The following is a 113002-nucleotide window of genomic DNA, read 5'->3' on the forward strand; positions in this document are numbered from 1 at the left end:
CCGGAAGCTAAGCCTGCCAGCGCCGATGATACTACCCAACCCGGGTGGAAAAGTAGGACACCGCCGAACACAAATTAGGATCACCCCCCACAATTGCGTGGGGGGTGATTCTATTTGCGACAATTGATTTCGAATTCTCAATAGTCGCGTGATCGGGTAGAAAGGCATACGTGGCTCACGACGGAAACGGCGACAACCGCGGGCGCGACCCTCGGTCTTCACCGCCGCGCTCATCGGGTCCCAACCGGGCCCGCCGCGCCCAACCGCGGTCCGAGGCGCGGGAAACGCCGCGGGACGACGGCCCGCCGATTCCCGCCGACATCGAAGCCAAACAGCTGGCACCCGAAATCCGCGGCGAACTCACGACTTTGGATAAGAGCACCGCCGATACGGTCGCGCGACATCTCATCGCCGCCGGCCTGCTGCTCGACGAGGATCCCGAAACCGCCCTGGCTCACGCACGCGCGGCACGCGCCCGTTCTGGTCGCATCGCCGCGGTCCGTGAAGCCGTCGGAATCGCCGCCTATCAATGTGGCGACTGGGCCCAGGCGTTGGCTGAACTGCGCGCGGCCCGCCGCATGGGCAGCAAGTCGGCCCTGCTCCCGCTCATCGCCGACTGTGAACGCGGTGTCGGACGTCCAGAAAAGGCCATCGAACTCGCCCGCAGCCCCGAGGCCGCAGAACTCACCGGTGACGACGCCGACGAGATGCGCATCGTCGCCGCCGGTGCCCGTTCGGACCTCGGTCAACATGAACAGGCGATCGCCATTCTGTCTGCGCCGCAGCTGGATCGGACGCGAAAGGGTCAGACCGCCGCGCGGCTCTTCTACGTGTACGCCGAGACGTTGCTGGCGCTCGGCCGAAACGAGGAAGCGCTGCAATGGTTCATCAGCGCCGCGGCCGCGGACGTCGAGGGACTGACCGACGCCGAAGACCGGATCACGGAGCTGAGCTGACGTGAGCGCCCTTGTGCAGGACCATGACTGCCTGCTGCTCGACCTTGACGGAACGGTGTTCCGCGGGCACGAAGCCACCGAAGGCGCGGTCGAAACACTCTCGACGGTCAGCTCGCGCACGCTTTACGTCACCAACAATGCGTCGCGCAGCCCGGCCGAGGTGGCCCAGCACCTGCAGGAACTGGGTTTCGCGGCCAAACCAGACGACGTCGTCACCAGTGCGCAGAGCGCGGCGAATCTACTGTCGGCCCAATTGCCGCCCGGCTCAGCGGTTCTCATCGTCGGCACCGACGCGCTGGCCGACGAGGTGCGACGGGCGGGGCTCGAACCGGTGCGGCAGTTCTCCGACGGGCCCGTCGGCGTCGTGCAGGGTCATTCCCCGCAGACCGGCTGGTCTGACCTTGCCGAAGCGGCGTTGGCGATTCGCAACGGTGCACTCTGGGTCGCGGCGAATGTCGATCTGACATTGCCGTCGGAGCGAGGTCTGCTGCCCGGCAACGGATCGATGGTCGCGGCCCTGCGGGCGGCGACCAACCAGGAGCCCCAGGTGGCGGGCAAGCCGCAGCCCACGCTGATGAGCGACGCGTTGGCCCGCGGCACGTTCTCCGCGCCGCTGGTCGTCGGGGACCGCCTCGATACCGACATCGCCGGGGCCAAGGCGGCCGACCTGCCGAGTCTCATGGTCCTGACCGGTGTCAGCACAGCCGGGGACATGATCCGGGCGGGGGCCTCGGAGCGGCCCGACTACCTGGCGGCCGACCTGCGCTCGCTGTACGCCCGCGCCGACATTCTGCGCGTCGAACCGCATCCCGCGTGGCGCATCGACATCGGCGCATCCGACGTGGTTGTCCATGCCACCGGGCAGGACCGCGGCGACGCACTGTCGGTCGTCCGTGCGACTGCCAGCGCAGTCTGGGATGCGAACCTCGACGGCCGTCCCTTCACGATTTCGGCGGGGGACGACACCGCGCGACAGGCCCTGGAGCCATGGTCCGTGCTCACCCCCGCCGATCGGCTAGCGTGAACAACGACATGAGTACCGACCCGGACCAAATTCGCGCCCAGATCGCGGAGCTGCTGGCTGACCTGCCCGACCCCGCGCAGGAGGGAGTCGAGATCGCCGACTCCGAGATCGACGTCATCGCCGCGCGCCTCGAGGAGGCGCACGAGCTGCTGGTCCACGCGCTCGAATCGGTCGAGAAGGGCTGACCCTCTCGTGGCACGGCGGGCACGTGTTGACGCCGAGCTGGTGCGACGCGGCCTGGCCCGCTCCCGCCAGCAGGCAGCCGAGCTGATCGGCGCGGGGCGCGTCAGCATCGACGGCATGCCCGCCGCCAAGCCCGCCACCGCCATCGCGATCAGCGCCGCACTCACGGTCGACGACTCCGGCGAACGCGCCTGGGTATCGCGCGGCGCCCACAAATTGATCGGCGCACTCGACACCTTCGAGATCGACGTCGACGGCCGCCGGTGCCTGGACGCCGGCGCCTCCACCGGTGGGTTTACCGAAGTCTTGCTCGATCGCGGCGCCCGCGAGGTCGTCGGCGTCGACGTCGGCTACGGACAGCTCGCCTGGTCGCTGCGCAACGATGCACGCGTCACCGTCATGGAGCGCACCAACGTGCGTGAACTCACCGCCGACGCCATCGGTGGCCAGGTCGACCTGGTGGTCGCCGACCTGTCGTTCATCTCGCTGTCAACAGTGCTCCCGGCACTGACGTCGTGCGCCAAAGCCGACGCCGATATCGTTCCCATGGTGAAGCCGCAATTCGAGGTCGGCAAGGATCGCGTGGGCGCCGGCGGCGTCGTCGCAGATCCCCAATTGCGTGCCGAAGCGGTGCTCAGCGTCGCCGGCCGCGCTGCCGCACTGCAGTGGCACACCGTGGCCGTCACCGCCAGCCCGCTGCCCGGTCCTTCCGGCAACGTCGAATACTTCTTGCGACTGCGACAGCGGACCGACGATCCACTGCAGGGGGAGTCGCTCGAACAGGCGGTGCTCCAAGCCGTGGCCGGGGGTCCGCAATGAGTGCCGAACGCAACATCCTGCTGGTCGTGCACACGGGTCGCGACGAGGCCACCGACGTCGCGCGCCGCGTTCATAAAGTACTCGGCGACAACGGGATTCGATTGAGAGTGCTGTCTGCGGAGGCTGTGGACCGCGCACCGGAACACCTGTCGCCCGACGACGCGCGGGCCCTCGGATCCGGAATCGAGGTCGTCGACGCCGAAGAGGGGGTCGCCGAAGGCTGCGAACTGGTTCTCGTCCTCGGTGGCGACGGTAGTTTCCTGCGCGGAGCCGAGCTGGCTCGCAACGTCGAAATCCCGGTTCTGGGTGTGAATCTGGGGCGCATCGGCTTTCTCGCCGAGGCTGAAGCCGAGAACATCGACTCCGTGCTCGACCACCTCATCAAGCGTGACTACCGCGTCGAGGAGCGGATGACGCTCGACGTCGTCGTGCGCGCCGAGGGCGAGATCATCGACCGCGGTTGGGCACTCAACGAAGCCAGCCTCGAGAAGGGGCCGCGGCTGGGCGTGCTCGGTGCCGTACTCGAAGTCGACGGACGTCCCGTGTCGGCATTCGGATGTGACGGCGTGCTCGTCGCGACGCCCACTGGATCGACGGCGTGGGCCTTCTCCGCGGGCGGGCCGATCGTGTGGCCCGATCTGGAGGCAATTCTGGTGGTGCCCAACAACGCTCATGCGCTGTTCGCCCGACCGATGGTCACCAGCCCCGACGCGTCCATCGCGATCGAGGTCGAGGCGACTGGCCACGACGCGTTGGTGTTCTGTGACGGCCGTCGAGAGATGGTGGTACCTGCGGGTGGCCGGCTGGAAGTGACCCGCTGTGGTACACCGCTGAAATGGGTGCGCCTGGACAGCGCGCCCTTCACTGACCGCCTGGTGCGCAAGTTCCGGTTGCCGGTCACAGGGTGGCGCGGGCAGTAGTGCTATCCGAGATACGCATCGAGTCGCTCGGCGCGATCAGCACCGCGACCGCCGAGTTCGGTCGCGGTCTCACCGTGCTCACCGGCGAGACGGGCACGGGCAAGACCATGGTGGTCACCAGTCTGCACCTGCTCGGCGGTGCGCGCGCGGATGCCACGCGGGTGCGGTCGGGTGCGCCCCGCGCTGTCGTCGAGGGCCGGTTCACGACAAGTGAACTGGGAGAAGACGTTACGGCCCAGATCGACGAGATCCTCGATTCCTCGGGGGCCGAGCGTGACGACGATGGCAGTGTCATCGCTGCCCGCTCCGTCGCTCGTGACGGCCCGTCGCGGGCCTTCCTCGGCGGACGCAGTGTGCCCGCGAAATCGCTGGGAACCTTCACCACCGAACTGCTCACCTTGCACGGTCAGAACGATCAGCTGCGGCTGATGCGCCCCGACGAGCAACGCGGGGCACTGGACCGTTTCGTCGACATCGAGAAGCCGCTCAAGCGGTACCAGAAGCTGCGCGAAGAGTGGCTGGCTGCGCGCCGCGACCTCGTCGACCGCACGCAGCGGGCGCGCGAACTCGCCCAAGAAGCCGACCAGCTCAAGTTCGCGCTGAACGAGATTCACACCGTTGCACCGCAACCCGGTGAGGACCACGAGCTCGTCGCTGACATCCAGCGGCTGTCGGAACTGGACGCGGTCCGGGAAGCGGCGCAGACCGCACGGGCGGCGCTGACCGGCGACGACGATCCGTCGCCCGAAACCGTGTCCGCGTTCGGCGCTGCGGGACAGGCGAAGTCGGCATTGGAGGCGACTGAGGATACGACGCTGCGGGCGCTGGGCACACAACTCGACGGTGCCCTTGCGGTGATCGGCGACGTGGCAAGCGAACTCGGCGATTATCTGGCGGCGCTGCCCAGTGACGCCAGCACCCTGGAAGCGAAGTTGCTGCGGCAGAGCGAGCTGCGCACGCTGACGCGCAAGTACGCTGCCGACATCGACGGTGTGCTGCAGTGGGCGCACCAGTCTCGGGAGCGGCTGACGCAGCTCGACGTGTCCGAGGAGGCGCTCGCCGATCTGGAACGTCAGGTCCGCGCTCTGCACGACGAGGTCGTCGTCGCCGCCAACGACCTCACCAAGGCGCGGACCAAAGCGGCCAAGGGGCTGTCCAAGGCGGTGACCGCCGAACTGTCGGGGCTGGCGATGGCCGACGCCGAGTTCACGGTGTCGGTGGCGCCGCTGGCCGCACGCGTCGATGACACCGCACCACTGACCGTGTCCCCGGGTGTGACGGCTCACGCAGGCCAGTACGGCGTCGACGCCGTCGAGTTCGGCTTCGCCGCGCACCGCGGCATGGATGTGCTTCCACTGAACAAGAGCGCGTCCGGCGGTGAGCTGTCGCGCGTCATGCTCGCGCTCGAGGTCGTGCTGGCCGCTTCGACCGAGGGCACGACGATGGTCTTCGACGAGGTGGACGCGGGAGTGGGTGGGCGGGCGGCGGTGCAGATAGGGCGTCGACTGTCCCGGTTGGCCAGAACGCACCAGGTCATCGTCGTCACTCACCTGCCGCAGGTGGCCGCCTACGCCGACGTACACCTGATGGTTTCCAGCGGCGGAAAGGGCAAGGCCAGCGGCGTGCATCGGTTGGACGACGACGACCGCGTGGCCGAACTCGCGCGGATGCTGGCGGGCCTTGGCGAATCCGACAGCGGCCGCGCGCATGCCCGTGAACTACTGGAGGCGGCGCAGCAAGACAGAGGCGATAGCGGCTAGGGATCAGTCCCCGAGAACGGTGTCGAGCAATGCGCCGATGAACTCGGCATCGGCTACGTCAGCCGTCATCAGTCGTCGGTAGAACACCGCGCCGGACAGCGCCGCGGAGGCGGCCTCAGCATCGACGCGTGCCGGGAACTGCCCATCGGTTACTCCTGCCGCGATGGCGTCGGTCAGGCGATGGCGCCGCTGAGCCGAATAGCGGTGAAAGAACTCGCGAATGGCCGGTTCGTTTTCCGTCGCTTGAATCAGGGCGGGGATACACGCTGCCACCGGCGAGTCGTTGAGTGCGCGGGCCAGATGGCTCAGCAGCAACTCGACGCGTTGCCGGGCCGTGCCGGCGACGAGTTCGCGGTCGGGGTTCGGTTGCACATTGAGGGTCTCCAGCGCATCGGCGATCAACGCGGCCTTATCGGGCCAGTGCCGGTACAGCGTGCTGCGTCCGACTCGCGCTCGCGCAGCCACCGACTCCATCCGGAAGCCCGCGTATCCCGTCTCCGCGAACTCTTCGAGCGCGGCCCGGCATATCACCCGTCGCGAGTGGCCGACGCGCGGATCGGGCTGCGATCTTTGGGACATATGTGTATCATAAACCCTAGGAGGTGCACAGATGAATAAGATCAGCGTTCGCTACATCGTCGATGATGTCGATGCTGCGGTGGACTTCTACACATCCGTATTCCAGTTCGAGGTCGCGATGCGGCCTGCGCCGGGGTTTGCGATGCTCAACCGCGGAGAGTTGCGGCTCCTGCTCAACTCGCCCGGGGCCGGCGGCGCCGGCCAGACGCTCGCCGATGGCAGTCGACCAGAACCGGGTGGCTGGAACCGATTTCAGCTTCAAGTCGACGATCTCGATGAGGCGGTCGCCGAAATGCGAAAGGTCGGCGCGGACTTGAGGATCGATGTGATCGACGGCAGAGGCGGACGGCAGGCGCTCGTGCCGGACCCGGCGGGCAACCTTGTCGAGGTGTTCCAGCCGTACGCCTAATTGTGTTGCAGTTGTGACTGAAGTGAACTCTGAGGCGCATGTTACGGCGCGCCTCCGACAGAGACGCCGCGGCTATCGACAGAATCGCCGCATGAAGATGTCAGCGCTGCTATCCCGCAATGCCAGCTCTCGCCCGGGCATCACCGGCACAGCCCGCGTCGACCGCGACATCGATCGATTGCTGAGACGCATCAACCCCGGGGACATCGTCGTCCTCGACGCCCTCGATCTGGACCGGATCACCGCGGACGCTCTCGTCGAGGCCGGCGTCACCGCGGTCGTCAACGCGTCGCCGTCGATCTCCGGGCGGTACCCCAATCTCGGTCCCGAGGTGCTGGTCGCCAACGGTGTCACCCTGATCGACGACACCGGCGACGAGGTCTTCAAGAAGGTCAAGGACGGCGCGCGGGTGCGCCTGCACGAGGGCGGCGTCTACTCCGGTGACCGTCGCCTGATCCTCGGCGCCGAGCGCTCCGACCACGAAATCCATGAGCTGATGCACGAGGCCAAGAGCGGGCTGGTGGCACACCTGGAGGCCTTCGCGGGCAACACCATCGAGTTCATCCGCAGCGAGAGCCCGCTGCTGATCGACGGCATCGGCATCCCCGACATCGACGTCGACATGAACCGCCGCCACGTCGTCATCGTGGCCGAGGAGCCGAGTTCGGCTGCCGACCTGAAGGCCCTCAAGCCATTCATCAAGGAGTACCAACCGGTGCTGGTGGGTGTCGGCACCGGAGCCGACGTGCTGCGCAAGGCCGGCTACCGTCCGCAGCTCATCGTCGGTGACCCGGACCGGATCAGCGCCGACGCGCTGCGTTGCGGCGCGCAGGTCGTGCTGCCCGCCGACGCCGACGGGCACGCCGCGGGTCTCGAGCGGATTCAGGACCTCGGTGTCGGGGCAATGACGTTCCCCGCTGCCGGATCGGCCGCCGACCTCGCGCTGCTGCTGTGTGATCACCACGGCGCCTCGCTGATCGTGACCGCGGGCCACCGCGCAAGCATCGAGGAGTTCTTCGACCGGTCGCGCCAGCAGAGCAACCCGTCGACCTTCCTCACGCGCCTGAAGGTGGGGGAGAAGCTGGTCGACGCCAGGGCCGTCGCCACGCTGTATCGCAGCCGGGTCTCCGGCGGGGCCATCGCATTGCTCGTCCTTGCCATGCTTGTCGCGGTGATCGTCGCGCTGTGGGTGTCCCGAGCCGATACTGCGCTGGTCGATTGGGTCGTCGACTACTGGAACCGGTTCGCGCTCTGGGTTCAGGGCTGGGTCACCTAGGGGATGAAATGATTTCCCTGCGCTCACACGCGATCTCACTCGCAGCGGTGTTCCTTGCGTTGGCCATCGGGGTCGCGCTGGGATCCGGCTTGCTCTCCGACACGGTGTTGTCGGGCCTGCGTGCCGACAAGGCCGAACTCCAGGACCAGATCAACGCGCTCACCGATGACAAGAACGCCATCAACGAAAAGCTGAGCGCAGCAGGGGAATTCGATTCCCAAATGGCGCCCCGAATCTTGCGGGACTCACTCAAGGGAAAGTCGGTGGTGATTTTCCGTACGCCGGACGCGGCACAGGACGACGTCGAGGGACTGGCGCGCCTGGTGTCCGAGGCCGGCGGAACCGTCGCCGGGACCGTGGGCCTGACACCCGAATTCGTCAACGCCCATTCGTCCGAGAAACTGCTGTCGGTGGTCAACTCGCCGATCGTGCCCGCGGGGAAACAGCTGAGCACCACGTCGGTCGATCAGGGCTCACAGGCCGGTGATCTGCTCGGCATCAGCCTGCTGATCAACAGGGACCCGAAGGTGTCCGTCGTCGACGACATGCAGCGCGACACCGTGCTGGCGACGCTGCGCGACACCGGCTTCATCACCTACGGCACCGAGCGCATCGGCCCGGCCGACACCGCACTGATCGTGACGGGCGGCGCGCTGCCCGAGGACGCGGGGAACCAGGGCTCCACGGTCGCCAGGTTCGCGGCTGGGATGGCTCCGCACGGCTCCGGCACGGTGCTGGCCGGACGCGACGGGTCGGCCTCCGGTACCGCCGCGGTGGCCGTGGCGAGGTCGGATGCCTCGCTGGGCACCGCCGTCAGCACCATCGACGACATCGATTCGGAGTCCGGCCGGATCACCTCCGTGCTGGCCCTCGGCGACCTGATCGCCGGCGGCAAGCCCGGCCAGTACGGCATTGGCCAGGGCGCCGCATCGGTAACCATCCCGCAATAATCTGCCGGCGGCGCGTCAGCGACGGCTTGTCGGCGTCGGTGTTAGGGTTGGGTTCCGTGGGTCGGCAGGCCCCAGCTATTCACAGCGAGCCCCTGCCGCGTTGTCACGGAGGTTGCTCTTGCCAGCACTACGCAAGCACCCGCAGGCCCCCACGAAACACATGTTCGTCACCGGCGGTGTGGTTTCCTCCCTCGGTAAAGGCCTGACCGCATCCAGCCTCGGACAGTTGCTGACGGCGCGCGGCCTGCAGGTGACGATGCAGAAGCTGGACCCCTACCTCAACGTCGACCCCGGAACCATGAACCCCTTCCAGCACGGCGAGGTCTTCGTGACCGAGGACGGTGCCGAGACCGACCTCGACGTCGGCCATTACGAGCGGTTCCTCGATCGCAACCTGTACGGGTCGGCGAATGTCACGACGGGGCAAGTCTATTCATCGGTGATCGCCAAGGAGCGCCGCGGCGAGTACCTCGGTGACACCGTGCAGGTGATTCCCCACATCACCGACGAGATCAAGCGGCGCATCCTGGCGATGGCCGACCCGGATCCCGCCGGGCACCGTCCCGACGTGGTGATCACCGAGATCGGCGGCACCGTCGGCGACATCGAATCGCTGCCGTTTCTGGAGGCCGCCCGCCAGGTGCGCCACGAGGTCGGCCGCGAGAACTGCTTCTTTCTGCACTGCTCGCTGGTGCCGTTCATGGCGCCGTCCGGCGAATTGAAGACCAAGCCGACGCAGCACTCGGTGGCCGCACTGCGCAGCATCGGCATCAGCCCCGACGCGTTGATTCTGCGGTGCGACCGCGACGTGCCCGAACCGTTGAAGAACAAGATCGCGCTGATGTGCGACGTGGACATCGACGGTGTCATCTCCACGCCGGACGCCCCGTCGATATACGACATTCCCAAGGTGCTGCACCGCGAGGAACTGGACGCTTATGTGGTGCGCCGGCTGAACCTGCCCTTCCGCGACGTCGACTGGACGCAGTGGAACGACTTGCTGCACCGCGTGCACGAACCGCGCGAGACGGTGCGAATCGCATTGGTGGGCAAGTACATCGATCTGTCCGACGCCTACCTGTCGGTCGCCGAGGCGTTGCGGGCGGGCGGCTTCGCCCACCACGCCAAGGTGGAGATGCGTTGGGTCGCCTCCGACGACTGTGAATCCGATGGCGGTGCGGCCGCTGCACTCGGAGATGTCCACGGCATCTTGATTCCGGGCGGTTTCGGCATCCGCGGCATCGAGGGCAAGATCGGCGCCATCCAGTACGCGCGCAAACGGGGGCTGCCGGTCTTCGGGTTGTGCCTCGGATTGCAGTGCATCGTCATCGAGGCGGCGCGCTCCGTGGGCATCACCGAGGCCAACTCGGCGGAGTTCGATCCGAAGACTCCCGACCCCGTCATCTCCACGATGGCCGACCAGCGCGATGCCGTTGCCGGCGAGGCCGACCTCGGCGGCACCATGCGCCTCGGTGCGTATCCGGCGGTGCTGGAGCCGAATTCGATTGTGGCGCAGGCCTACGGTGCTCGCGAGGTGTCCGAACGGCATCGGCACCGGTACGAGGTCAACAACTCGTATCGTGACCGGATCGCCGAGAGCGGACTGCGGTTCAGCGGGACGTCGCCGGACGGTCACCTCGTCGAGTTCGTCGAGTACGGCGTCGACGTGCATCCGTTCATCGTCGGCACCCAGGCGCACCCGGAGCTGAAGAGCAGGCCGACGCGGCCGCATCCGCTGTTCGTCGCGTTCGTCGGCGCGGCGCTGGACTACAAGGCCGAGGAGCGACTTCCCGGGATGGAGATTCCGGAGCACGCGAACGGATCGGAGCACGCCGACGAGGTCGGACAACAGTTGCGCGATACCGAGTTGCAAAAAACGGAAGCTCGTGGCTGAACACGATTTCGAGACCGTTGACTCCGAAATCCTCTACGTCGGGAGCATTTTCGCACTACGCGCCGATCAAGTGCGCATGCCCGGCGGCAACATCGCCAAACGCGAAGTCGTCGAGCACTACGGGGCGGTCGGCATCGTCGCGCTCGACGACGAGAACAACGTCGCGATGGTCTACCAGTATCGGCACCCGATCGGCCGTCGGTTGTGGGAGCTGCCCGCGGGCCTGCTGGATCTGGGTGGCGAGGCGCCCCAGCTGACCGCGGCGCGGGAGCTGGCGGAGGAGGCGGGCCTCGCCGCGTCGGATTGGCGTGTTCTTGCCGATCTCGTGTCGACGCCGGGCTTCACCGACGAGAGCGTGCGCGTCTATCTGGCGACCGGGCTAACCAATGTCGGACGGCCCGAGGCCCACGACGAGGAAGCCGATCTGCAGCTGAAGTGGTTCCCGCTGGTTGAGGCGGTGCGGATGGTGTTCGCCGGCGAGATCGTCAATTCGCTTGCGGTGGCGGGCATCCTGGCCGCACACGCGATGCCGAACACGGGTGAGCTGCGGCCCGTTGACGCGCCGTGGATTGACCGCCCGCACAGGCTGGCGGAACGCAAGGCCGCGCAATGACGACCTTTCGCCCCGCCCTCGATGACCAGCTCCAGGGCTACCTCGACCACCTGACCATCGAGCGCGGCGTCGCCGCCAACACCCTGAGCTCCTACCGCCGAGATCTGCGGCGCTACTCCGACCATCTGACCCTGCGCGGCATCGACGACCTGGCGAAGGTGACCGAGTCTGACGTCAGCGACTTCTTGGTCGCGCTGCGCCGTGGCGATCCCGACGCCGGAACTGTCCCGCTGTCCGCGGTTTCGGCCGCACGAGCGCTGATCGCGGTCCGCGGGCTGCACCGCTTCGCAGAGGCCGAGGGTCTCACCGCGCTGAACGTGGCGGCGGCCGTCAAACCGCCGACGCCGAGCCGACGGCTGCCCAAGAGCCTGTCGATCGACGAGGTGCTCGCCCTGCTGGACGGCGCCGGCGGTGACAGTGCGGCTGACGGCCCGCTCACGCTGCGTAACCGGGCACTGCTGGAACTGCTCTACTCGACCGGGGCGCGCATCTCGGAGGCCGTCGGCCTTGACGTGGACGACATCGACACGCAGGCACGGTCGGTGCTGCTGCGCGGCAAGGGCGGCAAGCAACGTCTGGTGCCCGTCGGCCGGCCAGCTGTCACGGCGTTGGACGCCTACCTCGTGCGCGGACGGCCGGAGCTGGCCCGCCGCGGACGCGGAACCCCGGCGATCTTCCTCAACGCCAGGGGCGGACGGCTTTCACGTCAGAGTGCGTGGCAGGTGCTTCAGGACGCCGCCGGACGGGCGGGCATCACGTCGGCGGTGTCGCCGCACGTGCTGCGGCACTCGTTCGCCACGCACCTGCTCGACGGCGGCGCCGACGTCCGCGTCGTGCAGGAGTTGCTCGGCCACGCGTCGGTTACCACGACGCAGATCTACACGATGGTCACGGTGACGGCGCTGCGCGAGGTGTGGGCGGGCGCGCACCCGCGGGCGCACTGAGGTCGGGCTAGCCCAGGTACTCCGACTCGAGCACGAGGTCGGGGGCGAGCGTCTGATATTCGCCGTGCGTCTTGTGCTCGACCGTGGCGAACAGCTTGCCCTGCTGCTCGCGCATGTACTCGCGGTACTTCGGGGAGCCCGGGATCAGCATGTTGTCGGCGACCACGATGGATCCCTTGTGCAGCCAGCCGCGGTCCAGGATGGCCTGCAGGTCGGGCAGGTAGGCGGCCTTGTCGTGGTCGACGAACAGCAGATCCAGCGATCCTGTGGTGAAGCCGTGCTCGCCGGCAAGCGCGTCGAGTGTCTTACCGCCGTCACCGATCGTGCCGACCACACACGTCACCCGGTCGGCGATTCCGGCGTGCTCCCAGATACGTTGTGCCACCCCGGCATTGGCGGCGGAAAGCTCGACGGAGAACACCTTGGCTCCCGGCGCCGCGCGGGCGATCCGCAGCGAGCCGTAGCCGCAGTAGGTGCCGAGCTCGAGTGCCAACCTGGCGTCGGCGCGGCGCACGGCGGCGTCGAGCAGCTCGCCCTTCTCGTCCCCGATGTTGATCAGGAACGACTTCTCGTAGGCGAACTCGTCGATCTTGGCGATCGCGTCGTCGATGTCGCCGCGGCGGGCATTGGCCACCACGTAGTCGACGGCGGCCTGTTCGCGTCCGTCGCCGATCTGACCGGTCTTGGTGATGTTGCGGGACCCGACCGCCAGCCGCAGGAACGACCAACGCAGGAAGGGGATGCGGCGCTTGAGGCTCACGTGGACCAGCCTAGGCGGGATGTCGGGGAAAAAGTTGCCTGCGGGTCTGGCAGACCAGGCAGTCACCTCCCGTTAAACTTGCCCGGATGTCCGCCATGCCTACGTCTTGCCTGACCAGCGACGGTCGGCATGGCTGACGACGACGAAGTCGCCGGCCTCGGCTTGACCGGCCGTCCACCGCGAACCATCCCCATACCCGAACCGAGGACCTCGCACGGTCCGGCCAAGGTCATCGCGATGTGCAACCAGAAGGGCGGGGTGGGCAAGACCACGTCGACCATCAACCTCGGCGCCAGCCTCGCCGAGTACGGGCGCCGCGTGCTCCTGGTCGACCTGGATCCGCAGGGCGCGCTGTCGGCGGGCCTGGGCGTGCCGCACTACGAACTCGAGCACACGGTCCACAACCTGCTGATCGAACCGCGGGTGTCGATCGACGACGTGCTGATCAACACCCGCGTCAAGAATCTCGACCTCGTGCCGAGCAATATCGACCTATCGGCCGCCGAGATCCAATTGGTCAACGAGGTGGGCCGCGAACAGTCGTTGGCCCGCGCGCTCTACCCGGTGCTGGACCGTTACGACTACGTCCTGATCGACTGCCAGCCGTCGCTGGGTCTGCTCACCGTCAACGGGTTGGCGTGCAGTGACGTGGTGATCATCCCGACGGAGTGCGAGTTCTTCTCACTGCGCGGGCTGGCGCTACTGACCGATACCGTCGACAAGGTGCACGACCGGCTGAACCCGAAGCTGTCCATCGGCGGCATCCTGATCACCCGATACGACCCGCGCACCGTGAACTCGCGCGAAGTCATGGCCCGAGTTCTCGAAAGATTCGGCGACCTGGTGTTCGACACCGTCATCACCCGTACGGTGCGCTTCCCCGAAACCAGTGTCGCCGGTGAACCCATCACCTCGTGGGCGCCGAAATCCGTTGGTGCTGAGGCATATCGGTCATTGGCGCGCGAGGTCATCGACCGGTTCGGCGCGTGATCGAAGCGGTGACCGAGGCCGGAACCGACGACACTGCGACACCAGATGCCGACCGGTCGCAGCAGGCGGGCTTTCAGGTTCGGCTGAGCAATTTCGAAGGCCCGTTCGACCTGCTGTTGCAGCTGATCTTCGCGCATCGCCTCGACGTCACCGAGGTGGCGCTGCACCAGGTGACCGACGACTTCATCGTGTACACCAAGGAAATCGGCGTCCAGCTCGAGCTGGAAGAGACGACGACGTTCCTGGTGATCGCGGCCACGCTGCTGGACCTCAAGGCGGCCCGGCTGCTGCCGGCTGGGGAGGTGCACGACGAGGACGATCTGGCGCTGCTCGAGGTCCGTGACCTGCTGTTCGCCCGGCTGCTCCAGTACCGGGCGTTCAAGCACGTCGCGGAGATGTTCGCCGAACTCGAGTCCGCGGCGCTGCGCAGCTATCCGCGGGCGGTGGCGCTGGAAGAGGGCTTTCAGGAGCTGTTGCCCGAGGTGATGATCGGCGTCGACGCCGAGACGTTCGCCCAGATCGCGGCGGCGGCGCTCACCCCGCGGCCGGTGCCGACCGTCGCGCTCGAGCACCTGCACCAGGTGGGGGTATCGGTGCCCGAGCAGGTCAGTAACCTGATGGCGCTGCTGGAGGGCCGCGGCGTCGGACAGTGGGCGTCGTTCCGCGACCTGGTGGCCGACTGTGCGGCACCGATAGAGATCGTCGGCCGCTTCCTGGCGCTGCTCGAGCTGTACCGGGCCAAGGCAGTAGCATTCGAACAACCAGAACCGCTTGGTGCGCTCCAGATTTCGTGGACCGGCGAACGGCCTACCCATCAACACCTGGCGGTGGAAGAAGACCACTATGACGGATAACACTCCGACCGACGTCGCGACCGACACGCCCGTCGAGACGGACCTCGATGAGGGGTTGGATCTCGGCATCGATGTGGCCAACGCGCCGGAGTTGGAGGATTCGGAGCTCGGGTCGGTGCTGGAGGCGCTGCTGCTGGTGGTGGACACGCCGGTGACGATCGAGCAGCTCGCCGCCGCGACCGAGCAGCCCGCCTACCGGGTTGGGGCCAAGCTGCAGGCGATGGCCGGGGAACTGCGCGACCGCGAAAGCGGGATCGATCTGCGCGAGGCAGGCGGTGGTTGGCGGATGTACACGCGCGCGCGGTTCGCGCCCTACGTGGAGCGGCTGCTGCTCGATGGCGCGCGATCCAAGTTGACGCGCGCCGCGCTCGAGACACTGGCCGTGGTGGCCTACCGCCAGCCGGTGACGCGCGCGCGGGTCAGCGCGGTGCGCGGCGTCAACGTCGACGCGGTCATCCGGACGCTCCTCGCGCGTGGACTGGTCACCGAGGCGGGCGTCGACCCCGACTCGGGCGCGGTGACGTTCGCGACCACCGAACTGTTCCTGGAGCGGCTCGGCTTGACCTCGTTGGCCGACCTTCCGGACATTGCGCCGCTGTTGCCCGACGTCGACGTGATCGACGACCTGAGCGAAACACTGGACGAGGAGCCGCGTTTCATGAAGCTCAGCGGTGCGCCTGCGGCCCAGGCGCCGACGAATTTCGATTTGGACAAAGACGCGGATGGCTGAATCTGAGGGCGTGCGCTTACAGAAAGTGTTGTCGCAGGCCGGAATTGCATCGCGCCGGGTCGCCGAGAAGATGATCCTCGACGGGCGGGTCGAGGTCGACGATCGGATCGTGACCGAACTGGGCACCCGCGTGGATCCCGACGTCTCGGTGATCCGGGTCGACGGCGCCCGGGTCACCGTCGACGACACCTTGGTTCACCTGGCGATCAACAAGCCCAAGGGCATGCACTCGACGATGTCCGACGACCGGGGGCGCCCGTGCGTGGGCGATTTGGTCGAGCACCGGGTTCGCGGTAACAAGAAGCTGTTTCACGTCGGCCGGCTGGACGCCGACACCGAGGGCCTGCTGCTGTTGACCAACGACGGCGAGCTCGCGCACCGCCTGATGCATCCGTCCTACGAAGTGCCCAAGACGTACCTGGCGACGGTGATCGGCACGGTGCCGCGCGGCCTGGGGCGCAAGCTGCGTGACGGGATCGAACTGGACGACGGCCCCGCGCGCGTCGACGACTTCGCCGTCGTGGACACCGTGCCCGGCAAGACGTTGGTGCGGGTCACGTTGCACGAAGGCCGCAAGCGGATCGTGCGTCGGCTGCTTGCGGCCGTCGGTTTCCCGGTGAAAGAGTTGGTGCGCACCGAAATCGGGGCGGTGTCATTGGGGGATCAGCGGCCGGGCACCATCCGGGTGCTGACCCAGAAGGAGCTTGGCACGTTGTACAAGGCGGTGGGGATGTGAGCGGATTGATCATCGCGGTCGACGGTCCTGCCGGCACCGGAAAGTCCTCGGTGTCAAGGGGTTTGGCGCGTGCCCTACGGGCGCGCTACCTGGACACCGGAGCGATGTACCGCATCGTCACCCTGGCCGTCGTGCGAGCCGGTGTCGACTTGGCCGATACGCCTGCGATCGAGGTGGTCGCCGCGGATGTCCCGTTGTCGGTGGGCTACGACCCCGACGAGGACAAGGCTTACCTTGACGCAGAGGATGTTTCGCGGGAGATCCGTGGTGATCAGGTGACGAAGGCGGTGTCCGCGGTATCGGCGGTGCCCGCGGTGCGCGCGCGGCTCGTCGGGCTTCAGCGCGAGCTCGCGGAAGGGCCGGGTAGCGTCGTTGTCGAAGGCCGCGACATCGGGACGGTCGTGCTGCCCAACGCCGATCTCAAGATCTTCCTCACGGCGTCGGCAGAGAAGCGGGCGCGGCGTCGCTACGACCAGAACGTCGCCGCCGGGCGTGAGGATGACTACGAAAGAGTGCTCGCTGACGTGAAGCGCCGGGATCATCTGGATTCGACCCGTCCCGTGTCCCCGCTGCGTGCCGCCGACGACGCGGTGGTGGTCGACACCAGTGACATGACCGAGTCCGAGGTGGTCACGCATCTGACCGAGCTCGCCGAGCAGCGCGCCGGTGCGTCGAAATGAGCGACCCGGATTCGGATGGCACGTGGTCCGACGAGAGTGATTGGGAGCTCGGGGCCGAGGACGTCGCCGAGGCGATCGAGGAGGCCGCGGCGCCGCCACCGGTGGTCGCCGTGGTCGGGCGGCCCAACGTCGGCAAGTCGACACTGGTCAACCGGATTCTGGGCCGTCGCGAGGCGGTGGTGCAGGACGTTCCCGGTGTCACTCGGGACCGGGTCTCCTATGACGCGAACTGGCTCGGACGCCGCTTCGTCGTACAGGACACCGGAGGTTGGGAACCCGACGCCAAGGGCCTGCAACAGCTGGTCGCCGAGCAGGCGTCGGTGGCGATGCGTACCGCCGACGCGATCATCCTCGTGGTCGATGCCGTGGTGGGCGCGACTGCGGCCGACGAGGCCGCGGCGAAACTGCTGCAGCGATCCGGCAAACCAGTCTTCTTGGCGGCCAACAAGGTTGACAGTGAACGCGGCGAAGCCGACGCCGCGGCCCTGTGGTCGCTGGGGCTAGGTGAGCCGCACCCGATCAGCGCGATGCACGGTCGCGGAGTGGCCGACCTGCTCGACAAACTGATCGACGAGCTGCCGACAGTGTCGGAGATTGCCTCGGGCGGGGGAGGACCACGCCGCGTCGCGTTGGTGGGTAAGCCGAACGTCGGCAAGAGCTCGCTGCTGAATCGTCTTGCCGCAGAAGAGCGCTCGGTGGTACACGACGTCGCGGGCACGACCGTCGACCCGGTCGACTCGCTGATCGAGATGGACGGCAAGCTCTGGCGATTCGTCGACACCGCGGGATTGCGTCGCAAGGTGGGGCAGGCCAGCGGGCATGAGTTCTACGCGTCGGTACGCACGCACGGCGCCATCGACGCCGCCGAGGTCGCGATCGTGTTGATCGACGCGTCGGTGCCGCTCACCGAGCAGGACCAGCGCGTGCTGTCGATGGTGATCGAGGCCGGCCGGGCTTTGGTACTGGCGTTCAACAAATGGGACCTGGTCGACGAGGACCGCCGCTATCTCTTGGAAAAGGAGATCGACCGGGAACTGTCGCAGCTGCAGTGGGCGCCGCGGGTCAACATCTCGGCGATGACCGGCCGCGCGGTGCAGAAGCTGGTGCCCGCCCTGGAGACGGCACTGGAATCATGGGACGCCCGCGTGCCCACCGGCCGCTTGAACACGTTCTTCAAGGAGATCGTCGCCGCGACCCCGCCACCGGTGCGCGGCGGTAAGCAGCCGCGGATCCTGTTCGCCACCCAGGCGACGGCTCGGCCGCCGACGTTCGTGCTGTTCACCACCGGGTTCCTCGAGGCCGGATACCGCCGGTTCCTGGAGCGGCGGTTGCGCGAGACGTTCGGATTCGAGGGCAGCCCGATCCGGATCAACGTGCGGGTGCGCGAGAAGCGCGGCTCACGGTCTCGATAGTGGCGAATCGGGCGCGCCTACACCCCCTGAGGGGTCGTTTGCGCGCCGAATTTCCTCAAAATCACGCTGATTCCAACCCTGCTTGGCGTCGTTGTCGCTGGGTAGCCTCGCTACGTGCTTGACCGATGGTGTTGTCCGCGTCTCTGAATACGCGTCCGATGACCCTGGTCGCCCGTTAGGCGACTGACTCGAAAGCAGCCCAGTTCATGCGTTCTCTTCTGATCTTCACCCTGGTCGGCGTCGGCGCGCAACTGGTCGATGGCGCGCTCGGTATGGCCTTCGGCGTCACGGCCTCGACGCTTCTGGTGCTCAGCGGTGTCGCGTCGGCCCAAGCCAGCGCGGCGGTCCATCTCGCCGAGGTGGGCACGACGTTCGCGTCGGGCCTGTCGCACTGGAAATTCAAGAACATCGACTGGTCGATCGTGGCGAAGCTGGGTGTCCCCGGCGCGGTCGGCGCGTTCGTCGGTGCGACCTTGCTGTCGTCGCTGTCGACGGAGGACGCGGCGCCGTTGATGGCGACGATCCTGTTGGCCATCGGTGTCTATGTGCTGGTGCGCTTTTCGCTGCGCACCCCGCCTGCGGTCACCGGCGGAGGGAGCAAGCTCAGCGCGAAGTTCCTCACACCACTGGGGATCTTCGGCGGCTTCATCGACGCGTCAGGTGGTGGCGGTTGGGGCCCGGTGACCACCAGCACGCTGCTCTCCAGCGGTAAGACGGCGCCGCGGACCGTGATCGGCTCGGTGAGCGCCTCGGAGTTCTTGGTCGCGGTGTCGGCGTCACTGGGATTCCTGGTCGGGCTGCGCGAGGAGTTCCTGCACAACCTGCCGATCGTGCTCGGCCTGGCGCTGGGCGGCGTGATCGCCGCACCGTTCGCGGCGTGGTTGGTCAGCCGGGTCAGCCCGGCGCTGCTGGGCACGGCCGTCGGCGGTGTGATCGTGCTGACCAACTCGCAGAAGCTGGTGAAGTACTTCGGCATCGCGTCGCCGTGGTCGACGCTGATCTACACCGGCATCGTGACGGCCTGGGCGTCGTTCGTCTACCTGGCGTGGAGGCTGTCGAAGGCGCCCGCCTTCGTCCCGGAGGAACTCGAGGCCGAGGTCGCCGACGCCGAGCGGGTGGATCCGGTCGACGAGGCGCGCTGATCAGGTAGTGATTCGCGGGCACTAGGCTCGCTCCAGTGCCCGTTCTCGACATGATCCTGATCGCCCTCGCCGGCGTCGGGGCAGGTGCGATCAACGCAGTTGTCGGGTCGGGCACCCTCATCACCTTCCCCACGCTGGTTGCGCTGGGTTATCCACCGGTCACATCGACCATGTCGAACGCCGTCGGCCTGGTGGCCGGCAGTGCGTCGGGAACGTGGGGCTACCGCCGCGAACTGCGCGGGCAGTGGCATCGGCTGCGGTGGCAACTGCCGGCGTCGTTCTTCGGTGCGGGGCTGGGTGCGTGGCTGCTGCTGCATCTGCCCGAGAAGGTGTTCCAGCAGATCGTGCCGGTGCTGCTGATCCTCGCGCTGGTGCTGGTCGTGATCGGGCCGCGCATCCAGGACTGGGCGCGTCGGCGGTCGGAGGCGGCCGGCGAGTCGGCGGAGCACGTGTCGCCGCGGAAGATGGTGATGCTCGTCATCGCGACCTTCGCGGTGGGCATCTACGGCGGGTACTTCACCGCCGCACAGGGAATCCTGCTGATCGCCGCGATGGGCGCGTTGCTTCCCGAGGACATGCAGCGGATGAACGCGGCCAAAAATCTGCTCTCGCTGGTCGTGAATATCGTTGCGGCAGTGGCCTACACGGTCGTCGCGTTCGACCGGATCAGCTGGCTGGCCGCCGGGCTGATCGCGCTCGGGTCGACGATCGGCGGGTTCCTCGGCGCGCACTACGGACGACGGCTGTCGCCCACTGCGCTGCGCGCGTTCATCGTCGTTGTGGGCCTGATCGGGCTGTGGCGGCTGCTGACGATCTAGAAGTGCGTCCGCGCCTTCTCCTGTTCGAGTACCGCGTCGAGATCTTTGAGTCGCTCCATCGATGACACCGCGCGCTGCGTGCGGTTGTTCTTCGCGAGCAGGTCTCGATGGCGGTGCACGAATGCCCAGTAGCCCGCGGTGAACGGGCATGCGTCGTCGCCGAGCCGTTTCTTCGGGTCGTATGCGCAGTCTGCGCAGTGGTCGCTCATCTTGTTGATGTAGGCGCCGCCGGACGCGTAGGGCTTGGTGGCGAGCTTGCCGCCGTCGGCGTGCTGGCTCATGCCGAGGACGTTGGTCGGCATGACCCACCGGAAGCCGTCGACGTAGGCGGTGGCGAACCACTCGGTCAGCTCGCGCGGGTGGTAGCCGCGCTGGAGCGCGTGATTGCCCAGGACCATGAGCCGTTGAATGTGGTGTGTCCATCCGCGGTCGCGGACACCCATCAGGGCATGGCGCAGGCATTCGGCGGTCACGGCGTCGGCGTCCAGGTCGATCCACCAGTCCGGCAGCTTGGCCCGCGCGTCAAGTTTGTTGTTGCGGAGGTAGGCCGGGCCGAAGTGCCAATAGAGGTGCCACATGTATTCGCGCCAGCCGAGGATCTGGCGGATGAAGCCTTCGACGGCGGCCAGCGGAGCCTGCTGTCGACGGTAAGCCTGCTCGGCGGCGTGGACTGCGTCGAGAGGATGCAGGACGCCCAGATTCAAGGGGACGGACAGCAGTGAGTGCGACATCGCCCAGTCCTGGCCCATCATGGCGTCCTCGTAGCGACCGAAGAGTTCGAGGCGGTGGTCGATGAAGCGGGTCAGCGCGCGCTTGGCCTCCGACGGCGTGACGGCAAAGAGGCGTGGGCCGTCGTCGCCGACGGTGTCGATGTCCATGCGGTCGAGATCGCGGCGCACCTGGTCGTCGATGTCGTCCTCGTGAGGGCGGTATGGCTTCGGAGTGCCCAGTGTCGCTTGCTTTTTGGGTGGAGATTCGCGGTTGTCCTCGTCGTAGTTCCAGCGCCCGCCGACGGGATCGGCGCCGTTCATGAGCACGTCGAAGCGGCGGCGCTGGTCGCGGTAGAAGTCCTCCATCCGGAATCTCGTGCGGTTGCCGGCCCACCCGGCGAAGTCGGCGCGGGGGAGTGCGAAAGTCGGGGTGGGCAGGATGTCGGCCACGAGACCGTGCTTCTTGAGGCGGTGGACGAACCGCTCGGCGGCGTGCGAGGTCGGCTCGTGGACGAGGACGGGGCGGCCGAAGCGCTCGAGCGCGTCGGTGTAGGTATCGGCTTTGAGCAGAGTGGCGCGGTCTCCGAGGTCGCGCTCGGCGTGGCGGAGTGCCGACAGGACGAGGTGCAGCTTCTGCCGGTGGTAGCGGCGACGGCGCAGCGCGGAGGAGGCCTCGACGAGCAGAATCTCGCGGTGGGCGTGCTCTCCGCCGTAGACCGCGGGTCCCAACTGGTCGGCGAAGAGCCAGAGCGGCGTGTCATCGTGCGCGGTCACAGGTGGCGAATACCCGGCCCGAGCGATTGCAATTGTGACGGTGCGCTGCGGTAGGCTTTCGATCTGCTGCCGGCGATCCTGGCAGCACCACGGGCTGTGGCGCAGCTTGGTAGCGCACTTGACTGGGGGTCAAGTGGTCGCAGGTTCAAATCCTGTCAGCCCGACAAAAGCGAAAGACCCGCCGGCACAGCCGAGCGGGATTTCTTTTGTCGGGGGACATGAAGCTGGAAGCCGAAGCGCCATCACATGCCGGTCCTGGATCCCGGAGGCCAGTAAACGGCGGCACCGTCAATTAATTGTTTGATGAGGGTTTGTACTGCGGGCATTACGGATACCTAACGGTCATGAACGGCGTCGGGCTACTTGGCGGACGCTACGAACTTCGCGACGTGCTGGGTTTCGGTGCTACGGCCGAAGTGTGTGACGGCTGGGATACTCGCTTGAGCCGCCCCGTGGCTATCAAGCTCCTTCGCCGGGGTCTGAGCTCGCAAGCCGACGTCCGGCAACGGTTCGAAATCGAGGCGCGCGCGGCGGCCGCTCTCAACCAATCAAACATTGTCCGGGTGTATGACATTGGCAACGACAACGAGACTCCGTTTATCGTCATGGAGCGACTGCCGGGCGACACCCTCGGCGACCAGATAGCGCTCGGACCCCTCTCTGAGGCGCAGGTTCGTGCGGCGCTGCGCGACGTGCTCGCGGCTCTTGCCGTCGCGCACGATGCGGGAATGCTGCACCGTGATATCAAGCCCGGTAATTTGTTGATCGCGCCGTCGGGGACCGTCAAAGTTGCCGATTTCGGCATTGTGAAAACCGCTGCGTCTGTCCATACGACGACTGGTCATGTTGTCGGCACGCTGGCGTACATGAGTCCAGACAGGGTTAGCGGCAAGCCTGCATCCGTTGATGACGATCTCTACGCCGTCGGTGTCGTTGGGTATGAGGCGCTGACGGGTCAAAAGCCGTTCTCGCAAGAGGACATAATGCCGCTGGCCCATGCGATCGTCGAGGGCCGTCCGCCGCCATTGAAGGAGTTGCGCCCAGACGTCGATCCGGTGCTTGCCGACGTGATCGAGCGTGCGATGGCAACAGATCCGCTCCGGCGATTCGGTAGCGCCGATGCTATGCGGAGGGCGCTGATCGGAGAAAAGATTGCGCCTGTCAGTACCGTTCCGACAATTGTTCATGGGAGATTGCCGAGGGCATGGAGGGTTCGACGCAAGAGCTCACCGGTGGTGAACGCGGTGTCGGCCGCCTCGGTCAAACGCTCTCCGGGGCGGGCGCTCAAAGTTGGCGGGTCCGGAGTCCTTTTAGGAGCGATGGCACTGGCGGTGCTTGCCTTTTCGTCGAATCCGCCGTCGACGACACCCACGACGGCGCCTGGAAACTTCAGCGTCAGTACCCCTGTGCCTTCCACGATTGTGGTGACAGAAGTTCTTCGGCCGACGGCGCCGACTGTTCCTCCCTCTCCTGTGCCCGTTGTGGTGCTTGTGGAAGCGGAACAGCCCTCGCCAACACGGACGGCCGAGCAAGCGACGCCAACAGAATTACGTCGCACCGGTAGCAGCTCCAGCGGTGGTGGCTCGCGCAGCGGCGGCAGCAGGGATGGTTACGGCAATATCAGCCGCGGCGACGAAAACGGCAACATCAACGGCCCCCGGGCGGCTGGCGATAGAAATACCGGCAACGGAAGCAACGGGAACGCGAACGGAAATTCTGGGAACGGTAAGCGGAGATAGTCGGGCTTTCAAAGTATTTCCAGCCGGTCGGGCTCACTCTCCACCTGCTGCACTTGGCCACGAGTTGGACGTTTGCGATGGTCCATCGCCGCCGACGGTCCGCGAGACGTTCGGCGCAGTGCCTGAGTCGCTTATCAGCCGCGGCTGCATAAGGTGCGCTATATCCGTCTCTAGTCAACTGCTTTGAGAGCCGTTGCAAGACAGCCGAAGTCGTGAGACGGAAGGCCGGGGCAGCAGCGCGATCTCACGCGCGCCGGTATCCCGAGCGGGGAGGATGCGTTTCATACATCCGCACCGCGACAACGAGGCCGGAGATAACGGTGATGGCCGCAGCTGCCCAGATTGCCGCGCGCAATCCCCATAGATCGGCGGTGACGCCGCCGACGACGGCGCCAGCAGCGTATCCGCTATCGCGCCACAGTCGGTACACGCCGACCGCGCGTGCCCGCCACAGCGGATGAGCGACATCACCGACGCTGGCCAGCAGCGTGGGGTAGACCATCGCGGTGCCCGCACCGAGCAACGCCGTCGCGGCAAGCCACCATGTGAAGTCGTCGCCAGTTGCGATCAGTGCCAGGCCGACAGCCTGGGTGAGCATTCCTGCGGTGATGAAATGCTTACGGCCCCAGCGGTCCGACAGGGCGCCGGTGGCCAGTTGAGCGACGCCCCACACCGCGGGGTAGACCGCCACCAGAAGGCCGATGCGGTCGATAGGCATCCCGGCAGTGGCGAACAGGATTGGAAACAGTCCCCACGACAGGCCAAAGTTGAGGTTGTTGACCAGGCCGGCCTGGCTGGCCGAGGATAGCGCTGGTTCGGTAAAGCTCGTGCGCAGGAACACCTCCCGGTTCGTTAGGCCGGCATCGGGATGATTGGTGCCATGGTGGCTGGCTTCCAGTTCGGCGAATCCTCGCGTCTCCCGGACAAATACCGCTGTGAGGCCAAGGGCGATCAGTGCATAGGTCAGCCCGAGCAGGAACGGCGCAGGCCGCAAACCATAGTGCGCAGCGAGGTAGCCGGCCAGGACTGCGGTGAGCGCGACGGCCCCGTAGCCGGCGGCTTCGTTGAAGCCCATCGCCAAGCCGCGTTGCCGGGGGCCGACGAGGTCGATCTTCATAATGACGGTGGTTGACCAGGTGAGGCCCTGATTGATGCCCAGCAGGACATTGGCGGCGACAACCCAGCCCCATGACGGGGCCCAAATCAGCAGCAGCGGAACGGGTATAGCAAACAGCCAGCCTGTCAGCAGCACTGGCTTACGACCAAAGCGATCGGACCAGGTCCCGGCGAAGTAATTGGTCGCTGCCTTGGTGATGCCGAATGCGAATACATATGTCAGCAGGAACGTATAACCAGTCAGGTGGAAGTCCTGCTCGGCCAATAGCGGGAGAACGGTTTGTTCCTGACCGACCATGCCGCCGACGAGTGCGTTGACGGCGACCAGAAGACTGAACTGTGCAAGGTTGGCGCGCAACCCGAGTCGCGGTTGGTGATCTGTGGTGCTCATGCGCCGGTGTCAAGCCTCCTACCGGTAGCTCGGGCCCACTCCTGTGGGCCGCCGTCAAGTACGGCGAGGCCGCGGTGCCCCGCTCGACGTAGCAAGCTGGCCGCGCCCATCGCACGCTCGCCGTGGCCGCACATCACCACCGTCGGCTCATTCGGAATGTCGCCGGCGCGCTGGGAAATATCACCTAGCTCGACGTGCATAGCGCCGGGCACATGGCCGGCGAGGAACTCCGAACGCTGTCGGATGTCAAGCACGCGGAGTCCGCCGAGGCCTTCGGCTCCGGTCAGGGCGATGCTGGCGGTAGCGTGGCCCGCCGCGGTCCAGGCATCCATTCCGCCGTCGAGCTCGCCGACGATGTTGTCGTATCCGATTTTTGCGGCCTGCCAGGCTATTTCCGCGATTTCCTGGTCATGGTCACGAACGATGATGAGAGGCCGGTCTGCTGGTGCGAGCCAGCCCAACCAGCTGGCGAACACTGGCCTCAACGGGTTGGAAATCGCACCGGGCACATGCGTGGCGGCGAAATGCTCCAGGGGCCGGGCATCGACGATCACCGCGTCGTCGTCCAAATGCACCTGCACTGCAGCGGCGCTCAACGGCGGTACCACGGGATCGCTGTCGAGTAGCGCGGGGCCGATCCGGTTGATCTCGCCGAGTCGGCGGAAGTAGGGCGGGTAGCTGCCCAGCGAGCTGAGCAGCGCTGAGACGAACGTGCTTTCGTCTGGCGCTCGCAGCAACGAGTTGGTGTCGAGTTCGTGGGCGATGGTGCTGATGCGCTCCGCGCCCGGTGGCGCCGAGCAGAACGAACCGGCACCGTGGGTCGGCCACACCTGGACCTCGCCGGGCAGGGTCGCCAACCGGCGCAGCGAGGCGTACTGCGCGCGGGCGAGTTCCTCGGTGCGTTCATCGGAGACAAGGTCGGTGCGCGCGGCAGAGCCTACGATCAGCGAGCCGCCGGTGAACACGCCCACCTCGCGCTCGCCGTCGAGAAGCAGAAAGGCGAGGTGCTCGTGGGTGTGGCCGGGTGTGAACAGTGCCCGTAGCCGCAACCCGCCGAGGTCGACCTCGTCGCCGTCGCGCAGGCCCGCGTGGGTGAACTCGCGGAGACCGGCCGCCGATGCGAGCACCTTCGCGTCGCCAGTTGCACCGAGTTGATGTGCACCGGAGAGAAAATCGGCATGCAGATGGGTGTCGGCGGCGAACGCGATCGTCAACCCACGCTTGGCGGCGGCCTCGTACACACTGCGCAGGTCGCGGCTGACATCCACCACCAACGCGCGTCCGTCTCCGAGGTCGACGAGATAGGCCGAGTTGCCCAACCCCTCGTCGACCAGTGCAACCAGGTCGATTCCGGACACCCCTTAGACCCCTTCGGTGATCGCTGGCTTGATCCGTCGGCCGGCGACACTGTTGTAGATGAACGACGGGATGCAGAAATTCGTGGTGCTGGCCAAGGCGGCCACCAGAATCAGCGGCACGCCGAGGGCGAAACCCGCGATGTCTGCCCCGACGTGGAACGCCCAGCCCGTGGCAGCCAGCCACACCGTCGCGACGATGAAGACGAAGTGGCGCTGCGGCCCGGAGTGTGGCATCGGTCGGGTGCCCGTCACGTATCGAAATCCGTAGTTGTACAAAAGATCGAACGGATGGAACGGGAGGACAATCCCGACGGACGTGATCGCAGCGAGTGTCCACAACACGGCGGGTGACGCCATGGCCACGCCGACAAGTGTGACCAGCATGCCGATGGTGTATGTCCAGCGCATCCACGGGGCGAGTTCCTCGAGCGCCTCATCGTCGAGGCCGCAAAAGCCTTGAGCCTCAAGGCGCCGACGAACTGTGGGATCAACGGTCATTGTGATGGTCCTGTCTCGCTATGCCGGTCGAGGAGTAGCGGTGGGTGCCGTGCGATCGCCACGCCGGTGAAGGCCTGGGATGAGCATTGGAACGCGGTTGCGGTACTGGCGGTATTGATCGCCCAGCGCCGTGTTCAGGTCGCACTCTTCGAGCTGCAATGCGATCAGGATGTAACCCGTTGTCACCGCGGCGAACAGTAGGTGTCCCGCTGTCATCGTCGGTGTTGCCCAGAACGCGATGATGAAGCCCAACATCAGCGGATGGCGCACCACGCGGTAGAGCATCGTCGTGCGAAATTCGAGGTCGGTATACGGCTTTGCGCGCGCGGCGAGATAGACCTGCCGTAATCCGAAGAGGTCGAAGTGGTTGATCATGAATGTGCCGAACAAGACGGTGGCCCAACCCAACCCGAACAGCATCCAGAGAGCGATCCGTCCGGGCTGCCATGTCACATCCCAGACAACCGTCGGCATCGTGCGCCACTGCCAGTAGAGGAGGAAGAGCGCCAGGCTCGACAGGAGTACGTAGGTGCTGCGCTCAATGGTGTTGGGTACGAATCGCGTCCACCACCGTTTGAAGGCGGGCCGCGCCATCACACTGTGCTGGACGGCGAAGACGCCGAGCAGCAGAACATTGACGACGATCGCTTCCGCGATTCCGGCCTCGACGCCGTTGTCGATGCTGCGGGGCACGATCAGATTTCCCACAAAGCCAATCGCATAGAGAAACGCCGCCAGGAACACGACATAGCACACGGCTCCATAGCCGATTGTGAGCAAGCGGGTCATGTTTGTCCTCCTATGACGCGGTGCGGACCGGTCGGCCCGCCAGCCACCATTCCGGGTACCCCTCGGAAAGTCGTTGTGCAGTACGTCCATTGGCCTGAAGCAGGGCCACTGCCTCGTCGGCGTACACGCAGTAGGGCCCTCGGCAGTACGCGATGTACTCCTTGTCGAGGGGGAGTTCGCCGAGCCGCGAGGAGATATCGGCGACCGGGATGGATCGTGCGCCGGCGATGTGCCCCGCCGAGTACTCCTGCGTGGGACGCACATCCAACAACACGATGTTGTCGTCCTCCATGCGACGCTCTAGTTCTTCAGGCGTCACGGGTTCGAAGCCGTCGCGATCACCGAGGAAGTCACGTACGACCCGGTCCACCTCGGCGAGGTGTTGTTCGGCGGTGTGCCGCAGCGCGAGGACCAGACTCACGACCTCCGGTCCAGCCAGTCGATAATGCACGTACAACCCGTCGCGGCGAGCAACTAGAAGCTGAGCCTGCCGCAGCTGCTGTAGGTGACGCGAGGTGTTGGCGACCGACAGGCCGACCTCAGCGGCGAGTGATTCAACCGTTCGCTCGCTCTGGGCGAGCACTTCCAGGATTTCCAATCGATGCGGGTTTGCCATCGCCTTCCCGATGCGAGCGAACTCACCGTAAAGGCGGTCCTTGAAGTCGCGTTTGGCGACGATTGCCTTAGTCACTTATTCAAGGTAATCCTTGAATAAGCTGGATGCAAGGCCCAATGCGTGGCAAGCTAGCGGAATGCCGACAGCTCAGCACGGCCAGGCAAGCATCGATATTGCTGCTCCGCCAGAAGTCGTATATGACCTCATCGCCGATGTGACCCGCATGGGCGAGTGGAGTTCAGAGTGTTACCGGTGCGAGTGGTTGGACGGCGTCACCGCAGCCGCTCCAGGAACGCGGTTTCGTGGATTCAACCGCCACGGCCGTTACCGGTGGGAACGAACCGCGGTGATCGACATCGCCGCTCGTGGCCGAAAGTTCGCGTTCACCACAGTCAATGACCGCAACGGCCGCCACGAAACGCGATGGGAGTACTCGCTGGAGCCTTCGCCATCCGGGACGTTGCTTACCGAATCCTTCCAATTCTTATGGTGCTCGTTGTCGAACAGGGCGGCTGAGATGTTCGTCCCACGTGGCCGCCAGGTGAATCGAGGCATCGAGGAAACGCTTCGACGAATCAAGCACGCCGCCGAGACGATCCCCGAAATCGGCCCCGCCTAGCTTTCTCGCTGATTCTTCAGACGCGTCGGGCGGTTCCGAGTAGGTGGGTCTTCTTGGGATCGAGGGCCGACACGCTGAAGTCGAAACGTTCGACTCGCTCGACATGAAAGCCGCCGTCTTCGAGCGCGGCCCCGGTCTCGCGACCTAGATGGCAGCCGCCAGAGATCGTCGGCCATACCGTCGCATCAGCGGTCCGTTGCAGGGCTCTGCGAAGCGAATGCTGCGACGCGACATGCTCATTGAAGCGAAGTTCGCCGCCGGGGCGGACAACACGGTGAAGTTCCGCGACGGCCATGGCCAAGTCGTTGACCGAGCAGAGCACCAACGATGTGACGGCAGCATCCACACTGGCATCGCCAAGCGGCAGGTCTTCGGCGACCGCATCACCCACCGATACCGCAACCGGGGCATTCTCGGCCGCCTGATCCGCCAGTGTGCGCAGAAAGGGTTCCGGCTCGAAGGCGCTGACTGCCGTCACCGTGCTGGGGTAGTGGCCGAAGTTCAGCCCGTTGCCCGCGCCGATCTCGACAACCTTGCCGGCGAGTCCCACCAGCATTCGCCGTCGTTGATCTGCCAGCCCCTTCGACTCCGCGGCTTCCGCCTGCTTCGCATACAGGCGCGCACATAGCGGATGACTAACAGTTGCCTGGCGGCTCATTGCTGCGGCGGCGGAGGTTCGGGCAGCGGACACGAGCGCTGCCACGGCAGCCTCGCTGCGAGCTGCAATATCAGGGCCTTCAGTTTGTACATGGGGAACCTCCTGGTCACTCGAAAGCTATCACAACGCACGTTATGATGATAGATAACGTATGATTGGTCCGTGGTGACCACATCGACGCCTGATCGCCTGATGGATGCCGCGTTGAAGCTGTTCGCCGACAACGGCTACAAGGCGACGACGGTCGGCGCTATCGAGAGCGCCGCCGGCCTGGCTCCTCGTTCCGGCGCCCTTTACCAGCATTTCAAGGGCAAGCAGCAGCTTCTCGAGGCCGCGGTGGACCGCCAGCTAGCCGAGATGGACGAACTCGCACACGCCATCGCGATGTTCCCGCTGGGAAACCTGCGCGCGGAGTTCACCATGCTCGCTCGGTGGAATCTCGCCTCGCTGGAACGTCGGTCAGCATTGACGTTGTTTGTTCGGCGTGAGGGCGACATGCTTCCGAAACGCCTGCGCACCAAGCTCTATGACCGACTCGTCGCTCGACCATACGCGGTGATCGTGGCGTGGTTGGGAGATCGGTTTCGGGAGGCCGGAGTTGATCCACCCGACGTGGATGCGCTGGCGCTGATACTCATCGAGTCGATGGGCGCATATCGGGACCTCAACCGGGTCTTCGGCCAAGTTCCCGCCGGAGTCGATGATGAGCGCTTCATCGCCGCTTGGGTTGAAGCCGCGCTCGCGGTCGCCCACCGATACGGCCTCAGCTGAGTACCGGCCGGCCGGTGCCCTGATACCGAGACATTGCGACGGCGATAACGGTAAGCGTAGACTTACCGTTCGTGGTCACTTACCAAGCTGTCGATGCGTGGGTGGCTCTAGCTGACGGCACGCGACGGGCGATCGTCGAGTGCCTGGCCGATGGCCCATTGGCGGTTGGTGAGTTGGCCCGCCAGCTGCCGGTGAGCCGACCCGCTGTGTCACAACATCTGAAGGTGCTCAAGTCGGCTGGACTGGTACGGGACCGGGCTGCAGGAACTCGTCGCGTTTACCAACTCGATATGGGCGGCATCGAGGCCTTGCGGGCGGACCTCGACCAATTCTGGGCGAAGGCCCTTGGCAACTTCAAGCAAATCGCCGATCAAGGAGAAGGAAAATAGAATGAGCTCATCGCACGTCGAACCGATACGGCATGAAGTCGTCGTCAACGCCCCGATCGAGCGCGCATTCGCGTTGTTTATCAACAAGTTTGACGCCATCAAGCCCCGTGAGCACAACCTACTCTCGGTCCCTATTGCCGAAACCGTATTCGAACCCCGCGTGGGCGGGCACATTTATGACATCGGCGTCGACGGCAGCCGGTGCCAATGGGCACGAGTCCTCGCATATGAGCCGCCATCTCGTGTCATCTTCACGTGGGACATCAGCCCGGCCTGGCAGATCGAGAGCGATCTAACCAAGACCAGTGAGGTCGTAGTGCAGTTCATAGCCGAGTCGGAGGAGCGTACCCGCGTCGCACTGGAGCACCGCCACCTCGAACGCCACGGCACCGGGTGGCGCTCCGTCGCGGAGGGAGTCGACGGCGAAGCAGGGTGGCCGCTCTACCTGGCCCGCTACGCCGAGCAGGTGGGAACCGAGGTGACGTCGTCATGAGTGCTGTAGACGAGAAGTCATTGATGGAGATGGCCCGACAGGAACGGGCAGACCTCGCAGCTTTTCTCGCAACGTTAACGCCCGTGGAGTGGATGGCGCCCAGCCTGTGCGATAAATGGAGTGTCAAGGATGTCGTCGCCCACATGGTGAGTTACGAGGACCTCGGCTTCGTCGGACTGATCAAGCGTTTTCTGAAAGGTCGGATCGTGCGCGCCAACGAGGTTGGTGTCGAGGAGTTTTCACCGATGACACCTGAGGACCTGCTGGGGTTTCTCAATAACCATCTGCAACCACGCGGGCTGACTGCTGGATTCGGTGGAATGATCGCACTCGTTGACGGCACGATTCACCACCAGGACATCCGGCGTGCACTCGGTCGCCCGCGCGTCGTGCCCGTAGACCGATTGGAGCGGATTCTCCCGCTCGTGCCGAGCAATCCACGGCTCGGCGCAGGAAAACGCATACGAGGGCTGCGACTCCGGGCGACCGATGCCGATTGGACGCACGGCAGCGGACCAGAAGTGGTTGGTCCCGGTGAGGCTCTGCTGATGGCGATGACCGGCCGCCGCGTGGCCGTCGATGAACTCACCGGAGCTGGGCAGCCGACTCTGGCCGGACGCTTCTGAGCGTTACGAGGGACAGCACTGCGCGAGGAATGATCGGCAATGCCGCTCCGCCGCAAGCCGCTCGCGGTAAAGTCGTCGGCCCGGGCCGCTTGGATCAAGCGGCATGCGTTGGGGTGCTGGATAATTCAGGGTCCAGGTGGCCCGTGCGGTCGAGCCGGTAGAGCGCCGCGGCAGCTGCCAACCCGACCGCTGTCAACGCGAGCCAGATGAGTTCTTCCCGGCCAGCGGCGCGGGCGGCCTGCATCAGCGCGCCCGTCGCCAGATTGCCTGCCAAAATGCCGATGCCCACGATCGTGTTGTAGAAACCGTAATGCGTTCCGACCAATCGGTTCTTGGCCAGTGAGACGACGACATCCATCTCGAAGGGAAACACTGCCGCGGAGCCGACGGCAAGTACTGCTGCTGCAACGACCAGGGCGCTGACGGCGGCAAGCTCGCCGAACCGCGCTCCGTTGGGGAATGCAATTATCGGGGTGAAGGCGGCCGCAAGGATCAGCATGCCGATCACCAGCGAGTGCCCTGACCCCCAGCGCCTGGTGAACCATCGGGTGATGCGCAACTGTCCGGCAACGGCCACAAGTCCCGACACGACGAAGACCATTGCCACGACCAGCGATTCATGTGCGGGAACGAGGATTCTGGCGTGCAATGGCAGCGCCAGGTAAACCTGAAAGGACAGAATGTAGGAGCCGATCATCGCGATGGCGAAAAGTAGGAAGGACCGGTTTGCAAGGACGGTCCGCCAATCCTGCAGAACGGTGGTCTTCTCGGACTGCGTCGCTCGATGCTGCGGTAATGCGAACAGTTGGGCCACGGTCAGAAGCGCGAAGACGGCCGCCGCCGATGCCGCGACGATGCGGAAGTCGAGGGCCAACAGTGCAAGCCCAACCAACGGTCCGGCTAGTATTCCCGCTTGATAGAAGATGTTGAATGTCGCGAACGCTTCGACGCGTCGTGGTCCTGAGTCGGCGGCGAGGTAGGCGCGAACAGCCGGATTGAACAGGGCGCCCGCGAAACCTGTTGCCGCGGAGGCGATCAGTACCGCAGGTAGCGAATCGGCAACCACCAATAGGGCGAATCCGCCGGTGCGCAGTACGCAGCCGGCAACGATCAGCGGCTTGTATCCGAGGCGGTCGGCGAGCGTGCCGCCGAAGATGAACATGCCCTGCTGCGAAAAGTTCCGCACTCCAAGGACCAGTCCGATCGCCCACGCGGCAAGCCCCAGCGGACCGGCGAGGTAGCCGGCGAGATAGGGCATCAGCATGTAGAAACCGAGGTTGATGCCGAACTGATTGACCATCAACAACCGGCTGGGCCAGCCAAAGCTGCGAAACTGCGCGGTGAAGCTCATCGCGACACCACCGTCGGATCCGTAATTGATGACGTTCGTGTCCAGGACGTGACGACGTGATTGCGTGGATCGGTGATGAGTTCTGGACTTCGTGGCGGACTTCCGGCAAGCAATCCGTGGGCGCTGCAGTAGTCATCGTTGTAGATGGTGTCGAAATAGCGTTGCGGCCCATCGGGAAAGACCGCCGCAATGGTTGTGCTGGACGGATTGGTCCTTGCGATCCAACCGGCTACCAGAGCGACCGCGCCGACGCTCCAGCCACCTGTGGCGTAGTGAGTAGCGGCCAGCGTGCGGCATGCCCATACGGCCTCCTCGGGAGCGACCCAGTGAACTTCATCGAAGGCGGCGTAGTCCACATTGCGAGGGTAGATACTCGACCCCAACCCTCGCATCAATCGGGGGCGTGCCGGCTGACCGAAGATGGTTGAGCCGATGGTGTCAACGCCGATGAGCTGCAGTTCGGGATTGGTTTCGCGGAGCACCCGTGCGACCCCGGCCGAATGGCCTCCGGTGCCGACAGAGCAGACGAGTATGTCGATGATGCCCAGTTGCGCTGACAGCTCTTCTGCCAGACCCCGGTAGGCGTCGACGTTGTCGGGATTGTTGTATTGATCCGGATACCACGCGTCGGGGTCTGATTCGAGGATCTCCATCACTCGATTGCGTCGCGCCTGCTGCCACCCACCTTCAGGATGCGGTTCGGTGACGACGTCGACGTCGGCGCCGTAGGCGGTCAGCATCCGCGAGATGATCTGCTCGAGTCCGGGATCGGTGACCAGAGTCACTGGGTGGCCATACACGGTGCCGGCCAGGGCCAGCCCCAGTCCCAATGTGCCGCTTGTTGATTCGACGATGCGGCTGCCGGACCGTAGGTCGCCGCGGGCGCGGCCTCGTTCGACCATGTGTATGGCCGGACGGTCCTTCATCCCGCCGGGGTTGAACCCTTCGAGTTTGGCCCAAAAGCCGCGATTGTCGTCGGTGAACGGCGCCGCAATCCTCAAGACAGGTGTATTTCCGATCATCGTGCCGGGCTTGTCGAAGCGACGCAGGCGTTGATGATGGACGGCGTAGTGGTGTGGCGAGTGAACGGACAGAGCAGGGCTCATGAACGTGGGTCACTTTCGGTGATGCCACGACGTTCTTCGCCGCGGCGGCTGACATGGGTAGCGTTCACCGACCCGCGCCAAGCGACGCGAATCTGGCGCTACCGAATCAGCGGCGCGCGATGCAGAGTCGAAGCAGCAGCTGCTGCCCGGCGACGGAACCACCCCGTCTTGGAGGGCCTCGGATAACAGCAGGTGCACCCGTCGCCCACCAGGAGAATGCCGCGCCGATAACGGCGACGAGGCCGATTGCGACCAGCAACGTCACTGTGCGTGGCAGGGGGGCTTCGGCGAAGGTGTCAGGTGCGATGGGGACCGAACCGTCCTGCACGTGCGGGTGCTCGACCACGGCGGCAGAGTCGGTGAGGATGCTGGAGGTCAGGACGTGGGGGCCATGATGTGCCGGATGCTCGTGCTCGGTGAGCTTCCATCCGGTGGCCGAGATCAGCACGACGAACGCGACCGAGACTGCGACGACGGCGTGCCATCGCGCATTCTCTCGGGCGTCGTTGTACCTCACAATGCAGCCGACTGTAGCAGCGGATTGAGTCCGATTTGCGGACCCGCCAGTTCGACGCCGTCTTGTGATCCCGCCGCAATGCGCGCGTGTTGGTGATTTGCCGCCCATCACGGCCGGTTCAGTGGGTATCCGAGTGTCATTGACTAGTAATGTGTTTGACGAAACCCTTATCGGGCAGCTTTGGCATACATGCTGGTTATCTACGGCTCTACTCCGTAGATATTCGATTGCTTACTGAATCGACACCCAGTACCCATGCTGTTGCTTCAGACACCGCTGCGCCTTCTGGCTCGCATACGTGCGGCGGCGGGTGATCCTGGCGACTGTCGGCTTGTGAGGGCAATCACAGGTGAGGACGCTCCGAAGCGTGCAGCAAATGTCTGGCCAACATTCCCGCCGCTGCTCAGTGATGACACAGCAGTTCGATGAGGGCAGGCGCGCTGAGCATCATCGCCATGCTCAGCGCGAGTACCAGTCTCTGGCTCCACTTGGCACGCCCGCGCGCAGGCTGAGCAAGCCGCATCGCTCGCGCTGCCACTGCGGTGCTCGCCGCTGCCAGTCCTTCGGCCGGGATTGTGTGATGCGGCTCAGCCATGGCAAGTAACCCGCCCAGAATCGGGTCGGTGCCGTGTCGCCGAGCAGCGGCATCGTCGGCACACATCTCCAGCAATTCAGCAACCGTGAGAGCACTCTGCTGCATCAAGGGCAGTCGTGGGAGGGCCGCCGCCATCGCACGCAGCACCATCAGTAGCTGGTGATGCCGACCAGCGATATGTGCCTGCTCATGCGCCACGACAGCGGAAAGCTCGGAGCTGGCCAAAGACGACCAAGCCGCACTGGTTACCACGATCGCGGGAGGGCGCCCCGAAACGCAGTAGGCGGCCGATCTCTGGGCGTCGACGACGACAACGCCGGGGCGCGTGGTCCGCCGGCCCACCAGCAGCACTTCGTTCGCGTGCTCGCGGCTTCGCGACCTCAGCTGCGTGACCGACCGACTCGTTCTCAAAAGGAAAATGATCAACGCACTGATGCCGACGACCGTCAACGCGATCGAGCCACTCAGGCCGGGGAGCCCCCCATGCTCGGAAAGACCGAACAACTCGAGGCACAAGGTGACCGCCGACGTGCCCAACACCCCGTCGATAGCTGCCACGCCGATGAGCACCACGGCGATGACCCATGCGATGAGCGTCGCTGCGATCGCCGTCAACCACGCCGCCACTCCCATCTGAGGGCTGACGCCGGACCTGGTGAGCCGTCGCAGAAGTGTCGGAGAAAGCCAGGCCAGCGCGGCGCCGTAGAGCAGTAGCCATAAGCCGGTGGTCATCGGCGCCGCCGGTTACCACCACGACGCAACGCTGAGCGCAATTGCGCGGATTCTTCAGCGCTCATTTGCTCGACGAAGAAGGCCAACACGGCATTGGTGTCGCCGCCCGTCTCGAATGCAGCGCGCATCAGTCGAGCGGAACGCTCTTCGCGACTCATCACAGGGCGATACAAGTACGCCTTGCCGCTGCGTTCACGGCTCAGCCACTCCTTGCGATAGAGGTTGTCCATCGTCGACATCACGGTGGTGTAGGCGATCTGGCGGTCGGCGGAGAGTTCGTCAAAGATCTGACGCACCGTCACGGGATCTTCGTAGTCCCAAACGAGGTCCATGATAACGGCCTCCAGGTCACCGAAAGCTCGCTGCTGCATGTCGTACTCCGCATCGACACGGTCCGACGTCCCACCGCGTCACTCGACTGATCCTTCGACACAATGTAGCTGTCGTCGGGGTCAAGCGGTTGTGACACGCACGCGCGACACAGGTATGTCGACAAGGACCGGGAGACGACGATCGCATACGGGCGCGATCCGTGCGGCGCTCGATCGCGACCCGCCGCACCTCATCGCCACCCATCTACGGTCTTACCCCGTAGACTGTGCCCTCGGTGAGGAAGAGCCTCCGGCACGTACGGCCATCACATGTGGGACAGATGGTGTGGACGTCAGCGACCGTACGTTGCGCAGGGACAATTCCGAACTGAGGCAGGCACATTCGATGTCGATTCGAAGACTGCTATTCACAAACGGAGGTGGTCTGTGTTGAAGACTCTTGTGCGCATCGTCGGAATTTTCCTACTCAGCGGCGTGGCGGCACTGCTTGCAACACCTTCAGCGGCGGCCCACGTGAATGCCTACTTTGACGGAGGGGGACCGGGGGAGACGGGTCTCATTACGCTGCGGGTGCCCGCGGAGTCAGATAACCCGCCCACCATCAAAGTGGAAGTGCGGATACCTGACGACGTTCAGATCCGGACCGTGAGGCCGCAACCAGTAGCGGGCTGGAACATCGATATCAAGAAGAAGAAGACGGATCCGCCGATCTACAGAGACGACGGCACGAGAGTCGATGAAGTGGTCAGTTCGGTGACGTGGACCGCGACCGGGCCGGGGATCATACCGGGCCAATTCGACGATTTCGTCCTCGAGGCCAACCCTCTCCCGGATGTACAGTCGCTCTCTTTGCCGACCTATCAGACTTTCGCCGATGGCAAAACGGACGCTTGGACTGAACCGGCGCCCGAAGGCAGTGACCCGGAGTTCCCGGTGCCGACGGTGACTATCGGCGCGAGTTCGAACGCCGCAGCAAGCGGCGGGAGCGGTATGACCTCGGTGATTGCCTGGACCGCTTTGGGGTTTGCGGTAATCGCCGTCGCGCTGGGCATCTTCTCGATAGACCGGGCCCGGCGATCCGCTCATCCCGCGCTACCTGGTGTGGAGGCGCCTCCCGAGCGCTCCTCGGCCACGGAGTAGCCACGGTTGTGCGCCAGCGTGAACGCGCCGCGCACTCAGGACAACCATCTGGTGGACGGAATTGATATGAGTAGAAGCTGTATTTGGCTAAGAGCGAGCGCAATTGGCGCGGCTGTCGCCGTCTTGGCGGCGTGTGGATCGGAGGCCTCGCCTCCGAACTCATCCTCTGCTGCGCAGTCGCCTTCCGCGCAAATCTCGGCGGCGACACCTTCTACGAGCGCTGAGGCCGGGACGGTCATCGACGTCACCCTCGATAAGGGCGTGGCGACACCCACAAATGCGACGGTGCAGGCCGTCGCGGGTCAGCCAATCGTGCTTCAGGTGACCAGCGACGCCGTGGACAGCCTGCACGTGCACTCCGTCCCCGAACACGTCTTTGACGTGGCCGCCGCCCCAGACCAGCGCTTCGAATTCACCGTCGACATTCCCGGTCGCGTCGCCGTGGAGCTGCACGACTTGCACGTCACAGTCGTCACCATCGAAGTCCGGCCTTGACGCCGGAAGCGGCGGTGACGGTCCTCGCGCACGGGGTAGGCGGATCGACCGATCTCCCAGTGCCGTTGTCGTATGCGCTGATTGGGGCCGCTTGGGCCCTGGCTGCGACATTCGCCGTCGTCGCTGTGGCCTGGAGGACGCCGCGATTCGACCCAGCGAAGCCAGGACGCGAATTACCCGCGTGGGTGACTGCTGCCGCCGACTCCCCGGTCGTACGATGGATCGTCGCGGCGGTCGCCGCGATCTTCTCCATCTGGGTGGCCGTCGCCGCAATCTGGGGACCCCAAGACAATGACAACGCGCTACCGGGTGTGTTCTATGTGCTGCTGTGGGTCGGGCTCGTCGCCATTTCGGTTGTCGTGGGCCCGATTTGGCGAGTGATCTCGCCGGTGCGCACTGTATGGCGACTGGTGCAGGTCGGACGGCGCGACGCCGCGGCCTCTCAGGGCCGTGTGCAGTACCGGCCGGGCTGGGGATACTGGCCGGCGGCGGTGGGGCTGTTTGCCTTCGTGTGGCTGGAATTGGCGAGTTCCGATCCAGGATCGCTCACGGCGATCAAGATCTGGATCCTCCTCTATCTCGTCGCAATGTTCTTTGGCGCAGCAGTATTCGGAACGACGTGGTTCGCCCGAGCCGACCCCTTCGAGGTGTACAGCGTGACAGTCTCGCGGCTGGCGCCTTTTAGAAGAAATCGCGCCACAGGGCGCATTGTCATCGGGAATCCGCTCGATCATCTGCCCACCATGCCGGTGCGCCCCGGCACCGTAGCAGTGATGGCGGTGCTCCTCGGATCCACCGCGTTCGACAGCTTCTCCCAGTCCGCTACCTACAGTAACTTCGTCAATCGCAACGCCCCCGCCATTCCTCTGGTCGGCGATTACGCGGGCGGCACGGTGCTGCGAACCCTCACACTGTTGCTTTTCGTGCTTGCAGTCGGCGTAACATTCTCCGCTGCGGCCCGCGCGGCCGCCGGTGTAAGTCGCGAACGACGCCGCGAGTTACCTGGACTACTCGCTCACAGCCTCATTCCCATTGTCGTGGGATACATTTTCGCGCATTACCTCTCCTACCTCGTCGAGCGAGGCCAGGAGACCATGGTGCGGCTCGCCGACCCCCTCGGCAGGGGCTGGCATCTACTCGGCCTGGACTCCGGCGACGTGCAGTACTTCCTATCTCTGAACCCGACTTTGCTGTGGACCATCAAGGTCGCCTCCGTGGTCATCGGACACATGTTGGCTGTGATCGCCGCGCACGACAAGGCACTGCGGGTGCTGCCGGTAGGTCATCAACTGACCGGCCAGCTCGCGATGATGTTGACCATGGTCGGTTATACCTTCGCCGGCCTGTACCTACTGTTCGGCGCTTGACCTCAGACCCGCGGGACGCCGCATGGCGATGAGTGCAGGTGACGGTGATATCCGACTTGGGGAGACGACGGTCGGCCCGGCAAAGCTAGGTTCTTAACAGAGGGGATGACCGCGCCGACCGCCTCGCAGGAACATCAGCGACATCCCCTCGCCAGATGAAGCCCACTGCGGACCGAGTGCCCTGATCGCTTCGACCCAAACTCGTGTCGGTGACCAGCGCAGTGTTATTCATCACCAACACCGCTGAGCTGGCAAAACAAGTTTCACAGGACACAAGTTCCAATCTGTGTGGTTTCGACCGGTGTACTTCCGTCAATTACTGGCTCGCGAGTTGAGGTTAGCGGGAGCAAACACCGTCACCCTGACTTTCATGACTGGAGCATCCCGGTCCGCATCTATTTAGCGACCGGTTGTGATTCGGCCGGTCAACCCAATGGGAGAAACACATGAACAAGACACTCGTTGTCGGAGCCACCACCCTTACCCTGCTGTTCGGCGGTACGGGCGTTGCAACCGCATCAACCTTCGAAGCACCGTCTAGCACCACCACGACCCTGGCGCAGTCGCAAGAAGCGCCCGAAGATGACGGCGGCGACAACGGCCTGTGGGGCCTGGCCGGTCTGCTGGGTCTGGTCGGCCTTGTCGGTCTGAAGCGGCGCAAGGACGCCGACTACCCGGCGACCCGCGCAGGCGGCACCATCACCAACAACCCGCGCGCATAAGACATTCAGGGCTGAACGTGACCCCCGTCAGTGTTTCTGGCGGGGGTCGCTTTCTTTCGTGTCGGGGCTGCCACATCGTGGACAGGTCACAGCGGTATACCTCTCGACAGTGTTGATCCTGTCGCACTCGCGTCGCGCGGCATAGGCTTGAGCTCCGAACTTCGCGGATCAAGGTGAGCCATGTCGGAACCAATTATCGATCGTGCAGCGCTCGCGGCAGACTTGGAACGAGCGCGCGCCGATTTTCAGCTCCTCTTGTCCAGCGCGAACAATCTCGACTGGAAGAAGCCAACGTCGGGCACTCGTTGGACCAACGAGCAACTGCTCTTCCACATGGTGTTCGGATACATGGTCGTGCGACGGTTACTGATTCTCGTGCGCGCGTTCGGGCGACTACCGGACGGCGCCAGCCGCAGCTTCGCCCGGCTTCTCGACGCGGCGACGCGGCCGTTCCATGCGATCAATTATTACGGGTCCTGCGCTGCAGCTCTGGTTTTCAATCGGCGGCGCATGGGCAAGAAGATGGACCGCGTCATCGAGAAGTTAGAGAGGTCCCTCGCCCGGGAGAGCGTCGACGCCTTTCGCCGTGGGATGCATTACCCGCGCGGGTGGGATCCGTACTTTCGCGATTACATGACCCTCGCGGACGTCTACGCCTATCCCGGCCGGCACTACGACCACCACCGCCGACAGTTGACGCTCAGCGCGATCGATGAGTCGCGACAGCCCCCTCCGCAAGGTTGACGCACCCGGGTGCATGACATCCGCTCCCATTCAATGTCGTCATCAGTCCGCACGCCAAACCCTTGCTGTGTGAGGGTATCTCGCGCGATGGGCATCGGCGAACGAAGTGTGCAGTGCTGTCGATGCGATGGTGGTGCCGGTCCTCTCGGTGGTCCTGTGCGGCTGACACTCCCCAAGCTGCGTCTCGGAGGCCAAGGACGGTTGTCGTTCTTTATCGAATCTTCACAGAACGACTAGTGGGGCCATACGGGCGACGCGAATGCTCGAAGACACGTCGGGATGGGACGTGCGTCGATCAGAGGCGCTGCAGTCGCGTCGACCGTGACAACGAGGAAGGGACTCATTGTGATGAAGAGGAGGACGCTGGCCGTCGGTGCGGCCACGCTGGTGGCGCTGGTCACCGTCGGTGCGTGTGGCAATACCAGCACTACGCAGGAAGCTGATTCGTCGTCGGTTTCGGCACCGTCGGCCTCGGCCACCGAAGCCCACAATCAGGCTGATGTGATGTTCACCAAGCACATGATCCCTCATCATCAGCAGGCAATCGAGATGAGCGACATAGCGTTGGGTAAGCAAGGAATCGACCCGCGAGTTCTAGATCTGGCCAAGCAGATCAAGGCTGCTCAGGGTCCCGAGATCGAAACGATGCAGGCCTGGCTCACCCAGTGGGGCGTGCCCGCGATGCCGATGATGCCCGGGATGGATATGCCGGGTCACAGTGGGATGCCCGGTCACAGTGGGATGCCCGGTCACAGTGGGATGCCCGGTCACGGTGGGATGCCCAGCGAATCGGGCGCGCCGACTCATTCCATGATGCCGGGCATGCCAGGGATGGACGGCATGCCAGGGATGGCCGGCATGATGTCCGAGGAGGACATGGCCGCACTGCAAAACGCCCAGGGAGTGGCCGCCGCCAAGTTGTTCCTGACCCAGATGGTCGAGCATCACGAGGGTGCAATTGTCATGGCGCAGAACGAGATCAAGGATGGTCAGTACCCCGACACGATTGCCTTGGCGCGCTCGATCGTCACCAGCCAGCAGCAGGAGATCGACACGATGAACAAGATCCTGGCCTCGTTGTAGAAGCCAGCTCAGCGGGTAACGGGTAACTCGATTGTGAAGGTACTGCCCAGCCCGGGTCCCCGGCTCGCTGCCGTGATGCGGCCGCCGTGGGCTTCGGTGAGGGCTTTGGCGATGGCCAACCCGATCCCAGCCCCGCCGTGGCCTCGGTCGCGAGCGACATCGGCGCGATAGAAACGCTCGAACACGTGCGGGAGGTGCGCGGCAGCGATGCCATCACCATTGTCACTCACCGTGATGATCAGTCTGCCGGGCTGCGCCGCCGCCTTGAGCTCGACGTGACCTCGCGGGGCGGTGTGACGCAGGGCGTTGTCGAGAAGGTTTCCGACCACCTGTGCCAGGCGCAGAGGATCTACCCACACCTTGGGCAGCGGGTCAACGGCATCGAATGACAGCTCGACGTCCTTGTCCGCATATCGATCAGCTGCCGCAGCCACGGTGGCGGCGATCGCGGCCCGAGGATCGATCCACTGTGGGGCGACCGCACCGGGCCCTTCCTCGGCTTGAGCGAGCGCGGCCAAGTCATCGGAAAAGCGCACCAGCCGGCCCGCTTGATCGTTGAGCACTGCAACCGTCTCGGGGTCAAGGGTTTTCACTCCGTCCTCGACGGCCTCGACGTAGGCCTTGAGCACCGCGACCGGCGTCCTGATCTCATGGGCGAGGTCACCGAAGAGTTGGCGCCGGGTGGTCTCGACCGTTTCGAGCCGCTCAGACATCCGATTGAACGCGCCGGACAGGTTCGCGAAATCTTCCCCCAGGCGCAGTGGCGACACGCGGATGTCATAGCGGCCATCAGCGACCGCAGTGGCGGCGGAAGCGACCTCGGCGATTGAGCGCTGCAGGCGGCGGCTGAAGTACCAGGTCACGAGAAGGGCGGTCAATGCGGCCACCCCGATAGCGACCGCGATGGAGATGGCTGTGGCGTACCGGTAGGCCTGCTCGGCATGGAACTGTTCATTGGATGAATGGGGGAGCCCCGCCTGCTGCAAGTGGTCACGGAACAGCGGCGGGCCGACGATGACAGCGACAATCCATGTGGTTGCGCCGCCGGCGAGGAGCACCAAGGCCTGCGCCAGCAGTAGCCGGGCGCCGACACCAGGACTGCGCCGCGACCCGGGTTGAATGCTCATAACTGTCCTCACTGGCCGCTTCCCATTCGGTAGCCGACACCGCGGACCGTGATCACGTAGCGGGGATCGGCGGGGTCATCCGACAACTTTCGGCGCAGATGTCCGATGTGAACGTCGACTAGATGTTCATTGCCACCCCAGTAGTCTCCCCAGACGGCCTCGAGGAGCTGGCGGCGGGTAAAGACCACTGCGGGACGCGACGACAATGCGGCGAGGACGTCAAATTCGGTGCGGGTCAGCAGGACTGGCTCGTCATCGATGAACACTCGGCGGCCCGCGACGTCGATGGACAATGGCCCGAACACCCGCGGTGGGGGTTCGGCAACGGTGGCCGCGGAATCCGTCGGCGTTGCGACGGTGCGAGGCCGACGCAGCATGGCCCGGATCCTCGCGACCAATTCGCGGGGACTGAACGGTTTGGTGACATAGTCGTCTGCACCGACCGACAGGCCCACGACGGTGTCCAGTTCGGTGTCGCGTGCGGTGAGCATCACTACATAGGCATCGGAGAACGAGCGCAGTTGGCGGCATACCTCCAAGCCGTCGATGCCCGGCAATGCGAGGTCCAAAACGACAACGTCCGGGTCGATCTCACGAGCTTGCGTGAGGGCGTCGGCCCCGCTGTGAGCAATGCTGACATCGAAATGCTCGCGTCTGAGGTAGCTCGCCACGACTTCGGCCAGAGCCACCTCGTCGTCGACCACCAACGCTCGATAACCCGCAGGGTGGGTGGCCGCAGGCGTGTCCATGCCTTCATCGTGCCGCCCCGAAGGAATTCAGGAACCCAAGACCCAGGTCTTGAGCGAATCTTCATAGAACCATCGTCGATTCTGTACCCGGTGCCGCGTTATTGCACATAAGCGGTAGTGAGGCGGAAAGACGGTGAAGCGCAGTGCTCTCGACTCCTCGAGGACGAGACGCAGTAAGTTCACAATCGTGACGACGTTGACGCGAGACGGGTTGTCGCCGTGAGCCGATGGCTGGTGACGCACATCCCCTCCGGTCTACTGCTCGCACTGCTGGTCGTGGTGGTGGCCGGTGGAGCGGCGCTGCTCCAGATGTACCTCAGGAGGCGGTTCCCGGTCCTCACCAGAGACGAGCACAACGACGTCACCAAATTCACCTACGGATTCATCGGATTCGTGTACGCCTTCTTCATCGGCTTCGTGGTGTCCAGCATGTGGGGTCAGATCAACACCGCCGACGGCAATGCGCGTGCGGAAGGCGCGGCCGCCGTTCAACTGGCCCAGGACACCGCCGTGTTCGACGCAGCCGATCAGACTCGGATCCGACAGGCGCTGCGCCGCTATGAAGAGGCGGCCGTCGCGGAGTGGACCACCGCCGACACCTCGAGGTCGCCCCAAGCCGATGCCACGCTTGCCGAGTTGCGCTCCGCTTATGAGCAGGTCCGACCCACGACAGACGTGCAGAAGATCGCGCTGGCGACGTCGCTGTCGAATCTCGACAAGACCAGTCAGGCGCGCACCGTTCGGTTGTTGACGGCCCGCGAAGACACCGGACCGTTATGGCCGCTGTGGGCGGTCATCCTCATCACCAGCGCGATGGTCGTGGGTACCGTGATCATCTACGGGGTAGAACGGGCCGGGTTTCACTATCCGATGGTGGCGATCGTCAGCGTCATCATCGCCGCCAACCTGTTCTTGGTTTTGGAGTTGTCGCATCCGTACGTGGGCGCGATCTCGACGTCGCCGGACTCACTGCAGGAAGTCGGCCGCGTTCTCGACAACACGCCCTGACCACGGCCACGTCCGGGTGGAGTCTCAGCGGCGGGACTCCGGAATCAGGCGACGCCGGATTCGTCGTGCTATTCGGATGTCGGCGCAGTCGACGTGGATTGTGGCTGTTTCGCTTTGGCACGCATGGCGAGCACACCACCCCCGATCACGAGCGTCATCCCGAGGTAGGTGGTCACGGTCGGTCGGTGATCCCACACGATCCAGTCGATCACCGCGGTGAAGACGATGACGGTGTAGATGAACGGCCCCACCTTTTCCGCGGAGGCGTAGCGGTAGGCGACGACGATCAACGCTTGGGAAAAAAGTTGCGCGAAGCCGAGAGCGATGAGCCACGGCCAGCCCTGCGACGCGATCGGTTGCCAGTCTGCGATCGCGATCGGGACGGACATGACGGTCGCGAGCAGAAAATAGTAGAAGAGGACTCTCGTGACGGGTTCGGTGGCGCCGAGCCAGCGGACCGACATCATGGCCACGGCGAGCAGCAACGCGCCGGCCAACGCCGACAACTCACCCGCCGAGAACCCGTGCCCTTGCGGCTGCAGCACCAGAAGTATTCCGACGAAACCGATTCCGGCACCCAGCCAGGTCGGCACCGCGACGCGTTGCCGCGTCACCGCCCACGCGATCAGCGGCATCCACAGCGGCGCACTGTAGGTGAGCAGCGTCGCATTGGCCAGTGGGATGTGTTTGATGGCGACGAACAGCGCATACCAACATCCTGTTCCGGTGGCCGCGCGCAGCACGTGCAGGCCAAGCCTTTTCGTACGCAGCGCGGAGACACCGCCCCGCCAAGCCACCGGGAGGATGAAGACCAGGCAGATCGCATTCTGGAACAACAGCAGCACGCCGGTCGAGGTGTATTCCCCTGAAACTTTCGCCAGCATGCCGACCAAGGCCACGCAAAAGAACGCCGCGGTGGTGAGAAGCGCTCCTAGAACGAGGTTTTCGTCTCGGTAACCGGCTTTCTCAGTGCCCACCGGCGGCAGGTCCCAAATGTGGTGTCGAGCGCTTCATGACACCGTTGAGCAGACGCGGCGACACAAGGTCGAGCGCGCGCAACGGGAGCATCTTGCGCGGAGCGATGCGCACCGGTCGGGTGCGCGCGGCGACGACCATCCACTCGGCGGCCTCGTCGGCACTCAGCGCGGCCAGGCCGTCGTAGGCGCGGGTGGGCGCGATCATCGGGGTGGCCACCAGCGGGTAGTAGATGGTGGTCGATTGCACGCCGGACTCGGCCAGCTCGTTGTCGATGACTCGGCTGACCGCGCTCAGCGCGGCCTTCGAGGCGTTGTACACACCGAAGAACGGCGACGACTCGGGCATCACGCGCCAGCTCGAGATGTTGATGATGTGCCCGTCGCCGCGTTCGACCATTCCGGGTGCCAGCCCCCCGATCAACCGCAGCGGAGCGTAATAGTTCAGCGAGATGGTGCGTTCGACGTCGTGCCAGCGGTCCAGCGATTCGAGCAATGGCCGGCGGATCGACCGGGCCGCGTTGTTGATGAGGATGTCGACGGGTCCGGCGGCGCGTACGAGCGCGTCGACGGCGTCAAGGTCGGCCAAGTTCGTCGGGATCGCGATCGCCTTGCCGCCGCGGGCGGTGATCCGGTCGACGACATCGGCCAGCAGGTGTTCACGTCGGGCCACCACGATCACCGTCGCGCCGTGCGCGGCGAGTTTCTCGGCGGCCACCTCACCGATACCCGACGACGCTCCCGTCAGCAGGATCCGTTTGCCGCGCAGATCAATCGGGGCACGATTCCGTCGGCGGGGCAACGGCCGCATGCCCGCCAGCCGTAACGACCGGCGCATGTTGGCCGGCGACACGACTCGCTCAGCACTCTTGCTCACAGCTCGCCCATTACCCAGGCACCGCGTCGCCTTTGCGCAGGCCGCAGAGATCGCGCATTAGGCGACCGTACAGGCCTGATCATGAACGCAGGCAGGCCAAGACAAATAGTTAGCGAAGATGTGGCACCTGCCGGCGAATGCGCGCGAACTCATGGCGTTGTAGTCACATCCCGATTTGTGTGTGCAGGTTTCTGATCCCGCTCGGTGGTAATCCATGGGCGGAAGCACATATGGCTACGCTGAGGGGACGTTGGGTTGGGCAAGGAACAGTGGTGAGCGATTCGTCGAACGGTGAAGCGTCCGATCGAGGTGCCGCACCCGATCGAAACGTTGACGCGGGCGCCGACGCCAAGCGACTCGTCCGCGGCCGCGATCCGCTGTTCCTCGGTATCGCCGCGATTTGTGACACCGCCACGCGCCTGACCGGCGTGGACGGGGCCGCGCTCGCCGTGCTGACCACCTCCCGCGGCATCCGCGAGTTGGTCCACGCCACCGATGCGGTGGCCCAGCAGCTCGACGAACTGCAGTTCGTTCTCGGGGAGGGCCCGTGCCTCGACGCGTATCAGCGAGTTGAACCGCAGATGTGCGCCTATATCGACGACGACGACTTTCAGCAACGGTGGCCGGCGTTCACGGCCGAGCTTACGACGCTGGGAGTGCTGGCGGTGTTCGCCTATCCGGTACCTGGAGAGCTGCGACCGTTGGGCGTACTGGAGCTGTATCGTCACACGAGCGGTCCATTGAGCGAGCCCGAACATCAGTCCGCCCAGCTGTGTGCGGCCGCGCTGCGAACCACGCTGGAGAAGAATTGGCGTGAACACTTGCAGCGCAACACATCTGAGGATGCCGCGCTGGACGCGATCGCGGAGCAGGCAGGGTCCACGACGAGTTCGGATGCGTTCAGCAGGTTCCAGGTACACGTCGCGGCGGGGATGGCGGCGGTGCAGCTGGGGGTCACGACCGGCGATGCGCTCGACCGGCTGCGGGCGTACGCGTACGCGCAGAACAGGTCCTTGCTCGGGTTGGCGGCCGATGTGGTCGCTCGGCGGCTGTCACTATCCGACCTCGACGGCAATGAGAGCTGAATCATGACGTCGAGCTGCACGACAGAGGAGGTCCCGCGATGATCGCCGCACGTGATCGACTGGCGGTTGCCGCACTGACAACGGCATTGACCGGCGATTTCGATTTGCCGACGTTACTGGACACGGCCGCCCACGATGCGTGTGCGGGGTTCGGAGCCGTGTCCGCTGCCGTGATTCTTCTCGATGATCATCGCCGTGCCGGTGATACCGGGGTTGAGGTCGTCGCCGAGGCGCTGAGCAGTCACGCCGAGGTCGATCTGAGGTTCCTGACCAACGGGCCTGCACTCGACAGCGCCCGCGGCGGGGCGGTGACGATGATCGCCGATCTTGCCGATGCCGCCGATACCAGGTGGCCGAGCTATCGACGCGATGCGTTGCAGGCGGGCATGCGCGCAATGCGCAGCTTCCCGGTGATCGTGCTCGGCGCGTCCGTGGGTGCGCTGGTGGTGCACACGCCCGATCCCTGGGGGTCGCAGCGTTCCAACGAGCTCGGCGTGATACTCGCCAATCTCATCGCCGTTGCGATCTCGATGGGAAACGACAGCGGACGGCGTCACGCCGACACCAGCGAGACCATTCAGACTCTGCTGCGGGGCACCGTGGCGATCGCCACGGCCACCGGCGTCATCGCTGAAAAACTCTCACTCGAACCAGCCCGGGCACGACTCCATTTGCACCGATTGGCCCGCGCGCATCAAAACACCGTGACGAACCATGCCGAGCTGATCATCGCCGCACACGACGATCAGGCCGATGACGCCCGTCTATCGGGCTTGCTCGCCGCGCCGACCTTGCCCCCCGCCCCGCCGCGCATCAACACCTGATCCGCACCCACCGGCTGGCCGTCGTCACCGACTATGGTGGTAGCTCTGGGGACCGCAAGTCCACCTTCGTAAGCGGGGGGCAGAAACCGTGCGCTGCGACGACGACACCGAGATCGTCCGAAAGGCGATGGCCGAACTGGCCGCCAACCAGTCGACGCCCACCGACGTCACCGCGGTCCTGGAAGCGGTCACGTCGCTGGCGGTCCAACTCATTCCCGCGGTGGACTTCGCCGACGTCCTTCTCGTCGACGAGCACGAACACCGAACGGTGGCTCCGACCGACCCATTGGCGGTCAACTTGGACTCGCTGCAGCTCGACCTTCAAGAAGGACCGTGCCTGGGCGCACTCGTAGAGGACGCCACTATCGTGGCACCGGACCTCGCGAACGAAGTGCGGTGGCCCCGCTTTTCGGCGGCGGCGGTGAGCCGGGGTGTAGCGAGCATGATGGCGTTTCGCCTCTACACCTATCCCAAGGCGACACCGAACGGTATTGGAGGCCGAGGAGCTCTGAATCTGTTCAGCCGCAGCCAGTGTGAGTTCGACCTGGAAGACCAGGCACTGGGCGGGATGCTGGCTACCCACGCTGCCACCGCGCTTGTGGCTGCCGACCGCCAACGACAATTCGAGTCCGCGTTGGCCAGCCGCGACGTCATTGGCCAAGCCAAAGGCGTTCTGATGGAACGGTTCAAGGTCGACGCGGTGCGCGCCTTCGCGATGATGACGAAGCTATCGCAGGACTCCAACACTCCAATCCGGATACTCGCGCAGCGGATCGTCGCCTCGACCTAACGCCTCGGCGCCGGGCCTCACGGTCGCCCCCGTGGGATCGTGTCGAGAATGTGGTGCTGACTCCGTCCTAGGGATGAGCGGCCACCAGCGGTCGCCTGACCAAGAAGGAGAACGACCATGAAATACCTGCTGCTGAAGCACTACCGCGGAGCCCCGGCCTCGGTCAACGACGTTCCGATGGACCGGTGGACGCCGGACGAGGTCGACGCGCACGTGCAGTACATGCGCGACTTCGCCGTTCGGCTACAGGGGAGCGGGGAGTTCGTCGACAGCCAGGCGCTGACCCCCGACGGCGCGTGGGTTCGCCATGACGGCGAAGGGCGCCCGCCGGTCACCGACGGGCCGTTCGCCGAGACCAAGGATCTCATCGCCGGCTGGATGATCATCGATGTCGAGTCGTGGGAGCGCGCGGTCGAGCTGGCGGGGGAGTTGTCCGCCGCACCGGGCGCCGACGGCAAGCCGATCCACGAGTGGCTGGAGGTGCGGCCGTTCCTCACCGAGACATCCAAGTTCACCGAGTGAACGAGTCGCTGCTTCGCGAGCTCGTGCCCGCGGTGATCGGTGTCCTCGTCCGACGCGGAGCAGACTTCGCGTCGGCCGAGGATGCCGTGCAGGAGACCCTGATTCGAGCGCTGGAAACCTGGCCCGACGATCCACCTCGCGATCCGAAGGCATGGCTCGTCGCGGTGGCGTGGCGCAAGTTCATCGACGCTACCCGTGCCGAAACATCTCGGCGGGGAAGGGAACTCGCCGTCGAGGCCGAGCCGCCCGCCGGTGAGGTGCCCGCCACCGACGACACGCTCCGACTGTACTTTCTGTGCGCACACCCCACCCTGCCGGAGTCCTCGGCCGTCGCGTTGACGCTGCGCGCGGTCGGAGGCCTGACCACGCGGCAGATCGCGACGGCGTACCTCATCCCCGAAGCGACCATGGCGCAGCGGATCAGCCGGGCCAAGCGCAAGATCGCGGCGCTCACGCTGGACCAGCCCGGCGACCTTCCGACGGTGCTGCGGGTGCTCTACCTCGTCTTCAACGAGGGCTACAGCGGAGACGTCGACCTCGCCGCCGAGGCGATCCGCCTCGCGCGTCAGCTCGCCGCGCTGACAGATGAGCCCGAGGTCGCCGGTCTGCTCGCGCTCATGCTGCTGCACCATGCGCGCCGAGCATCGCGCACCGGCCCGGGAGGCCGGCTGGTTCCGCTTGCCGAGCAGGACCGATCATGTTGGGACACAACCCTTATCGCCGATGGGGTGACGATTCTGCAGGCTGCGCTGGCCCGCGACCGCCTCGGCGAGTACCAGGCACAGGCCGCGATCGCCGCCCTGCATGCGGACGCCTCGAGCGCCGCGGAGACGGATTGGGTGCAGATCGTCGAGTGGTACGACGAACTGCTGCAGCTCACCGGCAGCCCGGTGGTACGGCTCAACCGCGCGGTGGCGGTTGGTGAGGCGGACGGAGCACAGGCCGGCCTGGCCGCGCTGGCCGGCGTGAGTCCGGACTTGCCGCGGTACGCCGCGGTGACGGCGCACCTGCGCGAACGCGCCGGTGACCTCGAGCAGGCCGCCGAGTTGTATGCCGAGGCGGCCCGCACCGCGGCCAGCGTCCCGGAGCGCGACCATCTCACCCGACAGGCCGCACGCGTGAGGCAACTGCTGCGAGCCTGAGCCCGACCGACCGCTCACGTTGGTATAAGCAGATGTCGCTAGAAATAAGGAGTCCTCTGCCTCGTGTTCAGATTCGCACTCAGAGTGCTGCTCGCCGCTTCACTGGCCCTGACCGGTTGTCAGCAGTCCGAGCAGACCTCCGAGAAACCGGCGTATCCGAGCGGACCCGTCACGATGACGGCGGGAGCCAACCCGGGCAGTGGATTCGACATCACGATCCGGGCGGTGGTCGAGGCGCTGCAGCGCGAACAGCTCGTCGATGTGCCGTTACCCGTAGAGAATCGGCCGGGAAACAGTGGAGCAGATTTCCTCGCCAAGATGGTGGAGCAGTATCAGGGTAAAGACAACGAGGTGTCGGTCACCTCGCTGTCGATGATGATGAACGAACTGCTCGGCAAGTCGACGTACGGCTACGACGACGTCACGATGATCGCGCGGCTGATCACCGAGTATTACGTGGTCGTCACCCGTCACGATTCCCCGTACGACAACCTCGGTGACGTCATGTCGGCCATCAAGTCCGACGCCAAGCGCGTCGTGGTCGGCGCCGCCAACGACGATCAGGCACCTTTCGACCTGCTGGTCGCGTCGGCCGGCGGTGACCCCTCGACCATCAACTACGTACCGTTCGAGGGCGGCGGTGATCAGATCAGCGCACTGGAGAAGGGCGACATCAGCGTCGCGATCGGCGGTGTCAGCGAGTTCGTCGACCTGCTGAAGGCGGGAACCCTGCAGGCGTTGGGGGTGTTATCCGAGGAACGATTGCCCGAACTGGATGTGCCGACCGCCAGCGAGCAAGGGTTCGACGTCACCCTCTCCAATTGGCGAGGCCTTTACGGACCGCCGGAGATGCCGCAGGTCGCCGTCGAGTTCTGGCAGAACGCGCTCGGCAAGATGGTGGAATCGCCGACCTGGCAGCAGATCGCCAAGGACAGACACTTCACCACGACCTTCATGATCGGTGGCGAGTTCCAGACTTTCTTGGCGGAGACCCAGGCCGACGTCAAACAAGCGCTGGCGCTGTGATCAGTTCTTCGGCCTCGGGCTCATCGAGCTGATGTAGTACGTCTCGTCGCCGGTGGCATATCCGCCGCCCGCGGTCGCTATATGTACGTGGTCGAAGTGGTTGGCGGTCTCGTTGCCGTAGTCCGCGGTCCAACTCGGTGCGCCGATGCCGGGGTAGAAGCCCTGCCGCCAGATCACGTGCAGGATTCCCCAGCGCTTCGCGTTCGCCAACGCCAGCCCGGCGATCTGGTTGCCGAGTTCGATGCCCTCTTCGCTGCTGTGGTTCGGGATCATGACGTCGATCGCCAGACCTTCGGGATGCCACCGCAACGGGTCCTGCCGATGCCCGCCGATGGTGGTGATCTCGGGGAACATCACGCTGATCGCGCGGGCGGCCCAAATGGTCCTGACCTGCAAACCGTTCTCGGGCGCAACGCCCTTGGGCAGCTCGAACGGAAGCTCTCGCGCAGCGGCGGGCGCGCTCGCGGCCAGCAGTTCGGCCTCCGCGGGCACCGGGACCCTCGGCGCAGGGGGCGGAGTGGATTCGGGTGACATCGGCGCCACCGCCACCGGCTTTTCGCTGTGCGGCGCATCGGCGTTCTGGGCGTACAGCATGGCGCCGGAGACGACCAGCGAAACCACGATCGCCAACCAGCGGCCGCGGCCGTTAGCTAACAGGTTTCTCGCCACGGGAGAGCACTTTACTGTCGTCTCTGACACGGTAGTGCCGTCTTGGTGGTCTCGTAATGTTCTCTTAGGCTCGGGCGACCCGACGGCCAGCAAGTTCTACGCCACCGAAAATCCGAAAAAGTTCGCGAGCGCGGTGTGTTGGGCGCCAAGCGCGTAGTACTACTCATCCGCGGTTGTCCACGGCACGGCATCCTGTACGCATGACGCTCACCACGCCCGGGTCCGGTGCCGCCAAGGTCGCTGCCGAGACGCCGGCCGACCGTGACCGCGCTGTCGACGTCGCCCGGCTCGCCGCCCTCGTGGTCGTCATGTTCGGGCACTGCGCACTGCTGCTCGCCACCATCGACAACGGGCTGCGGATCGGCAACCTGCTCGGCGAACTGCCTGCGACCGCGCCCATAACCTGGATCGTGCAGGTCATGCCGCTGTTCTTTTTGGCAGGCGGTGCGGCGGGCGCCTACGGCTGGCATTCGGGCTCATCGTGGGGCACCTGGCTGGTCAAGCGCGCGCAGCGGCTGTGCCGCCCCGTCTTCTGGTATCTCGCCGCGTGGTCGATCGGCATCGTGGTGACCTACTACGTCCTCGGCGCCGATTCCGCGGCGAGCATCGGCCGCGAATGCGTGGCCCTGCTGTGGTTCCTCGGTGTCTACCTCGTGGTGCTGGCCTTCGTACCCGCCCTGACCCGAATGTCGACCGGTCGCGCGGTCGCCGCCATGGTCGGCGTGCTGATAGCAGTCTCCGCGGGATTCGACGCGATCCGATTCGCGGTCGGCGCACCGATGGCGGGCGTCGCGAACTTCGTCATCGTCTGGCTGATCCCGATGGTGATCGGGGTGGCCTACGCACGACACCTGATCGGCGCGCGCACGGCGCTCGTCGTCGCCGCATCCGCATTCGCCGCGCAACTCGTGGTCGCGGCCGTCGGACCCTACGAGGTCTCCCTGGTTGTCACTGGGACCGAACGCATCTCGAACGTGTCGCCGCCGACGCTGTTGCTCGCGCTGCACTGCACCTGGATGTCATTCGCGTTCATCGCCCTCGCGGGCCCGATCCGACGCTGGGCTCAGCGTCCGCGCGTCTGGTACGTCGTCGCGACAGGCAACGCCGGAGCGATGACCCTGTACCTCTGGCACATCCCCGCGATCGCGGTGGCCACCTTCACCCTGCACGCCTTCGGTCTGGACGCCTATGACGTTGACGCCCCGTACTTTTGGGCCATGCTGGCGCTGCGTGCCGTGGTGTTCGCGGTCGTGATGCTCGCCGTGTTCATGCTGCTCTCGCCGCTCGAACATCGCCGACTGCCGTGGTGGGACGCGCCCGTCGCCGCCACCGGCACCCGGTCGACCGCCGCCGGTGTGCTGATCGTCCTCGCCGGAGTGGCGCTGGTATTGCTCGCCAAGAACGGTCTGGGCGACCTCTACGGGCTCGTCACCCTCGCATGCTTCGTCACCGCGGCCGCTGCCGCGCGGATCTGCGCCGGAGCGAAGCCATCCGAATCCACAACGGCCACAACCGTTTAACGCTCGACGAGCTGCTCCGGGGGCTTCGGCCACGGCACCGGGCGCGGCCTGGCACGCACTACCTGCGGCCACCAGAACCATTTACCCATCAGGGCCGCGATCGACGGGGTCATGAATGCGCGGATCACCAGAGTGTCGAACAGCAGGCCCATTCCGATCGTCGATCCGACTTGCGCGACCACTGTCAGCTCGCTCACCGTCATCGAGATCATCGTGAAGGCGAACACCAAACCGGCTGAGGTGACGACCGACCCGCTCCCGCCCATCGCGCGGATTATCGCCGTGTTCACGCCCGCGTGCAGTTCCTCCTTCAGACGCGCGACGAGCAGCAGGTTGTAGTCGGCGCCCACCGCCAACAGGATGATCACCGCCATGGCCATGACCATGAACTGCAGTTCGATGCCGAGCACGTGCTGCCAGATCAGCACCGACAGGCCGAACGACGCGCCCAGAGACAACACCACGGTGCCGACGATGACCGCGGCGGCGACGACGGCGCGCGTGATGATCAACATGATGGTGAAGATCAGTGCGAGCGCGAGAATCGCCGCGATCATCAGGTCGTAGTTGTTGCCGTCCTGCATGTCTTTGAACGACGCCGCGGTTCCGCCGAGGTAGATCGTGGAGCCTTCCAGCGGGGTGCCCTTGATCGCTTCCTTGGCCGCGTGCTTGATGGCCTCGATGCGCGCGATGCCGTCAGCACTGAGCGGATCTTCCTCGTGCTGGATGATCATCCGAACCGCTTTACCGTTCGGTGAGATGAAGCTGTCCATGCCGCGCTTGAACTCTTCGTTGTCGAAGATCTCCGGCGGCAGATAGAACGTGTCGTCGTTCCACGAGTCGTTGAACGCGTCGCCCATGGCCGACTGGTTCTCCGACAGCGCAGCCTGTTGATCCTGCATGCCGCCCTGCGTGGCCTTCATCGTCAGCATCATGTTCTGCATCGTCTTCATCGTCTCGATCTGCTGCGGCATCAACGCCAGCAGTTGCGGCATCAGCGAATCGAGCCGCTCGAGATCCGGGAGCAGGTCCTGGACGGCCTCGGTCGTGGTGTCAACGCCGTCGATCGTGTCGAACACCGACCGCATCGACCAACAGAGGTTGATGTTGTAGCAGTGCGGTTCCCAGTAGAAGTAGTTGCGAATGGGACGGAAGAAGTCGTCGAAATTCGCGATGTAATCCCGTAATTCGGCGATGTCGACGGTCATGGTGCGCGTCTTCTCCACCATGCTGTGCGTCGTCGCACTCATCTCGCCCATCAGGTTCGACATGCGGGTCATCGTGTCGATGGTGACCTGCATTTCGTCGGCCTGCTTCAGCATGTCTTCCATGCGGTCCTGCAGGTACTTGCGGTTCAGGTCCTGGCCGACGCCGCCCAGACTCATCTGTGCCGGAATGGTGCTGAACTTCACCGGTTTACCGTCGGGGCGGGTGATCGCCTGAACGCGGCCGATCCCGGGCACCCGGAAGATCGCCTTGGCGATCTTGTCGATCACCAGGAAGTCCGCGGAGTTGCGCAGGTCGTGGTCGGTTTCGATGAGCAGCAGCTCGGGATTCATTGTCGCCGGCGAGAAGTGGCGTTCGGCCGCCGCGAAGCCCAGGTTCGCGGGCAGGTCGGGCGGAAGGTATTTGCGGTCGTTGTAGTTGGGTTGGTACCCGGGCAACGTCAAGAGTCCGACGAGGGACAGCGCGATCGTCGCGAGCAGAACCGGACCCGGCCACCGGACGATGGCGGCACCGATCTTGCGCCAGCCCCGAATGCGCATGGCGCGCTTGGGTTCCAGCAGGCCGAATCGGCTTGCGACGGTGATGATCGCCGGGCCCAACGTCAGTGCGACCAGCACGCCGGTGGCCATGCCCACGGCCAGTGGTACGCCCAGCGTCTGGAAGTAGGGCAACCGTGTGAAGGACAGGCAGAAGGTCGCACCCGCGATGGTCATACCCGAGCCGAGCACGACGTGCGCGGTTCCGTGGAACATCGTGTAGAAGGCCGACTCTCGGTCCTCACCGAGAGTGCGCGCCTCCTGATAGCGGCCTATGAGGAAGATCGCGTAGTCCGTCGCCGCGGCTATCGCGAGTGTGACAAGCAGGTTCGTGGCGAACGTCGATAACCCGATCAGTTCGTGATAGCCGAGGAAGGCCACCACCCCGCGCGTCGCCGACAGCGTGAGGACCACCATCACCAGTACGAGCAGAACCGTTCGTATCGATCGATAAACAAGCAAGAGCATCGTGATGATCACCGCGAAGGTGACCAGTTCGATCACCCGGACGCTTCGGTCGCTCGCGATCTGCTGATCGGCGACCAGGGCCGACCCACCAGTCACGTAGACCTTCACGCCCGGCGGCGGTTCCAGCCCGTCGACGAGCTTGATGACCTGCTCCACCGACTCGTTGGACAGCGCCTCGCCCATGTTGCCGGCGAGATACACCTGCACGTACGCGGCCTTGCCGTCGGCGCTCTGCGCGCCGGCCGCCGTCAGCGGGTCGCCCCAGAAGTCCTGAACGTGCTCGACGTGCTTGGTGTCGGCCTCGAGTTTGTCGACGAGTTCGTCGTAGTACTTGTGCGCATCCGCGCCCAGCGGCTTGTCCCCTTCGAGGAGGATCATCACCGCGCTATCGGATTTGTACTCCTCGAAGACCTCGCCGACCTTCTTCATGGCGATCACCGACGGCGCTTCGGCCGGGCTCATCGACACCGACCGCATCTGGCCGACCACTTCCAGTTGCGGCACGGTGACGTTGAGCAGGGCGACGATGAGGACCCAACCGATGATGATCGGCACGGAGAACATGCGGATCCACTTGGCAAGGCCTTTGCGGCGCTCCTGCGCGTGCGGGGCCAGCGGGTCGTGGGTCGGAGCGCTCATCGCAGTGTCGTCGGGCGCGACGGGGTGCTTCCGCTGCTATTGAGCCCAGCCTGAACACAGTTGGGCACCTCGCGGAGCTCCCTCCCTGAATTGTTAAGCTTGCCTTAGTTCCTACCAGATCAGGCCCGCTAGCGGCCACTCACAGCAGCCCCACAGCGAACGAAGCCGCCTGATCGACCATTCCCGACCGGACGTAGGCGCCGTGCGCGCCCCAATCCCGTCCGCCTTCGGAACAAATCGGGTCGTTCGGCACGCACATCTCCACGGTCTTCCCGGCGTAGAGCGGTGCAACGCCGGGTAGCGGACCGGGCGACAGCGAATCGGCAAAGCTGCTCCTCGGACCGCCGAAGATCGCAGCCGCGGCGACGTTGTCGGCGACCGCCGGTGGCATCGCGGCGGTAGCCAGGTCGACGACTGCGGCCCCCTGGGAGTAGCCGCCGAGCACCATCCGGGTATTCGGGCACGTCGTGGCCATCGACTGCACATGAGCGCTCACGTCATCGCGGCCTGCGGGCGTGCTGCGGCCGAAGTCACGGCTCGCGGGGTAGTTGACCGCATACACACCGACAGAGCGCTCGCCGAGACGTGAACGCAGCGAGTCGACGAACGCCTGCCCGATACCGCCGACGCCGGGCGGTTCGGTGGTACCACGAGCGAACACAATTTCGACGTCGGGACAAGGAGCCGCGGCCGCGGGTGGCACGGTCGCCATAGTGATCGACAAGGTGGCGCCGGTGAGGCACACAAGCCCTAGAATGCGCGAGATGGTCGTCATACTCTTACGTCGCTCGAGGGCGCGGAGATGTCACACCGGCGACGACAACCCTCGCCAAGAAACTGACGGACGCGTTAACCGACAGCTGGCCAGCAAACGATGACCCCAGCGATGCGTGCGTCGGCGTGACAGCCGGGACTGCCGTGCTAGGTGGTTTGGAATGGACAGGACGGGGCCAGCGGTACGCCTGTTTCGGCGATCAAGGCCCTGATCACGCCGTCGACCTGGTCATACGCCACGCGGTATGGCGATATATGTCTTAGCGTGTGAGTTGTCGCAGGTCATTTCGACTGCGTAAGGCAGCGACAAGCAAATACTGCCCGGTTAGCTTCGCGCGGGGGCGCGGCGCCGGGGCGGTGGCCGATGTGTTCGCCGACGAAGGTGGTGGGGAAGCGGTGGAAGCGGTACTGGGATTTTCTGTGACATCCAGCAGTGTCGGTTGGGTCTTACTCGACGGACCCGGCGTCGACGCGGCCGCCCTCGATCACGACGTGTTCGACGTCGCCAGCTCAGCCGACGACCACGACATCTCCAAGCACATCGCCGCCGTGCGTGGGGTGCTGTCGATCGCCGCGGCGAGCGGCCACGAACTGAAGTCGATAGGGCTGACGTGGACCCCTGACGCCGCCGCGACGGCGAATCTGCTGCTGAATTCGTTGCCCGAGCTGGGGTTCCTCAAGGTCGTATCGGTGCGGCTTTCCGAGGCCGCCCGAACGTGGGCATACGTATACGGCGAGGCGCTACGGTTCGAGAAGGCGGCGGTGTGTGTCGTCGAACCCGCGGCCGCGACGGTGTTGTCATTCGGATACGGCGCCGTGCGGACGTTCGCGACTCCTACGCGGGAAAGCGACGACGGCCTGAGCCGGTGGCTGAAGGACGCGTTCGAAACCAACCACCTGGACCCCGAGCACCTGTTCCTGATCGGCTCGCGCGGAGACCTCGAACTGATCGCGGGACGGCTCCGCGACGCGCTGCCCATGCCGGTCGTGACGTCCGCTGAAGCGCAGTTGGTGCTCGCGCGCGGTGCGGCACTGGCAGCGAGGCCGAACGCCGCGATTACCGCAATACCGTTGGCGGTGAAGCAGATTGAGGCTCCGACGCAGACTCTTGGGCAGAAACTGTCGTGGATCAGCCCGCCCGCCCGTGCCGCCGTCATCTTGGTGGCCGGCGTCGTGGCGCTGTTCGTCCTCGGCCCCGAACTCGTCAGTCAGCCGGAGCCCCCGTCGGCAGCCGATCATGCCGCATCCAGTTCGTCGACGACCTTGGTGCGCATCCAAGCCGTGCCCGCGCCGGTCGCGGCGCCGTCGCCCACGAAGGTCGTTCAGCGGTTGGCACAGGCCGCGCCGCCGCCGGTCGCAGAGGTGACCACGCGGGAAGCGCCGGTCACCGCCGAACAGTTGGCTGTGCCGGAGGCGCCCGCCGCGGTGGTGCCGGAGGTGCCCGTCGCGGTAGAGGCCGAAGCGCCGGCTGCGGTCATGCCTGCGACAGAGCCCGACGTGCCGGTTGCCACGGAGCCTGCCGAACTCGCACGTCTACCGGAGCCGGCCGATGTCGCCCATCTACCGGAGCCGGCCGAGACTCCACACCTGGCTGCGGACACCGACGCGGCGGGCGGGACAGCGCATCTGCCCGACGCAGGCACCCTGCACCTACCAGGAGCGATACCGGCGCTGGCCGCGGAGGCACCGGTGACAGAGCCTGTGCTGGCGGCCGAGGCACCGGTGGTAGAGCCGTCGCCGACGTCCCTACCGCCTACGCGGACCGCGTCCAGCGCGGTGTGGGCCGCACTGCCTTAGGTGGTAGTCCAGGTCCAGACGGACGGATCGTTCGGCGGATAGTTCATGCAGACGTCGGTGGCGTGTGCGACGACGCCCTTGTTGTTGAAGAACAACTTCGCCCAGTTGCCCCAGCGCGTCGCCATCTGCTCGTAGTAGACGTTCGTCGCCGTGTTCTCCGAATACTGCCTGCGACCAGCGTAATCGAGGGAGAAGAACCAGTAGATGCGGTTACGGGCACCCGTCTGAACATCCGCGGGGCGGTTCCTGTAGTCGATCATGTAGCGCTCGTAGTACACCGGGTCGGTGTCACGGGTGGCCGCCATGTATTGATCGACGGTGCAGGTCGTCTTCATGATCCGGCTTGGGATCGGATATTCGTCTGTCGCGTCCGCCGAGGCAACCCCCGGAAAGATCATGGCGGCACAGCTCAGCGCGGCAGCCGCAATGCTCGCTTTGCGTAACACTTCGTTCTCCTCGCTATTGCCCGGCTTGGAGCAGAGGCAGCTTGTCGGGGCAGTACAGGCGCAAACCAGCCCCGAGGAACTGCCACGCTTGCTCGGTGGTGGTGTCCTTCACCAATTGATCGTGGACGAACTTGGCCGACTGCGCCGCGGTGGTGTCTACACCCTTGTTCAATCGCTTGCAGGTGATCTTGGCGATCCAGGCGTTGTAATCCTTCTGCCCGTAGATGCCGTAGATATGCAGCTCGTTGGTGAAATCGGTGTCCACGTCGGCGTGCGCGGGCGCCGCGAGCACCAATGCTGCTGCGACGGCACCGATTCCGGCTAACAAACGCTTCACTGCTGTCCTCCCTCCGGGCCTACCTGTGCCATCTGCTGTGGCGGCTTAGGCCACGGCGACGGCACCGGTCGTGCTCGCACTCGTTGTGGCCACCAGAACCACTTGCCCATCAATGCTGCGATGGACGGTGTCATGAACGACCGGATCACTAGGGTATCGAACAACAGGCCCAGTCCGATGGTGGTTCCGACTTGTCCGATGACTGTGAGTTCGCTGACCGCCATTGACATCATGGTAAAAGCAAACACCAGGCCGGCCGACGTGACGACCGATCCGCTGCCGCCCATCGCCCGGATGATGCCGGTGTTGATGCCGGCATGAAGCTCTTCTTTGAGCCTGGATACCAGCAGCAGGTTGTAGTCGGCGCCGACCGCCAACAGGATGATCACCGACATCGCCAGCACCATCCAGTGCAGTTCGATGCCGATCAAATGCTGCCAGATCAGAACCGAGAGCCCGAACGAGGCGCCCAACGAGATCACCACCGTGCCGACGATGACGGCGGCCGCAACCACGCTTCGGGTGATGATCAACATGATCACGAAGATGAGGCCGAGCGACGCGATGGCCGCGATCATCAAGTCGAACAGACTGCCGTCGGACATGTCCTTGAACACCGCGGCGGTGCCGGCCAGGTAGACCGTCGACCCCTCCAACGGAGTGCCCTTTATCGCTTCCTTGGCCGCCTGTTTGATCGCATCTATCCGCTCGATGCCTTCCGGCGTCATCGGATCGCCGTCGTGGGCGATGATGAACCGCACCGACTTGCCGTCGGGGGAGATGAAGTTCTCCATGCCCTTCTTGAATTCGGCGTTGTCGAAGACCTCGGGAGGAAGATAGAACGAGTCGTCGTTCATCGACGCGTCGAATGCCTCGCCCATCGCCGATGAGTTGTCCTGCATCGCCGCCATCTGATCCTGCATGCCCTTCTGCGTGGCATACATCGTCAGCATCATGCTGCGCATGGTCTTCATCGTGTCGATCATCGGGGGCATCAACGTGACCATCTGCGGCATCAACTGATCCAGGCGCTCCATATCGGGGATCAGCTCTTGGATGTCTTTGGTCATCGTGTCGATGCCGTCAAGGGTGTCGAAGATCGACCGCAGCGCCCAACATATCGGGATGTTGAAGCACTTCGGCTCCCAGTAGAAGTAGTTGCGAAGCGGCCGGAAGAAGTCGTCAAAATTCGCGATGTTGTCCCGCAGTTCGGCCACATCGACTGTCATGCTCTTCATCTTCGTCACCATGGAGTGTGTCGTTGCCGCCATCTCCTTGGTGAGGGCGGACATCCTCTCCATCGTCGCGATCGTCTTATTCATTTCATCGGCCTGGACGAGCATGTCCGCCATGCGGTCCTGAAGGTACTTCTGGTTCATCTGCTGGGTGGTGCCCTGCATGCTGATCTGGAACGGGATCGACGTGTGTTCGATCGGCTTACCGTCGGGCCGGGTGATCGCCTGAACCCGCGAAATGCCAGGTACCCGGAACACCGCCTTGGCGATCTTGTCGATCACCAGGAAGTCGGCGGAATTGCGCAGATCGTGGTCGCTCTCGATCATCAGCAACTCGGGGTTCATCCGGGCCTGCGAGAAGTGCCGGTCCGCCGCCGCGTAGCCCTCGTTCGCGGGCAGGTCCGCAGGCAGGTAATTGCGGTCGTTGTAGTTGGTGCGGTATCCGGGCAGGGTCAACAGGCCGATCAGCGACAGGGCGATCGTCGCCACGAGGATCGGGCCGGGCCACCGCACCACGGCAGCGCCGATCTTGCGCCATCCGCGCACCCTCAGCGCGCGCTTGGGATCGAGCGTCTTGCCGAACCTGCTCGCCACGGTGATGATCGCGGCGCTGAGCGTCAGTGCGGCCAGGACCCCGACCGTCATACCGATCGCCAGCGGCACACCGAGCGACTGGAAGTACGGCAGCCTGGTGAAGCTCAGACAGAAGGTGGCGCCGGCGATGGTCATGCCGGAGCCCAGCACTACGTGGGCCGTGCCGTGGTACATAGTGTAGAAGGCCTGCTCTTTGTCCTCGCCGGCCGCACGCGCCTCCTGATATCGGCCTATCAGGAAGATCGCGTAGTCGGTTCCGGCGGCTATCGCCAGAGTCACCAGCAGGTTCGTCGCGAAGGTCGAGAGTCCGATGATCTCGTGGTAACCGAGGAAGGCCACCACACCGCGAGCGGCAGACAGCTGCAGCACCACCATGACCAGCGTCAAGAGCACGGTGACGATCGATCGGTAGACGAGCAGCAGCATCACGATGATGACCGTGAACGTGACGGCTTCGATCATGCGCATGCTGCGGTCGCCCGCGATGTGCTGGTCGGCGGCCAGCGCGGCCGGACCGGTGACGAACGCCTTGACGCCCGGTGGTGGCTGCAAGCCGTCGACGATGTCCTGCACGGCCTCGACCGACTCGTTGGCCAGCGCCTCGCCCTGGTTACCCGCGAGGTAGACCTGGACGTAGGCGGCCATGCCGTCGTTGCTCTGCGCGCCGGCGGCGGTCAGCGGATCGCTCCAGAAGTCCTGCACACTCTGCACGTGCTTCGTGTCGGCTTCGAGCCTCTTGACCATCTCGCCGTAGAAGGCGCGCGTGTCCTCGCCGAGGGGTTTGTCGCCCTCCAGCACGATCATCGCCGAGCTGTCGGAGTTGAACTCCTCGAACACCGCCCCGACGCGCTTCATCGCGATCATCGACGGCGCGGAATCGGGGCTCATCGAGATCGCTCGCATCTGGCCGACCGTCTCCAGCTGCGGCACGACCACATTCAGCACGGCGATCACGGCGATCCAGCCCAAAATGATCGGAATTGCAAAGGCGCGGATCATCCGGGGGATGAACGGCCTCGCAGCGTGATTGGGGCGTGGGAACGCGTCGGTCGGTGTTTCGTTCGTGGGCGCGCTCATGCGGACTTAACAAAGCAGAAGGTCTGTGCGTTCAAGCCGTTCGACGTTCTTTCGTCTTTGATCTCGTCATCGACGGTGATACGGCACGTGATCGAGGACCCATCGCCCTGGGCGACGATGTTCGGAGCCGCCGACGGCGCAGTGGTCTGCAGCGTCAGCGACCACGGCAACCCGGCGCCGTCGATGCGCTGAGGTTTGGCGTCCAGATCCAAGTAGTTGATGTCCGCGTATGAGCCGGTACCGAAGATCTCGTACTTCACGACCTTGGGGTCGAAGGGCTCAGGATCGTCGGCGAAGACCTTCGGGGTGACGATGATGCCGTCAGCGCCGAAAAAGGTCCGGATGCGGTGGACGGTGAACCCCGCGACGGCCACTACGATCACGATGACAATCGGGATCCAGATTTTCTTGGCGAGGCCGATCATGCCGATCGCCCCCGGCCCGTGCCACCCATATATGCGCCCTCGAGTTTCGTATCCGTCGCTGTGAATCAATGTGCGTAACTTAGCCCGTATAAGTTCTCACTCGGCACAGGTTATCTCAAGTTTTTGTGCTGCTGCCCACCACCGTCTGGGCGGTGTGATCGGCGTCACAATGAGGGCAGTTCGAACCGCTCCAGATACCGCTTGATGAAGGCTTCGGCCTCGTCGTGACCTCGGGTGATGCCGAGTCCGCGTTCCAGCAGCACAATCCGCGCCAGGCTGGTGACGATCATAGACATCACCACCGGCGGAAAGGCCTCCATGTCGACGCCGTGGGCGCGCATCGCCAGCGTGACCGCGCTCTCCTCCACATCGCCGAATCGCTGCGCATAGGCCGCGATCTCACTCCTGATCTCCTTGCGGTGATTGGCCAGCCCCATGAACTCCATGAAGAGCCGTGCCCCGTGGGTGCTGTTCAGGCGCCACAGTGCGTGGAGGGGCTCGTCGTCGGCGAGGGCCTGGCGCTGGCGCTGGAGATTGGTCTCGGCGCCGTCACGCAGTACGGCGAGAAACAGATCGTCCATGGTCGGGAAGTAGTAGTGCACCAGTGCGGGCTTGACGCCGGCCTTGGCTGCCACCCGCCGCGACGTCGCCGCGGCGTAGCCCTCCTCGAGCATTACTTGGGCAGTCGCCTTGATAAGAGCATCGCGAGTCGCCGACGTGCGTCCACCTCTTGACCGCTCACCTGTGGTGCTGCTAGACATGGCCGCAGTCTAGATGTTGGGCGATCGCCCAACAAGTTGCCCAACAAGAGGGTTCGCCCGACAATCGAGGAGCGTCTGGATGGCTGGTCGGATAGACGGCAAGGTCGCGTTCATCACCGGTGCGGCGCGCGGCCAGGGCCGCAGTCACGCGGTGCGGCTGGCCCAGGAGGGCGCCGACATCATCGCGATCGACATCTGCCGGGGCTTCGACGACTCGACGGCGCCGGCCGCCACGCCCGAGGACCTCGCCGAGACCGCGGACATGGTGAAGAACCTGGACCGTCGCATCGTGACCGCCGAGGTGGACGTCCGCGACTACGATGCGCTGAAGGCCGCGCTCGACAGCGGCGTCGAACAACTCGGCGGGCTCGACATCGTCGTCGCCAACGCCGGCATCGGCACCACCGGCGTCAAGTTGCACAAGATGCGCGAGGACATCTGGGACGAGACCATCGACATCAACCTCGGGGGAGTGTGGAAGACGGTCAAGGCGGCGGTGCCGCACCTCCTGGCCCGCGGCAGCGGCTCGATCATCATCACCAGCTCGGTCGGCGGCACCAAGGCCTACCCTCAGGTCGGCCACTACATCGCCGCCAAACACGGGGTCGTCGGCCTGATGCGGACCTTCGCAGTCGAACTGGGTGCCAAGAACATTCGCGTCAACACCGTGCATCCGACCCATGTGTGCACGCCGCTGCTGATGAACGAGGCCACGTACAAACTGTTTCGGCCCGACCTGGAAAACCCCGGCCCCGACGACCTGGCGCCGATCTGCCAGTCGTTCCACTTCCTGCCGATCCCGTGGGTCGAGCCCGTCGACATCAGCAACGCGGTGCTGTTCCTGGCCTCCGACGAAGCCCGTTACATCACCGGCGTCACCCTGCCCGTCGACGCCGGCAGCCTGTTGAAGTAGGGAAAAGAACATGGCCGTGACAAAGGAAGTCAGTGACACCAAGGTGTACTACGACCCCTACGACGTCGACATCGTGGCGAGGCCGTATCCGACGTATGCGCGGCTGCGCGAGGAGGCGCCGCTCTACTACAACGAGCGCTACGATTTCTGGGCGCTGTCGCGCTACGTCGACGTCGAGAAATCCCTGAACAACTGGGAGACGTTCTCGAATCAGCGCAGTGACATCCTCGAATTGGTGAAGTCGGATTTCGACATGCCCAAGGGCGTGATGATGTTCGAGGACCCGCCGATCCACACCATGCTGCGCGGGTTGATGTCGCGGGTCTTCACGCCGCGGCGAATGGCCGAGATCGAAGATCAGATCCGCAACTACTGCATCAATTGCCTTGACCCCCTTGTCGGTTCGGAGAGCTTCGACATCGTGGCCGAGCTCGCCGCGATGATGCCGATGCGGGTGATCGGGATGCTGCTGGGCATCCCCGAATCCGACCAGGTCGGCTTCCGGGACCGCAACGACGCCAACCTGCGGACCAAGCCGGGTGCGCCGATGAAGGTCGCCAAGGCCGACGCGATCGCCGACGGCAGGATGTACGCCGACTACGTCGAGTGGCGTTCGAAGAACCCTTCCGACGATCTGATGACGGCGCTGCTCAACGTCGAGTTCACCGACGAGGACGGTGTGACGCGCAAGCTGCATCGCAAGGAGGTGTTGCACTACACCCAGGTGGTCGCGGGCGCGGGCAACGAGACGACCGGCAGGCTCATCGGCTGGCTGGCCAAGGTGCTGGCCGAGCATCCGGATCAGCGCCGCGAGATCGCGGACGACCGATCGCTGCTGATCCCCGCGATCGACGAGACACTGCGCTTCGAGCCGACGGGACCGCACGTAGCCCGTTATATGGCAAAGGATTTCGAGGCCTACGGACAAACGGTGCCCGCCGGCAGTGCGATGTTGTTGCTCTTCGGTGCCGCCAACCGCGATCCGGATCGCTTCGAGGACCCCGATACGTTCAACATCCACCGCAGCGGTTCACACCTGACATTCGGTAAGGGTCTGCACTACTGCCTGGGCGCCAACCTGGCCCGGCTCGAGGGACGTGTCGCGCTCGACGAGCTGCTCAACCGCTGGCCGGAGTGGGACATCGACTACGAAACCGCGCAGCTCGCACCGACATCGACCGTTCGCGGCTGGGAAAAGCTGCGGATCGTCGTGGGCTGAGCGGAACTGCTGTCGGTTTGAAAGCGCCGAAATCCGGCAAACCTGATGAGCATGTCAAAGCTACTTCGTCCGGCAATCGTCGCGGCTGTCTGCGCGCCCATTCTCTCGGTCGTTACAGCAGCCTCCGTTGGGGCGCAGCCCCTCAACTGCCCGCCGGGGCAGTACTGGGATCCGGGTTCAAACACCTGTAAGAACTCGGTGCCGCTCAATTGTGCGCCCGGCCAGTACTGGAACCCGATCACCAATCTCTGCCGTCCGCTCGGCCAGTACTAAAACTTGCGATTTGTGCACGTTTAGGAGCGCTCACCGCTCCTAAACGTGCACAAATCGCTCCCTAAGCGCGCGTGTAGCGGGTGCCGCGCGGTTCGCGGACCCAGAGTTCACCGTCACCCGCGGTTGGGCCCTGCGCCGCGAGTTCGCGCTTGAGCACCTTGTGCGTCGCGGTCGTCGGCAACTCGCGCGCGATGCGGACATATCGCGGCCAACCCTTGGGTGACAGGTCGGATTGCGCGGCCAGGAAGGTTTCGAAATCCTCGGGGGTCAGGGTGGCGCCGTCGTTGAGCACGATCGCCGCCATGATCTGGTCGCCCACGCTTTCGTCGGGCACCGCGTAGATGGCGACCAGGTTGATATCGGGCAATCGGATGAGAATGCGCTCGATCGGGGCGGCGGCCATGTTCTCACCGTCGACGCGTAACCAGTCGCCGCTGCGGCCGGCGAGATAGATCCAGCCGTCGGCGTCCTGGTAGGCCAGGTCGCCCGACCAGTACATGCCGTGGCGCATGCGCTCGGCGGTCGCATCGTCGGCGTTGTAGTAACCGGTGAAAAAGCCCTGCCCGTCGGTGTTGACGAGTTCACCGATCGCCTCGTCGGCGTTGATGAGTGCACCGTCGGCGTCGAACTGTGCGGGCGGACATTCGGTGACGGTTTCGGGGTTGTAGATCGCCACCCCCGGAAACCCTTTGCCGAGTGAGCCTTTCGGCGTGCCCTCCTCGCGCGTGATGATGACCGCGTTCTCGGTGGAGCCGAAACCGTCCCACACCGTGCAGCCGAAGCGCCGCTGGAACGCTTCGATATCTCGGTCGCTGGCTTCGTTGCCGAACGCGATCCGCAACGTCGTGTCCGCGTCGCCGGGTTGTTCGGGCGTGGCCAGGATGTAGGCCAGCGGCTTGCCGACGTAGTTCATGTAGGTGGCGCCGTAGCGGCGGACGTCGTCGACGAAGTTCGACGCCGAGAACTTCGCGGGCGCCATCGCCGCGCCCCTGGCCAGCGCCACGCCCCAGCCCGCCACCAACGCATTGGAATGAAACAGCGGCATCGACAGGTAGCACGTGTCGTCCTCGTAGACCTCGAACTTCTCGACGAGGGCCTGGCCCGACATCAACACCATGAAATGCGACACTCGCACGGGCTTCGGGTTGCCGCTCGTCCCCGACGTGAAGATCAACATGTAGGTGTCCATCGGTTCGACCTCGCGGAAGGGCGTGAGGTCACCGGCGGACTCGAGCATCCGCGCCCAGTCGTCGGTCGAGGTGTCGAGGACCTGCACTCCGTCGAGGTCGAGACCGTCGAGTAAGGGCCGATGTTCGGCATCGGTCACCACGATCTGACAGTCGGCGCGCCGGATGTCGGCCGCCAGCGCATCGCCGCGCCTTGTCGAGTTGATGCCGCACAGCACGTAGCCGCCGATGCCCGCGGCAGCCATCTGGTTCAGGAATTCCGGGCTGTTGCCCATCAGTACGCCGACGTGCAGTGGGCGGTCGTAGTCGGCGATGGCGAGCAGCGCGGCGGCGCGGGCCGACGCGTCGCTCAGATGTTCACGCCAGGTCCACGTGGCGTCGCCGTGCTTCACCGCAACGGAGTCCGACGTCGCGCGTTCGCGAAGCAATTGCTGGATGGTCTCGCTTGGCATGCTGGTAGTTCTAGCATCCACCAATGAGGATCATTGACGCCGACGGTCACGTCGCCGAGGGAGCGTCGCTTGCGGTCGAGGCGATGCGGCGCTGGCCCGAACTCATCGTGCCCAGAGAAGACGGACGAGCCCTCGTCATCGAGGGCCGCAACTACCCGGAGTCCGACGGTCCGGGAGCCGGCTGTCCCCGAGAACACGGTCTGTCGACGGCGCCGGGCATCGACTACTCATCTCCTGAAGGCGTGCTCGGGGACGCCGACCGCGACCAGATCGACACGATGGTGTTGTATCCGAGCCTGGGACTGTGCGTGCCGACGCTGGAAGACCCCGAGTTCGCCGCGGGTTTCGCGCGGCTGTACAACCAGTGGATCGCCGACGACTGCCGCTCGTCGGGCGGGCGGTTGCGCGGAATCGCGGTGACCCCGATCGAACACGGCGCTGTCGCGGTCGAGGTGATGCGTGAGGCCAAGGACCTCGGACTCGTCGCGACCCACGTCCCGCCGGCGCTGAAGACACGAAACCTCGACCATCCCGACCTCGATCCGTTCTATGCCGCCGCCGTCGAACTCGATATGCCCCTGGGCATCCACGGCGCCCCGGGCATGCACTTGCCGAAAGTGGGCGTCGACCGGTTCACCAACTACATCCAGGTGCACTGTGTGAGCTTCCCGTTCGACCAGATGACGGCGATGACCGCGCTCATCTCCGGCGGCGTTTTCGACAGGCATCCCGACCTGCGGGTCGCGTTTCTCGAAGCCGGGGTGGGATGGGTGCCGTTCTTCATCGACCGGCTGCACGAACACTTCGAGAAGCGTGGCCATTGGATCGACGGCGGCTGGCAGCGCGACCCGGGAGAGTATCTGCGCGCGGGCAATATCTGGACGACGTGCGAGCCCGAGGAGCCGATTCTGCCCGGCGTCATCGATGTACTCGGGGACGACTTCATCATGTTCGCCAGCGACTATCCCCACTGGGATGGTGAATGGCCGCACAGCACAGAGCATTTGAGAAATCGCCCGGATATCGGCGAAGACTCTCGCGCGAAAATCGGCGGGTTGAATGCCCAGCGATTCTACTCCCTGAACTGAACCGCTGCGATCTCAACTCTGTTCGCGTGCGCTTCCGGCCCGTCTTGCTATTTTTGCTAAGATAGGAAAACTGTCCGCGGGGGCGTGATGGGGTGAGTGCATGACTGATGTGGAGTGGACACCGCTGCCGGTGCCGTGGGCGGTGCGCAGCGTGGACCGCATCCCCAAACAGCGGTATTACGACCAGGACTTCTATGCGCTGGAGACGGAGCTGTTCTGGCCGCGGGTCTGGCAGATGGCGTGCCGCCTCGAGGAGATCCCCAAACCCGGCGACTTCGTGGAATACGAGATCCTCGACCAGTCGATCATCGTCGTTCGTGTCGATGACAACACCGTGCGCGCCTACTACAACGCCTGTCGCCACCGCGGCATGAAGCTCGTCGAGGGTAGCGGGACCCGACGCAGCTTCGTCTGTCCGTTCCACGGGTGGTGCTGGGGACTCGACGGCAAGAACACCTTCGTGTTGCGCTCCGAGATGTTCGACGACGCCAACCTCGACGCCGACGATCTCACTCTGACGCCGGTGCGGTGCGAGCTGTGGGGCGGATGCGCGTGGATCAATCTCGACGACGATGCGCCCCCGCTGCGTGACTGCATCGAGCCGTTCGGATCCCGCCACGACGAATTCAAGGTGGAGGCGCTACGCACCGAGTGGTGGAAATCCTGCCTGCTACCCGTGAATTGGAAGCTGGCCACGGCGGCCTTCATGGAGGGCTACCACGTCCCGCAAACGCACCCGCAGCTGTTGCCGTCGGCGTACAGCCCGGATTCGTCATCGGTGCATCCGGTGGTGCAGGCCAGCCTGTATTTCATGCGAACGCTGGGGTCCGGCATGGGCGGTATGACGCACGAGAACGACATCCGCATTGCCGAAGGCCTGCAACACATGTCGCTCCCGGACGATCCCGCCGAAGCGATGGCGACCTGGCGCGGGGCGGTCAACGATGCGGTCACCAGTTGGCACAGGGCGCGCGACTGCGATTTTCCCGACCTCAACGATCTGGAGCGGCGACGCGTCATCGACCCGATCGGGTTCTGCTTCCCGCACTACTTCATCCTTCCTCAGTACAGCAGTGCGTCGTCGTATCGCATTCGTCCGCTGGGGCCGGAGGAGACGCTGTTCGAGGTCTGGTCGCTCACCCGCTACCCGAACGATCGAGCGCCCGTTAAGCCCACCGCGCCGCAGCCGCTGGCTCCCGACGATCCGAGCTGGCCGATGATTCCGGCCCAGGACTTCTCGAACCTGCCCCGGCAGCAGAAGGGGCTGCACGCCAAAGGATTCGAGTACATGCGGCTGTCCGACCAGATCGAGGGCCTGATCTCGAACTTCGAGCGAGTCATCGATGGCTTTCTCGCCGGCCTGCCGTACGACCAGCTGGTGCCCGCCATACAGCGCACCAATACGACGATCGATGTGCCCGTCGCCGAGCTCGGGCTGTCGGAAAAGGTTCGCGCATGGTGAATTGGGACGCGTCCGTCGACCTACTGATAGCGGGGAGTGGCGGTGGCGGAATGGTTGCTGCCCTGGCCGCGCTCGATGCGGGGATCGAACCGCTGGTGGTCGAAAAGCAGAGTCTCGTCGGCGGATCGACCGGAATGTCGGGCGGCATGGTGTGGCTGCCCGACAACCCGCTGATGCGTGCATGCGGAATTGCCGACTCCCACGAGGACGGCCTGGCCTATTTCGATGACGTGGTCGGCGATATCGGGGAGGCGTCGTCGGCTGCGCGCCGTGAGACATTCCTGACCGCGGGCAGCGCGATGATCAACCTGCTTGTCGACAACGGTGTTCGGCTCGTGCGGTGCCCGGGTTGGAGCGATTACTACCCGAACCACAAGGGTGGCAACGCCGCCGGGCGCTCGGTTGAGGGCGTCCCGTATGACGCAGCGCAGCTCGGGGACTGGAGTGACAAGATCCAGCCGTCGATGGCCAAGAACTACGGGTTCGTGATCAAGACCAACGAGTTGCGCGCGGTGCAGTACTTCAATCGTTCGCCCCGGGCGTTTGGGATCGCGATGCGAGTGTTCCTGCGCACCAGGGCGGCCCGCCTCCGAAGCCGCGAAATCCTGACCAACGGTGCATCGCTGATCGGTCAGATCTTGCAGGCGCTGATGAACTTCGACGGCGGGACGTCAGTGGGAGGAAGCGGCCAGCCACCGATTTGGACCGACACCGCCATGGACGACCTCATCGTCGAAGACGGTCGGGTCGTCGGCGCGCGCGTGACGCGCGACGGTACGACGATGAACATCCAGGCGCGCAAGGGTGTGCTGCTCGCCGCCGGCGGGTTCAGCCGCAACGCCGACATGCGCCGCCGGTACAGCGGCGACCAGCCCAACGAGGGCAAGTGGTCGATCGCCAACGCCGGCGACACCGGGGAGGTACTGCAGACCGCAATGGCGCTGGGTGCCAAGACGGACCTGCTCGACGAAGCATGGTGGCTGCCAATGGTCTTCATTCAGGATCCCGGGGCGGCGTCGCTGGGATCTGGACGGCAGCGCCCCGGCGCGATCTACGTCGACGGCACCGGAAAGCGGTTCTGCAACGAGTCGAACTCCTATGTCGAAGTCGGCAAGGCGATGTACGCGAACAAGGCGGTGCCCTGCTGGCAGGTGTTCGACGAGGGCTACGTCCGGCGCTACGTGTCGGGGGCGAATCCGCTGAAGAAGCGCAGCCTGTCGGAGTCCCTGATCGAACAGGGCGCGGTCAAGCGGGCGTCGACGATCGCCGATCTCGCGCGGCAAATGGATGTGCCTGCCGACGCGTTGGAGCAGACGGTCAAGCGGTTCAACGAATTCGCCGCCAAGGGCCTGGACCCCGACTTCGGACGTGGGCAGTCGGCGTACAACGTCTGCCTCGGTGATCCGGGCTACCAGCCGAACGCCGCGGTCGGACCGCTCGACTCCGCGCCGTACTACGCGACCAGGGTGTTCCCCGCCGACGTCGGGACGTGCGGGGGAGTGATCACCAACGAGCACGCCCAGGTGTTGAACGAGCAGGACCAGGTGATCGAAGGTCTCTATGCGACAGGCAATATCACCGCGACGGTGATGGGCCGGAACTATCTGGGCGCCGGCGGCAGCATCGCCAACACGATGATCTTCGGGTACGTCGCCGCCCGCCACGCGGCCCGCGAGTGAATCCGGCGCGCTGACGCACCGCTGCGGTCGGTTTGCGCGCCGAATTCGCTAGGAGTCGTCGATGAAATCCCTTGGCTTCTTGCCGGATTCGATCAACAGACGCCGTCGCTCCTGAACGTCGGTGGCCGCGCCGACCATGTTCGTCAGGATGTGGCTCACCTGAAGATGCACCCGCATACCCATCAGCTCGTAGGCCCGCTTTACGTTGTTCTTCACCGCCATTGACGTGGTCAGCGGAATCTGGCCGATCTTGCGGGCCATCTCCTCGACGGTGTCCTCGAGCTGATCGCGGGGCACCACCTTGTTCAGCAGGCCCCACTCCAGAGCCTCCTGCGCGGACAGCGTGGGCGCCAACAGCAGCCAGTCCATGGTGCGATGCCAGTTCATCAGCAGCCACGGCTCGATCATCGTGTGGCCACCGGGCTCGCCGAGGCTCTGCGCGAGCGGCATCTGGAAGTACGCATCCTCGGACGCGACGCAGAAATCGGTGAGCAGGCCGAGATAGATGCCGCCGCCCATGCAGTAGCCGTGGATCTGCGAGATCGTCGGCTTCGGGAACTCCCACAGGTACAGCGTCGGCCAGAGGAACAAATCGGCGGTGCCCTTGTAAAGATCCTCGAAAGTGTCCCCGAAATCGGGGTAGGGATTCTCGTCCGGACCCCACCGTGCGACGTGCCCGCCGCAGAACCCCTTGCCGTTGGCCTTCAGGATGACGACCTTGATCTCCTTGTCGCGGTCGGCCTCCCGCAGGCAGGCGTCGACCTCCTGCACGAGCTGCGCGTCCTTGGTGTTGGCCTTGTCGGGGCGGTTGAGGATGATCCGCGCGATCGGCGGCTCACGTTCGTAGATGACCGCTTCGAGCTCCATTGCCGTCTCCTAGAGAATCGCTCCGTTGTCCTTGGCCGCCGAGATGTCGTCCCAGTCGAGGTCGAGTTCCAACAGGATCTCCTCGGTGTGCTGCCCATGTTCGGGAGCCCGTGCGGCCGCGGGTGGGGTTTCGTTGAATTGCACTGGCGCGGCGACGATCTGGTACTCGTTGCCCTGGTCGTCCAGGTTGGCTACGACGTAGCCATTCGGCCTGACCTGCGGATCGTTGAGTGTCTCCTTCGGCGTGGCCAGCGCGGCCCACACGCCGGGTTCGTCGGCGAGCACCTCGCGCCAGTGGTCCAGATCCTCGCTGGCCAGACGGTCCCCGACGAGCGCGCAAGCCTCGGTGGCGTTGGCGATCAGATTGCTCGACGGGACGAAGCGTTCGTCGGTGGCGAGTTCCGGCAGGCCGATCCGCTCACAGAACCCCGCCCAGAACCGGTCCGGCTGTAGGAAGACCATCTGGATCCACCGGCCGTCACGCGTCTTGTAACGGTTGACGAGCGGGTTGATCGCCAGGCCGGGTGGCGCGCCGGGGATGCCGTCGATGTCGAAGAGATCGGCGACCGAGATCGACGGCGCGATGGTCCACATCGCCTGCGCGAGCAGGGACGAGTCGACGATGCTCGATTCTCCGGTGCGCTCGCGATGGAACAGCGCGGCACACACACCCCCGGCGAGCGTGATTCCGCCCTGCAGATCACCGAACCCGGGTCCCTGCACCGCGGGCGTCTCGGTGCCGAACGGCGTCATCGTGTACGACACTCCGCCGCGGGACAGATAGGTGGCCGCGTCGAAACCGCCTTTGTCACGGTCGGGTCCGCGTACTCCGGTGCCGGTGCCGCGCGCGATGATGATGTCAGGATTGAACGAGCGGATGTCATCGACGGTCAGCCGGGCCCGTTCCAGTGCTCCGGGCAGCCAGTTGGTGAGGAAGACGTCCGCGGTGGCCAGTAGGCGTCCGAAGTACTCGCGGCCGGTGTCGGACTTGATGTCGACGGCGATGCTGCGCTTGCCCCGGTTGCCGATCTCGAGGATGAAATCGATGTGCGCCCTGGCGTTCTCCTTCGTGAATCCACCGATGACCAGTGCCCGACCCGGATCGCCAGCCTTGACGTCCTCGACCTTGATGACGTCGGCGCCCCAGTCGGCGAGCGCCGCTCCGGCCGAGGGAACGTATGTCCACGAAGCCAATTCGACGACACGCACACCACTGAGAACTCCGGTCATAGCAACTCCTTTCCGACTTCCTCGAGATACCGGTCCGGTGCACCGAGGAATCCGCTCCAGCCCAACAGTCGCTTCAGATAAAGGTGCGCGTCGTGCTCCCACGTGAAGCCGATACCACCGAACACCTGGATCGCCGTATCGCCGACTGCGGTCAGCCGGCCGGCGAACGCCTTGGCGCGCAGGGCGGCCAGATGGTGCTCCGCGGGATCGGCCGCATCGGCGGCCCACAATGCGTGGATGACTCCGCTACGCGCGAGTTCGACCGCCTCGTACATGTCGACGCACAGATGCTGGACGGCTTGAAAGCTTCCGATCGGCTGATCGAATTGCTTTCGCACCTTGGCGTATTCGATGGCGAGGTTCATCACGGTGGTCGCCGCACCGAGCGCGTCGGCGGCGTACGCGATCACGACGTCGTCGACGACCGCCCGCAGCACGTCCGCTGGTACGGCCGCGAGCCGCCGGGCGGGAGTGCTGTCGAACGTGACGTCGGCCAGCACACGGGTCGGGTCGACGTGCACGCACGACGCCATCGTGATGCTCTCGCACGAGGTGTCGACCGAGTACAACCCGATGCCGTCGGGTTCGTCGGCGAACACCAGGATGACGTCGGCATCGTTGGCGTCCGGCAGGCCGGTGAGGCTGCCGTGCAGTCTGGCGCCGTCTATCGCTGCCGGGCGGGGACCGAAAAGCGGCCCGACGGTCGTGACGGTGGAACCGTCCGCGATGCCGGCGAGCAATACGGCCGCATTCCCTTCGGCACCGGTGCGCACCAGGGCTCGCGTCGCCGCGACGGCGGTGGAAATCCACGGACCCGGATACAACGCGGCCCCCAGTTCTTCGGCGACCACCCCGGCCTCGACCATCGTCATCCCCGCGCCGTCGCAGTCCTCGGGGACCAGCAAGCCCGTGACGCCCATGGCCGCCAGCCCACGCCAGACCGCATCCGCTCCAGCGATCTCGTCGTCGAGCATCGGCCGGACATATGTTGCCAGGCTTGCCTTTTCGGTCAGATAGCGCCGCAGGGTGTCCCGTAGGGCGGTCTGCTCGTCGGTGAGTTCGAGATTCATCGCCTTGGCAGCCCCAACACGCGGGTCGCGGTGATGCCCTTGTTGATCTGAGTCGTCCCACCCGCGATGGTCAGCGAGCGCGACGAGAGCCGACGGTCCATCCATCGGCCGCCGCTGCCGAGCGGCCCGAACACGTCGAACGCCAGCTCGGCGAGGTCCTGCCCCAGTTCGGCCCACACACTCTTGGCCAGGCTGGCCGAGCCGAGCGCATCGCCGCCGTGCAACATCGCCGATATCGAGCGCTTACACAACAACTCGAGGTACTTGATGCGGACCGCGACGTCGCCGAGCCGGCACAGCGTCGCACTGTTCTCCAGCGCCGGCCGGCCGTCGACGGCGTGCTCGCGTAGATCGGCCACGAGGTCGCTCAGCTGCATCTCCATCTGCGCGTACAGCCGCGCCGCGCCCGCCCGCTCGTGGCTCAACGTGGTGGTGGCGACCTGCCATCCCGCGTTGAGTGGACCGAGCAGGGCGTCGGCGGGCACCCGGACGTCGGTGAAGAACACCTCGGCGAAGTCGGCGGCGCCGTTGATGGTCACCAGCGGCCGGACCTCGATGCCAGGCAGTTTCATGTCAACAATGAGGCAGGAGATGCCCTTGTGTTTGGAGACGTCCGGGTCGGTGCGCACATAGAGCTGACACCAGTCGGCGCGGTGCCCCAACGACGTCCAGATCTTCTGGCCGTTGACGACGAAGTCGTCACCGTCGCGGGTCGCGCGGGTGCGCAGCGACGCCAAATCGGATCCCGCTTCGGGCTCGGACATGCCCTGACACCAGATGTCGTCGGCGCGCATCATTCTGGGGAGGAACCGCCGCATCTGGTCTTCGCTGCCGTATTGCATGATCGCCGGCGCGATGTTGTTCATGCCGATCACGTTGAGCGACATGGGTGCTCGCGCACGGGTCGTTTCCTCGGCGTAGACCAACTGCTCGAGCACCGTCGCCCCGCGGCCGCCGTACTCCTGCGGCCAGGAGACCGCACCCCAACCCGCGTCGGCCACGGCCGCGTCCCACGCACGAAGCGTCTCGAACGCCTGTGGATCCCGTCCGCGATGCCGGTCCGCGGTCTTCACCTCATCCGTCAGATTGGTGGACAGCCACGCGCGTAGCTCCTTGCGGAACGGCTCCACCTCCGCCGGGTATGAGAAGTCCACGGTTTCCTGTTCGAGATCGGATCGATTGGTTTCTTTATAATTTTAGGTAGTATAGCCACCGCTGGCGACAGGCAGAGAGGTTCGGTCATGGGCAGGGTGACGGGCAAAGTGGCCCTGGTCAGCGGGGCTGCGCGCGGCCAAGGACGTTCCCACGCGCGCACACTGGCCGCCGAGGGCGCCGACATCATCGCCGTGGACATCTGCGCCGACATCGAGACCAACGACTATCCGCTGGCACGGCCGGAAGACCTCGACGAAACCGCGCGGCTGGTCGAGAAGGAAGGTCAGCGCGCTTGCACCGAGATCGCCGACGTCCGCGACCGCGTCGGGCTGGCCGCCGCGATAGACCGCGGTGTCGAAGAGTTCGGACAGCTCGACATCGTCGTCGCCAACGCGGGTATCTGCCCGATGACCGCGGGGCTCCCGCCGCAGGCATTCGTCGACGCGGTCGACGTCGACCTCATCGGCGTCATGAACCTCATTCACGCCAGCATGAAGCACCTCCACGCCGGCGCGTCGGTCATCGCCACCGGATCGGTCGCGGCGTTCATGGCCACGGCGGTCAACACCAGCGGCATGGACGGCGGCCCCGGCGGGGCGGGTTACGCCTTCGCCAAACAGATTGTCGCGCACTACGTCAACGATCTCGCCCGCACACTGGCGCCGGAGCAGATCCGTGTGAACGCCGTACACCCGACGAACGTCAACACCGACATGCTGCACAGCCCGCCGATGTACAAGGCTTTTCGACCGGATCTGCCCAATCCCACTCGCGAGGATGCCGAGATCGTCTTCCCGATGATCCAGGGGATGCCGATTCCGTATGTGGAGCCCGAGGACATCAGCGAAGCAGTGCTGTTTCTGGCCAGCGATGCCGCGCGCTACGTCACCGGCCAGCAGCTGCGCGTCGATGCGGGCGGCTTCCTGAAGATCAAGCCGTGGTCCGGCCCGTAGGAGAGGGGAGCAGCGCAGGTGCCCAGAGGGATCATGTACGTCGAGACGATGCCGGCCTCGCCGGATCGTGAAGCCGAATACCACAAGTGGTACAACGACACACATCTGGCGCAAATCCTTTCGGTGGAGGGCATCGTGTCGGCGCGCCGGTTCGCCCCCAACGACGGCGATGGCCCCTTCATCGCGATTTATGAGCTCGACTGCGACGACCTCGATGCGGCCGTGCAGCGACTTGGGGAACTCGGCGCCACCGGAACCATGACCGGGCTGGAGAACCTCGCCATGGATCCGAAGCCGATTCCCAAGGTGTACCGCGAGATCGGGTCGTTGGGCCCATGACGTATCCGCCGGACGTCCAACGCCGGATCTATGCGCTGATGATGCTGATGAAGGCGGCCGATGACCGGCTGTCCAAGGGCATCGGCACCGGCGAGTTCATGTGCGTGTACTGGCCGTCGCGCGGCCAGGAGGCGATCGCGGCCGCGATGGGTGTCGCGCTGCGTACCGACGATCAGCTGGTGACGACCTACCGCGGGTTGCACGACCTGATCGGCAAAGACGTTCCGCTGGAAGAGATCTACGGCGAGATGATGGGGCGCACCGTCGGGGCGAGCCGCGGTAAGGGCGGCACGATGCACATCGCCAAACCCGAGAAGGGCGTGATGCTGTCGACGGGCATAGTCGGCGCCGGACCGCCCGTCGCGGTCGGGCTCGCGATGGCGGCCAAACGCAAAGGCATCGACCGCGTCACGGTGGTGAGCTTCGGTGACGGCGCGACGAACACCGGGTCGTTCCACGAGGCCGCGAACATGGCCGCGCTGTGGGACCTGCCGATGGTGTTCGTCTGCCAGAACAACCTCTTCGCGGAGATGACACCCACCCACGACACGATGAAACTCGAACGCGTCGCAGACCGTGCGGCCGGTTACGGCATGCCCGGCGTGCAGGTGGACGGCAATGATCCGCTGGCGGTGCTGGATGTGCTTGCCGAGGCGATCGGCAAGGCACGCAACGGTGAGGGTCCCACCTTCATCGAGTGCGTGACCTTCCGCTTCCGCGGCCACTACTTCGGCGATCGGATGCCCTACATCCCCAAAGAGCAGCTGTCGGCGGCGATGGAGGCCGACCCGGTGCCGAGGTTCCGGAAACACTTGATAGACAACGGTATCTGCACCGACGACGAGCTCAGCGGTATCGACGAGGGCGCCCTTATCAAGGTGCAGCAGGCGCTGGACACAGTCATGAGTGCCGAGGCGCCGTCGATCGACGAACTCGACCGCGACGTGTACGCGTCCCCGATCCGCTATCCCGTCTGAGGAAGGCGCCATGGACGAAAAAGAGATGACGATGCGCGAGGCGCTGAACCTCGCGCTGGATCAGGCGCTGGCGGCCGATGACCGGGTGTTCCTGCTCGGTGAGGACATCGCCGATCCCGGAGCTTCGGGCCCGACGGCGGGACTGTCGACGAAGTACGGACACGATCGGGTGCTGGACACCCCGATATCGGAGGCCGCCATCGTCGGCGCCGCGATCGGCGCGGCCATCGATGGGCTGATACCTGTCGCCGAGATCATGATCATGGACTTCATCGGCATCGCCGCCGACCAGCTGATCAACAACGCCGCCAAACTGAGGTTCATGACGGCGGGACGCACGGCGGCGCCGATCACCGTGCGCACACAGGTGTACGGCGGACTCGCCACCGGTGCAACGCATTCGCAGACGCTGGAAGCCTGGTTCATGCACATCCCGGGCATGAAGGTCATCGTCCCTTCGACCCCGCGCGACGGTAAGGGCCTGCTGACATCTGCGATCTTCGATCCAGATCCGTGCCTGTTCATCGAAACGATCCGCCTGCAGGGTCAGAAGGGTCCCGTACCAACAGATCCCGGCTTCGCCATTCCGCTGGGCCAGGCCGATATCAAGCGGCGCGGATCCGACGTCACGCTCATCAGCTACGGCCGCAGCGTGCTCGAATGTCTAACCGCCGCCCAGCAGTTGCAGGACCTGGGCGTGAACGCCGAGGTGGTCGACCTGCGGACCCTGGTGCCACTGGATGTCGAGACCATCGTCGAATCGGTGCGGCGCACCCGCCGCGCGGTGGTCGTGCACGACGCCGTCCAGTTCGCGGGACCGGGTGCGGAGATCGTGGCCACCCTGCAAGCCGAATGCTTCGGCGAGCTCACCGCCCCGATCGAGCGCGTCGGCGCACGCTTCGTTCCCACGCCGGCGGCGGCGGCGCTGGAGGTGCAGATCTATCCGTCGGCAGCACGGATCGTCGACGCCGCGCAGCGGACACTGGCCACCGCGGGCGCGCATGGCTGAGTTCGTCATTCGCATCCCCCGCACGTCGGTTGCGGTGTCCGAAGCGGAGCTGACCGAGTTGCTGGTCGAGGACGGCGAGCACGTGGATGAAGGCGCCCCACTCTTCACGGTGGCCACCGAGAAGGTGGAACAGGAGATCGAAGCAGGCGCATCGGGCACGGTCAACTGGACCGGCGAGATAGGGACCCTCTACGACATCGGCGCTGAAATCGGCGTCATCACGTCATAACGAAAGGTTGTTCATCCATGGACGTCAACGAGACTCGCGAACGGATCATCTTCGAAAAGAAGGGTCCCATCGCGTCCATCACCTTGAACTGGCCCGAGAAGGCCAACGCTCAGGACCAGAAGCAGGTCGAGGAGATCGACGATGCGCTTCGGGACGCCGACCGCGATTACGACATCAAGGTTCTGATCCTGAAGGCCAATGGTAAGGGCTTCTGCTCGGGGCACGCCATCGGCAACAACGCCGTCGACTACCCGGAGTTCGTCGAGGGCTTCAAGGCCACCGGTATGCCGTGGAAGCCCCAGACCGACTTGTTCGTCAAGCCGATCCTGAACCTGTGGGAGTTCTCCAAGCCCACCATTTCTCAGATCCACGGGTACTGCGTCGGTGGCGGCACCCACTACGGGCTGACCACCGATATCGCGATCGCTTCCGACGACGCCTACTTCTCGTATCCCCCGCTGCAGGGGTTCGGGATGCCGTCGGGTGAATGCTCGATCGAGCCATGGGTTTTCATGAACTGGCGGCGCGCGTCCTATTACCTCTACACCGCCGAAACCGTCGACGCGAACAAGGCACTGGAGTACGGCCTCATCAACGAGGTGGTCAAGCGCGAAGATCTGGATGCGCGGGTGGAGGCGATCGCCCGTCACATCGCCCAGGCTCCGCTCACCACGCTGCTGGCCACGAAGGCGAACATCAAGCGGGCGTGGGAGATGATGGGCATGCGGGTGCACTGGCAGAGTTCCAACGACCTCGTCGCGCTCGCGTCGGTCAGCAGGGACGTCCAGGAACTCATCCAGCGGGTGTTCGCGGACAAGATTCTGCCGTCGGAGATGGCCGAGCGTCAGGCGGCCGCATCCAAGAACGGCGATGCCGTCACGTAAGGGTGTCCGTTGAACATCTCTGACCATGCGACGGAGGCCGCGGACTCACCGGCCGTGATCGTTGCGGATGGTGAGACCATCACGTACGGCGACCTCTACGCGGGTAGCCGGCGGGTGGCGGCCCTGCTGCACGAGGCCGGGTTGCGGCCGGGTGACGGGGTCGCGCTGGTACTGCCGAACCGTCCGGAGTTCTTCGAGATCACCTGGGGCTGCCAGCTTTCCGGGCTCTACTACAGCGCGGTCAACACGCACTTCACCTCGGACGAGGTCGCCTACGTGATCGACGACTCCGAGGCCAAGGCGGTGCTCATCGACGAGTCGATGCCTGAGCTGGCGGCCCACATTCTGGAGACAAACCCGGGCGTCGTGGTGCACATCAGCGTGGGTGCCGCGCTGCCGGGCTGGACGGCTTACCGCGAGGCGCTGGGATCGGCGGGCGACGCACCGTCGATCAGCGACGGTACCGAGATGCTCTACTCCTCGGGAACCACGGGGCGGCCCAAGGCCGTTCGCCGGCCCCTGCCGACCGACGGCCAGGGGTCGTGGGCGCAGAAGGTCCTCGAGTACTCGCTCGGCCAGCGCTACGACATGACCTCGTCCAGTGTCTATCTCTCCCCGGCACCGCTGTATCACGCGGCGGGCATCAACTACACGATGGCGGTGCACCGGGTGGGCGCCGCCTCGATCCTGATGCGAAAGTTCGACGCCGAGGCCGTACTGCGGCACATCGAGACGCACCGCGTCACGCATGCGCAGTTCGTGCCGACGATGTTCGTGCGGATGCTCAAGCTGCCCGAAGAGGTTCGCGCCGCCTACGATATGTCGAGCCTGCGGTGCGTGATCCATGCTGCCGCGCCGTGCCCGGTCGACGTCAAGTACAAGATGATGGAGTGGTTCGGCCCGATCATCCACGAGTACTACGGGGGCACAGAAGGATTCGCGGGCACCGGGATCGGACCCGAAGACTGGCTGGCGCACCCGGGTTCGGTGGGTAAGCCCATCACCCGTGTGCATGTGCTGGATGCCGACGGGATCGAAGTTCCCGTCGGCACCGCCGGGGAACTCTACTTCGAGGGGGGACCGGCGTTCGAATACTTCAAGGACCCGGCCAAGACCGCCTCGGTGTCCAACGACCGCGGCTGGCGATCGCTGGGTGATATGGGGTTCGTCGACGAGGACGGCTACCTCTATCTCACCGACCGGTCGACGTTCATGATCGTGTCCGGTGGGGTGAACATCTACCCGCAGGAGGTGGAGAACCTGCTCGTGATGCATCCCAAGCTCGCCGATGCCGCGGTGTTCGGCGTCCCGAACGACGAGTTCGGCGAGGAGGTCAAGGCGGTTGTGCAACCGATCGGCGGAGTCGACGCGGGACCCGCACTCGAAGCGGAATTGATCGATTACTGCCGTAGCAACCTAGCGACCTACAAGTGCCCTCGCAGCATCGAATTCGACCCGGAACTGCCGCGCGATCCCAACGGAAAGCTCTACAAGCGGCGTATCCGCGACCGTTACTGGCAGGACCGCTCGTCACGCATCGTGTGACTCAATCCAGGCTGAAATCAATGATGCCGCGCACGATCTCACCGTTGAGCTGGTCGCGGTAGCCGTCGTTGATCTCGTCGAGCCGGTAGCGCCGGGTGATCATCTCGTCGAGTTGCAGCTGCCCCGATTCGTAGAGCTTGATGAAGCGGGGCACGTCCACCCGGGGATTGCATGATCCGTACACGGTGCCGACGAGGTTCTTGTTCCACAGGATGAACTCCTGCAGGTTGATTCCGATGGAACTCGTGAGCTGCCTGGTCATTCCGGTCAGCACACAGGTTCCACCCTTGCGCGTCAGGCTCAGCGCGGGCTGTACATCGTCCTCGGTGATCAGCGATGGGGAGACGATCACACTGTCCGCCATCACGCCGGCGGTCAGATCACGAACCAGATCGGCGGCTTCCTCGGTGGACGCGACGCTATGGGTTGCGCCGAACCCCAATGCCGATTTCTGTTTGAACTCCACCGGATCGACGGCGATGATCTGTGCGGCACCGTTGATGCGTGCGCCCTGGATGGCTCCGGTGCCGATACCGCCGACCCCGATCACCACGACGGTGTCGCCGGTGCGCACCTTCGCGCGGTTCTCCGCGGAGCCGTAACCGGTGGGAACTCCGCAGGACAGCAGCGCCATCGGTAGCAGCGGCAGGTGCGGGTCGATCTTGACGATCGAATCCGGTGACACCACAGTGTGTTTCGAGAACGCGCCGACCTTCGACAGATGGCCCAGATTGCGGCCGTCGGATGTGTGATGACGGAACGTGCCGTCGGTGGGCATGCCGGGAATCATCACCTGGGCGCCCATATCGCAGATGTACTCCATCCCGGAGTTGCACCACCGGCAGTTGCCGCACACGGCAACAAAGGACGTCACGACGTGGTCGCCGGGTTTGAACTCCGTGACGCCTTCGCCGACTTCGAGGACCACCCCTGCGCCTTCGTGGCCACCGATCAACGGGAACATCGACGGCAGCCCGTAAGACTGCATCACCTCGTTGGACGCGGACATGTCACCGTTGCGAATGTGCTCGTCGGAGTGGCACAGCCCGGCCGCCGCCATTTCGAGGAGCACCTCGCCGGCCTTCGGCGGGTCGAGCTCGAACTCCTCGACCGACCACTGCTGGCCCATGTCGTGCAGGATCGCGGCGCGTGTCCTCATGCGACCGGTCGGAACGTGACAGGCAGATGCTTGGGGGAGCGGAACGGCATGCCGACAATCTTCGTATCGTCGTCTTCGATTAGTTGGAAATCGGTCAAACGGTCGAAGAGACTCGTCAACATCGCCTTCGTTTCGACCCTGGCCAGATGCATCCCGAGGCAGCTGTGAATGCCGCCGGCGAACGAGATGTGAGCCCGGCGCGGACGGTGGATGTCGAACACATCGGGACGCTCCCACCGCTTGTCGTCACGATTGGCCGCGCCCATGCACAAGGTGATCGACGCGCCCTCCGGGATCGTCATGCCGTGCATCTCGACATCACGGGTGGTGTTGCGCGCCACCAGCACGAGCGGGGTCTCGAAGCGGATCCCTTCCTCGATAGCGGCCGGGATCAGGCTGCGATCCCGTTGCAGCGCCTCGAGTTGGTCCGGGTGGGTCAGCAACAGTTGCAGCAGATTTCCTGATGACCGGTAGGTGGTCTCGAGCCCGGCCGGCAGCAGCAGGCGCAGGAACGAGATGATCGCCTCATCGGTGAGCTTCTCCCCGTCGATCTCCGCGGCGACGAGGTCGCCGATGACATCGTTGGTCGGTTGGCTTCGCCGTTGATCCACCTGCTGCTGGAAATAGGTACCCAGTTCGACCGACGCGGTCAGCCCCGCCTCGATGTCCTCGGTGATCGAGATCAGATCCAGCGACAGCTTCCGAAAGAAATCCAGATCCTCCTGCGGCAGCCCGAGCAGCGCGGCAGTGACCCTGGTGGGGAACTCGAACGTCACCGCCTTGACGAGATCGACCTCGCCGTCGTGGGAGAACTCGTCGACCAGCTGATCACAGATCGGATCGATCACCTCGGGTTCCCACTTGGCCAGCGAGCTCTGCTTGAAGGCCTTGCTCACCAGGCTGCGATGGTCGTGATGCTGCTTGCCCGCCATGCCGAGGATCGTCGGCCCGAAGACCAACCCGATGGTCTGGTTGTACATCTCCGAGGCGAACACCGTGTCTTCGCGAAAGGCGGTGAAGACGCTGTCGAAGTCGAACAACGTCCAGTTCTCCGGGTTCTTCAGCTCCTCGGGCATCAGGTCGCTCTCCATGAGCGTCCCGCGCCACACCGGCGACGTCTTACGCATGTGCTCGAAGTAGGGGTAGGGATCGTTCACCAAATCGGGGGCGGTCGGCTGATCATGCGAATCCGTGCTGGTCGTCACACATGCCTCCCGGCCCAAGCATTAGCAAGTCGTTCGCTCTATCTTTACTATTTTAGTATTCTAGGTCAAGGGAGAGGAGGTTCTATGCAGCGCCGACCGGTGTGTGCGATCGAAGACCTGCCTCCGGGAACGATGAAGCTGGTCCAGGCCGGAAAGTTCGGCGTGGGGGTCTACAACATCCACGGGTCGCTCTACGCGATCGCGAACTACTGCTCACATGAGGGCGCACCGCTGTGCCTGGGCTACGTCAGGGGAACCACCGAGTACGACCCGGAGATGCCCGACCAGATCCGCCATGTGCGTGAAGGCCAGATCGCGCGTTGCCCCTGGCATCAGTGGGAGTTCGACATCACCACGGGCGAATGCCTCGCCGATCCCAAGAAGCGAGTGCGCACGTACGAGGTGGACGTCGCGGACGGACAGGTGTATCTCACGGCATGACGATCATCGATGCGAATGTGCAGCCGCACTTCCGGTACAACTCCGAGATCCGGCGGTATCTGTCGGCGCCGCACAAGCTGCGCGCTATTCCCGACGTGGAGCAGCAGTGGTACCAGGCGCCGGGTGGAGACTACCGCCAGGATCTGTACGGCGAAGGTTATCCAGGGTCGGATCCAGATACCGTGGCGCATCATCTCTTTGACGGCACCGGCGTTGCCTTCGCCATTCTCAATCCGCTGACGCGCGGCAACATCGCCGATTATCTGCTGAACAGCCGGATCTGCGCGGCGGTCAACGACTGGCTGCTCGACCGCTGGCTGGATCCGGACACGTCGAACCGGTTCCGCGGCACCATCCGGATCAACCCCGAGGACGTCAGGGGAGCGGTCGCCGAGATCAAGCGACTGGCCGACCACCCGAAGATGGTTCAGGTCGGCGTCCCGATGCAGTCGCGTGAGCCCTACGGCAAACCCATGTTCGAGCCGATCTGGGAGGCCGCCGCCGCACACGGGCTGCCGGTGGTCGTACACATCAACGGCGGCAATGGTGTTGACCATGCGCCGACCTTCGCCGGTCATGCCTACACCTATCCGGGCTATGCCGCGTTCATGCCGCTGAACTCCTTCGTCCACCTGGCGACGCTGATCGTCGAGGGCATGTTCGGTCGGCACCCCGATCTGCGATTCGTCTTCGCCGACGGCGGCTACGACATTCTCACACCACTCATGTGGCGCCTCGACACGTTCTGGATGTCGATGCGGGATCAAACCCCGTGGGTGGACCGGTTTCCCAGCGAGTACCTGCGCGACCATGTGCGATTCTGTTCGTCGGCGCTCGACGGGCCGACGGACGAGAGCCAGGCAGAGCAGTGGATGGACTTCACCGGCAAGGCCGACCTGGTGATGTACGGGTCGAGCTATCCGCACTGGTCCACAACGGCGCCGGACACCGTCGTCGCAGGTCTCAACAGTGACCAGCGGGACAAAGTGCTGTGGCGCAACGCAAGTGAACTCTATGGTGTCGCCTCAGTCGAAGGGAGCCTGACGTGACGACTGTCGAGGACGTCCAGGACAAGACCGCCGCGGACATCGCGGTGACGATCGTCGACACCGACGTCCACCCGCTGCCCGTGTCGGCCGAAGTGCTCAAGTCGTATGCGCCCGCGGAGTGGAAGGACAAGCTGTGGCCGTCGGGTAATGCCGTCTCGCCCGTCCCGCATTTCTACGACACGCCGGACTCGTACAAGACGAATTCACTGCGGGTCGACGCAGGCCCGCCTGGCGGCGGTGTCGCCGGCAGTGATCCGGGCTTCGCAGCCAAGCAGCTGCTGGTCGATGCCGGCGTGAGTATCGCTGTGCTGGAACCGATGTGCGACGCACAGCTACCGCAGGCCGAAGACGTCCTCAAGGCCACCCACAACGACTGGCTCGCCGACGTGTGGCTGGGCGAGGCCAACTGGCACGGCCGTTGGCGGGGCGCGATCAGCGTCACCGCGCAGGACCCGGCAGCGGCCGCACGCGAGATCGAGCGGTGGGCCGGGCATCCGTACATGGCCGAAGTGCTCATGACGCCGCAGACCCGCGGGATCCCGTTCGGGAGCCCGCACTTCGATCCGATGTATGCGGCCGCGGCACGCCATGGTCTTCCCGTCGCCACCCACCTCATGGGGCAGACGCCGTTCGAGTTGATTCCGATCTACCCGGTCGGCAACCCGGCGCACTGGCACGACTTCTTCGCGTCCTGGCCGCTGCTGTATGTGTCGCATCTGATGAGCCTGGTGTTCGACGGCGCCTTCGACCGCCATCCCGATCTGCGGGTGGTGTTCGTCGAGGGTGGCTTCACGTGGGCGTTGCCCGCGATGTGGCGGATGGACCGAATCTGGGAGCAGCGCAGGGCGGATCTGCCACAGGTGCGTCGTAAGCCCTCCGACTATGTCCGCGAGCACGTGCGGTTCACGACGCAGCCGCTCGAGGAGGTCGACCTCGGCGAGTACCGCAAGTACCTCGAGACGATGGATCTCGGTGACAACATCATGTTCTCCACGGACTATCCGCATTGGAGCTACGACTCGCCGGACTGGGCGATCAGGCGGTTCCCGGCAGACCAGCGTGAGCGAATCATGCGCGGCAACGCCACGGTGCTATACGGCTTGCCCGCCACCGTCAAGGCGTTGCCGTCCGAGATGCCGGCCGCAGGTGGCCGCGCCGAGTGATCTCGGTGCGCTGGCGATCGCTGAGCGGTCGTATGCGCACCGAAATCACTGTTTGGCGGTGCGTCGCTCGGCTTCCAGTGGAACCATCGGAGTGCGGGCGTGCGGCCCGCGGGTGATTGCGTGCAAACGGATTTCGGGCAGGTCGACCGACGGGTCGAGGGTGTCCAGCCAGGCCACGGCGTCGGCGACATCGGCGGCACGGATCGCGTACATCTCGAACGGCACATCCTGCAGCATCTCGGTCTCGACGGGTCCCGGGGTGACGATGTGTACGTTGATGCCGTCGCGGTCGACCTCGCGCGCCAGGGCGCCCGCGAACGCGTTCATGCCGGCCTTCGACGCCGAATACGCCGTCCGCGCCATCATCGGTTCGTGGGCGGCCGATGACGAGATGAACACGAAGCGTGAGCCCCGCCTCATCTTCGGCAGCGCCGCCGACGTCACCACGAAACACGAGTCGAGGTTCGCCGACATCGTCGCGCGCCACTGATCGAAAGTCTGCTTGCGAGCATAGGTTCCGCCCAGAATTCCCGCCGCATGCACGACGAGATCGATCTCGTCGAGCGCGTCCACCGCGGCGGCGAACGTCTCGGGCTGCGCCGCGTCGGCGACGGCATAGCGCGCACCGATGGCTGCGGCCGCGGCGCGCAGGGGCTCCTCACGCCTGGCGGTCAGGACGACGTCGTAGCCGAGCTCGACGAGTTTGCGCCCGCACGCGTTTCCGATTCCACCGCTACCGCCGGTCACCAAGGCGCTACGCACGCGGCCCTCTCAGAGCTTGCGTCGGGCCAGTGCCTGCGGCGACAGCGCGACGATCCGCTGCTCGGGATCGACGGCGCTGAAGTAGGTCTGGGTGTCGGCGATGTGACGCGCCGACAACTTGCGGGCACGCTCGCCGTCGCCGGCTTCGATGGCGTCGGAGATCTTGTTGTGAATCGACATTGCGATGCGGCGTTGACTGATCGACGGGTATTCGCCGCGCGCCGTGGTCTCTTGGGCCCACCAGTTCAGGTGACCGGTCCACAGTGTCTCCAGGCTCCCCACGACGGCGATCATCGTGTGGTTGCCGCAGCCGCGGACGACCTCGTCGTGGAACTGCCCACCGATCTCGGTGAACTGCGGTCCGTCCTCGATGCGTTCGGCCATCAGCGCGTTGATCTCTTTGAGCTTCGGAACGAGCTCTTCGCCGCGGTCGGGACGCCGCGCCGCCAGCGCCGCGCACATGGGCTCGAGTTCCTGTAGTGCAGCGCCCAGGTCGGAGAGGGGAACGGTGTCGCTCTGCAGCAGGAGTCCGAGCATGTAGGCCGCGCTGGCCTTGGCGGGCGCGTGCACGACGGCACCGCCGCGGTTGCCGCGCCGCACCGACACCAGACCCTCGGTTTCGAGGATCCGCAAGGCTTCCCGCAACGACACCAGGCTCACCCTGAACTGCTCGACGAGGACCTCCTGGCGCGGCAGCAGGTCACCGTCGGCGAGTTCGCCGTCGATGATCTGCCTGCGGAGCTCGTCGGCGACGATCTCGGCCGTCCGCCGCGATCCAAGCCGGCGGCGAGCTTCGGGGCCAATTCCCAACGTGGTCATATCGCCGACAATGCTAACAGTGAAACGTCCGCTACCTGGGGTGTACGCAATCGCTATCTGACAAAAGTTACTAATATGACAAAGAAACCAGGGAGGCTCTAGCGGGTGAGTGACGTAGAGGATGTAGCACCCACGCCGCTGCACGATCTGCGCGTCGTCGAGATCAGCGATCGTATCGCGGGTGCGTATTGCGGGAAATTGCTGGCCGACGCCGGGGCCGACGTCATCAAGGTGGAACCGGCCGGCGGTGACCCGCTGCGCCGCTTCACCGCGTCCGGTTCCGTGCCGCGCGACGGTGCGGACGCGCCGCTTTTCGCGTACCTGAACGCCGGGAAGCGTAGCGTGACAGGCATTTCCGACGGGCTGCTGACCGGCGCGGACATCGTGATCGTCACGGGCACCAGGGCGGCGGCGACCGCGCGGGGGATCGACCCGAAGCGCCTGCTCGAAAACTCGCCCGGCCTCGTCATCGTCACCATCTCCGACTTCGGCTGGACGGGTCCATGGGCCGAACGCCCCGCATCGGAGTTCACCTTGCAGGCCGACTCCGGGCTCACCGGGTTTCGCGGCGATCCCGCGGGCCCACCGATCTCCGTCGGCGGCGACCTGGGGGAGTACCAGGGCGGCGTGTGGGCAGCCTACGGCGCACTGGCAGCTCGCCGCGGGGTCAGTCGCGGAGGTCGCGGCGCGCACCTCGACATGTCGATGCTCGAGGCGATCACGCTGATGCAGAGCGGCGAATGGCTGCATTCGCAACTGCTGAAGGCCCCGCACGTCCGGCGCTCTGTCGAAGTCCCGTCGATCGAACCGGCGAAAGACGGTTTCGTCGGCATCAGCATGGTGACCGGGCAACAGTGGCTGGACTTCGCGGCGATGGTGGACTGCCCGGAGTTCACCGAGGTGCCCCAGCTGCAATTCCAGATCGGGCGATGGGATTACCGCGATTGGATCCGGGAGCGCATCGACCCGTGGATGCGTGAGCGCACCGTCGCCGAGATCGTCGAACTGGGGCAACTGTTCAGGTTGCCGCTCGCCGCGCTGGGAAACGGCGCCACCGTCCGCGAGATGGATCATCTGCAGGAGCGCTGTGTGTACGTCGACAACCCGGCCGGGTTTGCACAACCGCGTCCGCCGTGGTTGATGTCCGGCGCGGCACCGTCGCTGATCCGAACCGCACCCGGGGTCGGCGACTCTGACAACGAACCTCTCTGGGAGCCAAGGCAATCAACCCCTGACGCGACGGCAGGTCGCCCGCTGGCCGGTGTGCGAGTCATCGACTTCACCGCGTTCTGGGCGGGCCCGTCGGCGACGCACTCGCTTGCGGCGTTCGGGGCCGAGGTGATCAAGATCGAGTCGATCCAGCGGCCCGACGGCATCCGCTACTCCGGGGGGATGCGCAAGGACGTCGACGACTGGTGGGAGTACGGCTGGGTCTTCCACGCCATGAACACGAACAAGCGATCGGTCACCCTCGATCTGCAGTCCGAGGCCGGACTCGGACTGATCACAACGCTGATCGCGCAGGCCGACGTCGTGATCGAGAACTTCTCACCCCGAGTGATGGATCAATTCGGGCTCGGCGCAGATGCGTTGCTCGAACTGAACCCGCGACTGGTGATGGTGCGTATGCCGGCTTTCGGGCTGACCGGGCCGTGGCGCGACAGGGTCGGCTTCGCGCCCACCATGGAGCAGATCGCGGGCCTCGCCTGGGTGACCGGCATGCCGGATGGACTCCCAGTCGCCCCGCGTGGCGCGTGTGATCCGCTGGCGGGGACGCACGCGGCGTTCGCGCTCATGGCGGCACTCGAGTTCACCGAACGCACCGGTCGCGGTCAACTTGTCGAGGTGCCGATGGTCGAGAGTGTGCTGAACGTGACCGCCGTGCAGCCAATGGAATTCGAGATGTTCGGGACGATCCTGGAGCGGCGCGGCAACAAGGGGCACCACGCCGGCGAGCTGCAGGACATCTACCGGTGCGCAGGCGACGACAACTGGATCGCCATGACCGTCCGCACCGATGCCGAACGGGACGCGCTCGCCGCGCTGATGAGCGGTCGGGACGACCCCGCGCCATGGCTTGCCACCCAGGACGCCGTGGCCGTCGTCGAGCGGCTGGTCGCGGCCGGCATCCCTGCGGCCGTGGTGATTTCACCATCCGTGGTGATCGACAACCCGCAGCTGGTACACCGCGGTTTCTTCGAGCCGCTCACCCATCCGAGCACCGGACCCGGTCTGTACCCTTGTCCGCCGTTCGCCCGGCTCGACGGCATGGACGCCTGGCTGCACCGTCCGCCTCCACGGCTGGGTGAGCACAACGGCGAGGTGCTGACGGCACTGTGCGGGCAGACGGGGGAGGATCTGGAACGCCTTGCGGCCGAGGGCGTCATCGGCACCAGGCCGAAAGGGCTCTGACTCTCAGCGGGGCGTCAGCGATATCGACATCGCGTCGAAAATCGACATGTTGTTGGCCAGGGTTGGGTAGGTGACCTTGGGGGCGCCGAGACTGATGTCGTCGGCGCGCACGAGCAACTCGTCGAGCGCTGCGCGGATCTCGGCGCGTGCGAGCATGGCGCCGAGGCAGTGGTGGGGCCCGCCGCCCCCGAAGGTGACGTGGGGATTGTCGGTGCGGCCGATGTCGAAGACGAACGGGTCGGCGAACACCTCGTCATCCCGGTTGGCCGACCGCAGCATCGACACCACGCGCTCGCCCTTGGGAATGGTGATGCCGTCCATCTCCACGTCCACCTTCGTGGTGCGGGTCCAGAACGCGACCGGTGACGACCAGCGCAAGATCTCTTCGACCGCCCGCCCGCGGATCGACTCGTCCTCGCGATAGCGCTGTATTTCAACGGGATTGGCCACAAAGGCCTGAAGACCGGCGGCCAGCGCGTTCTTCGTCGTGTCACTGCCCGCCAGCGTGAGGACGAAGAAGAAGATCTCGAGTTCGTTCGCGGGGATGGACAACTCTTCGCCGCTCTCGTCGGTCACCACCGCGGTGGTCAGCGTGCTCCAGATGTCGTCGGTGGGGTTGCGGCGCTTCTCCGCGGTGAGTTCGAGCGCATAGGTGAAGATCTCACCGAACAGCGCCATGTGCTCCTGCTCCTCGGTATTCGTCTCGCTCCCGCCGGCGCCGGCCTTGAGAATGCGATCGAGCGTGTCGAAGATGCGGGGCCGGTCCTCGTCGGGGATCCCCACGATGTCGCCGATCACCGACATCGGCAGCACGTCGGCGACGTCGGTGATCCAGTCACCGCCGCCGGATTCGAGTAAGCCGTCGACCATCGCGGCGGCGCGCCGCCGAATGCCGTCCTCCAGCTTTCCGATGGCCTTGGGAGTGAACGCGTGCGACATCACCCGACGGCGCTTGGTGAGCACGGGCGGATCCATGGTGATGACATTCGGAAACGACCCGATGGGCCCGATTCCCTGAATCAGGGGTCCGTCGGCAGCGGTGAAACTGTCGGTGTCCCGGTGGATGCGTTGTGCGTGGCGATGCTTGGTCGTCATCCAGAAGTCGCGTTTGACCGTACTGGCGACGCCGTCGGTGAGCTCGTGGTGGAAGATCGGCATCTCACGACGGAATTCGGTGAACAAGTCGTCGGGAAAACCGTTCTCCCACAGCACCGAATCCGACAGATCGACCGGGGTGGTCGTGGGCATGCCTTCTCCTCGCGTCGCTGTCCTTGACCTAGAATGCCTAAAATAGTAAAAATAGGCAACGGGCAGGTTTGACGACCTGCGGTTATTGTGCGCTCGGATGGAGACGGTATGACGGAGACGGTTCACGACCCCCAGATCGATCCGTCTGAACGCGAGTTCGGCCCGAGTGGGATCAGTCTCTCGACGTACCGCTTTCCGACGGGTTGGTTCATCGTCGGCTTTGCCTCGGATCTGGAACCCGGTCAGGTCAAGCGCGCGCACTACTTCGGCGAGGAACTGGTGATGTTCCGCACCAAGTCCGGCAAGGTGAACGTGCTCGACGCCTACTGTTTGCACCTCGGAGCGAACATGGGCGTCGGCGGCACCGTCGAGGGTGAGCACATCGTCTGCCCGTGGCACGGCTGGGAATGGCGCGGCGACGGAACCAACGCACTGATCCCGTACAGCAAGATCGGCTGCAAGCAGAACGTGCGGATCAAGTCCTATCCCACCCAGGAGTGGTACGGCTTCATCGTCGTATGGCACGAGCGTCACGGCCGCGCCCCCTACTGGCAGCCACCGGTGCTGCCCGAGCTCGAGACCGACGAGTACTACCCGCTGCATCCCCATTCGCGGATGCTCAATCGGGTCAAGGTGCACGCGCAGATGATCATCGAGAACGCGGCCGACCCGTATCACGTGCAGTTCGTGCACAAGGCCGACAGCGCCGCCAACACCACGTCGTTCGACGCCAACGGCTACCACCTGCACGCGACGGTGACCGCGAACTTCGGCGGCGGACGCCCGTCGACGTGGCTCACCCCCGACGGACCCGTCGACGCCAACATCATCTACGACAACTACTCGCTGGGCCTCGGCATCGTGCGCTTCCCGAAGGAGCTCGTCGCGACCATCGAGGTCACGGGTCAGACGCCGGTCGACGAGGACTACACCGATTACTTCTACACCCAGGCCTCGGTGCGAGAGCCCGGCGACACCGGCGACAAGCCGGCGGGCCGCGCGGCGAAATTCCTTGCGCTGCAACAGGAGGTCATCAAGCAGGACTTCTTCACCTGGGAGAACATGAAGTACCTCGAGAAGCCCAACCTGGCACCGGAGGAGGCGCGCGACTACGCGGCGTTGCGGCGGTGGGCGCACCGGTTCTATCCGAGCGAAGAGCCATCGCCGATCGACTTCGGGTACACCGCCGACGGCGAGCCCGATCCGGCCGCAGCGGGGGCGTGATGCCCCGTGGCCGGGACGCCACGCTGAACCCCGCGGCCTTCGGCGTTGAATGCTTCAGCGTCCCTGAGGTGCTCGACCGTCGTGCAGATCAGTACGGCGACCAGGTGATGATGTCGATCGCCGGAAGCCCGGTCTCGTTCGCGCAGATGCGCGACCGTTCGTGCGCGGCCGCCCACGTCCTCTACGACCTTGGGGTCAAGCGCGGCGAGACGGTGGCGCTGTTCACCGGGACATGTCCGGAGTGGGTGTACTTCTGGCTGGGCGCCGCCCGCATCGGCGCGGTCGCCGCCGCGGTGAACGCCGCCAGCAAGGGCGAGTTCCTCGCGCACGCGCTGAACCTGTCCCGGGCCGCGGTGGTCGTCGTCGACGCTGACCGCCTGGATCGACTGACCCAGGTCGCGGACGACGTCGTCACCTTGAGAGCGGTTCTTGTGCAGGGTCATTCGCTCACCGAGGCGCTGACGGCCGCGCCGGTGACGGCGCCCGACGTCGAGCCCGTCGGACCGGACGAGATCGGCGCGCTCTTCTTCACCTCCGGTACCACCGGACCGTCGAAGGCCGTCGCCACCACCTGGGGGTACCTGTTCACCGCGGCGGCGACCGTCGCATCGTCGTGGGAACTGCGGCAGGGCGACACACTGTGGACCGCGATGCCGCTGTTCCATCTCAGCGCGGCGCCCACCGTGCTTGCGCCCATGCTCGTCGGCGGCACCAGCCTGCTGGCCGCGGCATTTCACCCCGGCCAAGTCTGGGATGAGATACGGGATTGCGGTGCAGTGGGTTTCGCAGGCGCGGGCGCGATGGTGTCGATGCTCACGCGCCTGCCCCCGGAGGCGCGAGACGCCGAGCTCGGCATTCGCTTCATCTCGGCGGCACCGATCACCGCAGACATGTACCGCGCTATTGAAGAACGCTATCGCTGCCGCATCGTGACGATGTACGGCATGACCGAAGCGTTCCCGATCGCCTACAACGGCGTTTCCGATGCTGGCGAACCGGGTACCTCTGGTCGGGTCAACCCGGCTTTCGAGGTGCGAATCATCGACGGTCAGGGGCGACCAGTGCCCACCGGTATGGTCGGCGAGATCGCCTGCCGAGCGCGGGTGACACATGCGATGAGCGAGGGGTATGTGTCGTCGGCGCCCGGCAGTACCGGTTTGATCGTCGATCCGCATCCGGAGTGGTTCGGTACCGGTGATCTGGGCTCGCTGGACGACGATGGCAACCTCACCTACGTGGATCGCGCCAAGGATTCGTTGCGCCGCCGCGGTGAGAACGTGTCGTCCGTCGAGGTCGAACAGACCGTGATGGGCCATCCGGCTGTGGCCGAGGCGGCGGCGGTCGCGATACCGAGTGACCTCGGCGAGGACGACATCCTGGTGGTCGTGACGTTGCGTGACGGTGCGACAGTGGATTTCACCGAACTCTTGGACTTCTGCTCGGCGCGCATGCCGTACTTCTGCGTGCCGCGCTACCTCGAGACGGTCGAGGAGATTCCCAAGAACGTCATCGGACGCGTCCGCAAGGATGTGCTCCGCAGCAGGGGACTGGGCCCTGGCGCCTGGGACCGTGAAGCGCACGGCTACGTGCTCACCCGGTAGGAGATCAGAATGTCGTTGACATACCAACAGCAGTTCGTGATGGACGGACTCGCGGGACGCGCGGCCATCCTCAACCTGGATGCACGACACAACCGGCTGTACTCGGACGGCGATCTCGTCGGCTGGATCACGACGTTCCGTCACGCGGGCGCCACGTATGTGCGGGCGGGGGAGCCGTTCACCGACCTGCGTAAGGCGTTCGACGGCGGAGGCGGGGCGCGGCTGGTGACCGTCGACCACGAGATCAACGTCGACGGGATCGACGCGACCCAGAGATGTGTGGCATTGCTGCTGCGCGACAACCAACTTCAGGCCTCCGGGACGTTCACCGACCGGCTCATCTACGAGCGCGGCGGCTGGTACTTCACGTCACGCGAGCTCGATTGGGATCACGTGCCGCACGAAAGTGCGCTACCCGTGTGAACGACGGCATTCGGTACGAGTTCGCGTACGGCACCTACGAGGACGCCCTACGCATGGTCGGCATCCGGACGGAGCCGAGATATGCCGGGACGGCGGTCAGCGGCGCGCGCATTCAGCAATTCGCCTCGATGGTGCATGATCCGAACCCCGCCTATTGGGACGTCGAGTTCGCCCGCGAGGTGTGGGGCGGTCTGCTCGCGCCGCCGGCATTGCTGATGGGCTGGCTGATCCCGCCCCCGTGGTTGCCGACCGGCGAGCCACCGCGGCCGTCGATCGCGATCCGCGTGCCCCTGCCCGGAACCACATTCATCAACGCGTCCAACGAAGTCGAGTTTCCCACGACCATCCTCGAAGGAGATCGCCTGCACGTCGTCGAGGAGGTCGTCTCGGTGTCGCCGGAGAAGACGACGCGTGTCGGCACCGGACATTTCGTGCAGACCTGCGACCGGTTCCACCGCGCCGACGGGGCGTTGGTCGCCATCAACCGAAACACGTTGTTCCGGTTCACCCCGGCGGTGGCGTCGTGACACCGTATGGCGGGCAGACATGGGACGAGATCGTCGTGCCGACCGAACTCGCCGAGGTCGTCGACCCGATCGACTATCAGCGTGTCGTGATGAACCCCGGGGCGACATGGGATTACTTTCCCGGCCATTACGACCCGGACTACGCGCGACGGCACGGCCAGCCGACGATTTTCGTCAACACGATGCACACCGCGGGCTTCGTCGATCGGATCGCGACCGGGTGGGCCGGGCCCTACAGCAGGGTGGTGCGGCGCAAGGTTTCGCTGCTGGGCTCGTTCTATGCCGGCGATTCGATGGTCGGCCGCGGCCGGGTGGTGGGCAAGCGCGTCGAATCCGCGGGTGACGTACACCGCCATCTCGTCGACCTCGAGATCGCCGTTTACAACCAGCGCGACGAACTGTGCTGCCCGGCAGAGGTCACCCTCGAAATCGCTAGCCCTCCGACGGCGCGGAGTGGTTAGTCGAGATCGGGCAGCTTGCTCGCGCTCACCGTCGACTGCAACTCGACATACTCCGACAGTCCCTCGGATCCGAATTCGCGGCCGATCCCCGACTGCTTGAATCCGCCGAACGGCGCGGTCGTGTCGAGCGTGTACATGTTGATGCCGTACGTACCCGTCCGGACTGCCGCTGCGATCTCCAGACCGCGGGCCACGTCCGCCGTCCAGACGGAGCCGGCCAGGCCGTAATCGGTGTCGTTGGCGATCCGCACGGCGTCGGCCTCGTCGCGGTACTTCAGTACGGTCAACACCGGACCGAAGATCTCCTCCCGCGCGATCGTCATGTCGTTGGTCGCGTCGGCGAACAGCGTCGGCTGGACGTACCAGCCGCGGTCATACGGTTTGTCCTTGCCGCCCAGGATCATTCGCGCACCCTCATCGAGTCCCGCCTGAATGTAGCCCTGCACCTTCTGCTGTTGGCGCTGCGCAACCAGCGGCCCGATGTCGGTGGCGTCGTCGGCGGGGTCGCCCACCTGCAGGTCGGTCATCATGCCGGCGAGCGCGTCGACGACCTCGTCGTGCTTGCGCTCGCTCACCAGAATCCGGGTCTGCGCGACGCAGGCCTGCCCGTTGTTCATCAGGCTGGCCATCTTGAGGTGTTTGACGGTGTGCTCGATGTCGGCGTCGTCGAGGATGATGGCCGCGGACTTGCCGCCCAGTTCGAGGCTGACGCGCTTGAGCTGTTCACCGCACAGCGCGGCGATGTGCCTGCCGGTCGCCGACGATCCGGTGAACGAGATCTTGTCGACGCCGGGGTGGCGAACCAGCGTCTCCCCGGTCTCCCTGCCGCCGGGGACGATCGACACGACGCCTTCGGGCAGGTCGACCTCCTCCAGCATCTCGGCCAACCACATGGCGTCCAAAGGTGTTTCGGGTGCCGGCTTGACCACGACCGTGCAACCCGCGATCAGCGCCGGGATCATCTTCGGCATGATCAGGAACTGCGGCACGTTCCACGGCACGATCGCACCGACCACACCCACGGGCGCACGCCGTACGTGCACATCGCCGAACAATCCCGGGCGTCGCTCAACCCACGGAAACTCCTTGGCCGTCGCCATGTTGAGGTGCATCTGGGCGAGAGCGCCGGCGCCCTGCCCCAGCCTGCTGAAGCTCTTGGGTGAGCCCATCTCCGCGGTGATCAGGTCGGCGATCGCGTCGGTCTCGGCCATGTAAATGGCGGCGAGCTTCTCGATCTTCTCCATGCGTTCGCCGACAGTGAGCCGGGGCCACGGTCCCTCGTCGAACGCGGTTCTGGCGGCGGCGACCGCCTTGTCGACGTCCGCGGGGGCCGCTTCCGGCGTCTCGCCGATCGATTGCTCGGTGTGTGGGGAGATCACGGACAGTCGCTGACCCGTCGACGGTGTCAGCCAGCGGCCGCCGATGTAGAGCTTGTCGTAGTTGAGGGATCGCATGTCGCCGCCTGTCCTACCGCCTAAAGTTGCTATTAATATAAACATAGTGAAAAAGGCAGGGCCCGTGAACCACCCGCAATCAGACGATTGGCGCCGATACCCGTTCGCGCTGGTACCGGAGGACCGTCAGCTCGATTTCCCGGCTGCTGAGGCCAACCACCCGCAGTGCGAGTCCGACACGTGGTTTCTGGCCGGTGAACTGACCGGGCAGAGCGGCCGGGGTTACGCGTTCCTGTCGATCTTCAACAAGAACCGGCCTGGGCTCGGGGATATCGTCGCCGACTTCTACACGTTCGCGCTGTTCGATCTCGACGCAGGCACCTACGGCACGTACACCGACTACGACATGCCGCCCGGGAACATGGAACCCGGCGCCGTCGCGAAAATGACGTTCGCCGACGAGTGCCTGGATATCAGCTATGACAGCGGGGCCGGTCGCGCGGTCTGGCATACCTGTCGCGACGACAACGGCGGCCTGGTGCCCTACACCTACGATGTCACGCTCGTCGGCACCGATGCGGCCGGTGCCCAGATGCGGGTGGACCTGAATGTGACCCCGACGCGGGCGCCGGTGCCGCTGGGCGCCGCGGATTTCGGCGGCAGGATCGAATGTTTCGGCCAGGCCGACACCTACTCCTATCTCCAGACGGGCCTCACGATGACGGGAACGCTGACGTGGGGTTCATCGAGCGAGCCGGTCAGCGGCACCGCGGGCCACGTCGACCGGCAGTGGTTTCCGCTGATCGCCAACAGCGGTGGTGCGGACGGCGATGTCCGGTGGCGCGCCCACGAATGGCGCACGATCAATCTCGACAACGGCGTGGACATGAGCATCTGGCGACAGTTCGATCGAACCGATCGCAATTCACTGCAACCCTTTTCGGGCGCCACCACGAGCTCACCGGAGCCCGACGTCGACCCCGAGTTCGCCGACGACATCGAGGTGTCCATCGAGAGCTACGTCCGCTGGCCCGAAGCGGTTCGGACGTTGTACAAGCCTCCGGAGAAGGCCAGATATCTGCCGGACCGGCACCGACTGACGTCGCGCAAGCTCGATCTGGACCTGACCGGTGAGCCGATGGTGCCCGCTCCAGGACACGGCCTACCCCTGGAATACATGGAGGGCCCGTTTCACTATCGCGGGACGTTTCGCGGTGAGCCGGTGAGCGGGTTCGCCTTCTACGAAAGGTCTTTGGCGCTCTACCGCGACTGGGAACTGGTCGATGTCCTCGCCAGCACCGTGGGCGAGGAGCGCGTGACGACACTGCGCACACTGGTCGAGAACGGCCGACGCGACGAAGCCGTGGCACACCTGCGCAATGAGATCCTGCCGTCGGGAGCCGGGATCACCGAGTTAGTCGACGACCTGATCGTGGCGCTGTCTAGCTGATCGCCTCGGCCCACGTCGTGTGGCGGTGCTGCAGACCAGGCTCATTGCGGCCGAAGACCAGGTGCTCGCGCACTCCTGACTCGAGGTTGGCCTGCAGTCCCGCGACGAGCGCGTAGTCCTCGTCGCGGACCGTCGAATGCGCGTATTCGAATACCGCCGCCGCGCCCGCGGCCGTCGATTCGTCCGACAGATCCAGCGGAGTCGAGTTCTGGTGCACGGTGATCGAACGGCCCGGCACATCGCTGGGATAGACGCGGAACAGCTCGCCGTTGGCCACGGTGCACGAGATGACGATGTTGGGATGCAAAGCGTAGATGACGACCATCGCCTGCAGCGGCTCCCACTGTTCCTCGGGGAGCTCGTCGAGGTCGAGAATACCGTTGAGCGGGAACACAAGTCGGTGATGGGGCCCGAACGAGTCGAAGACCGTGCAGTTGCTGCGGGCGATCGTCGCGAACGTCGTCCTGTGCACCGTGGCGAAGTGGTAGTTCTCGGCGAAGGTGTCGATGGCCAGCTTCCAGTTGATCGGGCAGTCCAGCACCTTCTCGCCCAATGGCGACCAGCGGCCCACGCCCCAGGAGTCCAATTCATCGGCCAGCGGTCCGAGGAACGCCGGAATGTCCAGTGTGGTGTCGCGCTCCAGCGAGATCCACAGGAAACCTGCACATTCGGCGGCCGGTAGCTCGGTCAAACGTGATGTGCCCGATGATGTTTCGGGAAAGCCCTCCTTGCCCGGCACGCCGACCAGATTGCCGGTGAGATCGTAGCTCCACGAGTGATAGGGGCAGGCGAGCCGGCGGGCGGCTCCGCACCCGTCGGTGATGCGCGACTGCCGGTGCAGACACACATTCTCGAACGCGCGTACCACGGAGTCGGCAGCGCGGGTCAGCAGGATGGACCGGCCCATCACCGTCTTGGTGCAGTACGTGCCGGGCCGGGGGAGTTCTGAGACGTAGCCGACCAGCTGGGGGCTTGCCATCAGCATCGCGACATCCTGGGCATGGCGCTCTGCCGACGTGTACGTCTCGGCGGCGACGGTGCTCTCCGTCGGCATCAGGTCGGTGGTCTTGTCCCGCGCGAGCTTCAATGCGCGGCGAGTGAGATCGATCAGCTGGTCGCGGTCCATCACCGTTCCTTGGTCGTCGCCTGGGGGACCATCTGCCTATTTTTATAATGATAGCGACGGTATGTCAAAAATCGCTGGTGAGCTATGTGCCCCGCGTATCGTCCGGGCATGCGCGCAGAGCGGATCCTGTCCGAGGACATACCTGCGCCGCCCGACGACGTGCGGGCGTTCTACATCGACCTCGACAACATCAAGACCGTCCATCCGCTCGTCGTCTCGGTGCAAAGGACGGGGCGAACGGAACTGGTCGACGGCTACTGCCAGGGTTACCGCGTCAAAGACCGAATCCCCTTCGGTCCGTTGACCCTGCCGACGAGCTACACCGCCCACCTCAGAGTGGCGTCAGTCGGACCGGTGATCACTCAGGCCCGCCAGTTTCCCCGCGTCCGCCTGTACGGCGTGGTGTCCTTCGAACCCATCGACATCGGAACCAGGCTCGTCGAGCGCCTGACGATCGACGCGCCGCGACTGCTCCACGCGACGACGCTCCGTGAAGCGGTCAAGGCGCATACCAAGATGCTGGCGGGCATCCGCCGGCACTTCGGTGGTTAGGCGTCCTCCGCCGGGCCCGGCTCGCCAGCATCCGCGTGCCCAGATTCGGATGCGTCGAGCACACTGACCGCGATGCCGTAGGGCAGAAACCGCACCTTGCGGGTGGGGTCGGTGTTGTTCTTGTTCGCGCGTAGCGCATCGAGCTCGGACGGATACACCTGCTCGATATGGGCACCGCCGTCGCTGTCGACGGTGTAGATCGCCCATACGCCGTCGCCGGTCTCGCCGGTGGTCTCCGGCTCCCGTTTCGGCCGCGAATAGCGGGTGAACTCGTCGACCAGATTGGCCCAACCTGCGCGTTCGCCGGAGGTATTGAGGAACCTGCCCACACCGTCCAAGGCGTCACGCAGCCCTTCACCCGCCTCGCGGACGACGCGGTCGAACTCCTCGGGGTCGATCCCGAACGGCCCGTTCCTGCTCATAGCGGTTCCTCCTCACGCCCGCGCGCTCCCGGCACGGCGTATCCCCAGTGTGCCTGCAGGTGGCGAAGTAGTCGACTAGGGCCGACGCGGGTGGTAGGCAACGGTATGGCTTTCACACGCTCGGACGTGCTGGCGACCGCCGAGCGGTCACCCGCGGCGGCCGGTGCCCGCGACAAGAACGAGTGGGTGGGCCTGTTCACCGCCGACGGACGGGTCGAGGATCCGGTCGGCTCACAACCCCACCGCGGACTCGGCGCGATCGGTCGCTTTTTCGACACGTTCATCGGCCCCCGTCACATCACCTACCGACCCGACGCCGACATCGTCACCGGCTCGACGGTCCTCCGCGACGGCGATCTCGACATCGCGATGGGCCCGGTGCAGTTGCACGTACCGGTCTACATCCGCTACGACGTGCAGGAGGCCGGCGGCGGACTGAAAATTGCTGCGCTGTCGGCCTATTGGGAACTTTTCGCCATGGTCGGTCAGTTCATGCGCGCCGGAGTCGGCGGCCTTCCCGCCGGTCTGCAACTGTCGAGGGCCCTGCTCGTGAACCAGGGTGTCGTCGGAGTGCTCGGCTACCTGGGAGGTCTGCGCGGGACCGGAACGCAGGGCAAGCGGCGGGTGCAGGAGTTCCTCGACGACGCACGCGCGGGCGACGAGGTCGCGGTGCGCCGTTGGCTCGGCAAGGAGACACGGGTGACGGCCGGTGACGATCATCCCCTGAGCACCGCGGAATTGCTGTCGCGCATCGCCACGGCCCGCCCGCGCAAGATGATCGCCTCGGGATACAGCGTGGTCGTGGGACTGGACCGTGAAGGGCGCCGCGACGTGCTCATCGCCGAGGTGGCGCCCAAGCCGTTCGCCATCCGCAGAATCCGGTACTTCACCGAAGACGACGAAGACGACACGGCGTCCGGATAGCCCCGTGGCCTGCGCGCTGAGCGGATCACCACAGGCCAATCGTTTGATCCCGTCGGCGCCGGGTAGAGGGTCGGCATGGAATCCGACAAGAAGTCCGAATCCGACGTCGACGACGACGACCACGTCGCCGCATCGCGGGCCGGAAAAGAGGGCGACGACGACGGCACCTATGTGGGCCAGACGGCGTCCGACGACGCGCTCGACGTAGGTGAGTCGGGAGCTGAGGCCCGCAGCCGGGAAAGCGGCCGCTAGTACAAGTGTGGTCTCGATTCGGTCGCGTTGGACCCTGCGCGACAGCCGGACGTGAGACGGTATGAGCACCATGCCCGTCGACATGCCCCCATCCGATGAGATGACCTACGAGCAATTCGGTCGCCGGTTCTTCGAGGTCGCCGTGACCGAAGACCGTGTCGGCGGTGCGATCGCCGCGATCGCCGGCGACGAATTCGAGATGGGTCCGATGGCGCAGGGCCCGGGCAAGGTCGCCAAGGTGACGGCCAAGGTCAGGGTTCAAGAACCTCGGCTGACCCGCGATGTCGGCGACAAGATCATGTTCGCCATCCGTATCCCGTTGGAGATCGACCTGGTTGTCGACCTGCGCATCGACAAGCCGAAGTTCATGGTGTTCGGCGAGATCGCATTGCGTGCTACCGCGCGCGCCGTGGAACCGCTCCTGCTGATCCTCGATGTGGAGAAGCCGCGGCCCTCCGACATCTCCATCCACGTCACCTCGAAATCGCTGCGTGGTGAGCTGGTTCGGATACTCGGGAACATCGACGCCGAGATCAGGCGGTTCATCGCGGCCCACGTCGCGGGTGAGATCGACAGCCCGGCGTCGCAGAAGGCGAAGGTCATCGACGTCGCGGACAGCATCGACGGCGCGTGGTCGGTCTAACCGATGGGCCGTGAGTAGTCGCTAGGCGGCCACACCCTCGAGCCGCGGACGTTTGGGGCCGCGGCCGTCGCCGGCCGATTTGCCGCGAACGTGGTACCAGAGCCAAGGCATGAGCATGTTCTGCGTCCACAAGATCTGTGACACCGCTTGCGACCGCAGCGACGGACGCTGTACGGGACCGTCGACCAGCGCCCAGTCGTGGTTGCTGCCGGGCAGCTCCAGCGCCTCGGCGGCCGCGGCGGCGAACAGCTCGTGCCCCTTGGCCGAGCCGTGTACCCGGTCCGGACTCCACGTGTCCGGCATCGTCATCGACGGCGCGTTGTAGAGGTCGACGAGTCTAAACCCATGTCGCACTGCGGCTTTGCGGATATCATCGTTGATCTGGTGGACGCGTGCGGCGATCACCCGTCCGATCGGCAAGATCTTTGCGATGTCCGGGAACGTGGTCGTCAGGACGGTCGCGCCCGACGCGGCAAGCTGTGTGTACAGGTCGTCCAGCTCGGCGAGCGCAGTGCCGAAATACGGGCCGGGGCGCGTCACGTCGTTCATCCCGATACACACCGAGATCAGATCAGGAGCCAGCGCCAGCGCCGCGGGCAGCTGATCGTCGAGCAGGTCCCTGATCCGCCGCCCGCGGATGGCCAGGTTGGCGTAGGTCACACCGGGGTGATGGGAGTCGAGGATCGTGGCGAGACGGTCGGCGAAGCCGACCAGGCCGCTGGCGTCATCACCGTCCCACAGCCCCTCGGTTTGGCTGTCGCCGATCGCGACATATCGGGAGTACCCGGGCACACCGGAACTCTAGCGGCGAAGCGCCGCCTCGACCTCCGACGCCCCGGCCTGCGCCGCGAGTTCACGGTGTCGCTGCGACACCGCGGCCCCGCCCGCGCGCAGCAGGTCGACCACGCCGGCGACGGCGGCGGCCCGGTACGCGTTGAACGCGGCACCGACGGCCCACCACGCGAGCAGCGCGTCCAGGCCGCGCACCGGATCGGCACCGAGCTCGACCATCGCGGCCACGGTGGCGGGAAGAACCTTGCGTGCGGCGAGTTCGATCGGCTGCGTGCCGCTCGGCAATGGCGCGTTGACCGACGCGCCCGCACGCGTTAAGGCGCGCACGATCTCCGGGTTGACGTTGTCTGCCGAGTCGCTGACCACGTGCAGCGGGGTGGCCCCCTCGGAATCGACGAGGCCCGGATCGACACCGTGCGCGAGGGCGTGGTGGAGCGCCACGGCGCGTCCGCATCGCACGATCTCATGGAGAATCGTGGTGAATTTGTCGCCCCGAGCGGACAATTCGATACGGCGGCCGGGATCGGCATCGGCGTCGATGAGGGCAACCGAGATGCCGGAGGCGAGCGAGCGCAGCGAGTACCACAGTGGGGTGGCTCCGCACGGGTCGACGGGGTCGGGATCCGCACCCATCGCCAGGAGTTCGATGACCCCGGTGTCACCGCGTTGCGCGCGCTCGAACAGGTCCAGGTCGCTGCGCGCCAATGGGTCGGTCCACGCGGGACGACCGGCCCCGAGCGCGTCGAGCACCGTCAGCGCGCCGGCGCGTCGGGAACCGAGGTCGAACCACGGCCACGGTCCCATTCCTTTGAGGATGAAATCGCGCTCCGGGATGCGGTGTTCTTCGGTGATGGTTCTGCCGAAATCCTCGTACGCCGAGGCGAACGTCAGATCGTCGCCGTCGCGCGAAACCGTGACCTCCACGGGCCCTTCTCGGTAGCGCGCGATTTCGGTCACAAGAGACGCATTGTCGCAAAATGACGGAGGGGCACCCGATGGGATGCCCCTCCTGGTGGTCTACGGGTTACTTCACGTCGACGTAGACGATGTTGTCTTGCACGGTGGAGTAGTTGGTGTTGCTACCGTAAACCGCTTGACCTGCGTTGATGTGTGTGTAGCTCTGGCCTGGGCGAACCGCGACCACCTCGGCCTGGTCCAGCGGGCTGTTGCCGAGGCGATTCACGATCACGGTGTAACCCTGCGACCGTAGTTGCCCGATGGTCTGTACTGCATTGTCCGAGCCGCTGGGTGCGGCTGCGGCCGGAGCCGCCAATCCGATGATCGCGGCGGCGAACCCGCCGACGACTGCGGTGGCAAATCCAATCCTGTTCACGACACTGCCTTCTTTCTTGCTTTGCGAGTTCCTCAGGTGAACTCTGAATGCTTAAACCGGCAGTTCAGCTGTTTAATTCCGCTGGCAGAATTTGATCCGTGGTTGGCAGAATCGCCTATGCGTCAACAATATTGACGAGTAGCTAGAGAAGGCGCGTCAATCTCGTGAGGTTGAGTGGTACCCCGGCAACGCTGAGCTGACCGAGAATGTCCTCGAGTCGCGAGCGCGGCATATCCATCTGCCATTCCGACACCGACGCCGACAGGCACACCGCATCGGGGGCGAAGCGGATGCCGGTGAGCCGCAAACCGTGCGGCAGTTCGGGCAGGTGCACCGGATAGGCCGGTGTCTTGGCCGGCAGCGCCACCCGAGAACGCCGGACGACGAGGACGCGCGGGCGAAGCCATAGGGTCGAACCGTCAAGGCGCGCGTCGATCTCGAGGTGTCCCAGCATCGGGCGGCGAGCCATTCGCAGCCGCGCGATGCCGTCGCTGCCGACCTCACCGGACAGCCGCGGTGCCGCCCAGCGGAACAGATCGTGCAGGGCCGACGTGGGCACCTCCAGCGTCAGGTCGACAGGAGCGGCCACCATGACCGGCGGCGCGGTCGGCCGCATGTGCACGTTGTGCAACACCGCCGTCGCATTGTGGAACGTCTGGTCCCCCCAGCGGATGTCACGCACAGCGATGCGGACGTCGTTGAGTTGTCCCACGGCGAGGCCGCGTACGTCGAGCCGGGAGTCGAATTCCGTGACCGTCACCGTGAGCACACCGTCGTCGAGTCGCAGGGCGAGCCGGCGGCCCACCACCAGCCTGCGCACCGTCGTGAACAGCGTCCGGTACGCCATCGCCGCGCCGCTGCTGACCGGGCCCGTCGCGGCCGACGACCACAGTGACGTCAGCATGTCGATCGGCCGGAACGGATCGAAGCGGCGTAGGGGACCCGTCATGTCATCCAGCATCCGCTATCCGTGCCGCGAAACGAAGGGGACGCGGGGTGAATCATGATCGGCAACAGGGGACTAGGGGGCCGTGACCTCGTTCCGTAAGGTGGGAACCGATGACTTCAGTGGTGATAGTCGGCAGTGGATTCACCGGCTTCGAATGCGCGCGTCAGCTGGCGCGAAAGATGCGTAGACAAACCGGGGCCTCGGTCGACATCACGATCATCTCGCCCGTCGATTACATGCTCTACACGCCACTGCTGCCGGATGTGGCAGGTGGACTCGTCGATGCCCGCTTCGTCGCCATACCGCTCGCCAACGCGCTGCGCGGCGTGCAGGCGATCCGGGGCAGGGTCGACGAAGTCGACTTCGAGGGACGGACGGTGACGTACACCGACCCCGAGGAGCGCGTGCGCAGCCTGGCGTGGGACCGGTTGGTGCTGACGCCGGGCTCGGTCACCCGGCTGTTCGACATCCCGGGGCTGGCCGAGCACGCGCGCGGTCTCAAGTCGACGGCAGAGGCGCTGTATCTGCGCGACCACGTGCTGGAACAACTGGAACTGGCCGACGTCGACGACGACGCCGGCCGGGCCGAGGCGCGACGGACGGTCGTGGTGGTCGGCGCGTCGTACTCGGGTACCGAGCTGGCCGTACAGCTGCGAGCTCTTGCCGATTCGGCCGCGAAACAGATGGGGTTCGACCCGTCCGCGGTGAAGTTCGTCCTGCTGGACCTGGCCGAGCAGGTCATGCCCGAAGTGGGCGAGAAGCTCGGCGCGGCGGCGCAGCGGGTGCTCAAAGCGCGCGGCATCGACGTGCGGCTCGGTGTCACGCTCTCCGAAGTCCACGCCGAACACGTTGTGCTCAGTGATGACTCGCTGATCCGCACCCACACCGTCGCATGGGTGACAGGAGTCACCGGTGCGCCGTTGATCGAGAAGCTCGGGCTGCCGACCGAACATGGTCGTCTGAAAGTCACCACCGAGCTGCAGGTTCCCGGCCACCCCGACGTGTTCGGGGCGGGCGATGCGGCAGCGGTCCCGGACGTCACGCAGCCGGGCAAGATCACCCCGCCGACCGCGCAACATGCCACTCGGCAGGGAAAAGCGTTGGCCCGCAACGTGGCAGCGAGTCTGGGCTATGGGAAAGCCAAGCCATACAAGCATCGAAACATGGGCCTTGTGGTCGACCTCGGACCGCGCTACGCCGTCGCCAACCCACTCAACGTGCAGTTGTCCGGCTTCCCGGCCAAGGTGGTGACCCGCGTGTACCACATCTACGCGATCCCGCGATCTGTCAATCGGTGGGCGGTATCGCTGGCATATCTGACGGATGTGTTCTTCGACAGGTCCGTCGTGTCCTTCGGGCTCTCGACGCAGGAGGATGCGCGGTTCTCCACCAGCGAGGGCATCCCGATGCCCAAACCGGACTGATTGGAATCGCCCGGAGCGGGAACGTTAACCGGTATGGCTACATATCGCGTTTTGAACCCCAAGGGTGACGTTGTCGACACGAAGGACATCGAGAGCGCCGACGACGCACACGCGTGGTTCGTCGACCAGAAGGCCGAGCCGGAACTCGGATGGCGCATGGAGGTCAAGTCCGATGACGGTGACTGGGCGTTCTTCGACAGCAGCGAGGGTGACCGCAAATACTGACTGGCGCGAGTACTCACTAGGCTTGAGCGGTGCCCAAACTCAGTGCGGGGCTGCTGCTCTACCGCGTCGTCGACGGTGAACTCGAAGTGCTGATCGGCCATCCCGGTGGGCCCTTCTGGGTGCACAAGGACGATGGTGCGTGGTCGATACCGAAGGGGGAGTACACCGAGGACGAAGACCCGTGGGCGGTCGCACAGCGGGAGTTCTCCGAGGAGCTGGGCAAGCGGGCACCCGAAGGCCCGCGCATCGACTTCGAACCGGTGAGACAGCCCAGCGGCAAGGTGATCACCGCGTTCGCCGTCCGCGGCGACCTCGAGCTCGAAGGCACGTTCTCCAACACCTTTGAACTGGAGTGGCCAAAGGGTTCGGGCAAGATCAGGGAGTTTCCCGAAATCGACCGGGTGGGTTGGTTTCCCGTGGCGCAGGCTCGGTCGAAGCTGCTGAAGGGTCAGCGGCCGCTGCTCGACCGTCTGGTTTCGGTGCTCGAAGGCGACGAACCGGCCGCGTCTCGATAGCGTTGATGGTCAACGCACGGCCGTGAATTCGCCACCCGGCCGGCGTCCGTAGGTATTCGTCGTCGTAGCGCAGATGCCATACGAGGTCGGTGATTTGGTCTCCGGCGACCGTCCAGTGGTGCGCGATGCAGGTGATCCGGCCCAGCGCGTAGTCGGCGCGGTCGCCAGGCGCGTACACCTCGCCGACGATCGCGTGCTCGGTGCGGGTCACGGTGGCTAGCGCCGCCATCGCGGACCGCACACCGTCGCGGCCATGGTGGCTGCGTACCGGCTCCAACGAGCGGGGTGGATCAGGTAGCCGCAGTTCGGCTGTGCGCGTGAACAATTCGACCACGTCATCGAAGCGTCGGTCGTCGACCGCTGATGCGTAGAGATGCACCAGGTCGGCGAGCGCGAGTCGGTCGGAAGTGGTCAGGTTCATGGCAGCGGAGGCAGACCGTTGCTCTCCCGGATGTCCATCCGGCATTCACGACGGGTCTGCCCGGTCTGTTGCATGCACAGTCGCACCGGGTTCTCCTCGGCGTACGGAAGCGGTTCCTCGGTCGGCTCGGTGGTGACCGTGGGACTCGGGACGTCGCCCTCGGTGAGTGACCAGACAGAGTCGCCGGTGGGCTGCAGGGTCGAGCAGTACACAGTGGAGCCGTCGGCCGTCGTGGCAGTGCTGCCGACGGGAGAGCAGTTCGCGCCGACGACCGCGGCGGCCGGTGCAGGCGTGATGGTGGCCGTGGTGGTCTGCGTCGGGGACGGCGTCGTTGCCGTGGGTGACGATCGCGGCTCCGGCGGTGGGGGCAGTGGCGCGGACGTAGGCCTGGTGAGCGTCGGTGAGGTGCTGGTCGCAGCGGATGCCGGGCGGTCTTCGTTGTCGGCGCGCCCGGCCTCGAACACAGCCACCACGATCGCTGCGAGCAGCAGCACCGCCAGGATGGCCGGGACGATGATCCCGGCGCGCATCAGAGGGCGTCGGGGCGCTTTCGTGGGCGTCGGCACCGGGGCGGCGAGGCTGGTGCCCACATCGGCCGGTGTGTCCGACCCGAGTTGATGGGCGAGCGCACGCGCGAAATCGGCGCACCGCTCGAAGCGGTCGGCCGGGGACTTCGCCAGCGCCTTGGCGAGCACCGGATCCAGCCCGGCCAGCTCCGGGCGCTGATCGCCGATCGCGGGCGGCGTCGCCGACAGGTGCTGGCTGATGACGACAGCGGGATTCGAATGCTGGAACGGTGGCCTACCGCTCAGCAGGTGAAATGCGGTGGCTGCCAACGCATATTGGTCGGCCCGGCCATCGAGACGCTCACCCATCAACTGCTCGGGTGCGGCGTAGGACACGGTGCCGACCGTCATGTTGGTCGCCGTTAAGCCGCTGATGTCGTTCGTCCAGCGGGCGATTCCGAAGTCCGCCAGCAGAATCCGTTGATCGCTGCCCTCGGGATTGGCGAGCAGAATGTTGGCGGGTTTCACGTCGCGGTGCAGCAGGTTGCGCTGATGGGCGTAGTCCAGGGCGTCGGCCACGGCGGAGATGATCTCGGCGACTTCGCCTCTGGGCATCCCGTCGGGATGGCTCTGACGCAGCAGGCATGCCGCATCGGTGCCCTCGACATAGTCCATCGAGATCCAGAGCTGGCCTTCGAACTCGCCGCGGTCGTGCACGCCGACGATGTGTGGATGCCAAAGCGTGGCGGCGATGTCGGCCTCGCGGTCGAACCGTTCCCGGTACTCACCGTCAGCGGACACCGACGCGGGCAGCACCTTCAGCGCGTCGCGGCGCGGCAGCCGCGGATGCTGCGCGAGGTAGACCTCGCCCATACCGCCGGCACCGAGCAGTCGCACGATGGTGTAACCGGCGAACGTCGCGCCATCGGCCACCGGCATGGGCGAATAGTACGAGATATCGCTAGAGGTCGAGTGTGAGATGCGACCCGTCGGCGGCCCGGGATATGCAGATCAACATCATCTGGTTCTCGTGTTCGGGGTCCGTGAGCAAGGTGTCGCGGTGGTCGACGGTTCCGTCGAGGACGCGCGTGCGGCACGTCCCGCAGAACCCCTGCTGGCAGGAGTACGGGGCGTCGACATCGGCGCGCTTCAGCGCTGCGAGCAGGGTCTCGTCGGCGGCCACGCGGATCTGTCGTCCGGTCGACGCGACCGTGACGTCGAACTCTCTGCCATCGACCACCGGCGGCGCGGCGAACCGCTCGAAGTGCAGTTCGACCTTGTCGCGGCCGGCCAGTTCGGACCGGATCGCGGTGAGCATGGGGGCGGGTCCGCACGCGTATACCGCGGTGCCGTCCGGGCAGTCGCCGAGCAGATCCGACGCCGAGGGCAGCCCGCCGTCATCGTCGGTGTGGATGCGGACCTTGGGTCCGAAATTGGCGACGTCGTCGAGGAACGGCATGCTGTCGCGGCTGCGTCCGGCATAGACCATGGACCAGTCGACACCGAGGCGCTGCGCCACAGCCAGCATCGGCAGGATCGGCGTGATCCCGATACCGCCTGCGATGAAACGGAATTGCCGTGTCGGCGAGCCGTAACCCGGCACGGTCAGGGGGAACGCGTTACGGGGACCCTGCGTCGTCGCGGTCGCACCGACCTCGAGAGCGTCATGCACCTCGATCGAGCCTCCGCCACCGTCAGGAATCCTGCGCACCGCAATGCGGTACACGTCGGTGCGGTCGGGATCTCCGCACAGCGAGTACTGGCGCAGCCGTCCGCTGGGCAGGCCGACATCGATATGGGCACCGGGATGCCAACGGGGTAGCGACCCGGCGTCCGCGGCGGCGAACGTCAGTGCCACCACGTTCTCGTCGTGTGCCACCGTCTGCCTGTCGACCACGCGCAACAATCGCGTGCGGTCGGATGCTTCCGGCAGCCTGACCCGTCGGGTGACTCCGGACAGCGCATCCATCCCGGAGATGACCGCACCGGCGACGCCCATCATGACGTCACGGCGCCCCGGCCGCAGGGGGTTGGTCGGCAGCTGCCGGTAGCGCTCGCGCAGCCCCATCACAGGTGCGCTGCGCGGGCCGCGGGAGAGGAGGCCAGATAGGCGACCGCCTGCGCGGTGGAGCCCATCTCCTCCGGTGAGTACGCGCGTCGGAAGTAGGTCAGCGTCTGCGAGCCGAACAGCACGCGGAACTTGGGCAGCAGCCCGAGTTCGGAGTCGCGCATCCGCAGGC

The 113002-nt window shown here is 65.3% G+C and carries 116 protein-coding genes, 1 tRNA gene and 1 pseudogene (1 of these 118 cut by a window edge); 71 read left to right on the top strand and 47 right to left on the bottom strand.

The features are described 5' to 3' along the window. Window positions 1–170 precede the first annotated feature (170 nt). Genes BST47_RS18550 through recN form a run of 6 tightly spaced genes read left to right on the top strand, consistent with a single transcriptional unit; the run spans window position 171 to window position 5662 of the window. Window positions 171–956: a tetratricopeptide repeat protein gene (locus BST47_RS18550; protein ID WP_083127114.1), complete on the top strand. Its 786-nt coding sequence runs from the start codon at window positions 171–173 to the stop codon at window positions 954–956. 1 nt (window position 957) lies between these two features. Next, window positions 958–1980: an HAD-IIA family hydrolase gene (locus BST47_RS18555; RefSeq protein ID WP_083127115.1), complete on the top strand. Its 1023-nt coding sequence runs from the start codon at window positions 958–960 to the stop codon at window positions 1978–1980. 8 nt (window positions 1981–1988) lie between these two features. Further along, entirely contained in the window at window positions 1989–2165 is a 177-nt protein-coding gene (locus BST47_RS30765; protein WP_165799820.1) for a hypothetical protein, read from the top strand. Window positions 2166–2172: 7 nt separating this feature from the next. Next, window positions 2173–2982: a TlyA family RNA methyltransferase gene (locus BST47_RS18565; protein ID WP_083127117.1), complete on the top strand. Its 810-nt coding sequence runs from the start codon at window positions 2173–2175 to the stop codon at window positions 2980–2982. Then, a complete protein-coding gene (locus tag BST47_RS18570; protein ID WP_083127118.1) occupies window positions 2979–3902 on the top strand; it encodes an NAD kinase in 924 nt (307 codons plus the stop codon). Before BST47_RS18565 ends, BST47_RS18570 begins: the two co-directional genes overlap by 4 nt. After that, window positions 3902–5662: a DNA repair protein RecN gene (recN, locus tag BST47_RS18575; RefSeq protein WP_083127119.1), complete on the top strand. Its 1761-nt coding sequence runs from the start codon at window positions 3902–3904 to the stop codon at window positions 5660–5662. Before BST47_RS18570 ends, recN begins: the two co-directional genes overlap by 1 nt. Before the next feature lie 3 nt (window positions 5663–5665). On the opposite strand, the gene BST47_RS18580 is transcribed toward recN, so the two are convergent. Then, entirely contained in the window at window positions 5666–6241 is a 576-nt protein-coding gene (locus BST47_RS18580; RefSeq protein ID WP_083127120.1) for a TetR/AcrR family transcriptional regulator, read from the bottom strand. 31 nt (window positions 6242–6272) lie between these two features. On the opposite strand from BST47_RS18580, the gene BST47_RS18585 reads away from it, so the two are divergent. The 6 genes from BST47_RS18585 (at window position 6273) to xerD (ending at window position 12327) form a co-directional block, all read left to right on the top strand. Further along, window positions 6273–6650, top strand: a complete 378-nt coding sequence (locus BST47_RS18585; protein WP_083127121.1) for a VOC family protein — start codon at window positions 6273–6275, stop codon at window positions 6648–6650. 91 nt (window positions 6651–6741) lie between these two features. Continuing rightward, window positions 6742–7926: a putative cytokinetic ring protein SteA gene (gene steA, locus BST47_RS18590; RefSeq protein WP_083127122.1), complete on the top strand. Its 1185-nt coding sequence runs from the start codon at window positions 6742–6744 to the stop codon at window positions 7924–7926. Between the two features lie 8 nt (window positions 7927–7934). Continuing rightward, window positions 7935–8876, top strand: coding sequence for a copper transporter (locus BST47_RS18595; RefSeq protein ID WP_083127123.1), 942 nt, complete (start codon window positions 7935–7937; stop codon window positions 8874–8876). A 118-nt stretch (window positions 8877–8994) separates the two neighbouring features. Then, window positions 8995–10770, top strand: coding sequence for a CTP synthase (locus tag BST47_RS18600; protein WP_083127124.1), 1776 nt, complete (start codon window positions 8995–8997; stop codon window positions 10768–10770). Next, the gene (locus tag BST47_RS18605) at window positions 10763–11383 is read left to right on the top strand and encodes an NUDIX domain-containing protein (RefSeq protein ID WP_083127125.1); all 621 of its coding nucleotides are present in this window, start codon (window positions 10763–10765) and stop codon (window positions 11381–11383) included. Before BST47_RS18600 ends, BST47_RS18605 begins: the two co-directional genes overlap by 8 nt. Beyond that, the gene (xerD, locus tag BST47_RS18610) at window positions 11380–12327 is read left to right on the top strand and encodes a site-specific tyrosine recombinase XerD (RefSeq protein ID WP_083127126.1); all 948 of its coding nucleotides are present in this window, start codon (window positions 11380–11382) and stop codon (window positions 12325–12327) included. Before BST47_RS18605 ends, xerD begins: the two co-directional genes overlap by 4 nt. 7 nt (window positions 12328–12334) lie before the next feature. On the opposite strand, the gene BST47_RS18615 is transcribed toward xerD, so the two are convergent. Beyond that, window positions 12335–13087: an O-methyltransferase gene (locus tag BST47_RS18615; RefSeq protein WP_083127127.1), complete on the bottom strand. Its 753-nt coding sequence runs from the start codon at window positions 13085–13087 to the stop codon at window positions 12335–12337. Window positions 13088–13216: 129 nt separating this feature from the next. Between BST47_RS18615 and BST47_RS18620 the strand changes: the two genes are divergently transcribed. The 8 genes from BST47_RS18620 (at window position 13217) to BST47_RS18655 (ending at window position 20449) form a co-directional block, all read left to right on the top strand. Further along, window positions 13217–14077, top strand: a complete 861-nt coding sequence (locus BST47_RS18620) for a ParA family protein (RefSeq protein WP_083127128.1) — start codon at window positions 13217–13219, stop codon at window positions 14075–14077. Continuing rightward, complete coding sequence (locus BST47_RS18625) at window positions 14077–14931, top strand: segregation/condensation protein A (protein ID WP_420094046.1); 855 nt, start codon at window positions 14077–14079, stop codon at window positions 14929–14931. The genes BST47_RS18620 and BST47_RS18625 overlap by 1 nt, the downstream gene beginning before the upstream one ends. Then, window positions 14921–15661 carry an SMC-Scp complex subunit ScpB gene (scpB, locus tag BST47_RS18630; RefSeq protein WP_083127129.1) on the top strand — a complete coding sequence of 247 codons (741 nt, stop codon included), beginning with the start codon at window positions 14921–14923 and terminating at the stop codon, window positions 15659–15661. Before BST47_RS18625 ends, scpB begins: the two co-directional genes overlap by 11 nt. Beyond that, entirely contained in the window at window positions 15654–16397 is a 744-nt protein-coding gene (locus BST47_RS18635; protein ID WP_083127130.1) for a pseudouridine synthase, read from the top strand. The genes scpB and BST47_RS18635 overlap by 8 nt, the downstream gene beginning before the upstream one ends. Further along, the gene (cmk, locus tag BST47_RS18640; protein WP_083127131.1) at window positions 16394–17077 is read left to right on the top strand and encodes a (d)CMP kinase; all 684 of its coding nucleotides are present in this window, start codon (window positions 16394–16396) and stop codon (window positions 17075–17077) included. Before BST47_RS18635 ends, cmk begins: the two co-directional genes overlap by 4 nt. After that, complete coding sequence (der, locus tag BST47_RS18645) at window positions 17074–18489, top strand: ribosome biogenesis GTPase Der (protein WP_083127132.1); 1416 nt, start codon at window positions 17074–17076, stop codon at window positions 18487–18489. Before cmk ends, der begins: the two co-directional genes overlap by 4 nt. Window positions 18490–18695: 206 nt before the next feature. Then, entirely contained in the window at window positions 18696–19631 is a 936-nt protein-coding gene (locus BST47_RS18650; protein ID WP_083127133.1) for a sulfite exporter TauE/SafE family protein, read from the top strand. A gap of 50 nt (window positions 19632–19681) precedes the next feature. Continuing rightward, complete coding sequence (locus BST47_RS18655; RefSeq protein WP_083127275.1) at window positions 19682–20449, top strand: sulfite exporter TauE/SafE family protein; 768 nt, start codon at window positions 19682–19684, stop codon at window positions 20447–20449. Here BST47_RS18655 and BST47_RS18660 read toward each other — a convergent pair. Next, window positions 20446–21933 (bottom strand): cryptochrome/photolyase family protein, encoded by a 1488-nt coding sequence (locus BST47_RS18660; RefSeq protein WP_207568639.1) that lies wholly within the window; start codon window positions 21931–21933, stop codon window positions 20446–20448. The two genes, BST47_RS18655 and BST47_RS18660, sit on opposite strands and share 4 nt — an antisense overlap. Before the next feature lie 90 nt (window positions 21934–22023). On the opposite strand from BST47_RS18660, the gene BST47_RS18665 reads away from it, so the two are divergent. Next, window positions 22024–22097, top strand: a tRNA-Pro gene (locus BST47_RS18665). A 180-nt stretch (window positions 22098–22277) separates the two neighbouring features. After that, on the top strand, window positions 22278–23672 hold the full coding sequence (locus BST47_RS18670) for a serine/threonine-protein kinase (RefSeq protein ID WP_083127135.1): 1395 nt from the start codon (window positions 22278–22280) through the stop codon (window positions 23670–23672). A gap of 244 nt (window positions 23673–23916) precedes the next feature. On the opposite strand, the gene BST47_RS18675 is transcribed toward BST47_RS18670, so the two are convergent. Genes BST47_RS18675 through BST47_RS18695 form a run of 5 tightly spaced genes read right to left on the bottom strand, consistent with a single transcriptional unit; the run spans window position 23917 to window position 28515 of the window. Further along, window positions 23917–25179 carry an MFS transporter gene (locus BST47_RS18675; protein WP_083127136.1) on the bottom strand — a complete coding sequence of 421 codons (1263 nt, stop codon included), beginning with the start codon at window positions 25177–25179 and terminating at the stop codon, window positions 23917–23919. Further along, window positions 25176–26537 (bottom strand): MBL fold metallo-hydrolase, encoded by a 1362-nt coding sequence (locus BST47_RS18680; protein ID WP_083127137.1) that lies wholly within the window; start codon window positions 26535–26537, stop codon window positions 25176–25178. Before BST47_RS18680 ends, BST47_RS18675 begins: the two co-directional genes overlap by 4 nt. Before the next feature lie 3 nt (window positions 26538–26540). Continuing rightward, window positions 26541–27035 carry a DUF4395 family protein gene (locus BST47_RS18685; RefSeq protein ID WP_083127138.1) on the bottom strand — a complete coding sequence of 165 codons (495 nt, stop codon included), beginning with the start codon at window positions 27033–27035 and terminating at the stop codon, window positions 26541–26543. An 18-nt stretch (window positions 27036–27053) separates the two neighbouring features. After that, the gene (mddA, locus tag BST47_RS18690; protein WP_083127139.1) at window positions 27054–27824 is read right to left on the bottom strand and encodes a methanethiol S-methyltransferase; all 771 of its coding nucleotides are present in this window, start codon (window positions 27822–27824) and stop codon (window positions 27054–27056) included. Window positions 27825–27834: 10 nt separating this feature from the next. After that, window positions 27835–28515 (bottom strand): metalloregulator ArsR/SmtB family transcription factor, encoded by a 681-nt coding sequence (locus BST47_RS18695; protein ID WP_133056229.1) that lies wholly within the window; start codon window positions 28513–28515, stop codon window positions 27835–27837. A gap of 61 nt (window positions 28516–28576) precedes the next feature. Here BST47_RS18695 and BST47_RS18700 point away from each other — a divergent pair, with 61 nt between their 5' ends. Next, window positions 28577–29059 carry an SRPBCC family protein gene (locus BST47_RS18700; protein ID WP_083127140.1) on the top strand — a complete coding sequence of 161 codons (483 nt, stop codon included), beginning with the start codon at window positions 28577–28579 and terminating at the stop codon, window positions 29057–29059. A gap of 16 nt (window positions 29060–29075) precedes the next feature. On the opposite strand, the gene BST47_RS18705 is transcribed toward BST47_RS18700, so the two are convergent. After that, window positions 29076–29717 (bottom strand): class I SAM-dependent methyltransferase, encoded by a 642-nt coding sequence (locus BST47_RS18705; RefSeq protein ID WP_083127141.1) that lies wholly within the window; start codon window positions 29715–29717, stop codon window positions 29076–29078. A gap of 162 nt (window positions 29718–29879) precedes the next feature. On the opposite strand from BST47_RS18705, the gene BST47_RS18710 reads away from it, so the two are divergent. The 4 genes from BST47_RS18710 to BST47_RS18725 all read left to right on the top strand — a co-directional run bounded on the left by BST47_RS18710 (window position 29880) and on the right by BST47_RS18725 (window position 31996). After that, window positions 29880–30488: a TetR/AcrR family transcriptional regulator gene (locus BST47_RS18710; RefSeq protein ID WP_133056230.1), complete on the top strand. Its 609-nt coding sequence runs from the start codon at window positions 29880–29882 to the stop codon at window positions 30486–30488. 71 nt (window positions 30489–30559) lie between these two features. After that, window positions 30560–30877, top strand: coding sequence for an ArsR/SmtB family transcription factor (locus BST47_RS18715; RefSeq protein ID WP_083127143.1), 318 nt, complete (start codon window positions 30560–30562; stop codon window positions 30875–30877). 1 nt (window position 30878) lies between these two features. Further along, window positions 30879–31370, top strand: coding sequence for an SRPBCC family protein (locus BST47_RS18720; RefSeq protein WP_083127144.1), 492 nt, complete (start codon window positions 30879–30881; stop codon window positions 31368–31370). Beyond that, a complete protein-coding gene (locus BST47_RS18725; RefSeq protein WP_083127145.1) occupies window positions 31367–31996 on the top strand; it encodes a maleylpyruvate isomerase family mycothiol-dependent enzyme in 630 nt (209 codons plus the stop codon). Before BST47_RS18720 ends, BST47_RS18725 begins: the two co-directional genes overlap by 4 nt. Before the next feature lie 94 nt (window positions 31997–32090). Here the strand turns inward: BST47_RS18725 and BST47_RS18730 are convergent, their stop codons facing one another. The 5 genes from BST47_RS18730 to BST47_RS18750 form a co-directional block, all read right to left on the bottom strand. Further along, the gene (locus BST47_RS18730) at window positions 32091–33347 is read right to left on the bottom strand and encodes an MFS transporter (protein ID WP_083127146.1); all 1257 of its coding nucleotides are present in this window, start codon (window positions 33345–33347) and stop codon (window positions 32091–32093) included. Beyond that, on the bottom strand, window positions 33344–34453 hold the full coding sequence (locus BST47_RS18735) for a PLP-dependent cysteine synthase family protein (protein ID WP_083127147.1): 1110 nt from the start codon (window positions 34451–34453) through the stop codon (window positions 33344–33346). Before BST47_RS18735 ends, BST47_RS18730 begins: the two co-directional genes overlap by 4 nt. 106 nt (window positions 34454–34559) lie before the next feature. Next, window positions 34560–34970, bottom strand: coding sequence for a putative copper homeostasis (lipo)protein LpqS (gene lpqS, locus BST47_RS18740; protein WP_083127148.1), 411 nt, complete (start codon window positions 34968–34970; stop codon window positions 34560–34562). Between the two features lie 403 nt (window positions 34971–35373). Further along, window positions 35374–36297 carry a M56 family metallopeptidase gene (locus BST47_RS18745; RefSeq protein ID WP_083127149.1) on the bottom strand — a complete coding sequence of 308 codons (924 nt, stop codon included), beginning with the start codon at window positions 36295–36297 and terminating at the stop codon, window positions 35374–35376. Further along, window positions 36294–36668 (bottom strand): BlaI/MecI/CopY family transcriptional regulator, encoded by a 375-nt coding sequence (locus BST47_RS18750; RefSeq protein WP_083127150.1) that lies wholly within the window; start codon window positions 36666–36668, stop codon window positions 36294–36296. Before BST47_RS18750 ends, BST47_RS18745 begins: the two co-directional genes overlap by 4 nt. Before the next feature lie 390 nt (window positions 36669–37058). On the opposite strand from BST47_RS18750, the gene BST47_RS18755 reads away from it, so the two are divergent. The 6 genes from BST47_RS18755 (at window position 37059) to BST47_RS18780 (ending at window position 42180) form a co-directional block, all read left to right on the top strand. Further along, window positions 37059–37769: a YcnI family copper-binding membrane protein gene (locus BST47_RS18755; RefSeq protein ID WP_165799821.1), complete on the top strand. Its 711-nt coding sequence runs from the start codon at window positions 37059–37061 to the stop codon at window positions 37767–37769. Between the two features lie 261 nt (window positions 37770–38030). Next, complete coding sequence (locus tag BST47_RS31535) at window positions 38031–38264, top strand: hypothetical protein (protein WP_333889776.1); 234 nt, start codon at window positions 38031–38033, stop codon at window positions 38262–38264. Continuing rightward, window positions 38261–39631 (top strand): hypothetical protein, encoded by a 1371-nt coding sequence (locus tag BST47_RS18765; RefSeq protein ID WP_083127153.1) that lies wholly within the window; start codon window positions 38261–38263, stop codon window positions 39629–39631. Before BST47_RS31535 ends, BST47_RS18765 begins: the two co-directional genes overlap by 4 nt. A gap of 446 nt (window positions 39632–40077) precedes the next feature. Further along, complete coding sequence (locus tag BST47_RS18770; RefSeq protein ID WP_083127154.1) at window positions 40078–40353, top strand: WGxxGxxG family protein; 276 nt, start codon at window positions 40078–40080, stop codon at window positions 40351–40353. 180 nt (window positions 40354–40533) lie between these two features. After that, entirely contained in the window at window positions 40534–41097 is a 564-nt protein-coding gene (locus tag BST47_RS18775; RefSeq protein WP_207568640.1) for a DinB family protein, read from the top strand. A 348-nt stretch (window positions 41098–41445) separates the two neighbouring features. After that, a complete protein-coding gene (locus BST47_RS18780) occupies window positions 41446–42180 on the top strand; it encodes a DUF305 domain-containing protein (RefSeq protein ID WP_083127155.1) in 735 nt (244 codons plus the stop codon). A gap of 8 nt (window positions 42181–42188) precedes the next feature. On the opposite strand, the gene BST47_RS18785 is transcribed toward BST47_RS18780, so the two are convergent. Together BST47_RS18785 and BST47_RS18790 are read right to left on the bottom strand one after the other, a co-directional pair. Next, the gene (locus BST47_RS18785; protein WP_165799822.1) at window positions 42189–43307 is read right to left on the bottom strand and encodes a sensor histidine kinase; all 1119 of its coding nucleotides are present in this window, start codon (window positions 43305–43307) and stop codon (window positions 42189–42191) included. A gap of 8 nt (window positions 43308–43315) precedes the next feature. Continuing rightward, on the bottom strand, window positions 43316–44056 hold the full coding sequence (locus BST47_RS18790; RefSeq protein ID WP_083127157.1) for a response regulator: 741 nt from the start codon (window positions 44054–44056) through the stop codon (window positions 43316–43318). Window positions 44057–44275: 219 nt separating this feature from the next. Here BST47_RS18790 and BST47_RS18795 point away from each other — a divergent pair, with 219 nt between their 5' ends. Further along, window positions 44276–45064: a bestrophin-like domain gene (locus BST47_RS18795; RefSeq protein WP_234809774.1), complete on the top strand. Its 789-nt coding sequence runs from the start codon at window positions 44276–44278 to the stop codon at window positions 45062–45064. A 68-nt stretch (window positions 45065–45132) separates the two neighbouring features. Here the strand turns inward: BST47_RS18795 and BST47_RS18800 are convergent, their stop codons facing one another. Next, window positions 45133–46041, bottom strand: a complete 909-nt coding sequence (locus BST47_RS18800) for a DMT family transporter (protein ID WP_083127158.1) — start codon at window positions 46039–46041, stop codon at window positions 45133–45135. Continuing rightward, entirely contained in the window at window positions 46031–46876 is an 846-nt protein-coding gene (locus BST47_RS18805; RefSeq protein ID WP_083127159.1) for an SDR family oxidoreductase, read from the bottom strand. Before BST47_RS18805 ends, BST47_RS18800 begins: the two co-directional genes overlap by 11 nt. 311 nt (window positions 46877–47187) lie before the next feature. Between BST47_RS18805 and BST47_RS18810 the strand changes: the two genes are divergently transcribed. The 6 genes from BST47_RS18810 (at window position 47188) to BST47_RS18835 (ending at window position 52304) form a co-directional block, all read left to right on the top strand. After that, window positions 47188–48000, top strand: a complete 813-nt coding sequence (locus tag BST47_RS18810; protein WP_165799823.1) for a GAF domain-containing protein — start codon at window positions 47188–47190, stop codon at window positions 47998–48000. A 38-nt stretch (window positions 48001–48038) separates the two neighbouring features. Continuing rightward, complete coding sequence (locus BST47_RS18815; protein ID WP_083127161.1) at window positions 48039–48824, top strand: GAF domain-containing protein; 786 nt, start codon at window positions 48039–48041, stop codon at window positions 48822–48824. A gap of 88 nt (window positions 48825–48912) precedes the next feature. Further along, complete coding sequence (locus tag BST47_RS18820) at window positions 48913–49614, top strand: GAF and ANTAR domain-containing protein (protein WP_234809775.1); 702 nt, start codon at window positions 48913–48915, stop codon at window positions 49612–49614. Window positions 49615–49731: 117 nt separating this feature from the next. After that, window positions 49732–50136 (top strand): YciI family protein, encoded by a 405-nt coding sequence (locus BST47_RS18825; protein ID WP_083127162.1) that lies wholly within the window; start codon window positions 49732–49734, stop codon window positions 50134–50136. Then, window positions 50133–51278 (top strand): RNA polymerase sigma factor, encoded by a 1146-nt coding sequence (locus tag BST47_RS18830; RefSeq protein WP_083127163.1) that lies wholly within the window; start codon window positions 50133–50135, stop codon window positions 51276–51278. The genes BST47_RS18825 and BST47_RS18830 overlap by 4 nt, the downstream gene beginning before the upstream one ends. A 63-nt stretch (window positions 51279–51341) precedes the next feature. Next, entirely contained in the window at window positions 51342–52304 is a 963-nt protein-coding gene (locus BST47_RS18835) for a Bug family tripartite tricarboxylate transporter substrate binding protein (RefSeq protein WP_083127164.1), read from the top strand. On the opposite strand, the gene BST47_RS18840 is transcribed toward BST47_RS18835, so the two are convergent. Continuing rightward, window positions 52305–52973, bottom strand: a complete 669-nt coding sequence (locus BST47_RS18840; RefSeq protein WP_165799824.1) for a VldE C-terminal domain-containing protein — start codon at window positions 52971–52973, stop codon at window positions 52305–52307. It lies immediately after the preceding gene. Between the two features lie 200 nt (window positions 52974–53173). On the opposite strand from BST47_RS18840, the gene BST47_RS18845 reads away from it, so the two are divergent. Continuing rightward, on the top strand, window positions 53174–54493 hold the full coding sequence (locus tag BST47_RS18845; RefSeq protein WP_083127166.1) for an acyltransferase family protein: 1320 nt from the start codon (window positions 53174–53176) through the stop codon (window positions 54491–54493). Here BST47_RS18845 and BST47_RS18850 read toward each other — a convergent pair. Next, window positions 54490–57363, bottom strand: coding sequence for an MMPL/RND family transporter (locus BST47_RS18850; protein ID WP_083127167.1), 2874 nt, complete (start codon window positions 57361–57363; stop codon window positions 54490–54492). The two genes, BST47_RS18845 and BST47_RS18850, sit on opposite strands and share 4 nt — an antisense overlap. Before the next feature lie 139 nt (window positions 57364–57502). Next, a complete protein-coding gene (locus BST47_RS18855) occupies window positions 57503–58138 on the bottom strand; it encodes a cutinase family protein (RefSeq protein ID WP_083127168.1) in 636 nt (211 codons plus the stop codon). A 395-nt stretch (window positions 58139–58533) separates the two neighbouring features. On the opposite strand from BST47_RS18855, the gene BST47_RS18860 reads away from it, so the two are divergent. Then, complete coding sequence (locus tag BST47_RS18860) at window positions 58534–59934, top strand: DUF7159 family protein (RefSeq protein ID WP_420094047.1); 1401 nt, start codon at window positions 58534–58536, stop codon at window positions 59932–59934. On the opposite strand, the gene BST47_RS18865 is transcribed toward BST47_RS18860, so the two are convergent. The 5 genes from BST47_RS18865 to BST47_RS18885 form a co-directional block, all read right to left on the bottom strand. Continuing rightward, window positions 59931–60332 (bottom strand): DUF5078 domain-containing protein, encoded by a 402-nt coding sequence (locus BST47_RS18865; protein WP_234809779.1) that lies wholly within the window; start codon window positions 60330–60332, stop codon window positions 59931–59933. The two genes, BST47_RS18860 and BST47_RS18865, sit on opposite strands and share 4 nt — an antisense overlap. Before the next feature lie 61 nt (window positions 60333–60393). Next, window positions 60394–60717, bottom strand: a complete 324-nt coding sequence (locus BST47_RS18870; protein WP_083127171.1) for a DUF732 domain-containing protein — start codon at window positions 60715–60717, stop codon at window positions 60394–60396. Beyond that, on the bottom strand, window positions 60714–63623 hold the full coding sequence (locus tag BST47_RS18875; RefSeq protein WP_083127172.1) for an MMPL/RND family transporter: 2910 nt from the start codon (window positions 63621–63623) through the stop codon (window positions 60714–60716). Before BST47_RS18875 ends, BST47_RS18870 begins: the two co-directional genes overlap by 4 nt. Then, the gene (locus BST47_RS18880; protein ID WP_083127173.1) at window positions 63620–64048 is read right to left on the bottom strand and encodes an MmpS family transport accessory protein; all 429 of its coding nucleotides are present in this window, start codon (window positions 64046–64048) and stop codon (window positions 63620–63622) included. Before BST47_RS18880 ends, BST47_RS18875 begins: the two co-directional genes overlap by 4 nt. Before the next feature lie 164 nt (window positions 64049–64212). Beyond that, window positions 64213–64809 (bottom strand): TetR/AcrR family transcriptional regulator, encoded by a 597-nt coding sequence (locus tag BST47_RS18885; RefSeq protein ID WP_083127174.1) that lies wholly within the window; start codon window positions 64807–64809, stop codon window positions 64213–64215. A gap of 79 nt (window positions 64810–64888) precedes the next feature. On the opposite strand from BST47_RS18885, the gene BST47_RS18890 reads away from it, so the two are divergent. Together BST47_RS18890 and BST47_RS18895 are read left to right on the top strand one after the other, a co-directional pair. Next, window positions 64889–65722 carry a mycofactocin-coupled SDR family oxidoreductase gene (locus tag BST47_RS18890; RefSeq protein ID WP_083127175.1) on the top strand — a complete coding sequence of 278 codons (834 nt, stop codon included), beginning with the start codon at window positions 64889–64891 and terminating at the stop codon, window positions 65720–65722. A 10-nt stretch (window positions 65723–65732) separates the two neighbouring features. Further along, on the top strand, window positions 65733–66941 hold the full coding sequence (locus BST47_RS18895) for a cytochrome P450 (RefSeq protein ID WP_083127176.1): 1209 nt from the start codon (window positions 65733–65735) through the stop codon (window positions 66939–66941). A gap of 334 nt (window positions 66942–67275) precedes the next feature. Here BST47_RS18895 and fadD1 read toward each other — a convergent pair whose 3' ends face one another. Then, complete coding sequence (fadD1, locus tag BST47_RS18905) at window positions 67276–68853, bottom strand: fatty-acid--CoA ligase FadD1 (protein ID WP_083127177.1); 1578 nt, start codon at window positions 68851–68853, stop codon at window positions 67276–67278. 23 nt (window positions 68854–68876) lie between these two features. Between fadD1 and BST47_RS18910 the strand changes: the two genes are divergently transcribed. The 3 genes from BST47_RS18910 to BST47_RS18920 all read left to right on the top strand — a co-directional run bounded on the left by BST47_RS18910 (window position 68877) and on the right by BST47_RS18920 (window position 73082). Further along, the gene (locus tag BST47_RS18910; protein ID WP_083127178.1) at window positions 68877–69941 is read left to right on the top strand and encodes an amidohydrolase family protein; all 1065 of its coding nucleotides are present in this window, start codon (window positions 68877–68879) and stop codon (window positions 69939–69941) included. Window positions 69942–70041: 100 nt separating this feature from the next. Further along, on the top strand, window positions 70042–71403 hold the full coding sequence (locus BST47_RS18915; protein WP_083127179.1) for an aromatic ring-hydroxylating oxygenase subunit alpha: 1362 nt from the start codon (window positions 70042–70044) through the stop codon (window positions 71401–71403). Beyond that, window positions 71397–73082, top strand: coding sequence for an FAD-binding protein (locus tag BST47_RS18920; protein ID WP_083127180.1), 1686 nt, complete (start codon window positions 71397–71399; stop codon window positions 73080–73082). The genes BST47_RS18915 and BST47_RS18920 overlap by 7 nt, the downstream gene beginning before the upstream one ends. A gap of 48 nt (window positions 73083–73130) precedes the next feature. Here the strand turns inward: BST47_RS18920 and BST47_RS18925 are convergent, their stop codons facing one another. The 4 genes from BST47_RS18925 to BST47_RS18940 are packed head-to-tail and all read right to left on the bottom strand — an operon-like array spanning window position 73131 to window position 77403. After that, complete coding sequence (locus BST47_RS18925) at window positions 73131–73949, bottom strand: enoyl-CoA hydratase-related protein (RefSeq protein WP_083127181.1); 819 nt, start codon at window positions 73947–73949, stop codon at window positions 73131–73133. 9 nt (window positions 73950–73958) lie between these two features. Then, entirely contained in the window at window positions 73959–75179 is a 1221-nt protein-coding gene (locus BST47_RS18930) for a CaiB/BaiF CoA transferase family protein (RefSeq protein WP_083127182.1), read from the bottom strand. Then, complete coding sequence (locus BST47_RS18935; RefSeq protein ID WP_083127183.1) at window positions 75176–76249, bottom strand: acyl-CoA dehydrogenase family protein; 1074 nt, start codon at window positions 76247–76249, stop codon at window positions 75176–75178. The genes BST47_RS18930 and BST47_RS18935 overlap by 4 nt, the downstream gene beginning before the upstream one ends. Further along, window positions 76246–77403, bottom strand: coding sequence for an acyl-CoA dehydrogenase family protein (locus BST47_RS18940; protein WP_083127184.1), 1158 nt, complete (start codon window positions 77401–77403; stop codon window positions 76246–76248). Before BST47_RS18940 ends, BST47_RS18935 begins: the two co-directional genes overlap by 4 nt. Window positions 77404–77490: 87 nt before the next feature. Here BST47_RS18940 and BST47_RS18945 point away from each other — a divergent pair, with 87 nt between their 5' ends. Genes BST47_RS18945 through BST47_RS18975 form a run of 7 tightly spaced genes read left to right on the top strand, consistent with a single transcriptional unit; the run spans window position 77491 to window position 83340 of the window. Beyond that, window positions 77491–78357, top strand: a complete 867-nt coding sequence (locus BST47_RS18945; protein WP_083127185.1) for a mycofactocin-coupled SDR family oxidoreductase — start codon at window positions 77491–77493, stop codon at window positions 78355–78357. 18 nt (window positions 78358–78375) lie between these two features. Continuing rightward, window positions 78376–78696 carry a DUF4286 family protein gene (locus tag BST47_RS18950; RefSeq protein WP_234809776.1) on the top strand — a complete coding sequence of 107 codons (321 nt, stop codon included), beginning with the start codon at window positions 78376–78378 and terminating at the stop codon, window positions 78694–78696. Then, window positions 78693–79673 carry a thiamine pyrophosphate-dependent dehydrogenase E1 component subunit alpha gene (locus BST47_RS18955; protein ID WP_083127187.1) on the top strand — a complete coding sequence of 327 codons (981 nt, stop codon included), beginning with the start codon at window positions 78693–78695 and terminating at the stop codon, window positions 79671–79673. The genes BST47_RS18950 and BST47_RS18955 overlap by 4 nt, the downstream gene beginning before the upstream one ends. A 10-nt stretch (window positions 79674–79683) precedes the next feature. Further along, entirely contained in the window at window positions 79684–80682 is a 999-nt protein-coding gene (locus BST47_RS18960; RefSeq protein ID WP_083127188.1) for an alpha-ketoacid dehydrogenase subunit beta, read from the top strand. Next, window positions 80675–80911, top strand: a complete 237-nt coding sequence (locus tag BST47_RS18965; RefSeq protein WP_083127189.1) for a lipoyl domain-containing protein — start codon at window positions 80675–80677, stop codon at window positions 80909–80911. The genes BST47_RS18960 and BST47_RS18965 overlap by 8 nt, the downstream gene beginning before the upstream one ends. Before the next feature lie 17 nt (window positions 80912–80928). Continuing rightward, window positions 80929–81795: an enoyl-CoA hydratase/isomerase family protein gene (locus tag BST47_RS18970; RefSeq protein ID WP_083127190.1), complete on the top strand. Its 867-nt coding sequence runs from the start codon at window positions 80929–80931 to the stop codon at window positions 81793–81795. 9 nt (window positions 81796–81804) lie between these two features. Next, entirely contained in the window at window positions 81805–83340 is a 1536-nt protein-coding gene (locus BST47_RS18975) for an acyl-CoA synthetase (RefSeq protein WP_083127191.1), read from the top strand. Window position 83341: 1 nt separating this feature from the next. Here BST47_RS18975 and BST47_RS18980 read toward each other — a convergent pair whose 3' ends face one another. After that, a complete protein-coding gene (locus BST47_RS18980) occupies window positions 83342–84499 on the bottom strand; it encodes a Zn-dependent alcohol dehydrogenase (RefSeq protein WP_083127192.1) in 1158 nt (385 codons plus the stop codon). Then, window positions 84496–85704 (bottom strand): cytochrome P450, encoded by a 1209-nt coding sequence (locus BST47_RS18985; RefSeq protein WP_083127193.1) that lies wholly within the window; start codon window positions 85702–85704, stop codon window positions 84496–84498. The genes BST47_RS18980 and BST47_RS18985 overlap by 4 nt, the downstream gene beginning before the upstream one ends. A gap of 84 nt (window positions 85705–85788) precedes the next feature. Here BST47_RS18985 and BST47_RS18990 point away from each other — a divergent pair, with 84 nt between their 5' ends. From BST47_RS18990 to BST47_RS19000, 3 genes are read left to right on the top strand one after another with little or no spacing between them, the layout of a single operon-like run. Beyond that, window positions 85789–86145 (top strand): Rieske (2Fe-2S) protein, encoded by a 357-nt coding sequence (locus tag BST47_RS18990; RefSeq protein WP_083127194.1) that lies wholly within the window; start codon window positions 85789–85791, stop codon window positions 86143–86145. After that, window positions 86142–87194 (top strand): amidohydrolase family protein, encoded by a 1053-nt coding sequence (locus BST47_RS18995; protein WP_083127195.1) that lies wholly within the window; start codon window positions 86142–86144, stop codon window positions 87192–87194. The genes BST47_RS18990 and BST47_RS18995 overlap by 4 nt, the downstream gene beginning before the upstream one ends. After that, window positions 87191–88357, top strand: coding sequence for an amidohydrolase family protein (locus BST47_RS19000; RefSeq protein ID WP_083127196.1), 1167 nt, complete (start codon window positions 87191–87193; stop codon window positions 88355–88357). Before BST47_RS18995 ends, BST47_RS19000 begins: the two co-directional genes overlap by 4 nt. A gap of 45 nt (window positions 88358–88402) precedes the next feature. Here the strand turns inward: BST47_RS19000 and BST47_RS19005 are convergent, their stop codons facing one another. Then, window positions 88403–89119, bottom strand: coding sequence for an SDR family oxidoreductase (locus BST47_RS19005; RefSeq protein WP_083127197.1), 717 nt, complete (start codon window positions 89117–89119; stop codon window positions 88403–88405). A 9-nt stretch (window positions 89120–89128) separates the two neighbouring features. Next, a complete protein-coding gene (locus BST47_RS19010; protein ID WP_083127198.1) occupies window positions 89129–89938 on the bottom strand; it encodes a FadR/GntR family transcriptional regulator in 810 nt (269 codons plus the stop codon). Window positions 89939–90043: 105 nt separating this feature from the next. On the opposite strand from BST47_RS19010, the gene BST47_RS19015 reads away from it, so the two are divergent. Next, a complete protein-coding gene (locus tag BST47_RS19015) occupies window positions 90044–92350 on the top strand; it encodes a CaiB/BaiF CoA-transferase family protein (RefSeq protein WP_083127199.1) in 2307 nt (768 codons plus the stop codon). A 3-nt stretch (window positions 92351–92353) separates the two neighbouring features. On the opposite strand, the gene BST47_RS19020 is transcribed toward BST47_RS19015, so the two are convergent. Continuing rightward, window positions 92354–93598, bottom strand: coding sequence for a cytochrome P450 (locus BST47_RS19020; protein WP_083127200.1), 1245 nt, complete (start codon window positions 93596–93598; stop codon window positions 92354–92356). Window positions 93599–93706: 108 nt separating this feature from the next. Here BST47_RS19020 and BST47_RS19025 point away from each other — a divergent pair, with 108 nt between their 5' ends. From BST47_RS19025 to BST47_RS19045, 5 genes are read left to right on the top strand one after another with little or no spacing between them, the layout of a single operon-like run. Further along, complete coding sequence (locus BST47_RS19025; RefSeq protein ID WP_083127201.1) at window positions 93707–94822, top strand: aromatic ring-hydroxylating oxygenase subunit alpha; 1116 nt, start codon at window positions 93707–93709, stop codon at window positions 94820–94822. Then, the gene (locus BST47_RS19030; RefSeq protein WP_083127202.1) at window positions 94822–96423 is read left to right on the top strand and encodes an AMP-binding protein; all 1602 of its coding nucleotides are present in this window, start codon (window positions 94822–94824) and stop codon (window positions 96421–96423) included. Before BST47_RS19025 ends, BST47_RS19030 begins: the two co-directional genes overlap by 1 nt. A gap of 9 nt (window positions 96424–96432) precedes the next feature. Further along, complete coding sequence (locus BST47_RS19035; RefSeq protein WP_083127203.1) at window positions 96433–96846, top strand: nuclear transport factor 2 family protein; 414 nt, start codon at window positions 96433–96435, stop codon at window positions 96844–96846. 53 nt (window positions 96847–96899) lie between these two features. Beyond that, the gene (locus tag BST47_RS19040; RefSeq protein WP_083127281.1) at window positions 96900–97373 is read left to right on the top strand and encodes an FAS1-like dehydratase domain-containing protein; all 474 of its coding nucleotides are present in this window, start codon (window positions 96900–96902) and stop codon (window positions 97371–97373) included. Continuing rightward, complete coding sequence (locus tag BST47_RS19045) at window positions 97370–97834, top strand: MaoC/PaaZ C-terminal domain-containing protein (protein WP_083127204.1); 465 nt, start codon at window positions 97370–97372, stop codon at window positions 97832–97834. The genes BST47_RS19040 and BST47_RS19045 overlap by 4 nt, the downstream gene beginning before the upstream one ends. Here the strand turns inward: BST47_RS19045 and BST47_RS19050 are convergent. Then, window positions 97831–99288, bottom strand: a complete 1458-nt coding sequence (locus BST47_RS19050; protein WP_083127205.1) for an aldehyde dehydrogenase — start codon at window positions 99286–99288, stop codon at window positions 97831–97833. The genes BST47_RS19045 and BST47_RS19050 overlap by 4 nt on opposite strands. Before the next feature lie 64 nt (window positions 99289–99352). Here BST47_RS19050 and BST47_RS19055 point away from each other — a divergent pair, with 64 nt between their 5' ends. Next, a complete protein-coding gene (locus BST47_RS19055; RefSeq protein WP_234809777.1) occupies window positions 99353–100678 on the top strand; it encodes a lipocalin-like domain-containing protein in 1326 nt (441 codons plus the stop codon). On the opposite strand, the gene BST47_RS19060 is transcribed toward BST47_RS19055, so the two are convergent. Then, entirely contained in the window at window positions 100671–101804 is a 1134-nt protein-coding gene (locus tag BST47_RS19060; RefSeq protein WP_083127207.1) for an aromatic ring-hydroxylating oxygenase subunit alpha, read from the bottom strand. The genes BST47_RS19055 and BST47_RS19060 overlap by 8 nt on opposite strands. A gap of 108 nt (window positions 101805–101912) precedes the next feature. Between BST47_RS19060 and BST47_RS19065 the strand changes: the two genes are divergently transcribed. Further along, window positions 101913–102356: an SRPBCC family protein gene (locus tag BST47_RS19065; RefSeq protein WP_083127208.1), complete on the top strand. Its 444-nt coding sequence runs from the start codon at window positions 101913–101915 to the stop codon at window positions 102354–102356. Here BST47_RS19065 and BST47_RS19070 read toward each other — a convergent pair. Next, window positions 102353–102778 (bottom strand): Rv0313 family protein, encoded by a 426-nt coding sequence (locus BST47_RS19070; protein ID WP_083127209.1) that lies wholly within the window; start codon window positions 102776–102778, stop codon window positions 102353–102355. The two genes, BST47_RS19065 and BST47_RS19070, sit on opposite strands and share 4 nt — an antisense overlap. A 105-nt stretch (window positions 102779–102883) precedes the next feature. Between BST47_RS19070 and BST47_RS19075 the strand changes: the two genes are divergently transcribed. The 3 genes from BST47_RS19075 to BST47_RS19080 all read left to right on the top strand — a co-directional run bounded on the left by BST47_RS19075 (window position 102884) and on the right by BST47_RS19080 (window position 104597). Beyond that, a complete protein-coding gene (locus tag BST47_RS19075) occupies window positions 102884–103702 on the top strand; it encodes a nuclear transport factor 2 family protein (RefSeq protein WP_083127210.1) in 819 nt (272 codons plus the stop codon). Between the two features lie 75 nt (window positions 103703–103777). Next, entirely contained in the window at window positions 103778–103954 is a 177-nt protein-coding gene (locus tag BST47_RS30770; RefSeq protein ID WP_165799825.1) for a hypothetical protein, read from the top strand. A 61-nt stretch (window positions 103955–104015) separates the two neighbouring features. Next, window positions 104016–104597 carry a hypothetical protein gene (locus BST47_RS19080; RefSeq protein ID WP_234809778.1) on the top strand — a complete coding sequence of 194 codons (582 nt, stop codon included), beginning with the start codon at window positions 104016–104018 and terminating at the stop codon, window positions 104595–104597. A gap of 21 nt (window positions 104598–104618) precedes the next feature. Here the strand turns inward: BST47_RS19080 and BST47_RS19085 are convergent, their stop codons facing one another. The 4 genes from BST47_RS19085 to BST47_RS19100 all read right to left on the bottom strand — a co-directional run bounded on the left by BST47_RS19085 (window position 104619) and on the right by BST47_RS19100 (window position 107671). Beyond that, a complete protein-coding gene (locus tag BST47_RS19085; RefSeq protein WP_083127211.1) occupies window positions 104619–105389 on the bottom strand; it encodes an SGNH/GDSL hydrolase family protein in 771 nt (256 codons plus the stop codon). A gap of 9 nt (window positions 105390–105398) precedes the next feature. Further along, window positions 105399–106346 (bottom strand): ankyrin repeat domain-containing protein, encoded by a 948-nt coding sequence (locus BST47_RS19090; protein WP_083127212.1) that lies wholly within the window; start codon window positions 106344–106346, stop codon window positions 105399–105401. Between the two features lie 67 nt (window positions 106347–106413). Continuing rightward, window positions 106414–106722, bottom strand: coding sequence for a hypothetical protein (locus tag BST47_RS19095; protein ID WP_083127213.1), 309 nt, complete (start codon window positions 106720–106722; stop codon window positions 106414–106416). 142 nt (window positions 106723–106864) lie between these two features. Next, window positions 106865–107671 carry a hypothetical protein gene (locus tag BST47_RS19100; protein WP_083127283.1) on the bottom strand — a complete coding sequence of 269 codons (807 nt, stop codon included), beginning with the start codon at window positions 107669–107671 and terminating at the stop codon, window positions 106865–106867. A 110-nt stretch (window positions 107672–107781) separates the two neighbouring features. Here BST47_RS19100 and BST47_RS19105 point away from each other — a divergent pair, with 110 nt between their 5' ends. From BST47_RS19105 to BST47_RS19115, 3 genes are read left to right on the top strand one after another with little or no spacing between them, the layout of a single operon-like run. Further along, window positions 107782–109095 carry an NAD(P)/FAD-dependent oxidoreductase gene (locus tag BST47_RS19105; protein ID WP_083127214.1) on the top strand — a complete coding sequence of 438 codons (1314 nt, stop codon included), beginning with the start codon at window positions 107782–107784 and terminating at the stop codon, window positions 109093–109095. A 33-nt stretch (window positions 109096–109128) separates the two neighbouring features. Further along, window positions 109129–109320 (top strand): hypothetical protein, encoded by a 192-nt coding sequence (locus BST47_RS19110; protein ID WP_083127215.1) that lies wholly within the window; start codon window positions 109129–109131, stop codon window positions 109318–109320. Window positions 109321–109349: 29 nt separating this feature from the next. Beyond that, complete coding sequence (locus tag BST47_RS19115; RefSeq protein WP_207568641.1) at window positions 109350–109835, top strand: NUDIX hydrolase; 486 nt, start codon at window positions 109350–109352, stop codon at window positions 109833–109835. A 76-nt stretch (window positions 109836–109911) separates the two neighbouring features. Here BST47_RS19115 and BST47_RS19120 read toward each other — a convergent pair. From BST47_RS19120 to BST47_RS19135, 4 genes and pseudogenes are all read right to left on the bottom strand, one after another. Continuing rightward, a pseudogene (locus BST47_RS19120) lies at window positions 109912–110301 on the bottom strand (nuclear transport factor 2 family protein); the annotation flags it as partial. Further along, window positions 110253–111701, bottom strand: coding sequence for a serine/threonine-protein kinase (locus BST47_RS19125; RefSeq protein WP_083127217.1), 1449 nt, complete (start codon window positions 111699–111701; stop codon window positions 110253–110255). The gene BST47_RS19125 and the pseudogene BST47_RS19120, both read right to left, overlap by 49 nt. Before the next feature lie 22 nt (window positions 111702–111723). Further along, a complete protein-coding gene (locus BST47_RS19130) occupies window positions 111724–112830 on the bottom strand; it encodes a PDR/VanB family oxidoreductase (protein WP_083127218.1) in 1107 nt (368 codons plus the stop codon). After that, a protein-coding gene (locus BST47_RS19135) for a metal-dependent hydrolase (protein ID WP_083127284.1) crosses the window boundary here: on the bottom strand, window positions 112830–113002 show its 3' end. The gene runs 721 nt beyond the window's last position; only the last 173 of its 894 coding nucleotides appear in the window; its start codon lies beyond the right edge, outside the window; its stop codon occupies window positions 112830–112832. The genes BST47_RS19130 and BST47_RS19135 overlap by 1 nt, the downstream gene beginning before the upstream one ends.

The organism is Mycolicibacterium tusciae, assembly GCF_002086795.1.
Lineage (GTDB): Bacteria > Actinomycetota > Actinomycetes > Mycobacteriales > Mycobacteriaceae > Mycobacterium > Mycobacterium tusciae.

Bases quoted from the DNA above. Each gene is read 5' to 3' on its own strand.
- BST47_RS30765 (WP_165799820.1), top strand. From the start codon at position 1,989: ATGAGTACCGACCCGGACCAAATTCGCGCCCAGATCGCGGAGCTGCTG.
- BST47_RS18570 (WP_083127118.1), top strand. From the start codon at position 2,979: ATGAGTGCCGAACGCAACATCCTGCTGGTCGTGCACACGGGTCGCGAC.
- BST47_RS18580 (WP_083127120.1), bottom strand. From the start codon at position 6,241: ATGTCCCAAAGATCGCAGCCCGATCCGCGCGTCGGCCACTCGCGACGG.
- BST47_RS18585 (WP_083127121.1), top strand. From the start codon at position 6,273: ATGAATAAGATCAGCGTTCGCTACATCGTCGATGATGTCGATGCTGCG.
- steA (WP_083127122.1), top strand. From the start codon at position 6,742: ATGAAGATGTCAGCGCTGCTATCCCGCAATGCCAGCTCTCGCCCGGGC.
- BST47_RS18595 (WP_083127123.1), top strand. From the start codon at position 7,935: ATGATTTCCCTGCGCTCACACGCGATCTCACTCGCAGCGGTGTTCCTT.
- xerD (WP_083127126.1), top strand. From the start codon at position 11,380: ATGACGACCTTTCGCCCCGCCCTCGATGACCAGCTCCAGGGCTACCTC.
- BST47_RS18620 (WP_083127128.1), top strand. From the start codon at position 13,217: ATGGCTGACGACGACGAAGTCGCCGGCCTCGGCTTGACCGGCCGTCCA.
- scpB (WP_083127129.1), top strand. From the start codon at position 14,921: ATGACGGATAACACTCCGACCGACGTCGCGACCGACACGCCCGTCGAG.
- BST47_RS18635 (WP_083127130.1), top strand. From the start codon at position 15,654: ATGGCTGAATCTGAGGGCGTGCGCTTACAGAAAGTGTTGTCGCAGGCC.
- der (WP_083127132.1), top strand. From the start codon at position 17,074: ATGAGCGACCCGGATTCGGATGGCACGTGGTCCGACGAGAGTGATTGG.
- BST47_RS18650 (WP_083127133.1), top strand. From the start codon at position 18,696: ATGCGTTCTCTTCTGATCTTCACCCTGGTCGGCGTCGGCGCGCAACTG.
- BST47_RS18655 (WP_083127275.1), top strand. From the start codon at position 19,682: ATGATCCTGATCGCCCTCGCCGGCGTCGGGGCAGGTGCGATCAACGCA.
- BST47_RS18670 (WP_083127135.1), top strand. From the start codon at position 22,278: ATGAACGGCGTCGGGCTACTTGGCGGACGCTACGAACTTCGCGACGTG.
- BST47_RS18675 (WP_083127136.1), bottom strand. From the start codon at position 25,179: ATGAGCACCACAGATCACCAACCGCGACTCGGGTTGCGCGCCAACCTT.
- BST47_RS18685 (WP_083127138.1), bottom strand. From the start codon at position 27,035: ATGACCGTTGATCCCACAGTTCGTCGGCGCCTTGAGGCTCAAGGCTTT.
- mddA (WP_083127139.1), bottom strand. From the start codon at position 27,824: ATGACCCGCTTGCTCACAATCGGCTATGGAGCCGTGTGCTATGTCGTG.
- BST47_RS18700 (WP_083127140.1), top strand. From the start codon at position 28,577: ATGCCGACAGCTCAGCACGGCCAGGCAAGCATCGATATTGCTGCTCCG.
- BST47_RS18705 (WP_083127141.1), bottom strand. From the start codon at position 29,717: ATGAGCCGCCAGGCAACTGTTAGTCATCCGCTATGTGCGCGCCTGTAT.
- BST47_RS18720 (WP_083127144.1), top strand. From the start codon at position 30,879: ATGAGCTCATCGCACGTCGAACCGATACGGCATGAAGTCGTCGTCAAC.
- BST47_RS18725 (WP_083127145.1), top strand. From the start codon at position 31,367: ATGAGTGCTGTAGACGAGAAGTCATTGATGGAGATGGCCCGACAGGAA.
- BST47_RS18730 (WP_083127146.1), bottom strand. From the start codon at position 33,347: ATGAGCTTCACCGCGCAGTTTCGCAGCTTTGGCTGGCCCAGCCGGTTG.
- BST47_RS18735 (WP_083127147.1), bottom strand. From the start codon at position 34,453: ATGAGCCCTGCTCTGTCCGTTCACTCGCCACACCACTACGCCGTCCAT.
- BST47_RS18745 (WP_083127149.1), bottom strand. From the start codon at position 36,297: ATGACCACCGGCTTATGGCTACTGCTCTACGGCGCCGCGCTGGCCTGG.
- BST47_RS18750 (WP_083127150.1), bottom strand. From the start codon at position 36,668: ATGCAGCAGCGAGCTTTCGGTGACCTGGAGGCCGTTATCATGGACCTC.
- BST47_RS18770 (WP_083127154.1), top strand. From the start codon at position 40,078: ATGAACAAGACACTCGTTGTCGGAGCCACCACCCTTACCCTGCTGTTC.
- BST47_RS18775 (WP_207568640.1), top strand. From the start codon at position 40,534: ATGTCGGAACCAATTATCGATCGTGCAGCGCTCGCGGCAGACTTGGAA.
- BST47_RS18780 (WP_083127155.1), top strand. From the start codon at position 41,446: ATGAAGAGGAGGACGCTGGCCGTCGGTGCGGCCACGCTGGTGGCGCTG.
- BST47_RS18785 (WP_165799822.1), bottom strand. From the start codon at position 43,307: ATGAGCATTCAACCCGGGTCGCGGCGCAGTCCTGGTGTCGGCGCCCGG.
- BST47_RS18790 (WP_083127157.1), bottom strand. From the start codon at position 44,056: ATGGACACGCCTGCGGCCACCCACCCTGCGGGTTATCGAGCGTTGGTG.
- BST47_RS18805 (WP_083127159.1), bottom strand. From the start codon at position 46,876: ATGCGCCGGTCGTTACGGCTGGCGGGCATGCGGCCGTTGCCCCGCCGA.
- BST47_RS18815 (WP_083127161.1), top strand. From the start codon at position 48,039: ATGATCGCCGCACGTGATCGACTGGCGGTTGCCGCACTGACAACGGCA.
- BST47_RS18825 (WP_083127162.1), top strand. From the start codon at position 49,732: ATGAAATACCTGCTGCTGAAGCACTACCGCGGAGCCCCGGCCTCGGTC.
- BST47_RS18845 (WP_083127166.1), top strand. From the start codon at position 53,174: ATGACGCTCACCACGCCCGGGTCCGGTGCCGCCAAGGTCGCTGCCGAG.
- BST47_RS18850 (WP_083127167.1), bottom strand. From the start codon at position 57,363: ATGAGCGCTCCGACCCACGACCCGCTGGCCCCGCACGCGCAGGAGCGC.
- BST47_RS18855 (WP_083127168.1), bottom strand. From the start codon at position 58,138: ATGACGACCATCTCGCGCATTCTAGGGCTTGTGTGCCTCACCGGCGCC.
- BST47_RS18865 (WP_234809779.1), bottom strand. From the start codon at position 60,332: ATGATCTTTCCGGGGGTTGCCTCGGCGGACGCGACAGACGAATATCCG.
- BST47_RS18875 (WP_083127172.1), bottom strand. From the start codon at position 63,623: ATGAGCGCGCCCACGAACGAAACACCGACCGACGCGTTCCCACGCCCC.
- BST47_RS18880 (WP_083127173.1), bottom strand. From the start codon at position 64,048: ATGATCGGCCTCGCCAAGAAAATCTGGATCCCGATTGTCATCGTGATC.
- BST47_RS18885 (WP_083127174.1), bottom strand. From the start codon at position 64,809: ATGTCTAGCAGCACCACAGGTGAGCGGTCAAGAGGTGGACGCACGTCG.
- BST47_RS18890 (WP_083127175.1), top strand. From the start codon at position 64,889: ATGGCTGGTCGGATAGACGGCAAGGTCGCGTTCATCACCGGTGCGGCG.
- BST47_RS18895 (WP_083127176.1), top strand. From the start codon at position 65,733: ATGGCCGTGACAAAGGAAGTCAGTGACACCAAGGTGTACTACGACCCC.
- fadD1 (WP_083127177.1), bottom strand. From the start codon at position 68,853: ATGCCAAGCGAGACCATCCAGCAATTGCTTCGCGAACGCGCGACGTCG.
- BST47_RS18910 (WP_083127178.1), top strand. From the start codon at position 68,877: ATGAGGATCATTGACGCCGACGGTCACGTCGCCGAGGGAGCGTCGCTT.
- BST47_RS18915 (WP_083127179.1), top strand. From the start codon at position 70,042: ATGACTGATGTGGAGTGGACACCGCTGCCGGTGCCGTGGGCGGTGCGC.
- BST47_RS18920 (WP_083127180.1), top strand. From the start codon at position 71,397: ATGGTGAATTGGGACGCGTCCGTCGACCTACTGATAGCGGGGAGTGGC.
- BST47_RS18925 (WP_083127181.1), bottom strand. From the start codon at position 73,949: ATGGAGCTCGAAGCGGTCATCTACGAACGTGAGCCGCCGATCGCGCGG.
- BST47_RS18930 (WP_083127182.1), bottom strand. From the start codon at position 75,179: ATGACCGGAGTTCTCAGTGGTGTGCGTGTCGTCGAATTGGCTTCGTGG.
- BST47_RS18935 (WP_083127183.1), bottom strand. From the start codon at position 76,249: ATGAATCTCGAACTCACCGACGAGCAGACCGCCCTACGGGACACCCTG.
- BST47_RS18945 (WP_083127185.1), top strand. From the start codon at position 77,491: ATGGGCAGGGTGACGGGCAAAGTGGCCCTGGTCAGCGGGGCTGCGCGC.
- BST47_RS18955 (WP_083127187.1), top strand. From the start codon at position 78,693: ATGACGTATCCGCCGGACGTCCAACGCCGGATCTATGCGCTGATGATG.
- BST47_RS18960 (WP_083127188.1), top strand. From the start codon at position 79,684: ATGGACGAAAAAGAGATGACGATGCGCGAGGCGCTGAACCTCGCGCTG.
- BST47_RS18965 (WP_083127189.1), top strand. From the start codon at position 80,675: ATGGCTGAGTTCGTCATTCGCATCCCCCGCACGTCGGTTGCGGTGTCC.
- BST47_RS18970 (WP_083127190.1), top strand. From the start codon at position 80,929: ATGGACGTCAACGAGACTCGCGAACGGATCATCTTCGAAAAGAAGGGT.
- BST47_RS18980 (WP_083127192.1), bottom strand. From the start codon at position 84,499: ATGAGGACACGCGCCGCGATCCTGCACGACATGGGCCAGCAGTGGTCG.
- BST47_RS18990 (WP_083127194.1), top strand. From the start codon at position 85,789: ATGCAGCGCCGACCGGTGTGTGCGATCGAAGACCTGCCTCCGGGAACG.
- BST47_RS18995 (WP_083127195.1), top strand. From the start codon at position 86,142: ATGACGATCATCGATGCGAATGTGCAGCCGCACTTCCGGTACAACTCC.
- BST47_RS19010 (WP_083127198.1), bottom strand. From the start codon at position 89,938: ATGACCACGTTGGGAATTGGCCCCGAAGCTCGCCGCCGGCTTGGATCG.
- BST47_RS19020 (WP_083127200.1), bottom strand. From the start codon at position 93,598: ATGCCCACGACCACCCCGGTCGATCTGTCGGATTCGGTGCTGTGGGAG.
- BST47_RS19025 (WP_083127201.1), top strand. From the start codon at position 93,707: ATGACGGAGACGGTTCACGACCCCCAGATCGATCCGTCTGAACGCGAG.
- BST47_RS19030 (WP_083127202.1), top strand. From the start codon at position 94,822: ATGCCCCGTGGCCGGGACGCCACGCTGAACCCCGCGGCCTTCGGCGTT.
- BST47_RS19035 (WP_083127203.1), top strand. From the start codon at position 96,433: ATGTCGTTGACATACCAACAGCAGTTCGTGATGGACGGACTCGCGGGA.
- BST47_RS19040 (WP_083127281.1), top strand. From the start codon at position 96,900: ATGGTCGGCATCCGGACGGAGCCGAGATATGCCGGGACGGCGGTCAGC.
- BST47_RS19050 (WP_083127205.1), bottom strand. From the start codon at position 99,288: ATGCGATCCCTCAACTACGACAAGCTCTACATCGGCGGCCGCTGGCTG.
- BST47_RS19060 (WP_083127207.1), bottom strand. From the start codon at position 101,804: ATGGACCGCGACCAGCTGATCGATCTCACTCGCCGCGCATTGAAGCTC.
- BST47_RS19065 (WP_083127208.1), top strand. From the start codon at position 101,913: ATGCGCGCAGAGCGGATCCTGTCCGAGGACATACCTGCGCCGCCCGAC.
- BST47_RS19070 (WP_083127209.1), bottom strand. From the start codon at position 102,778: ATGAGCAGGAACGGGCCGTTCGGGATCGACCCCGAGGAGTTCGACCGC.
- BST47_RS19075 (WP_083127210.1), top strand. From the start codon at position 102,884: ATGGCTTTCACACGCTCGGACGTGCTGGCGACCGCCGAGCGGTCACCC.
- BST47_RS30770 (WP_165799825.1), top strand. From the start codon at position 103,778: ATGGAATCCGACAAGAAGTCCGAATCCGACGTCGACGACGACGACCAC.
- BST47_RS19080 (WP_234809778.1), top strand. From the start codon at position 104,016: ATGAGCACCATGCCCGTCGACATGCCCCCATCCGATGAGATGACCTAC.
- BST47_RS19100 (WP_083127283.1), bottom strand. From the start codon at position 107,671: ATGACGGGTCCCCTACGCCGCTTCGATCCGTTCCGGCCGATCGACATG.
- BST47_RS19105 (WP_083127214.1), top strand. From the start codon at position 107,782: ATGACTTCAGTGGTGATAGTCGGCAGTGGATTCACCGGCTTCGAATGC.
- BST47_RS19110 (WP_083127215.1), top strand. From the start codon at position 109,129: ATGGCTACATATCGCGTTTTGAACCCCAAGGGTGACGTTGTCGACACG.
- BST47_RS19125 (WP_083127217.1), bottom strand. From the start codon at position 111,701: ATGCCGGTGGCCGATGGCGCGACGTTCGCCGGTTACACCATCGTGCGA.
- BST47_RS19130 (WP_083127218.1), bottom strand. From the start codon at position 112,830: ATGGGGCTGCGCGAGCGCTACCGGCAGCTGCCGACCAACCCCCTGCGG.